The 115,343-nt window shown below is 42.0% G+C and carries 110 protein-coding genes, 2 tRNA genes, 1 riboswitch and 1 other annotated feature (2 of these 114 only partly in view); of the genes, 58 read left to right on the top strand and 54 right to left on the bottom strand.

Annotation, left to right across the window (positions count from 1 at the left end):
* Positions 1-908, top strand: the 3' portion of a protein-coding gene (gene glnS, locus Q7657_RS13730; protein WP_107164944.1) for a glutamine--tRNA ligase. Its footprint begins 757 nt before the window's first position; the window shows 908 of its 1,665 coding nt (coding positions 758-1,665); its start codon lies off the left edge, out of view; it ends in the stop codon at positions 906-908.
* A 63-nt stretch (positions 909-971) separates the two neighbouring features.
* Here glnS and Q7657_RS13735 read toward each other — a convergent pair whose 3' ends face one another.
* Both Q7657_RS13735 and fur read right to left on the bottom strand, forming a co-directional pair.
* Positions 972-2,036 (bottom strand): linear amide C-N hydrolase, encoded by a 1,065-nt coding sequence (locus Q7657_RS13735; protein ID WP_107164945.1) that lies wholly within the window; start codon positions 2,034-2,036, stop codon positions 972-974.
* Positions 2,037-2,181: 145 nt separating this feature from the next.
* Positions 2,182-2,628, bottom strand: a complete 447-nt coding sequence (fur, locus tag Q7657_RS13740) for a ferric iron uptake transcriptional regulator (RefSeq protein WP_053988465.1) — start codon at positions 2,626-2,628, stop codon at positions 2,182-2,184.
* 194 nt (positions 2,629-2,822) lie between these two features.
* Here fur and Q7657_RS13745 point away from each other — a divergent pair, with 194 nt between their 5' ends.
* Positions 2,823-3,341, top strand: a complete 519-nt coding sequence (locus Q7657_RS13745) for a DUF4442 domain-containing protein (RefSeq protein WP_107165202.1) — start codon at positions 2,823-2,825, stop codon at positions 3,339-3,341.
* Between the two features lie 42 nt (positions 3,342-3,383).
* On the opposite strand, the gene fldA is transcribed toward Q7657_RS13745, so the two are convergent.
* The 3 genes from fldA to Q7657_RS13760 all read right to left on the bottom strand — a co-directional run bounded on the left by fldA (position 3,384) and on the right by Q7657_RS13760 (position 5,215).
* Complete coding sequence (gene fldA, locus Q7657_RS13750; RefSeq protein WP_107164946.1) at positions 3,384-3,911, bottom strand: flavodoxin FldA; 528 nt, start codon at positions 3,909-3,911, stop codon at positions 3,384-3,386.
* Positions 3,912-4,104: 193 nt separating this feature from the next.
* Positions 4,105-4,323, bottom strand: a complete 219-nt coding sequence (locus Q7657_RS13755; RefSeq protein ID WP_053988463.1) for a DUF2788 domain-containing protein — start codon at positions 4,321-4,323, stop codon at positions 4,105-4,107.
* Between the two features lie 127 nt (positions 4,324-4,450).
* Positions 4,451-5,215: an alpha/beta fold hydrolase gene (locus Q7657_RS13760; protein WP_107164947.1), complete on the bottom strand. Its 765-nt coding sequence runs from the start codon at positions 5,213-5,215 to the stop codon at positions 4,451-4,453.
* A 104-nt stretch (positions 5,216-5,319) separates the two neighbouring features.
* Between Q7657_RS13760 and seqA the strand changes: the two genes are divergently transcribed.
* Both seqA and pgm read left to right on the top strand, forming a co-directional pair.
* Positions 5,320-5,862 carry a replication initiation negative regulator SeqA gene (gene seqA, locus Q7657_RS13765; RefSeq protein ID WP_053988661.1) on the top strand — a complete coding sequence of 181 codons (543 nt, stop codon included), beginning with the start codon at positions 5,320-5,322 and terminating at the stop codon, positions 5,860-5,862.
* Between the two features lie 38 nt (positions 5,863-5,900).
* Positions 5,901-7,547 carry a phosphoglucomutase (alpha-D-glucose-1,6-bisphosphate-dependent) gene (pgm, locus tag Q7657_RS13770; protein ID WP_107164948.1) on the top strand — a complete coding sequence of 549 codons (1,647 nt, stop codon included), beginning with the start codon at positions 5,901-5,903 and terminating at the stop codon, positions 7,545-7,547.
* A gap of 58 nt (positions 7,548-7,605) precedes the next feature.
* Here pgm and Q7657_RS13775 read toward each other — a convergent pair whose 3' ends face one another.
* Entirely contained in the window at positions 7,606-8,424 is an 819-nt protein-coding gene (locus tag Q7657_RS13775; protein ID WP_498827395.1) for a DUF1853 family protein, read from the bottom strand.
* Between the two features lie 91 nt (positions 8,425-8,515).
* Between Q7657_RS13775 and Q7657_RS13780 the strand changes: the two genes are divergently transcribed.
* On the top strand, positions 8,516-8,713 hold the full coding sequence (locus tag Q7657_RS13780) for a DUF2517 family protein (protein ID WP_107164950.1): 198 nt from the start codon (positions 8,516-8,518) through the stop codon (positions 8,711-8,713).
* Positions 8,714-8,861: 148 nt separating this feature from the next.
* Positions 8,862-9,620, top strand: a complete 759-nt coding sequence (locus Q7657_RS13785; RefSeq protein ID WP_107164951.1) for a Nif3-like dinuclear metal center hexameric protein — start codon at positions 8,862-8,864, stop codon at positions 9,618-9,620.
* A gap of 72 nt (positions 9,621-9,692) precedes the next feature.
* Here the strand turns inward: Q7657_RS13785 and Q7657_RS13790 are convergent, their stop codons facing one another.
* Positions 9,693-10,982, bottom strand: coding sequence for a citrate synthase (locus Q7657_RS13790; RefSeq protein ID WP_107164952.1), 1,290 nt, complete (start codon positions 10,980-10,982; stop codon positions 9,693-9,695).
* Between the two features lie 390 nt (positions 10,983-11,372).
* Here Q7657_RS13790 and sdhC point away from each other — a divergent pair, with 390 nt between their 5' ends.
* The 8 genes from sdhC (at position 11,373) to sucD (ending at position 20,984) form a co-directional block, all read left to right on the top strand.
* Positions 11,373-11,774, top strand: a complete 402-nt coding sequence (gene sdhC / locus Q7657_RS13795) for a succinate dehydrogenase cytochrome b556 subunit (RefSeq protein WP_053988456.1) — start codon at positions 11,373-11,375, stop codon at positions 11,772-11,774.
* A complete protein-coding gene (gene sdhD / locus Q7657_RS13800) occupies positions 11,768-12,115 on the top strand; it encodes a succinate dehydrogenase, hydrophobic membrane anchor protein (RefSeq protein ID WP_053988455.1) in 348 nt (115 codons plus the stop codon). The genes sdhC and sdhD overlap by 7 nt, the downstream gene beginning before the upstream one ends.
* Positions 12,116-13,882: a succinate dehydrogenase flavoprotein subunit gene (gene sdhA / locus Q7657_RS13805; RefSeq protein ID WP_107164953.1), complete on the top strand. Its 1,767-nt coding sequence runs from the start codon at positions 12,116-12,118 to the stop codon at positions 13,880-13,882.
* Between the two features lie 15 nt (positions 13,883-13,897).
* Complete coding sequence (locus Q7657_RS13810; RefSeq protein WP_008986547.1) at positions 13,898-14,611, top strand: succinate dehydrogenase iron-sulfur subunit; 714 nt, start codon at positions 13,898-13,900, stop codon at positions 14,609-14,611.
* A gap of 118 nt (positions 14,612-14,729) precedes the next feature.
* The gene (sucA, locus tag Q7657_RS13815) at positions 14,730-17,561 is read left to right on the top strand and encodes a 2-oxoglutarate dehydrogenase E1 component (RefSeq protein ID WP_107164954.1); all 2,832 of its coding nucleotides are present in this window, start codon (positions 14,730-14,732) and stop codon (positions 17,559-17,561) included.
* A 27-nt stretch (positions 17,562-17,588) separates the two neighbouring features.
* Positions 17,589-18,794 carry a 2-oxoglutarate dehydrogenase complex dihydrolipoyllysine-residue succinyltransferase gene (odhB, locus tag Q7657_RS13820; protein ID WP_053988452.1) on the top strand — a complete coding sequence of 402 codons (1,206 nt, stop codon included), beginning with the start codon at positions 17,589-17,591 and terminating at the stop codon, positions 18,792-18,794.
* A 151-nt stretch (positions 18,795-18,945) separates the two neighbouring features.
* The gene (gene sucC, locus Q7657_RS13825; protein ID WP_053988451.1) at positions 18,946-20,112 is read left to right on the top strand and encodes an ADP-forming succinate--CoA ligase subunit beta; all 1,167 of its coding nucleotides are present in this window, start codon (positions 18,946-18,948) and stop codon (positions 20,110-20,112) included.
* Positions 20,112-20,984, top strand: coding sequence for a succinate--CoA ligase subunit alpha (gene sucD / locus Q7657_RS13830; RefSeq protein WP_053988450.1), 873 nt, complete (start codon positions 20,112-20,114; stop codon positions 20,982-20,984). The genes sucC and sucD overlap by 1 nt, the downstream gene beginning before the upstream one ends.
* 65 nt (positions 20,985-21,049) lie before the next feature.
* On the opposite strand, the gene znuB is transcribed toward sucD, so the two are convergent.
* A complete protein-coding gene (znuB, locus tag Q7657_RS13835) occupies positions 21,050-21,835 on the bottom strand; it encodes a zinc ABC transporter permease subunit ZnuB (protein ID WP_053988449.1) in 786 nt (261 codons plus the stop codon).
* Positions 21,832-22,596 (bottom strand): zinc ABC transporter ATP-binding protein ZnuC, encoded by a 765-nt coding sequence (gene znuC / locus Q7657_RS13840; RefSeq protein WP_107164955.1) that lies wholly within the window; start codon positions 22,594-22,596, stop codon positions 21,832-21,834. Before znuC ends, znuB begins: the two co-directional genes overlap by 4 nt.
* Positions 22,597-22,761: 165 nt before the next feature.
* Between znuC and znuA the strand changes: the two genes are divergently transcribed.
* The 5 genes from znuA to Q7657_RS13865 all read left to right on the top strand — a co-directional run bounded on the left by znuA (position 22,762) and on the right by Q7657_RS13865 (position 28,122).
* Positions 22,762-23,703, top strand: a complete 942-nt coding sequence (znuA, locus tag Q7657_RS13845) for a zinc ABC transporter substrate-binding protein ZnuA (RefSeq protein WP_107164956.1) — start codon at positions 22,762-22,764, stop codon at positions 23,701-23,703.
* Between the two features lie 3 nt (positions 23,704-23,706).
* On the top strand, positions 23,707-25,065 hold the full coding sequence (gene mepM, locus Q7657_RS13850) for a murein DD-endopeptidase MepM (RefSeq protein ID WP_107164957.1): 1,359 nt from the start codon (positions 23,707-23,709) through the stop codon (positions 25,063-25,065).
* Positions 25,066-25,370: 305 nt separating this feature from the next.
* Positions 25,371-25,598 carry a FeoA family protein gene (locus Q7657_RS13855; RefSeq protein WP_042116797.1) on the top strand — a complete coding sequence of 76 codons (228 nt, stop codon included), beginning with the start codon at positions 25,371-25,373 and terminating at the stop codon, positions 25,596-25,598.
* Complete coding sequence (gene feoB / locus Q7657_RS13860; protein ID WP_107164958.1) at positions 25,598-27,883, top strand: Fe(2+) transporter permease subunit FeoB; 2,286 nt, start codon at positions 25,598-25,600, stop codon at positions 27,881-27,883. Before Q7657_RS13855 ends, feoB begins: the two co-directional genes overlap by 1 nt.
* Positions 27,880-28,122, top strand: a complete 243-nt coding sequence (locus Q7657_RS13865) for a FeoC-like transcriptional regulator (protein WP_107164959.1) — start codon at positions 27,880-27,882, stop codon at positions 28,120-28,122. Before feoB ends, Q7657_RS13865 begins: the two co-directional genes overlap by 4 nt.
* Positions 28,123-28,224: 102 nt before the next feature.
* On the opposite strand, the gene Q7657_RS13870 is transcribed toward Q7657_RS13865, so the two are convergent.
* Entirely contained in the window at positions 28,225-28,656 is a 432-nt protein-coding gene (locus Q7657_RS13870; protein WP_107164960.1) for an HIT domain-containing protein, read from the bottom strand.
* Between the two features lie 142 nt (positions 28,657-28,798).
* Here Q7657_RS13870 and Q7657_RS13875 point away from each other — a divergent pair, with 142 nt between their 5' ends.
* Positions 28,799-29,404, top strand: coding sequence for a DUF924 family protein (locus Q7657_RS13875; protein ID WP_107164961.1), 606 nt, complete (start codon positions 28,799-28,801; stop codon positions 29,402-29,404).
* Between the two features lie 81 nt (positions 29,405-29,485).
* Here the strand turns inward: Q7657_RS13875 and argS are convergent, their stop codons facing one another.
* Positions 29,486-31,216 carry an arginine--tRNA ligase gene (gene argS / locus Q7657_RS13880; protein WP_107164962.1) on the bottom strand — a complete coding sequence of 577 codons (1,731 nt, stop codon included), beginning with the start codon at positions 31,214-31,216 and terminating at the stop codon, positions 29,486-29,488.
* Positions 31,217-31,634: 418 nt separating this feature from the next.
* Here argS and Q7657_RS13885 point away from each other — a divergent pair, with 418 nt between their 5' ends.
* Positions 31,635-32,219, top strand: coding sequence for a VOC family protein (locus Q7657_RS13885; RefSeq protein WP_107164963.1), 585 nt, complete (start codon positions 31,635-31,637; stop codon positions 32,217-32,219).
* Between the two features lie 89 nt (positions 32,220-32,308).
* Here the strand turns inward: Q7657_RS13885 and purU are convergent, their stop codons facing one another.
* Positions 32,309-33,142, bottom strand: a complete 834-nt coding sequence (gene purU / locus Q7657_RS13890; RefSeq protein ID WP_053988440.1) for a formyltetrahydrofolate deformylase — start codon at positions 33,140-33,142, stop codon at positions 32,309-32,311.
* Between the two features lie 236 nt (positions 33,143-33,378).
* Between purU and yoaA the strand changes: the two genes are divergently transcribed.
* The 7 genes from yoaA (at position 33,379) to rnd (ending at position 41,132) form a co-directional block, all read left to right on the top strand.
* Positions 33,379-35,334, top strand: coding sequence for a DNA repair helicase YoaA (gene yoaA, locus Q7657_RS13895; RefSeq protein WP_107164964.1), 1,956 nt, complete (start codon positions 33,379-33,381; stop codon positions 35,332-35,334).
* Positions 35,335-36,036, top strand: coding sequence for a tRNA (adenosine(37)-N6)-threonylcarbamoyltransferase complex dimerization subunit type 1 TsaB (gene tsaB, locus Q7657_RS13900; RefSeq protein ID WP_061012851.1), 702 nt, complete (start codon positions 35,335-35,337; stop codon positions 36,034-36,036).
* A gap of 84 nt (positions 36,037-36,120) precedes the next feature.
* Complete coding sequence (locus Q7657_RS13905; protein WP_107164965.1) at positions 36,121-36,414, top strand: hypothetical protein; 294 nt, start codon at positions 36,121-36,123, stop codon at positions 36,412-36,414.
* Between the two features lie 115 nt (positions 36,415-36,529).
* The gene (locus tag Q7657_RS13910; RefSeq protein WP_045069001.1) at positions 36,530-37,096 is read left to right on the top strand and encodes a Slp family lipoprotein; all 567 of its coding nucleotides are present in this window, start codon (positions 36,530-36,532) and stop codon (positions 37,094-37,096) included.
* A gap of 3 nt (positions 37,097-37,099) precedes the next feature.
* Positions 37,100-37,978: an alpha/beta fold hydrolase gene (locus Q7657_RS13915; RefSeq protein WP_107164966.1), complete on the top strand. Its 879-nt coding sequence runs from the start codon at positions 37,100-37,102 to the stop codon at positions 37,976-37,978.
* Between the two features lie 176 nt (positions 37,979-38,154).
* Complete coding sequence (fadD, locus tag Q7657_RS13920; protein ID WP_053988435.1) at positions 38,155-39,840, top strand: long-chain-fatty-acid--CoA ligase FadD; 1,686 nt, start codon at positions 38,155-38,157, stop codon at positions 39,838-39,840.
* Positions 39,841-40,004: 164 nt separating this feature from the next.
* Entirely contained in the window at positions 40,005-41,132 is a 1,128-nt protein-coding gene (rnd, locus tag Q7657_RS13925; protein ID WP_053988434.1) for a ribonuclease D, read from the top strand.
* Between the two features lie 58 nt (positions 41,133-41,190).
* Here rnd and minE read toward each other — a convergent pair whose 3' ends face one another.
* From minE to minC, 3 genes are read right to left on the bottom strand one after another with little or no spacing between them, the layout of a single operon-like run.
* Entirely contained in the window at positions 41,191-41,454 is a 264-nt protein-coding gene (minE, locus tag Q7657_RS13930; protein WP_005370595.1) for a cell division topological specificity factor MinE, read from the bottom strand.
* Between the two features lie 6 nt (positions 41,455-41,460).
* Positions 41,461-42,273, bottom strand: coding sequence for a septum site-determining protein MinD (gene minD, locus Q7657_RS13935; RefSeq protein WP_053988433.1), 813 nt, complete (start codon positions 42,271-42,273; stop codon positions 41,461-41,463).
* A 24-nt stretch (positions 42,274-42,297) separates the two neighbouring features.
* Positions 42,298-43,002 (bottom strand): septum site-determining protein MinC, encoded by a 705-nt coding sequence (gene minC, locus Q7657_RS13940; RefSeq protein WP_053988432.1) that lies wholly within the window; start codon positions 43,000-43,002, stop codon positions 42,298-42,300.
* A 221-nt stretch (positions 43,003-43,223) separates the two neighbouring features.
* On the opposite strand from minC, the gene Q7657_RS13945 reads away from it, so the two are divergent.
* Entirely contained in the window at positions 43,224-43,502 is a 279-nt protein-coding gene (locus Q7657_RS13945; protein ID WP_023932967.1) for a YcgL domain-containing protein, read from the top strand.
* A 7-nt stretch (positions 43,503-43,509) separates the two neighbouring features.
* On the top strand, positions 43,510-44,481 hold the full coding sequence (locus Q7657_RS13950) for a lytic murein transglycosylase (protein ID WP_107164967.1): 972 nt from the start codon (positions 43,510-43,512) through the stop codon (positions 44,479-44,481).
* A 230-nt stretch (positions 44,482-44,711) separates the two neighbouring features.
* Here the strand turns inward: Q7657_RS13950 and Q7657_RS13955 are convergent, their stop codons facing one another.
* Complete coding sequence (locus tag Q7657_RS13955; protein ID WP_008986577.1) at positions 44,712-45,107, bottom strand: H-NS family histone-like protein; 396 nt, start codon at positions 45,105-45,107, stop codon at positions 44,712-44,714.
* Between the two features lie 361 nt (positions 45,108-45,468).
* Positions 45,469-45,650: riboswitch (Lysine riboswitch) on the top strand.
* A gap of 85 nt (positions 45,651-45,735) precedes the next feature.
* Between Q7657_RS13955 and Q7657_RS13960 the strand changes: the two genes are divergently transcribed.
* A complete protein-coding gene (locus Q7657_RS13960; RefSeq protein WP_107164968.1) occupies positions 45,736-47,334 on the top strand; it encodes a Na+/H+ antiporter NhaC family protein in 1,599 nt (532 codons plus the stop codon).
* A 150-nt stretch (positions 47,335-47,484) separates the two neighbouring features.
* Entirely contained in the window at positions 47,485-48,063 is a 579-nt protein-coding gene (locus tag Q7657_RS13965; protein ID WP_008986579.1) for a thymidine kinase, read from the top strand.
* 116 nt (positions 48,064-48,179) lie between these two features.
* Here Q7657_RS13965 and hisIE read toward each other — a convergent pair whose 3' ends face one another.
* The 10 genes from hisIE to Q7657_RS14015 all read right to left on the bottom strand — a co-directional run bounded on the left by hisIE (position 48,180) and on the right by Q7657_RS14015 (position 57,620).
* Positions 48,180-48,803 carry a bifunctional phosphoribosyl-AMP cyclohydrolase/phosphoribosyl-ATP diphosphatase HisIE gene (gene hisIE / locus Q7657_RS13970; RefSeq protein ID WP_107164969.1) on the bottom strand — a complete coding sequence of 208 codons (624 nt, stop codon included), beginning with the start codon at positions 48,801-48,803 and terminating at the stop codon, positions 48,180-48,182.
* On the bottom strand, positions 48,800-49,573 hold the full coding sequence (gene hisF / locus Q7657_RS13975; RefSeq protein ID WP_107164970.1) for an imidazole glycerol phosphate synthase subunit HisF: 774 nt from the start codon (positions 49,571-49,573) through the stop codon (positions 48,800-48,802). Before hisF ends, hisIE begins: the two co-directional genes overlap by 4 nt.
* Positions 49,574-49,583: 10 nt before the next feature.
* Positions 49,584-50,318 carry a 1-(5-phosphoribosyl)-5-[(5-phosphoribosylamino)methylideneamino]imidazole-4-carboxamide isomerase gene (gene hisA / locus Q7657_RS13980; protein WP_053988427.1) on the bottom strand — a complete coding sequence of 245 codons (735 nt, stop codon included), beginning with the start codon at positions 50,316-50,318 and terminating at the stop codon, positions 49,584-49,586.
* A gap of 20 nt (positions 50,319-50,338) precedes the next feature.
* The gene (hisH, locus tag Q7657_RS13985; protein WP_107164971.1) at positions 50,339-50,986 is read right to left on the bottom strand and encodes an imidazole glycerol phosphate synthase subunit HisH; all 648 of its coding nucleotides are present in this window, start codon (positions 50,984-50,986) and stop codon (positions 50,339-50,341) included.
* Positions 50,986-52,056, bottom strand: a complete 1,071-nt coding sequence (hisB, locus tag Q7657_RS13990; protein ID WP_498827396.1) for a bifunctional histidinol-phosphatase/imidazoleglycerol-phosphate dehydratase HisB — start codon at positions 52,054-52,056, stop codon at positions 50,986-50,988. The genes hisH and hisB overlap by 1 nt, the downstream gene beginning before the upstream one ends.
* A gap of 11 nt (positions 52,057-52,067) precedes the next feature.
* Complete coding sequence (gene hisC / locus Q7657_RS13995; RefSeq protein ID WP_107165204.1) at positions 52,068-53,114, bottom strand: histidinol-phosphate transaminase; 1,047 nt, start codon at positions 53,112-53,114, stop codon at positions 52,068-52,070.
* Positions 53,115-53,123: 9 nt separating this feature from the next.
* Complete coding sequence (hisD, locus tag Q7657_RS14000; RefSeq protein ID WP_107164972.1) at positions 53,124-54,425, bottom strand: histidinol dehydrogenase; 1,302 nt, start codon at positions 54,423-54,425, stop codon at positions 53,124-53,126.
* Between the two features lie 3 nt (positions 54,426-54,428).
* Positions 54,429-55,325 (bottom strand): ATP phosphoribosyltransferase, encoded by an 897-nt coding sequence (gene hisG, locus Q7657_RS14005; RefSeq protein ID WP_053988424.1) that lies wholly within the window; start codon positions 55,323-55,325, stop codon positions 54,429-54,431.
* A 41-nt stretch (positions 55,326-55,366) separates the two neighbouring features.
* Positions 55,367-55,502 (bottom strand) — a sequence feature (His leader region).
* A gap of 364 nt (positions 55,503-55,866) precedes the next feature.
* Positions 55,867-56,391, bottom strand: a complete 525-nt coding sequence (locus Q7657_RS14010; RefSeq protein ID WP_107164973.1) for a YchJ family metal-binding protein — start codon at positions 56,389-56,391, stop codon at positions 55,867-55,869.
* A gap of 2 nt (positions 56,392-56,393) precedes the next feature.
* Positions 56,394-57,620 (bottom strand): EAL and HDOD domain-containing protein, encoded by a 1,227-nt coding sequence (locus Q7657_RS14015; RefSeq protein ID WP_107164974.1) that lies wholly within the window; start codon positions 57,618-57,620, stop codon positions 56,394-56,396.
* A 334-nt stretch (positions 57,621-57,954) separates the two neighbouring features.
* On the opposite strand from Q7657_RS14015, the gene Q7657_RS14020 reads away from it, so the two are divergent.
* Positions 57,955-58,857: a sulfite exporter TauE/SafE family protein gene (locus Q7657_RS14020; protein WP_107164975.1), complete on the top strand. Its 903-nt coding sequence runs from the start codon at positions 57,955-57,957 to the stop codon at positions 58,855-58,857.
* Between the two features lie 30 nt (positions 58,858-58,887).
* Here Q7657_RS14020 and lpxH read toward each other — a convergent pair whose 3' ends face one another.
* Positions 58,888-59,628: a UDP-2,3-diacylglucosamine diphosphatase gene (gene lpxH / locus Q7657_RS14025; protein ID WP_107164976.1), complete on the bottom strand. Its 741-nt coding sequence runs from the start codon at positions 59,626-59,628 to the stop codon at positions 58,888-58,890.
* 46 nt (positions 59,629-59,674) lie between these two features.
* Complete coding sequence (locus tag Q7657_RS14030) at positions 59,675-60,169, bottom strand: peptidylprolyl isomerase (protein ID WP_107164977.1); 495 nt, start codon at positions 60,167-60,169, stop codon at positions 59,675-59,677.
* A 201-nt stretch (positions 60,170-60,370) separates the two neighbouring features.
* Here Q7657_RS14030 and cysS point away from each other — a divergent pair, with 201 nt between their 5' ends.
* Entirely contained in the window at positions 60,371-61,753 is a 1,383-nt protein-coding gene (cysS, locus tag Q7657_RS14035; RefSeq protein WP_008986593.1) for a cysteine--tRNA ligase, read from the top strand.
* A 55-nt stretch (positions 61,754-61,808) separates the two neighbouring features.
* On the opposite strand, the gene Q7657_RS14040 is transcribed toward cysS, so the two are convergent.
* From Q7657_RS14040 to Q7657_RS14055, 4 genes are all read right to left on the bottom strand, one after another.
* Positions 61,809-62,690, bottom strand: coding sequence for a mechanosensitive ion channel family protein (locus tag Q7657_RS14040; RefSeq protein WP_053988420.1), 882 nt, complete (start codon positions 62,688-62,690; stop codon positions 61,809-61,811).
* Positions 62,691-65,048, bottom strand: coding sequence for an ATP-binding protein (locus tag Q7657_RS14045; RefSeq protein WP_107164978.1), 2,358 nt, complete (start codon positions 65,046-65,048; stop codon positions 62,691-62,693). It lies immediately after the preceding gene.
* Positions 65,049-65,198: 150 nt separating this feature from the next.
* Positions 65,199-66,017, bottom strand: coding sequence for an ion transporter (locus Q7657_RS14050; RefSeq protein ID WP_053988418.1), 819 nt, complete (start codon positions 66,015-66,017; stop codon positions 65,199-65,201).
* 210 nt (positions 66,018-66,227) lie between these two features.
* The gene (locus Q7657_RS14055) at positions 66,228-66,866 is read right to left on the bottom strand and encodes a YchE family NAAT transporter (RefSeq protein WP_107164979.1); all 639 of its coding nucleotides are present in this window, start codon (positions 66,864-66,866) and stop codon (positions 66,228-66,230) included.
* 716 nt (positions 66,867-67,582) lie between these two features.
* On the opposite strand from Q7657_RS14055, the gene adhE reads away from it, so the two are divergent.
* On the top strand, positions 67,583-70,276 hold the full coding sequence (gene adhE, locus Q7657_RS14060; protein ID WP_107164980.1) for a bifunctional acetaldehyde-CoA/alcohol dehydrogenase: 2,694 nt from the start codon (positions 67,583-67,585) through the stop codon (positions 70,274-70,276).
* 126 nt (positions 70,277-70,402) lie between these two features.
* Here adhE and Q7657_RS14065 read toward each other — a convergent pair whose 3' ends face one another.
* From Q7657_RS14065 to Q7657_RS14100, 8 genes are all read right to left on the bottom strand, one after another.
* Positions 70,403-71,092 carry an SDR family NAD(P)-dependent oxidoreductase gene (locus Q7657_RS14065; RefSeq protein WP_053988415.1) on the bottom strand — a complete coding sequence of 230 codons (690 nt, stop codon included), beginning with the start codon at positions 71,090-71,092 and terminating at the stop codon, positions 70,403-70,405.
* 223 nt (positions 71,093-71,315) lie between these two features.
* Entirely contained in the window at positions 71,316-71,822 is a 507-nt protein-coding gene (locus Q7657_RS14070) for a VC2046/SO_2500 family protein (protein ID WP_008986600.1), read from the bottom strand.
* A gap of 133 nt (positions 71,823-71,955) precedes the next feature.
* Positions 71,956-72,930 (bottom strand): alpha-L-glutamate ligase-like protein, encoded by a 975-nt coding sequence (locus Q7657_RS14075; protein ID WP_107164981.1) that lies wholly within the window; start codon positions 72,928-72,930, stop codon positions 71,956-71,958.
* A 3-nt stretch (positions 72,931-72,933) separates the two neighbouring features.
* Entirely contained in the window at positions 72,934-74,442 is a 1,509-nt protein-coding gene (locus Q7657_RS14080) for an inactive transglutaminase family protein (RefSeq protein WP_107164982.1), read from the bottom strand.
* Between the two features lie 14 nt (positions 74,443-74,456).
* Positions 74,457-75,266, bottom strand: a complete 810-nt coding sequence (locus Q7657_RS14085) for an ATP-dependent zinc protease family protein (protein ID WP_053988412.1) — start codon at positions 75,264-75,266, stop codon at positions 74,457-74,459.
* 86 nt (positions 75,267-75,352) lie between these two features.
* On the bottom strand, positions 75,353-76,327 hold the full coding sequence (cmoB, locus tag Q7657_RS14090) for a tRNA 5-methoxyuridine(34)/uridine 5-oxyacetic acid(34) synthase CmoB (protein WP_008986604.1): 975 nt from the start codon (positions 76,325-76,327) through the stop codon (positions 75,353-75,355).
* A 15-nt stretch (positions 76,328-76,342) separates the two neighbouring features.
* The gene (gene cmoA / locus Q7657_RS14095) at positions 76,343-77,071 is read right to left on the bottom strand and encodes a carboxy-S-adenosyl-L-methionine synthase CmoA (protein WP_008986605.1); all 729 of its coding nucleotides are present in this window, start codon (positions 77,069-77,071) and stop codon (positions 76,343-76,345) included.
* 215 nt (positions 77,072-77,286) lie between these two features.
* A complete protein-coding gene (locus Q7657_RS14100; protein WP_107164983.1) occupies positions 77,287-78,195 on the bottom strand; it encodes a DUF72 domain-containing protein in 909 nt (302 codons plus the stop codon).
* A gap of 321 nt (positions 78,196-78,516) precedes the next feature.
* On the opposite strand from Q7657_RS14100, the gene aspS reads away from it, so the two are divergent.
* From aspS to nadA, 17 genes are all read left to right on the top strand, one after another.
* Positions 78,517-80,307, top strand: a complete 1,791-nt coding sequence (gene aspS / locus Q7657_RS14105) for an aspartate--tRNA ligase (RefSeq protein ID WP_498827397.1) — start codon at positions 78,517-78,519, stop codon at positions 80,305-80,307.
* A 207-nt stretch (positions 80,308-80,514) separates the two neighbouring features.
* Positions 80,515-81,261 carry a YebC/PmpR family DNA-binding transcriptional regulator gene (locus Q7657_RS14110; RefSeq protein WP_107164985.1) on the top strand — a complete coding sequence of 249 codons (747 nt, stop codon included), beginning with the start codon at positions 80,515-80,517 and terminating at the stop codon, positions 81,259-81,261.
* A gap of 22 nt (positions 81,262-81,283) precedes the next feature.
* Positions 81,284-81,805 (top strand): crossover junction endodeoxyribonuclease RuvC, encoded by a 522-nt coding sequence (ruvC, locus tag Q7657_RS14115; RefSeq protein ID WP_008986609.1) that lies wholly within the window; start codon positions 81,284-81,286, stop codon positions 81,803-81,805.
* Positions 81,806-81,979: 174 nt separating this feature from the next.
* The gene (ruvA, locus tag Q7657_RS14120) at positions 81,980-82,603 is read left to right on the top strand and encodes a Holliday junction branch migration protein RuvA (protein WP_053988408.1); all 624 of its coding nucleotides are present in this window, start codon (positions 81,980-81,982) and stop codon (positions 82,601-82,603) included.
* A gap of 26 nt (positions 82,604-82,629) precedes the next feature.
* Complete coding sequence (ruvB, locus tag Q7657_RS14125) at positions 82,630-83,649, top strand: Holliday junction branch migration DNA helicase RuvB (protein WP_107164986.1); 1,020 nt, start codon at positions 82,630-82,632, stop codon at positions 83,647-83,649.
* 961 nt (positions 83,650-84,610) lie between these two features.
* On the top strand, positions 84,611-86,197 hold the full coding sequence (gene cydA / locus Q7657_RS14130) for a cytochrome ubiquinol oxidase subunit I (protein ID WP_053988406.1): 1,587 nt from the start codon (positions 84,611-84,613) through the stop codon (positions 86,195-86,197).
* 17 nt (positions 86,198-86,214) lie between these two features.
* Positions 86,215-87,351, top strand: a complete 1,137-nt coding sequence (gene cydB / locus Q7657_RS14135) for a cytochrome d ubiquinol oxidase subunit II (RefSeq protein ID WP_107164987.1) — start codon at positions 86,215-86,217, stop codon at positions 87,349-87,351.
* A gap of 13 nt (positions 87,352-87,364) precedes the next feature.
* Positions 87,365-87,472: a cytochrome bd-I oxidase subunit CydX gene (cydX, locus tag Q7657_RS14140; RefSeq protein ID WP_042116804.1), complete on the top strand. Its 108-nt coding sequence runs from the start codon at positions 87,365-87,367 to the stop codon at positions 87,470-87,472.
* Positions 87,465-87,767, top strand: a complete 303-nt coding sequence (gene ybgE / locus Q7657_RS14145; protein WP_053988404.1) for a cyd operon protein YbgE — start codon at positions 87,465-87,467, stop codon at positions 87,765-87,767. Before cydX ends, ybgE begins: the two co-directional genes overlap by 8 nt.
* A gap of 289 nt (positions 87,768-88,056) precedes the next feature.
* Positions 88,057-88,461, top strand: a complete 405-nt coding sequence (gene ybgC / locus Q7657_RS14150) for a tol-pal system-associated acyl-CoA thioesterase (protein WP_107164988.1) — start codon at positions 88,057-88,059, stop codon at positions 88,459-88,461.
* Positions 88,462-89,151: a protein TolQ gene (gene tolQ / locus Q7657_RS14155; protein WP_053988402.1), complete on the top strand. Its 690-nt coding sequence runs from the start codon at positions 88,462-88,464 to the stop codon at positions 89,149-89,151.
* A 3-nt stretch (positions 89,152-89,154) separates the two neighbouring features.
* A complete protein-coding gene (gene tolR, locus Q7657_RS14160) occupies positions 89,155-89,598 on the top strand; it encodes a protein TolR (RefSeq protein WP_008986617.1) in 444 nt (147 codons plus the stop codon).
* A gap of 11 nt (positions 89,599-89,609) precedes the next feature.
* Positions 89,610-90,698 (top strand): cell envelope integrity protein TolA, encoded by a 1,089-nt coding sequence (gene tolA, locus Q7657_RS14165; RefSeq protein ID WP_107164989.1) that lies wholly within the window; start codon positions 89,610-89,612, stop codon positions 90,696-90,698.
* A gap of 36 nt (positions 90,699-90,734) precedes the next feature.
* A complete protein-coding gene (tolB, locus tag Q7657_RS14170) occupies positions 90,735-92,063 on the top strand; it encodes a Tol-Pal system beta propeller repeat protein TolB (RefSeq protein ID WP_023932920.1) in 1,329 nt (442 codons plus the stop codon).
* Between the two features lie 56 nt (positions 92,064-92,119).
* Positions 92,120-92,665, top strand: a complete 546-nt coding sequence (gene pal / locus Q7657_RS14175) for a peptidoglycan-associated lipoprotein Pal (protein WP_053988399.1) — start codon at positions 92,120-92,122, stop codon at positions 92,663-92,665.
* A 22-nt stretch (positions 92,666-92,687) separates the two neighbouring features.
* The gene (gene ybgF / locus Q7657_RS14180; protein ID WP_107164990.1) at positions 92,688-93,410 is read left to right on the top strand and encodes a tol-pal system protein YbgF; all 723 of its coding nucleotides are present in this window, start codon (positions 92,688-92,690) and stop codon (positions 93,408-93,410) included.
* Positions 93,411-93,575: 165 nt separating this feature from the next.
* Positions 93,576-94,637, top strand: coding sequence for a quinolinate synthase NadA (nadA, locus tag Q7657_RS14185; protein ID WP_008986622.1), 1,062 nt, complete (start codon positions 93,576-93,578; stop codon positions 94,635-94,637).
* A gap of 108 nt (positions 94,638-94,745) precedes the next feature.
* Here nadA and Q7657_RS14190 read toward each other — a convergent pair whose 3' ends face one another.
* A complete protein-coding gene (locus tag Q7657_RS14190) occupies positions 94,746-95,318 on the bottom strand; it encodes a UPF0149 family protein (protein WP_008986623.1) in 573 nt (190 codons plus the stop codon).
* A gap of 524 nt (positions 95,319-95,842) precedes the next feature.
* On the opposite strand from Q7657_RS14190, the gene Q7657_RS14195 reads away from it, so the two are divergent.
* Positions 95,843-95,930, top strand: a tRNA-Ser gene (locus tag Q7657_RS14195).
* A 29-nt stretch (positions 95,931-95,959) separates the two neighbouring features.
* Positions 95,960-96,050 (top strand) — tRNA-Ser (locus Q7657_RS14200).
* 508 nt (positions 96,051-96,558) lie between these two features.
* On the opposite strand, the gene Q7657_RS14205 is transcribed toward Q7657_RS14200, so the two are convergent.
* The 8 genes from Q7657_RS14205 to Q7657_RS14240 form a co-directional block, all read right to left on the bottom strand.
* Positions 96,559-97,416, bottom strand: a complete 858-nt coding sequence (locus tag Q7657_RS14205) for a DUF2971 domain-containing protein (RefSeq protein ID WP_107164992.1) — start codon at positions 97,414-97,416, stop codon at positions 96,559-96,561.
* Positions 97,417-97,461: 45 nt separating this feature from the next.
* Complete coding sequence (locus Q7657_RS14210; protein WP_107164993.1) at positions 97,462-98,037, bottom strand: hypothetical protein; 576 nt, start codon at positions 98,035-98,037, stop codon at positions 97,462-97,464.
* Positions 98,038-98,452: 415 nt separating this feature from the next.
* Positions 98,453-99,619 carry a copper amine oxidase gene (locus tag Q7657_RS14215; protein WP_107164994.1) on the bottom strand — a complete coding sequence of 389 codons (1,167 nt, stop codon included), beginning with the start codon at positions 99,617-99,619 and terminating at the stop codon, positions 98,453-98,455.
* A 37-nt stretch (positions 99,620-99,656) separates the two neighbouring features.
* Positions 99,657-100,805 (bottom strand): copper amine oxidase, encoded by a 1,149-nt coding sequence (locus Q7657_RS14220; RefSeq protein WP_107164995.1) that lies wholly within the window; start codon positions 100,803-100,805, stop codon positions 99,657-99,659.
* A 52-nt stretch (positions 100,806-100,857) separates the two neighbouring features.
* Positions 100,858-101,550, bottom strand: a complete 693-nt coding sequence (locus tag Q7657_RS14225; protein WP_107164996.1) for a hypothetical protein — start codon at positions 101,548-101,550, stop codon at positions 100,858-100,860.
* A 222-nt stretch (positions 101,551-101,772) separates the two neighbouring features.
* Positions 101,773-102,378, bottom strand: a complete 606-nt coding sequence (locus Q7657_RS14230) for a CDP-alcohol phosphatidyltransferase family protein (RefSeq protein WP_107164997.1) — start codon at positions 102,376-102,378, stop codon at positions 101,773-101,775.
* Positions 102,371-103,018 carry an ATP-binding cassette domain-containing protein gene (locus tag Q7657_RS14235; protein ID WP_107164998.1) on the bottom strand — a complete coding sequence of 216 codons (648 nt, stop codon included), beginning with the start codon at positions 103,016-103,018 and terminating at the stop codon, positions 102,371-102,373. Before Q7657_RS14235 ends, Q7657_RS14230 begins: the two co-directional genes overlap by 8 nt.
* Entirely contained in the window at positions 102,999-104,681 is a 1,683-nt protein-coding gene (locus Q7657_RS14240) for an ABC transporter permease (protein WP_107164999.1), read from the bottom strand. The genes Q7657_RS14235 and Q7657_RS14240 overlap by 20 nt, the downstream gene beginning before the upstream one ends.
* 247 nt (positions 104,682-104,928) lie before the next feature.
* Here Q7657_RS14240 and Q7657_RS14245 point away from each other — a divergent pair, with 247 nt between their 5' ends.
* From Q7657_RS14245 to Q7657_RS14260, 4 genes are all read left to right on the top strand, one after another.
* The gene (locus tag Q7657_RS14245) at positions 104,929-106,554 is read left to right on the top strand and encodes a sensor histidine kinase (protein ID WP_107165000.1); all 1,626 of its coding nucleotides are present in this window, start codon (positions 104,929-104,931) and stop codon (positions 106,552-106,554) included.
* Between the two features lie 10 nt (positions 106,555-106,564).
* Positions 106,565-107,299, top strand: coding sequence for a LytR/AlgR family response regulator transcription factor (locus Q7657_RS14250; protein ID WP_107165001.1), 735 nt, complete (start codon positions 106,565-106,567; stop codon positions 107,297-107,299).
* Positions 107,300-107,481: 182 nt separating this feature from the next.
* Positions 107,482-108,693 (top strand): L-lactate MFS transporter, encoded by a 1,212-nt coding sequence (locus tag Q7657_RS14255; protein WP_107165002.1) that lies wholly within the window; start codon positions 107,482-107,484, stop codon positions 108,691-108,693.
* Positions 108,694-109,039: 346 nt separating this feature from the next.
* Positions 109,040-109,483 carry an L-alanine exporter AlaE gene (locus Q7657_RS14260; protein WP_107165003.1) on the top strand — a complete coding sequence of 148 codons (444 nt, stop codon included), beginning with the start codon at positions 109,040-109,042 and terminating at the stop codon, positions 109,481-109,483.
* A 134-nt stretch (positions 109,484-109,617) separates the two neighbouring features.
* Here the strand turns inward: Q7657_RS14260 and Q7657_RS14265 are convergent, their stop codons facing one another.
* The 5 genes from Q7657_RS14265 to Q7657_RS14285 form a co-directional block, all read right to left on the bottom strand.
* Positions 109,618-110,544 (bottom strand): PstS family phosphate ABC transporter substrate-binding protein, encoded by a 927-nt coding sequence (locus Q7657_RS14265; RefSeq protein WP_107165004.1) that lies wholly within the window; start codon positions 110,542-110,544, stop codon positions 109,618-109,620.
* Between the two features lie 10 nt (positions 110,545-110,554).
* The gene (locus tag Q7657_RS14270; protein WP_053988385.1) at positions 110,555-111,169 is read right to left on the bottom strand and encodes an OmpA family protein; all 615 of its coding nucleotides are present in this window, start codon (positions 111,167-111,169) and stop codon (positions 110,555-110,557) included.
* Positions 111,170-111,171: 2 nt separating this feature from the next.
* Positions 111,172-112,482 (bottom strand): TolC family outer membrane protein, encoded by a 1,311-nt coding sequence (locus tag Q7657_RS14275; RefSeq protein WP_107165005.1) that lies wholly within the window; start codon positions 112,480-112,482, stop codon positions 111,172-111,174.
* Between the two features lie 67 nt (positions 112,483-112,549).
* Positions 112,550-113,869 carry an HlyD family type I secretion periplasmic adaptor subunit gene (locus Q7657_RS14280; RefSeq protein WP_107165006.1) on the bottom strand — a complete coding sequence of 440 codons (1,320 nt, stop codon included), beginning with the start codon at positions 113,867-113,869 and terminating at the stop codon, positions 112,550-112,552.
* Positions 113,859-115,343: the 3' portion of a type I secretion system permease/ATPase gene (locus tag Q7657_RS14285; protein WP_107165007.1), read on the bottom strand. It continues 696 nt past the right edge of the window; 1,485 of the gene's 2,181 nt are visible here — the last part of the coding sequence; its start codon lies off the right edge, out of view; it ends in the stop codon at positions 113,859-113,861. The genes Q7657_RS14280 and Q7657_RS14285 overlap by 11 nt, the downstream gene beginning before the upstream one ends.

Consider the following 115,343-nt stretch of genomic DNA (forward strand, 5'->3'; position numbering starts at 1 on the left):
CACCGCACCAGTATGAGTTTAGCCGTCTAAACCTTGAATACACTGTGATGTCTAAGCGTAAGCTAAACCAACTTGTTACTGAGAAATTGGTTGATGGTTGGGATGATCCACGTATGCCAACTATTTCTGGTCTACGTCGTCGTGGCTTTACGCCAGCATCTATGCGTGAATTCTGTAAGCGTATCGGTGTGACTAAGCAAGACAACACTATCGAGATTAGCTCACTAGAATCTTGTATTCGTGACGATCTAAACGAAAACGCACCACGTGCAATGGCAGTACTTGATCCTGTTAAAGTTGTGATTGAAAACTTTGACGGTGAGACAGAAATGCTAACTGTTGCAAATCACCCGAACAAACCAGAAATGGGTTCTCGTGAAGTGCCGTTTAGCCGTGAGCTATACATCGAGCGTGAAGATTTCCGTGAAGAAGGTAACAAGAAGTACAAGCGTCTAGTACTAGGTAAAGAAGTACGTCTACGCGGTGCTTACGTGATCAAAGCTGAACGTATCGAAAAAGATGCAGAAGGTAACATCACTACTATCTTCTGTACTTACGATAACGAAACGCTAGGTAAGAACCCAGCTGACGGTCGTAAAGTAAAAGGTGTTATTCACTGGGTATCAGCAGAAGCGGGTGTTGCTGCTGAAATTCGTCTATACGATCGTCTATTTACAGTGCCAAACCCAGGTGCTGCAGATGATTTCGTATCAGTGATCAACCCTGAATCACTAACAGTAGTGAAGGGCTTTGTAGAGCCATCATTGGTTGCTGCTGAAGCTGAAAAAGCATACCAGTTTGAGCGTATGGGTTACTTCTGTGCGGATAACAAAGACTCAAGCCCTGAGCATCTAGTGTTTAACCGTACTGTTGGTCTACGTGATACTTGGGCTAAAATTGGCGAATAATGATTATTGCTGATTTATGCTAAGAAAAAGCCGCATCCTGTGATGCGGCTTTTTTATTGGTGATTACTGATTGGTTTCTGTTTCGATAGTACGACCAGAATCGATGATTTGTTGAGTTATATCACCCATGAGATCAGCGCTACTTATTTTGAAGAAAATCAGCTTATTAGATTGTTGGATCTGTTGAGTGTTGTACTTAAACTGGCTGTACACATCTCCCCATTGGTAGCGGATAAATGTCTCGCCAGATTGTAGATGGCGATTAACCGAGTATTCTGTGGCATAGCCTGCCATCGTGCCGTTTACAGGGCGGTTAGGCGCATCGTGTGGAATGCGAAATAGCGTTGAGTCTAATTTCACAATGCCGTTAGTAATGCTGCTAGGCTCTGTTAAATGCTTGGAGAAGTAGGTGGTATGGATAAAACGATCTTCTGGGTTGGTATTACCACCCGTACCAAGATTGGTTTGGCTCCACTGTTTATCTTGCTCTCCCCACCCACGTGCTGAGCGCTCAACGTTAGCAAGATGCTGGGCATAATCTGGCTGATTGGTCATCACGGTATATTGCTTGCCATGCCATATTTGTGGTTTGCCATCACGCCATTCTAAAATAGCACTGTCACCAGAAGGATCTTGGAAAGAAATATGCAGAGCAATACGGATAGGAACGCCATCGATGAGCTCTTCATTTGGTGCCATAATTGAAGTGGCTTTAACTACTTCATCAACGGTTTTATATTGAGAAAGTAAGTGTCGAAGGTAGGTAATCGCGCCATCAGTTTGCTTATTGTTATCCTTGCCTAAATCCATCCCCGCATCATATAGCACGTTGCCTGACAGTCCTTCTGAGTTAATGCCGTCAACAATGATTCCATACGCGGTAATACCGGTAACGGCATATTTAGATACCACCATATTTTCGTGACTTAAATGCGTGGAATACTCTGTACCTTGAGGGAAGTTTGCAAGATAAGGATTAGTCGATTCAGACCAGTCCATTGTACGCGATACAAACGTACCGTGATCTTTTGTCTCCCAAAGAACACGGGTACAAGCATTAGCAGTTGAAATCATACTTGATAAGGAAAAAGTGGTAATTAGCGCTAATGCGAGAGGTTTTACGTTCATCTATAACATCCATATAAATAATGCGGATTTATAGATATAAGCGGAAAGTAATGAAAGGGCTTGTAGATTATTGTAACAATGTTTGAAAAGTGATCTGAGTAGCAATAAAAAAGCCAGTGAACAACCACTGGCTTTTTCAAATTATTTATTTTGGATCGTGCAGCGTATCATCGGTATTACAATCACCTTCCATGCAGTGACCATATAGGTACAGGCTGTGGTTAGTTAGGCGAACATTAAAGCTTGCTGCAATCTGCTTTTGGCGTTCTTCAATGATGTCGTCTGAAAATTCGATCACTTTGCCACAATCTAAACAAACAAGGTGATCGTGGTGGTGTTGAGTTGCAAGTTCAAATACAGACTTACCACCTTCAAAGTGATGGCGCGTAACAATGCCAGCATCATCGAATTGGTTTAGTACACGGTAAACAGTCGCAAGGCCAATTTCTTCGCCAATATCGATAAGCTTTTTGTACAAGTCTTCAGCACTGATATGTTGGCAATCAGGTTCTTGCAGTACTTCCAAAATTTTAAGGCGTGGAAGAGTAACTTTTAGGCCTGCTTGTTTTAGCGCATGATTATTATCTGACATCAAAATTTCCTATTGGCTATCCGCAAAAAAGTGTTGCAGTAGTCTTTCTCATTTCTATCCATTATAAGTGACGCAAGGATAACAATAAACCTTAAAAGTTCTGGAATCTAGGAGATATGTATAATTTCTAGTGTTTGAATATATGTAAAAAATATGTAAGCATAAACTCATCGTACCAGACGGGGGCTTTTACATTGTTTAACGTCTATAAGCCAAGTGTGGTCAAATATGCACTTAATTTATGGCCGCCATTTTGGGGCTCTGGCATTAAAATTGTTTCTATCAGTGATGATTTTAGATTTGTTAAAATAACGTTAAAATTACGCTGGTGGAATAAAAATGCAAATCGAACCCAATATGGCGGCAGTATCTTTTCACTGACAGATCCTGTGTACTCGCTAATGCTAATGGGGATCTTAGGTCAGCAATATTTTATCTGGGATAAGCAGGCAAGTATTAACTTTATTCAGCCTGGTGATAGTGACTTAACCGCTGATTTTGTGATTTCAGAGCAATGTATTGATGCGATTAAACAAGCTACGGAATACGGTGATAAGTACTTTCCGTCTTTTACTGTGAATGTACTAAATAATAAGGGTGAGTTGGTATCGCAGGTGCAACGAACTCTGTATGTGAGAAAGAAGCCTGAATATCGCAAGAATAGAGAGATTAAAGAGCAGATATCAGAGTCATCACTGGGGAATGAGATATAAAAAAACGCGCTAAATCAGCGCGTTTTTTTGATGTATCTATGATTAGTCAGCAAGTTCTGCTAGGCACATTTCATCATAAATTTGATCAACCCATTGCTTAACACGTTGTGCTGTTAGCTCTGGTTGGCGATCTTCATCAATACATAGACCTACGAAGTGGTTGTCATCAACAAGGGCTTTTGATGCTTCAAACTCAAAACCTTCAGTTGAGAAGTTACCAACGATAGTAGCACCGCGACCTTCAACGATATCACGTACAGTACCCATCGCATCACAGAAGTATTCTGCGTAATCTTCTTGGTCACCACAACCAAAGATAGCCACTAGCTTGGTTGAGAAATCAACTTGTTCAAGCTCTGGGAAGAAGTCATCCCAATCACATTGTGGTTCACCGTAGTACCAAGTAGGGATACCTAGTAGTAACAGATCAAAATTGTCGATATCTTCTTTGCTGCTTTTTGCGATATCTTTTACTTCAACTAGCTTGTCGCCAAGTTGTTTCTGGATCATTTTAGCGACAGCTTCGGTATTACCTGTGTCGCTACCAAAGAAGAGTCCAACGCTCGCCATAGTAGAGATTACCCGTATATAAAATAGTTAACTGCTGCGTTGCAGTTTACAGAAATCAGTCGAAACGGTGCAATGATAATTACTGTTTACTGACGTTTTGTCTGTTTTTTCGTCTAAACAGTTGCATTGTCCGCAAGAATCTAGTCTTAGGTGTTGAGATAAGCAGCATAAATTACACAAAACTGCGGTGTGATCAAATACCGCTACCTTCCCAACTTAGCTGAATTATTCCTTTAGCAATAAAGCCAGCACAACCGAGGAATAATACAAGCCAGACAATCTTTTGTCCAAAAGGTGGAACATTACCTTGTTTTAAAACGTCTTTTATTGCCATACCAATAAAGAAAAAAATAGCGGCAAAAACAAGGTCTAATCCGATGGACTCAATCAAATCCATGTATTCGTAAAGCATAACAAATCCTTTGTTATTGAGCTAAATGAGACTATAGCATAGTCGAAAAAGGGATTTAATAGTTCAGAAGGGGAATATCCCATTGCTAGTGAGCAGGCTAACAATGGGATATAAAATAGAAAAAGAGTTACTTTTCAAGGAAGTTGGTAATGATGCGAGTCACGGCTTCTGGCTTTTCTGCATGCAACCAATGACCTGTATTTGCCACCATATGGGCTTTTGCATGAGGAAATTGACGCATGATTTCATCACGATATTCCGGCACGATATAGTCAGATTCTTGGCCTTTGATGAATAACGTTTTCCCCATAAATGGTGCTTCACTTGGCTGCCAGCCCATAATGTTATTGTAGTTTGCGATAATACCATCAACGTTAAAACGCCACTGATAAGCGTCATCTTGTTTTGCTAAAGACTTGAGTAAGAACTGTCTAACACCTGCGTCTTCGACATACTGAGCAAGGTAATGTTCTGCTTCACTGCGTTTAGTGATGATATGTTTATTCACTTCTTGTAAGCCGTTAAACACATTTTGATGGCGATGGGCTTGGTAGGTCACTGGTGCCATATCAAGCACAACCAAATGTTCCATGCGTTTTGGTGCTAATGCAGCCAATGCCATGGCTACTTTTCCACCCATTGAGTGACCAATCACTGAAAATTGATCAATATCTAAGTGATTGATCACATTCAGGACATCCTGTGCCATATCTGGATAAGTAAAATGATCTGAGTGTGGTGATAAACCGTGATTACGTAAATCGACGCTGATCACTTTATAGTTATTTTTCAATGACCTTGCGAGTAGGCCAAGATTAGCAGCGCTGCCGAATAAACCATGGATCAAAATGATCGTTTTTCCATCGCCTTCGACCTGATAATGAAGATTCACTGACTATTTTCTCTATTTAGTTGTGGTATTTACCGTAGAGTATAACCTCGGATCAAGCTATAATCGTACCCAGATTTTTAAACGGAACGATAATGAATAATACGATGAAGACTATTGAGGTAGACGAAGAGCTATACCGTTATATTGCTAGCCAGACTCAGCATATTGGTGAAAGCGCTTCTGATATTTTGCGTCGGTTGCTTATGGTGCCTGAAGAGCAACTGCAGCAACCTGCTGTAGTAATGCCTGTCCGTCCTAAGGGAATTGTTGTGAGTAAAGATGCTGGCAACGAACCAACAATGGATCGCGTAAAAGAAATGCGAGCAGTGTTGATCTCTGATGAATTTGCGGCACAAGAAAAAGCAATTGGTCGTTTTATGATGATCTTGTCTTCTCTATACCGCATTGATGCACAAAGTTTTGCTGAAGCGGCTGCGATTAAAGGCCGTACTCGTGTTTACTTCGCACATGATGAAGAAACATTGCTAGCAAGCGGTAAAACGACTAAGCCAAAGTCGATCCCTGCGACACCATTTTGGGTTATCACTAATACGAATACCGAGCGTAAGCGTCAAATGATTGACCAGTTAATGACAAAAATGGGATTTGGTTCTGACATCATCGATAAGGTATGTGGCGAGATCTAACCGCGGCATATTGACGTCAAAATAACAAGGATAAAACTATGGCTATTCATCCTCGTGCTGGGCAACGTGCTCAGCAAGAAGATATGCATAATATTCCAGCACTTATCGCCAATTACTTCTTAATTGAGCCAAGTGCTCAAGACCCATCACAACGCGTAGAGTTTGGTACTTCGGGTCACCGTGGAACGGCAGATAAAGGCACATTTAACCAGCACCATATTTGGGCTATCGCACAAGCGGTTGCTGAAGTGCGTGCGGCGAATGGCGTGACAGGGCCTCTTTTCCTTGGTAAAGATACCCATGCATTATCAGAGCCTGCTTTTACTTCTACATTGGAAGTGCTTGTTGCAAACAATGTAAAAGTCGTTATTCAAGAAGGTAAGGGATATACCCCAACACCTGGCATTTCTCATTCGATCCTTTGTTATAACAAAGCGCACGAAGAGAAAGCCGATGGTATCGTGATCACACCATCACATAATCCACCTCAAGATGGCGGTATTAAATATAACCCTGTTCATGGTGGTCCTGCTGAAAGTGAGTTAACGACAGCGATTGAGCGTCGTGCTAATGAAATCATTGCTAATGGTTTAGTCGATGTTAAGCGTGTTGCTATCACTGAAGCATTTGTATCAGATCTTGTGGTTGAGCAAGATCTAGTTGCACCATACGTTGCTGATCTTGTTAATGTTATTGACATGGAAGCAATTCAAAAAGCTGAGTTGAAATTAGGTGTTGACCCACTAGGTGGCTCGGGCATCGAATACTGGCGTCAAATCGCTGCTTACTACGCGCTTGATTTAACGTTAGTCGATGAATCTATCGATCCATCATTCCGCTTTATGTCATTAGATAAAGATGGCGTAGTACGTATGGACTGTTCATCACCTTACGCTATGGCAGGCTTATTAGCTTACAAAGATAACTACGATCTTGCGTTCGGTAATGACCCTGATTACGATCGTCACGGTATCGTAACGCCAGCAGGTTTAATGAATCCGAACCATTACCTTGCGGTATGTATTGATTACCTATTCCGTCATCGTAGTGGTTGGGCAGATCAAGTTGCTGTAGGTAAAACATTAGTATCAAGTGCGTTGATTGACCGTGTTGTTGCAGCATTGGATCGTGAACTGGTTGAAGTGCCTGTTGGCTTCAAATGGTTTGTTGATGGCTTATACAGTGGCAAGTTAGGCTTTGGTGGTGAAGAAAGTGCAGGCGCATCTTTCTTGCGTAAAGACGGTACACCATGGTCAACAGATAAAGACGGTATTTTGTTATGTTTGTTAGCTGCTGAAATTACAGCGGTAACAGGCAAAACACCGCAACAATACTATGATGAGTTGGCGGATAAGTTTGGTCATTCAGAGTATTCTCGTCTACAAGCAGTAGCGAACAAAGAGCAAAAAGCAGTATTAAGTAAGCTTTCTCCTGAGATGGTTTCTGCTGAAACCTTAGCAGGTGAGCCAATTACGGCACGTTTGACTCATGCGCCAGGTAATGGTGCTGCTATTGGTGGCTTGAAAGTGACCACTGAAAACGGCTGGTTTGCTGCTCGTCCATCGGGTACAGAAGATATTTATAAGATTTACTGTGAAAGCTTTAAAGGTAAAGAGCATCTAGCACTTATCGAGCAAGAAGCACAGGAAATTGTAAGTAAAGTCTTTGCCGACGCAGGCTTATAATCGCTTGTAGTAAGAAAAACGCCCTATATGGGCGTTTTTTTATATATAAGAACTATGGCTATCGTTCACTGTTATGCTGAGGCCAGTGATTCGGCATCACAAACCACACCTTGTTTTCACTATCAATAGCTTGCATTGGTACTGTTATCTGGCTTATATCAAGATATTCTTCAAGTTCAACAAATGCTGGTGGTGCTATCCACTGTTTTTTCGTCAATGTTTTTAAAGTCATGCCTTCAGCATCAGACTGATAACACCATAGCCCTGTATCGGCGTTTGGGTTGATATTGATGCTTGAACCTTGTTGTGGTTTTGGCCAAGCGTGAAATAACCGCCCTTGCATAATTAGCCGACGTTTAGTCGGTATAAAATCAAAAGTATTTGTAAATGCGTCATGTTCACTGAGCGTGAGTTGATGCTCAATCATTCTTGCTGTTTTCTTATCTAAATTATCTTTAGCATTTGGTCCTGGCCAGCGATGTTCAAAGGCTAAATAAAACTTGATAGCCACTTCCCAATGCTCAACTTCGCCTGTGAGTAAGTTTTTCACCAGAAAATCAATTGAGCCTACGGTTTGTTTATCCCAATGGAGTTGGACTTCTTCTTCTATTAATTCGTAATCAGGGTGATGAATGATTAATTGTTGCCATAACCATTGATAGTAGAAGCCTAAACGGCGATTACCTGAATAAGGTTGAAGAGGAGGAAGTTGCGCATTTTTTCTAAATGCCTCTAGCCAAGCATCATCACAAACATAGTCATATGATGCGATCAAACTAGGCATATTAAGTACAGCGAGATAGTCCTTTGTTAATTGTGTATCCATTTCATTTTGTAACATTTCTACATAACTCGCTTTTATAGGAGGTTTTTGCATGATTTTGACGGAATTTTACCCGAAAATCTGTAGTAATATTTCATAAACTCAATTACAGTAATACTAGATTTGACCAGAAAGGGGTTCTGTTATGTACACTCAGTATTCAAAGCTTAATATTACTTTTCGTCGTATTTTTGTGGTACTAGCAGGACTTCTGTCATTACCTATTTTATTGCTGCTACCTGTTAATAAACGTACACGTTTAGGCAGCTTCTTACACCGCTACTGGACACAAACCAGTGCTCAGCCAGTATGGCTTAAAAAAATTGAACAAGGGTTCAAATAAGATTTTCCATAAAAAGCTGCTGATGCGGCTTTTTTTATATCATTTGTTTGCTGTAAATGCAGAGAAAACTCTTAATATCATGATAGCTTTAGTACACTGATACCATAGTATTAAAAAGACTTAAGTTAGAAGATTAAGGACAACATCAATGAATAATTTTGCTCTTGAAGCGTTACTGAATGAGTTTCTCTCTCCTCACTTGATCAAAGATTATTGTCCTAATGGGTTGCAAGTTGAAGGTAAAACGGAAGTAAAAAAAATTATTACTGGAGTAACGGCTTGTCAGGCACTCATTGATCGTGCAATTGAAGAAAAGGCAGATGCTTTATTAGTACATCATGGCTTTTTCTGGAAAGGCGAGCCAGCTGAAATTCGCGGCATGAAATATCGTCGCATTAAAGCCTTAATTGAAAATGGTATTAATCTTTATGCTTACCATTTACCGCTAGATGTGCATACTCAAGTGGGTAATAACGTTCAGTTAGCACAACGTTTAGGGGTAGACATTACTGGCGGTTTAGAGCTAGGTAACCCACGTTCAGTTGCGATTTACGGTGAGTTAGAACAAGCTATTTCAGGTGAAGATTTTGCGGCAAGAATTGCGATGGCATTGCAGCGCGAGCCATTACACATTGCACCAGTGCAACCACAATTGATCAAGAAAATAGGGTGGTGTACGGGCGGCGGTCAAGATTACATTGAGTTAGCAGCACAACAAGGGTGTGACGCGTTCATTTCTGGTGAAGTTTCAGAAAGAACCACTCATACAGCACGTGAATTGGGTATTCATTATTTCGCGGCAGGGCACCATGCAACAGAGCGTTATGGTGTGAAAGCATTGGGCGAGTGGTTAGCGCAAGAGCATAGCTTCGATGTTACCTTTATTGATATTGATAATCCGGTTTAATCGAATCTGTCGTTTAGATAACAAAAAGGTTGAGCTTTTGGCTCAACCTTTTTATTTGCGTGGTTTAAGTGTTTACTCACGTTCGTGAAGAGGCTTAAATTCACGCTGTGTTTTACCAGTATATAGCTGACGAGGACGACCAATACGGTTTGTTGGATCACTGTGCATTTCATTCCAATGCGCAATCCAACCGATGGTACGTGACATCGCAAAAATTACGGTAAACATCGATACAGGAATACCGATCGCTTTTAAGATAATACCTGAGTAGAAATCTACATTCGGGTATAGTTTCTTGCTAATGAAGTATTCATCAGATAGAGCAATACGCTCAAGCTCCATAGCTACATCAAGTAGTGGATCTTGAATTTTAAGTTCTTCAAGTACTTCATGACATGCTTCACGCATAACGGTTGCACGAGGGTCATAGTTTTTGTAAACGCGGTGACCAAAGCCCATTAGACGGAATGGATCATCTTTATCTTTTGCACGTTCAACGAATTCAGGAATGTTTTCAACACTACCGATTTCTTCAAGCATCTTCAGACAAGCTTCGTTTGCACCACCATGAGCAGGTCCCCAAAGTGACGCAATACCTGCTGCAATACAAGCAAATGGGTTAGCACCAGAAGAACCAGCAAGACGTACTGTAGACGTCGATGCATTCTGCTCATGATCAGCGTGCAGGGTGAAAATCTTATCCATTGCATGTGCAACAACTGGGCTTACTTCGTATTCTTCACAAGGTGTTGCGAACATCATGTGAAGGAAGTTTTCTGCGTAATCAAGGTCGTTACGTGGATAAATAAACGGTTGACCAATGTTATATTTATGGCACATAGCCGCAAGCGTTGGCATTTTAGATAAAAGTCTAAAAGCAGCAATCTCACGGTGAGTATCATTGTTGATATCCAGAGAATCGTGATAGAACGCAGATAAAGCACCTACAACACCACACATTACAGCCATCGGGTGAGCATCTCGGCGGAAGCCATGGAAGAAGCTTGCAATTTGCTCGTGTACCATCGTATGACGTGTAACAGTTGTTCTAAACTGCTCATATTCAGCTCGGGTAGGGACCTCACCGTATAACAATACATAACAAACTTCTAAGTAGTCTGCGTGATTGGCTAATTGATCAATAGGGAAACCGCGATGTAGCAGAATTCCCTTCTCGCCATCAATGTATGTAATTTGAGATTCACACGAGGCTGTTGCGAGAAAACCTGGATCAAATGTAAAAAAACCGTTTGCGCCAAGTTTACGCACATCAATTACATCTTGGCCTTCAGAGCCCCCGATAATCGGCAGTTCGATAGGTGCTTTCCCTTCAATATGAAGAGTAGCTTTCTTATCTGCCATAACAATCTCCTTTGCTATTTTTATAATCCTAATCCAATACGGATGTGCATTTGTTGTACCGCTAGGTGAATCCTTTGTCAATTTTTGTGCTTCTTTGTGTGCGCTTGTTAATAAGTTTTATCAAAAAAGTATTATTTTGTGAGAATCGTGTTTGACATCATGTAACTGAGTTTGTTTTTGAATGTTACGGGGCGTATAGTGATGATAGGTCTCTGGTTATACTACCGCCAGGATTTTACATCCAAGATGTCAATCAGTTATGAGAATTAGGTAATGACGTTATAAACGTCTGCTCAACATAATAATAACCTAATATTGAATTTTTGTTTGCGCTTGTTTGCTGGCTTGTACGTATATCTCAGAGAGTTTAAATAAAAATAAATTGCTTCAATGGAGCTGAGTGGGCAAACCGTGAAAGTAAATAAGCCAAGACCTGTTAATCTCGACCTGCAAACCATACGCTTCCCGCTAACTGCGATAGCGTCAATCCTACACCGCGTTTCAGGCGTGATTACATTCGTATCCCTTGCCATCTTGCTATGGCTGCTAAACCTATCTTTATCTTCCCCTGAAGGATTCACTGCTGCTGCCAATATTACAGATGGCTTTTTTGTGAAATTTGTTCTGTGGGGCGTACTGACAGCATTGTTTTATCACATTGTGTTAGGTGTTCGTCACTTGTTGATGGATTTAGGTTATTTCGAAGAAATGGAAACAGGCATTGCAAGTGCCAAAGTGAGCTTTGCAATTGTCGCTGTACTAGCAGTATTTGCAGGAGGCTTAGTATGGTAACTAACGTATCTTCCGTCGGCCGTAATGGTATTCACGATTTTATATTGATCCGAGCTACAGCGATCATTCTTACCCTTTACACCGTATATATGGTCGGTTTCTTTGCGTTTGGTCCTGAGTTAACGTTTGAAACTTGGAGTGCATTTTTTAGCCAAATCAGTACCAAAGTTTTTACCATGTTAGCTTTAGTTTCGATCCTCGTGCATGCATGGATTGGGTTATGGCAAGTGCTAACAGACTATATTAAACCTGCTGTTTTAAGAGTGGGATTACAGTTTGTTGTCGTAGCGGTTCTTTTTGTCTACCTGTTTGCAGGTTTCTTTATTGTGTGGGGTGCGTAAGTGAGCATTGCAGTTCGTGAATTTGATGCCGTGGTTATCGGCGCTGGTGGTGCGGGTATGCGTGCCGCATTACAAATATCTGAGCAAGGTCTAAAGTGTGCTTTGTTATCAAAAGTGTTCCCTACGCGCTCACATACTGTATCTGCTCAAGGCGGTATTACTGTAGCACTAGGTAACTCACACCCAGATAACTGGCAATGGCATATGTATGACACTGTAAAAGGTTCTGATTACATCGGTGATCAAAATGCCATTGAATACATGTGTCAGAATGGTCCTAAGTCAGTTATTGAATTAGAAAAAATGGGGCTGCCGTTTTCGCGTTTTGATAACGGTACCATTTATCAACGCCCATTTGGTGGTCAGTCTAAAGAATTTGGTGGAGAGCAGGCTGCACGTACAGCGGCTGCTGCTGACCGAACTGGTCATGCCTTACTTCATACGCTTTATCAGCAAAACATTAAGCACCAAACAACGATTTTCTCTGAATGGTATGCGCTAGATTTAGTGAAAAACCAAGATGGTGCAATTTTAGGTTGTACAGCCCTGTGTATGGAAACAGGCGAGATTTGCTACTTTAAATCTAAAGCAACGATTCTTGCCACTGGTGGTGCAGGTCGTATTTACGCATCAACAACGAATGCACACATCAATACAGGTGATGGTGTTGGTATGGCACTTCGCGCAGGCGTACCAATGCAAGATATGGAAATGTGGCAGTTCCACCCAACAGGTATCGCTGGTGCCGGTGTACTGGTGACAGAAGGTTGTCGTGGTGAAGGTGGTTATCTTCTTAATAAAGATGGTGAACGCTTTATGGAGCGTTACGCGCCGAATGCGAAAGACTTAGCGGGTCGTGACGTGGTTGCACGTTCAATGATGGTTGAGATCCGCGAAGGACGTGGTTGTGATGGTCCGTGGGGCCCACATATTAAGCTTAAACTTGATCACCTTGGTAAAGATGTTCTGGAATCACGTCTACCGGGTATCTGTGAGCTTTCTCGTACCTTTGCTCATATTGATCCTGTGAAAGAACCAATCCCAGTTATTCCTACTTGTCACTACATGATGGGTGGGGTACCAACGCAGGTTTCAGGTCAAGCTCTCAAACAAAATGCATCTGGCGTTGATGAAGAAGTACAAGGTCTATTTGCCTGTGGTGAAATTGCTTCTGTATCGGTGCATGGTGCAAACCGTTTAGGTGGCAATTCACTGCTTGATTTAGTGGTATTTGGTCGTGCGACAGGTTTACATCTTGGTGAAACATTAGCGGCACAAGCAGAAGCTCGTCCTGCAACGGATTCTGATATTGAAGCATCGCTTGCGCGAGTTAACCGTTGGAATAGCACTCAGAAGGGTGAAGACCCAGTTCAAATTCGTAAAGATCTACAAACATGTATGCAAAACAACTTCTCGGTATTCCGTGAAGGTGATGCGATGGCGACAGGTTTGACAGAGCTGAAAGAAATTCGTGAGCGTCTGAAAACAGCACGCTTAGATGACACCTCTTCAGAATTTAATACTCAACGTATTGAATGTTTAGAGCTTGAAAACTTAATGGAAACAGCAATGGCAACGGCTGTCGCGGCTAATTACCGTACAGAAAGCCGTGGTGCCCATGCGCGTTTCGACTTCCCTGAGCGTGACGATGAAAATTGGTTATGTCACTCCATTTACAACCCTGAGACTGAATCTATGTCGAAGCGTGATGTAAATATGTCACCTGTTCATCGTGAAGCTTTCCCACCGAAAGCGCGTACATACTAAGGGGAGGTTATTAAGATGAAACTCAATTTCTCAATTTATCGCTATAACCCGGATGTGGACAATGCACCACATATGAAAGGTTATACGCTTGAAGTGCCAGAAGGCTCTGACATGATGGTGCTTGATGCACTTATCTTGTTAAAAGAGCAAGATCCAACATTAGCTTTCCGTCGCTCATGTCGAGAAGGGGTATGTGGCTCTGATGGTATCAACATGAATGGTAAAAACGGCCTCGCTTGTATTACGCCATTATCAGCTTTAACGGGAAGTAGCACGATTGTTATTCGCCCATTACCGGGCTTGCCTGTGATCCGTGATTTGATCATCGACATGGAGCAGTTCTACAGTAATTATGCGAAAGTGAAACCTTTCTTAATCGACGATGGTGCAGTGCCTCCTGCGCGTGAAAATCTTCAGGCACCTGAAGATCGTGCACATTTAGACGGCTTGTACGAATGTATTATGTGTGCATGTTGCTCAACATCTTGTCCATCATTCTGGTGGAATCCTGATAAATTTATTGGTCCTGCAGGGTTATTGGCAGCCTATCGTTGGTTAATTGATAGTCGTGATACTGCGACAGATGAACGATTATCAAATCTTGATGATGCATTTAGTGTTTTTCGTTGCCATGGCATAATGAACTGTGTAAATGTTTGTCCTAAAGGGCTAAATCCAACAAAAGCGATTGGTCACATTAAATCTATGCTGCTTAAACGCGCAGTCTAAAAATATAATATCGATATGCCGGTGATACTGACTCAATGATTGAGTATGGCAAGCCGGCCTTAAGGCCCGAATGATATAATCGGTGCAAATGGCGATAACTAGTGGTTAAGGGAAAATAATGCAGAACGGCGTTATGAAGGCATGGCTTGAGTCTTCACATTTAGCTGGCGCCAATGCGACTTACGTAGAAGATCTCTACGAGTTGTATCTTAGCGACCCAGAATTAGTTGACGAACAATGGCGTGATATTTTCGTTGAATTACCAGCCGTCAATGAGACAGCAGTAGAACAACCGCATTCACGTGTTCGTGATTACTTCCGACGTCTAGCGAAAGAAACCAACTTTTTAAGTGCTACCGTCAGTGATCCAGATGTAGATGCAAAACAAGTAAAGGTATTGCAACTTATTAATGCGTACCGTTTCCGTGGACATCAAAATGCAAGACTTGATCCGTTAGGTTTATGGCAGCGTGATTTAGTGCCGGATCTTGATCCTGCATTTCATAGTCTGACTGAAGAAGATTTTGATGAAACATTCAATGTAGGTTCATTCGCTGTTGGTCAAGAGACCATGAAGTTGTCTGAAATCTATGCTGCACTGAAACGCACATATTGTGGTTCGATTGGTGCAGAATACATGCATATTACTGATACAGAAGAAAAGCGTTGGATTCAGCAACGCCTTGAATCAGTAATGGGACATGGGTCTTTCTCGCAAGATGAACAACTGACTTTTCTTGATGAATTAACGGCCGCAGAGGGGCTTGAGCGTTATTTAGGCGCTAAGTTTCCAGGTGCGAAGCGTTTCTCATTAGAAGGTGGTGATGCACTGATCCCTATGATGAAAGAGCTTATTCGTCATGCGGGTTCACAAGGTGTACGTGAAGTTGTTATCGGTATGGCTCACCGTGGTCGTCTTAACATGTTAGTTAATGTGTTAGGTAAAAAGCCACAGGATCTATTTGATGAGTTTGCAGGTAAGCATGGCGAAAGCTGGGGTACTGGTGATGTTAAATATCACCAAGGTTTCTCTGCCGATTTCGCAACACCTGGCGGCGATGTTCACCTTGCTCTTGCCTTTAACCCATCTCACCTTGAAATTGTTAACCCAGTAGTTGTGGGCTCAGTTCGTGCTCGACAAGATCGCTTAGGTGACGAATCTGGTTCAAAAGTATTACCAATTACTATTCATGGTGACTCAGCGGTTGCGGGACAAGGCGTTGTTGCTGAAACCTTTAACATGTCACAAGCACGTGGTTACCGAGTAGGTGGTACGGTTCGTATTGTTGTGAATAACCAAGTTGGTTTTACTACATCGAATCCAAGTGATACTCGCTCTACAGAATACTGTACTGATATCGCTAAAATGGTACAGGCTCCAATCTTCCACGTGAATGCTGATGATCCTGAAGCTGTGGCTTTTGTGACACGTCTTGCGTTTGACTTCCGTAATGAGTTCAAGCGTGATGTGGTCATTGATTTGGTTTGTTACCGTCGTCATGGTCACAACGAAGCTGATGAGCCAAATGCGACTCAGCCGTTGATGTATCAGAAAATCAAAAAGCATCCTACACCACGTAAGATCTACGCAGACTTCTTAACTGATGCGGGCGTGTTTGGTTTAGATACAGCTACCAGCCTTGTGAACGAATACCGTGATGCGCTTGATCGCGGCGAGTGTGTGGTAAAAGAATGGCGTCCAATGAATCTGCATACGGTCGATTGGTCTCCATACTTAGGTCACGACTGGACCGTTGAATGGAACAGCAAATTCTCAGCAGAACGTCTTAAAGAGCTAGGCTCTCGTCTTTGCCAATATCCTGAAAGCCATAAATTACAAAGCCGTGTGCAAAAGCTATATAACGATCGCTTAGCCATGATTGCGGGTGATAAACCGTTTGATTGGGGTATGGCTGAAACGTTAGCGTACGCAACACTGGTTGATGAAGGTAGCCGTATTCGTATTACGGGGCAGGATTCTGGTCGTGGTACTTTCTTCCACCGTCACTCAGTGCTTCATAATCAAGATGATGCCAGTACTTATGTACCTCTTGCTCATATTCATAATGGTCAAGGTCCATTCCAAGTGTTCGATTCCGTACTATCAGAAGAAGCGGTATTGGCATTTGAATATGGTTATGCAACGGCAGAGCCAGGTGGTTTAACCATTTGGGAAGCGCAATTTGGTGATTTTGCCAACGGTGCTCAAGTTGTGATTGATCAGTTCATCAGTTCTGGTGAGCAAAAATGGGGCCGTATGTGTGGTTTAACCATGCTGTTACCTCATGGCTATGAAGGTCAAGGCCCTGAGCACTCATCGGCACGTTTAGAGCGTTACCTACAATTGTGTGCTGAGCAAAATATGCAAGTAGTTGTGCCATCAACGCCAGCTCAGGTTTACCACATGATCCGTCGTCAGGTGGTTCGCCCGATGCGTCGTCCATTGATTGTGATGTCACCAAAGTCACTGCTTCGTCATCCGTTATGTACGTCGACATTGGATGAACTCGCTAACGGTACTTTCTTACCTGCGATTGGCGAAGTTGATGACTTGATCCCAAGTAAAGTTAAACGTGTTGTGTTCTGTTCAGGTAAAGTTTATTACGATTTACTTGAGCAACGTCGAAAAGACGAGCAAGACGATGTGGCTATTGTTCGTATTGAGCAGTTGTACCCATTCCCGAAAGAAGACGTTGAAGCTGCTATTGCTGAGTATCAACACGTGACTGATTTTGTATGGTGTCAAGAAGAGCCTCAAAACCAAGGTGCGTGGTATTCAAGCCAACATAATTTCTATTCAGCATTGCCAGCAGGCGCGCGTTTAAGTTATGCAGGTCGCCCAGCATCAGCCTCACCGGCGGTAGGTTACATGTCGGTGCACTTGAAACAACAAAAAGCACTTGTCGAAGATGCTTTAACTATTGCTCCAAAAGAGCAAAATAATAATTAGAACTGGAACAAAAAGGACAAAACCGATATGACAATCGAAATTCTGGTTCCCGACCTCCCGGAATCTGTTGCTGACGCAACCGTTGCCACTTGGCACAAACAACCTGGCGATGCCGTATCTCGTGATGAGGTACTGGTTGATATCGAAACGGATAAAGTAGTATTAGAAGTTCCAGCTCCTGAAGATGGTATTTTAGAAGCTATCTTTGAAGATGAAGGTACAACAGTTCTTACTAAGCAGTTGATTGGTAAGATTAAAGCCGGTGCTGTTGCCGGTGAGCCTACGCAAGATGTCCCAACTGAAGCAGAAGCATCACCAAATAAACGAAATACAGCATCGCTAACTGAAGAAACAAGTGAAGCACTAAGCCCTGCTGTTCGTCGTCTTTTAGGTGAACACGGCATTGAAGCAAGTGCGGTGAAAGGTTCAGGTGTTGGCGGACGTATTACGCGTGAAGATGTTGAAGCGTACTTGAAAACAAAATCAGCACCAGAGCCAGTACAAGCACCAGCAGTTGAAGCACCATTAGCGCATCGTAGCGAAAAACGTGTGCCTATGACACGTCTACGTAAGCGTGTAGCTGAGCGTCTACTTGAAGCGAAAAACAGTACAGCGATGCTGACCACGTTTAACGAAGTGAACATGAAGCCAATCATGGATCTGCGTAAGCAATACAAAGATATCTTCGAAGAGCGTCATGGTATTCGTCTTGGCTTTATGTCTTTCTACGTGAAAGCTGTGGTTGAAGCGCTGAAACGTTACCCTGAAGTGAATGCATCTATTGATGGTGACGACATTGTTTACCACAACTTCTTCGATGTCAGCATTGCTGTCTCAACACCACGTGGCTTGGTAACTCCTGTGCTTCGTGATTGTGATAAGTTGAGCTTAGCTGAAATTGAGAAAGGTATTCGAGATCTTGCCATTAAAGGTCGTGATGGAAAGCTAACGGTTGATGATTTAACGGGTGGTAACTTTACTATCACTAATGGTGGTGTATTTGGTTCACTGATGTCGACACCAATTATTAACCCACCACAATCAGCAATTCTAGGTATGCATAAGATCCAAGACCGTCCAATGGCGGTTAATGGTCAAGTTGAAATATTACCTATGATGTACCTTGCATTGTCTTACGATCACCGTTTGGTTGATGGTCGTGAATCTGTGGGCTACTTGGTAACGATTAAAGAGTTGCTTGAAGATCCTACACGTCTACTACTAGACGTATAATTTGGCATATAGAGGCTGAATAAATGCTCATTATTCAGCCTATTACTGACTTTTGGTCTAAAATTGCCAAACATAATGACGAAGAGGTTCCCAAGAGTGCCTCGTATGGATATAACAAGTCCCAAAGGGATAATAAAACGGATAGAACATCATGAATTTGCACGAATATCAGGCAAAACAGCTATTCGCTGAATATGGTTTACCGGTACCAGAAGGTTACGCATGTGATACGCCTCAGCAAGCTGCTGAAGCTGCCGGTAAAATTGGCGGTACTAAGTGGGTGGTGAAATGTCAGGTTCACGCTGGTGGTCGCGGTAAAGCGGGCGGTGTGGAATTACATGAGACCAAAGATGGCATTAAGCAATTTGCACAAAACTGGTTAGGTAAGAACCTTGTGACTTACCAAACAGATGCAAATGGTCAACCAGTCACTAAAATTCTTGTTGAAGAAGCATCAAATATTGCCAATGAATTGTACTTAGGTGCAGTTGTTGATCGCGGCTCTCGACGTATTGTTTTCATGGCATCGACTGAAGGTGGTATGGAAATTGAGAAAGTTGCCGAAGAAACCCCTGAATTAATTCATAAAGCAGCTATCGATCCATTGGTTGGTCCTCAACCATATCAAGGTCGTGAGCTTGCATTCAAACTTGGTCTTAAAGGCGACCAAATCAAGCAATTTACTAAGATCTTTATGGGCTTAGGTAAAATGTTTGCTGATTACGATTTAGCACTGCTTGAAATCAACCCACTAGTTATTACAGGTGATAACAACCTTCTGTGTCTAGACGGCAAAATTAACATCGATTCAAATGCGATGTACCGTCAGCCAAAACTGCGTGAAATGCACGATCCGTCACAAGAAGATGAGCGTGAAGCGCATGCCGCACAGTGGGAGCTTAACTATGTTGCACTAGACGGAAACATTGGCTGTATGGTTAATGGTGCTGGTCTTGCAATGGGTACAATGGATATTGTTAACCTACACGGTGGTCAGCCTGCAAACTTCCTTGATGTAGGTGGCGGTGCAACCAAAGAGCGTGTAACTGAAGCGTTCAAAATTATCCTTTCTGATAGCAACGTGAAAGCCGTTTTAGTAAATATCTTCGGTGGTATTGTACGTTGTGATCTTATTGCAGATGGCATTATCGGTGCGATTGCGGAAGTTGGCGTGAAAGTGCCTGTTGTTGTTCGCCTTGAAGGTAACAATGCAGAAGTAGGCGCGGCTAAGCTTGCAGATAGTGGTCTTAATATTATTGCTGCGACTTCGCTAACAGAAGCAGCGGAAAAAGTAGTTGCTGCAGCGGAGGGTAAATAATGTCAGTTTTAATTAATAAAGATACCAAAGTGATTTGTCAGGGTTTCACTGGTGGTCAAGGTACTTTCCACTCCGAGCAGGCAATTGCTTACGGTACTCAAATGGTAGGCGGTGTATCTCCGGGGAAAGGTGGTACAACACACCTAGGTCTTCCTGTATTTAATACGGTACGTGAAGCGGTTGAAGCAACGGGAGCTACAGCTACCGTTATTTATGTACCTGCGCCATTCTGTAAAGATGCAATCTTAGAAGCGATTGATGCAGGTATCGAGCTTATTGTCACCATTACAGAAGGTATTCCAACGCTGGATATGCTGGATGTGAAAGTGCGTCTTGATGAAGCTGGCGTTCGTATGATCGGTCCTAACTGTCCGGGTGTTATCACACCTGATGAGTGTAAGATCGGTATCATGCCTGGTCATATTCACAAAGCGGGTAAAGTCGGTATCGTATCGCGTTCAGGTACATTGACTTACGAAGCGGTTAAGCAAACCACTGACGAAGGCTTTGGTCAGTCAACGTGTGTTGGTATCGGTGGCGATCCAATTCCGGGTTCTAACTTTATCGATATTCTTGAGATGTTTGAAAAAGATCCAGCGACAGAAGCAATCGTAATGATTGGTGAAATCGGTGGTACAGCTGAAGAAGAAGCGGCAGCTTACATTAAAGAGAACGTGACGAAACCTGTTGTTTCTTACATTGCAGGTGTTACAGCGCCTCCTGGTAAGCGCATGGGTCACGCAGGTGCAATTATTTCTGGCGGTAAAGGTACGGCTGAAGATAAGTTTGCAGCACTTGAAGAAGCGGGCGTTAAAACAGTGAAAAGCTTAGCAGATATCGGTAAAGCGTTACGTGAAGTAACAAACTGGTAAGTTAGCTAGAAAATAAAAACCGCTCATTTGAGCGGTTTTTTTATGTCTATAAAAGCGTTGTTAGTTTAACGCTCAGCACGTTTTAACTGGCTTAACATGAACATTGCAGCAGCAGAGACAACCACAGAAGGGCCTGCTGGAGTATCGTAATGCCATGACATTGCAAGGCCTAAGCATACTGCAATCGCACCGAGTACAGAGGCAAGTACTGCCATTGATTCAGGGCTACGTGCAAAACGACGAGCAGTCGCTGCTGGGATGATCAGTAATGACGTGATGATCAAGGCACCAACAAATTTCATCGCAACAGCGATAACCATACCCACCATTAACATCAAGATTAAACGCATTAAATCAACATTAACGCCTTCAACTTGTGCCATTTCTTCACTGATAGTCATCGATAGTAATGGGCGCCATAGGAAAATAAGTAGTCCTAGCACAACGGCGCCACCGCAATAAATCCAAAGAATATCGGTGGTTGTTACAGCCAGTAAGTCGCCAAATAAGTACGCCATTAAATCAATGCGTACATTATCTAAAAAGCTAACAGCCACTAAGCCGAGTGAAAGGGCGCTATGGGCTAGAATACCTAGCAAAGTATCCGTGGCGACATAACGCTGTTTTTGCAGTGTCACTAAGATAACAGCAAGTACTAAACAGCAGATCACTAAGGCTAAGTTTAGGTTGATATTAAATAAGAAACCTAATGCGATACCTAGTAATGAAGCATGCGATAGGGTATCACCAAAATAGGCCATTTTGCGCCATACAACGAATGAGCCTAATGGACCTGCTAAAATAGCAATACCAATACCAGCAATAAGGGCAGGCAGAAGAAACTCAATCATGCTTTTGTATCCTGATGGTTGTTACAGCAGCCTTGAGGTTTGCCTGAGGCATCGTGCTTGTGGTTATGTTGGTGTTCATAAAGAGCTAATTGTTCAGTCGAGGTATGACCGAATAACGCAATATATTTTGGATGGTTTGTTACGCTTAATGGGCTACCTGAACAACAGATGTGATGTTGCAGACAAATTACTTTATCTGTTTTTGCCATCACAAGGTGCAGATCGTGAGAAACCATTAAAATTGCACAGTTAAGCATATCGCGTAATTGTTGAATTAAACGGTAAAGCTCAAGTTGACCTGTTACATCAACACCTTGAACAGGTTCATCAAGTACTAATAAATCAGGTTTTTGTAGTAGTGCACGTGCAAGTAGGACACGTTGCATTTCACCACCAGATAAACCGTGCATATCGCTATTTAGCAAGCGACTACCGTTTACCATTTCAAGGGCTTCAATACGCTGCTCTTTACTATAACGTCCAGCTAAACGCATGAAACGATCAACAGACAATGGCAGCGTATCATTTAAACGTAGCTTTTGAGGTACGTAGCCAATACGGATCCCTTTTTTACGAACCACTTTTCCTTTTGTTGGTTTGCTAAGACCCGTAATAACTTTTACAAGGGTGGATTTACCTGCGCCATTTGGGCCAATTAAGGTAGTAATTTCACCACGTTCCAATTTAAGCGAAATGTTATCTAAAACATCACGTTCACCAAATGAAACAGTGACTGATTGTAGTTCGACTAGGGTTGTCATAAAGGGAGCTGTCTTAAATAGGCTTTGCAAAAGGTGTAATGTTATAATATAACATTACCTGATTTGTTATATTGTAACATTTTAGGATTTATTAGGGAATATACCGTTTTAGCACAAAAGAAGGCTAACGGCATAATTGTGCACTCATTATTACTAGGATAAAACATGCAGCGTATTACATCATTAGCTTGTGCAGCAGCATTAATGCTATCAAGTTCAGCTATGGCAAAAGAATTCAATGTAGTTACCACCATAAAGCCACTTAATTTGATTGTAAGTGAGTTAGTTCAAGGTGCTGCAACCAGTGAGGCGATTTTGCCACCTGGTGTTTCTCCACATGATTATGCGTTGCGTCCGTCTGATGTGAAAAAATTGAATAATGCAGATCTTGTGATTTGGGTCGGGCCACAGTTAGAAACCTTCTTAACCAAACTTATGGCGGATAATCCAAATAGTTTTGCATTAACTCAGCAAGCTGGCATTCATTTCTTAAATTATGCTAGCGAAGAGAAAGATGAAGCTCATCATGGCGACCATGACCATGGCACTCATGAGGGACATGATGAACATGCAGGACATCATCATAACCATTCAGGTCTAAATCCACACTTCTGGATGGGGCCAAAACAGACAATTGAAGCTGCAAATGTGATCACAGAGGCACTGATTAAACATGATCCATTGCATAAAAAGGTATATCTCGCTAACCTTTCAACGTTTACCTCAGAAGTTAACCAGGCCGTAAATGAGCTGAATACGGAATTAAAGCCACTTTCAGATAAAGGTTATTATGTTTTTCATGATGGCTATGGTTATTTTGAACACCAATTTGGTTTGAATAACCTTGGACATTTCACGGTTGAACCTGACCGTCGACCTGGCGCAAAAACCTTAATTACAATCCGTAAATCGTTACAGGATAAGCAAGCCTACTGTGTGTTTAGTGAGCCACAATTCTCACCAGCAGTAGTCGATAGTGTTACTGAAGGGACTGGGGTAAAAATAGGGACTCTTGACCCAATGGCTACCAATGTCAAAGAGGGCAAGGGAGGATACGTCCGATTTATTAAGGAACTCGGACAAAGTTTTGCCAAGTGTTTAAAGTAGATAATGAAATTATATAAAGCGGTAGCAACTTCGATTAAAGGGTTACCGCGTCAGCACAAAATTGCGTTAGTTTCCACTTCTGTGCTTATGATGGCTGCCATAATGTGGCAGCCAGCTAAGCAATCAGTTACTTTTTCAACATCAACACCTAAGCGTGTTGATGTTGAATTACCTGCTAAATTGGATTTGCTATCTGAGCAAGATAGCGAACCATTAGGTGTTTCTCTCGATCAGAACGATCCTGAATTCCAAGCCCCTAAAGATGAAATTGAGCAACAGCTTGTAGAAGCAAAAGCGGAGGTTGAGCATAAACACCGTGTTGCTTCTGGTGAAACGCTTGGGATCATCTTCTCTCAATATGGTTTACCTATTTCTGATATGTACCGCCTCATTGATGCGAATAAATCCGTTCAGCATCTACGTGTTGGGCAAACATTGGAATGGGAAGTCGATGATGACGGTAAGTTAACCGAACTTAAAATTATTCGAAGTAAGAAAGAAACCGATACTTTTACTTTGTCGAAGAAAGGCTACGTGTATAAAGAAATCATCCAAAAGGGTGATATTAAGCCTGTCATGTTAACAGGTCGTGTCGATGGTAGCTTTTATAATTCAGCTCGTGCCGCTGGATTGACGCCGACTCAAATTCAAACCTTGGTTAAGGCGCTGCAATGGAAATTTAACCTTGGCCGAGAAGCCCATAAAGGCGATCGCTTTGCTGTTGGACTTGATCGTGAGTTCATTGATGGTAAAGCTGTGAGCAAAGGGGAAGTCAATGCGTTTTATTACAAGTCAGGCAATGGCAAAAATAACTTTTTTATCGTTCGTGGCGATGACGATCAATTCTATGATGATGATGCACACAGTTTAAACCGCTCATTCCGTCGTATTCCAACGGCGAAGCGCTACCGTATTAGTTCATCATTTAACCCTAACCGTTTACACCCAATTACGGGGCGTCGTTCACCACACAATGGTACGGACTTTGCGGTACCTGTTGGTACAACAGTATTGGCTGCAGGTGATGGTGTGGTTGTGAAGTCGCGTTATCACCCATTAGCGGGTAACTATATTGTGGTGAAACACGGTCGTGAATATATGACACGATACCTTCACCTTAGTAAGCGTGAAGTGAAAGTCGGCGATAAAGTGAAAATGGGTCAACGTATTGCTAAAAGTGGTAATACAGGCCGTTCAACAGGCCCTCACTTACACTACGAATTACTAAAAAATGGTCGTCCGGTAAATGCGATGAAAGTACCATTGCCGCAGGCCGATCCTTTATACGGTAAAGAGCGAAGCAACTTCATGAAGCAAGTTAGCTTCTATAAGAAGAAATTTAAAGATGTCATGGCGAGCTAATGACTATGATTAATAAAAAGCGCACTTAGGTGCGCTTTTTTTGTGTGGCTTTTTCACCATGATGGAAAGTAAGTATGAAAACCAGAGACAGATAGCTTGTCTGCGTTTTGAAAGTAAAATATTAAAAGGGTATTAAGGCTTATTTGTTTATATCTTGACTGTATTTAATTCTGGTTGGTGGATGTTTTTTGCTCTAAAGAGATAAAAAAATAATTTTTTTGATTTAAGACAAGACAGAAATTATATCAAGCGGTAAACTCTCTAATCACAAATGCTAATAATTCGTATTAAGGTGGCGATTTACTATGAAGCTGTCAGAGATGTCATGCGGAAACTGCGGGACGGTCATTAATATGTCTGCGTTACCAGCAGCAACACGAAAAAAATTAATGGTTATGGGATTACTTCCTCGTACCGAGATCACCGTCGTTCGTTTGGCTCCTTTAGGCGATCCACTTCAAGTACGCGTTCGTGGTGTTGATATCGCTTTACGTAAGCAAATTGCAGAAAATATCGAGGTTGAGGCGCTGTAATGCAATACAATATTCTGACTGTTGGTAACCCGAACAGTGGTAAAACGACTCTATTTAATGGTTTAACAGGTGCCAAACAGCAAGTCGGTAACTGGGCTGGTGTGACAGTTGAGAAGAAAACAGGTCGCTACCAACATAACGGTGATGATTTCTCCCTGACCGATCTTCCTGGTATCTATAACCTTGATAGTGCAAATGATGCTAACAGTCTTGATGAAGCCATTGCATCGCGTGCGATTTTAACCACACCTGCAGATGTAATTATTAACGTTGTTGATGCATCGAGCCTAGAGCGTAGCTTATACATGACTCTACAGCTACGTGAGTTAGGCCGTCCAATGGTTGTCGTGCTTAATAAAATGGACGTGCTTAAACGCCAGCACCAAGTGTTAGACATTAAGGCACTTGAAAAAGCGCTGGGTTGTCCTGTTTTAGCATTATCAGCTAATAACATGGAGCGTATTGCTGAGTTTAAAACTAAGCTGCATAAAATGTTAACGCAAGGTGTTGTGGTTAACGAGTTTGAGCTCGATTATGGTCAAGATTTTGAGCAAGTCGTGAGTCAATTAGCACCGTTATTTAAACATAACGATAAGCTAAACGCTCGTGCGCAAGGTATTCGTGTATTAGAAAACGATACTTTAGTGATCAATACACTATCTGATGAAGATAAAGCAACGGCATGTGGTTTACGTGCAGATTTATTGAATACGGTTGATCCTGATATTCAAGTAGCGGATGTGCGTTACACTTTCTTGCATCAGTTATGTCAAAAAGTGCGTCGTCAAGAAGGCCGTTTAAGTAATAGCCTGACAGATAAAATCGACCGTGTATTACTGAACCGCTTTGTTGGTATCCCATTTTTCTTCTTAGTAATGTACGTGATGTTTATGTTTGCGATAAACATCGGTAGTGCATTTATCGATTTCTTTGATATCAGCTTTGGGGCGCTATTAGTTGATGGTGGTCACCATCTATTAGATGATCACTTGCCGGTATGGCTAGTAACGATCATTGCCAATGGTATCGGTGGTGGTATCCAAACTGTTGCAACCTTCATTCCTGTTATTGCATGTTTGTACCTGTTCCTTGCGGTATTAGAGAGTTCAGGTTACATGGCGCGTGCTGCATTTGTTCTTGATAAAGTGATGCAGAAAGTAGGTTTACCGGGTAAAGCATTTGTTCCCCTAGTGCTTGGCTTTGGTTGTAACGTACCTGCAATCATGGCAACACGTACCCTAGAGCAGGAGCGTGAGCGTAAACTTGCGGCGGCAATGGCACCGTTTATGTCATGTGGTGCACGTTTACCGGTATATGCACTATTTGCAGCAGCATTCTTCCCTGAAAATGGTCAGAACGTGGTATTTGCACTTTACCTATTAGGTATTGTTGCGGCTGTACTTACTGGTCTTATTCTACGTTCAACCCTTTACCCTGGCTCTAGCGATAGCTTTATCATGGAAATGCCAAACTACGAATTACCAACTATTCGTAATGTTGTGATCAAAACGTGGCAAAAGCTAAAGCGCTTTGTATTTGGTGCTGGTAAAACCATTGTTGTTGTTGTAGCGGTATTAAGTTTCTTTAACTCATTAGGTACTGATGGTTCATTCGGTAACGAAGATACGTCTAACTCTGTGCTATCTAAAGCGTCACAAGTAGTCACGCCTGTGCTTGAGCCTATTGGTGTCAAAGCAGATAACTGGCCAGCAACAGTCGGTATCATTACGGGTATTTTCGCAAAAGAAGCCGTTGTAGGTACGCTAAACAGCTTATACGCACCAGCAACAGATGATAGCAATGAAGAATACAACCTTGTTGCTAGCTTAAAAGAAGCGGTTGAATCAGTTGGTGATAACCTAGCAGCATTAAGCTTTAGCGATCCACTGGGTATCGAAGTTGGTGATTTAGAAGATAAACAAGCGGTTGCTGAAGAGCAGGGTGTTAACGAATCTGTCTACGGTAACATTCAAGCGCACTTCGTAAGTGGTGCAGCAGCAATGGCATACTTGATTTTCATTCTGCTTTACACGCCATGTGCAGCGGCAATGGGTGCTTATGTTCGTGAGTTTGGTCAGAAGTTTGCTCTGTTTATTGCAGGTTGGACAATGCTAATGGCTTACTCATTTGCCACTTGGTTCTACCAAATTGCTCACTTTGTTGATCATCCTGCAACGAGTGCATTTTGGATTGGCTTCTTCATCTTGATTAATGGCGGTATCTTCTTGTTATTGAAACGAGAAGGGAAAAAGCAAACTAACCTTGAAGGCTTGTTAGTAGAATGATCTTACAGCAGCTAAAACAATATATTGAACAACATGGACGTGTGAGTCGTAAGCAGCTTTCGCAACACTTCGGAATGTCAGAAGACGGGGTTGAAGCTATGCTTGATGTTTGGATCCGCAAAGGTTCTGTTGGACGAGAATTGGTTGGCTGCGATAGCACAGATTGTTGTCAACCCGCCAAAGAGGTTTGGTATCGTTGTCTTGCTGATAACGAGCTTTCAATCACGGTGATGCGATAATCACATCATGAAGTAAAATAAAGGCAGCTTATTATGAGCTGCCTTTTTGTTTATCTATGCTGTTATACCCAAGCCACTTCAAATTACTTTGGTATAAGCCTATTAACTGATTGCGCTAAAGCCTTCAATTTGACCTAGCTCTGCACGTAACTCCTCTGCTAATGCCGCTTGTAATTCATCATTACGTTGGGTGCCATCTGTATTGCCCCAAATTGGACCTGGCCATGCGATATCATTACTAAAGCGTGCAATGTGGTGTAAATGCAGCTGTGGGACTAAATTACCTAATGCACCAACATTAATTTTTTCGGCTTGGTAATCATTTTCCAGTAATGTGGCTACAGCACTGGATTCGCGCATTAATTGAAACTGATCTTGTTCTGGTAGGTGGTGGATCTCACGAAGTTCGTCAACACGAGGAACGAGGATAATCCACGGGCCTAAAGCTTCTTTTGATAGTAAAACACGAGAAAGAGGAAAGTCACCAAGCACTGTCGTATCAGATTCTAGACGAGGATGAAGAGTGAAATGCATGTAATTATTCCTTAAAGGTACATTATGGCTCACAAGCCAGAGCAATAGTTATCATAGTATGCTTAATTTCAGTGTATTGGTATTATCCTTAACGTATTCTCTGACTTTTTGTTAATGACACGAATTTATTGTGAGGCTATGTATGGCAAGCGAATATCAGTTTGTACTCGATTATTGGTTTGGCGAACTCGATGGTGAAGTGACAAAAGAAAATAAACACTCGCTTTGGTTTTTAGGCGGCGATGAGGTTGATGCTTATATCAAAGCGCATTTTCAATCGTGGGTAAGTAAAGCGGGTAAAGGTGAGTTGAATCATTGGTGTGAAACAGCGAAAGGACGTTTAGCATTAATCATCTTATTAGATCAATTTAGCCGTAATATTTACCGAGGCTTAAGTGCAGCGTTTCGTTACGATTCATTAGCTTTAGCACTATGTAAACGAGGCTTAGCGTTAAATCAAGATATGGAATTAACGGCCATTGAGCGTGTGTTCTTCTATTTACCATTAGAGCATGCTGAAGATTTAGAAGATCAAGAAGAGAGTGTGTTCCGTTTTAAGCAATTAACAGAATGTACTTCAGCTGAAAATAGTGAGCTTTTTGACGGCTTTTATAACTATGCCAAAAGTCACTTTGAGGTGATCAAACAGTTTGGTCGTTTTCCTTACCGCAATGCAGTACAAGGACGCTTATCAACGCAAGGCGAATTGGCTTGGCTTAACGGCGGTGGTCAGCGATTCGGGCAATAATTTTAGTTGTGTTATTTAATAGTCAGATATAAAAAAGCCTTCCACATCTGGAAGGCTTTTCAATTTTAAGAGGAATGTAAATTACATACGCTCTAGTGTTTCGATACCAAGAAGATCTAGACCTTGCTTGATAGTCTTCGCTGTTAGCATTGCAAGCTTCAAGCGGCTTTGCTTGGTTGCTTCGTCAGCGTTAAGAATTGGGCATGCTTCGTAGAAGCTAGAGAACATACCTGCAAGTTCGAATAGGTAAGTACACATTAGGTGTGGCTGACCTTCACGCGCTACAGATTGAACAGCTTCTTCGAATTGAAGCAGTTTAGACAGTAGTGCTTGCTCTTTCTCGTCAGTGATAACGATTGGTTGAGTAAGATCTGCTAGCTCAACGTTCGCACGCTTGAAGATAGACGCTACACGTGTGTATGCGTACTGCATGTATGGTGCAGTGTTACCTTCAAATGCCAACATGTTGTCCCAATCGAAGATGTAGTCTGTCGTACGGTGCTTAGACAGATCAGAGTACTTAACTGCAGCCATAGCAACAGTTTGTGCAATGTTTGCTTTCTCTTCAGCACTTAGTTCAGGGTTCTTCTCTTCGATTAGCTTGTTAGCACGCTCTTCTGCTTCATCAAGCAGATCAGCTAGACGCACTGTACCACCGGCACGTGTCTTAAATGGACGACCGTCTTTACCTAGCATCATACCGAATGCGTGGTGCTCCAGAGATACACTCTCTGGCACGTAACCCGCTTTACGTACGATTTCCCAAGCCATCATTAGGTGTTGGTGTTGACGTGAGTCGATGAAGTAAAGCACGCGATCCGCATGTAGTTGTTCGTAACGGTACTTAGCACAAGCGATGTCGGTTGTTGTGTATAGGTAACCGCCGTCACGCTTCTGGATGATCACACCCATAGGCTCGCCGTCTTTGTTTTTGTACTCGTCTAGGTAAACAACTGTTGCACCGTCGCTCTCTACCGCTAGACCTTTTTCTTTAAGATCTGCAACAACGCCAGGTAGCATGTCGTTGTACATAGATTCGCCCATTACGTTGTCATCAGTTAGCGACACGTTTAGACGATCGTAGTTACGTTGGTTTTGCTTTAGTGTGATCTCAACAAGTTGCTTCCATTTTTCTAGGCAGTACTCGTCACCACTTTGTAGACGAACAACGAAGTTACGCGCAGTTTCACCGAACTCTGCATCTTCATCGTAAAGCACTTTAGATTCACGGTAGAAGCCTTCAAGATCGCTAATATTCATCGATACGTCAGCGCCTTCTTGCTCTTTACGCTGCATGTTAGCGATAAGCATACCGAACTGAGTACCCCAGTCACCAAGGTGGTTAGCACGGATAACATTGTGACCTAGGAATTCAAGAGTACGAACAACGGCATCACCGATGATAGTTGAACGTAGGTGACCTACGTGCATTTCTTTAGCAACGTTTGGCGCTGAGTAGTCAACAACGATGTTTTGTGCCGCTTCTGTGTTCACACCTAAACGCTCATCGTTAAGTGCTTCTTCACCACGCTCTGCTAACCATGCTTTGTTTAAGAAAATGTTGATAAAGCCTGGGCCTGCGATTTCAACTTTCTCTGCAATACCGTCAAGGTCTAAGCAGTCGATAACTTTTTGTGCGAATTCGCGTGGATTAGTACCTAGCTTCTTTGCTACGCCCATAACACCGTTCGCTTGGTAATCACCAAACTGAGCTTTAGCTGATTGGCGAACTGCTGCAGGGCTGCCTGCAGGTGCGCCAGCGGCTTCTAGAGCCTGAGATACTTTATCGTTAATAAGTGCTTGAATGTTCACACGCTGATCCTTACATCATTTGTAAAGCCAATTATTAATAAGAGGCAAAAATGCCTACGTATCACAAGATCACCGTCAAAAATAATCACGAAATAAAACAAGTTGATCACAAAAGTTAATCAAGTAATTAACGTGAGTATTTTTGACGGGGTCGCGAATATCTAAATATGCACCGAAGTCTTGAATACGCAGCAGGTATTGTCCTAATAATACCCACACATAGAGGTACTTTGGCAACTGGAAAAACCTATTGTTTACGTTTTTTTTTAAACTTTTTTTGTTATGGGTAAATAATGTGTAACGGGTTATTGTATTGGGAATGGAGTGCGTTAAATTCCTGTTTCAATAAATCATTAAAAATGGATAATTATTCACTTCACCTAATTATAGTTTCAGTCGTCAATAATGGGATTAATTCATGAACACGTTAGAACAACATCACCTTCATCCAACGCAAATGCTTGCGCAATTACCAGACTTCATGAAAACCATTACCGCATTAATCGATGATTTAGGTATTTCGCTAAAAGGCTTCCAAGCCGATCACATTGCTTTGCGTGTTAACGATCAAACGTTGGCAGAAGAATTACATCAAGCATGGCTGACTTATGGTCAAGAATGGTCGAATAATATGATCAATGGACGCCCAATTGTGATCATTGGTTTTGAGCAACCATTACAAGCTGGTGATTGGTCATTTGAAGCGTTGGAATTACCGTATCCAAGCGATAAAGTTTATCCGGAGCAAGGGTGGGAACACATTGAGTTTGTTGTGCCATCAACCGCACGCACAACCGATGAATTAAAACAAGATTTGCAAAAGCAATTACCGACTTTAGATTGGGATGGTTTAGCTGCGAAAGGCATTAAGGTAAAAGCAAGTTCACCAGCAGGCGATAATGAGCGATTACCGAACCCGACTTTTGCTTTTAAACGTGATGGTGTTTGTATCAAATTACATGGACACTCGTTAAAAGCGGTATTGGAAAGTGAACAAGCTTAACGTCGAATAAAGTTGAAATAATAAAAAGCGCAGTTTACGACTCTTTTTGAGCGGTAATGACTGCGCTTTTTTAATTGTGCATTTAGTTATTAAAGAATAACGGTGCGGTTGCCGTGAACAAACACACGATCATCGACGACTAATCCTAATGCTTTACTTAGTACTGATTTTTCAACATCACGACCTGATTTTGCCATCTCTGCGGCGCTGAAGCTGTGATCCACAGGGATAACGTTTTGGGTAATGATTGGCCCTTCATCAAGATCATTAGTTACAAAGTGCGCTGTTGCACCAATGATTTTCACACCACGCTCAAACGCTTGCTGATACGGTTTTGCGCCAATAAATGCTGGTAAGAAACTATGGTGAATATTAATGATTTTATTAGGGAATTGAGCAACAAAATTTGGCGTTAAGATACGCATGTATTTTGCCAGTACCACATAGTTAGGTTGATATTGTTGTACTGCTTCTAATAGCTTTTGCTCGTGCTCTTCACGGCTCAAACCTTCATGGCACACATGATGGAATGGAATATCAAATTTTTCTGTTAGTCCTTGTAGCGTGTCGTAGTTACCCACAACCGCTGCAATTTCAATATCGAGTGAGCCATCAAACGCTTTTACTAGAATGTCACCCAAACAGTGGGCTTCTTTGGTTACCATGATCACGACTTTTTTGCGATCAGAGCTAATTAAGCGACGCTTGCTGCCTTGTGGCAGTGCATGATCTAAATCGGCAAGGAAGGTAGTATCATTAAAATAGCCTTCCAGCTCGGTACGCATGAAAAATTGATCATGTGTATTATCAACATATTCTTTATTGTTGATGATGTTCAGTTGGTGTTTGTGACAAATATTGGTGATTTTCGCGATAAGACCCATGTCATCTGGGCATTCCGTGAGAAGTGTTTTCTTTTCCATGTCGATTCCTGACTACGATTCACGCCTGTTTATATGCTGCGTGTTACAAAGATCTTAATTAACTATTACCTAGATTTAACCTTATGGTCAAAGCATTTATGTCTTTGCTTCTCTGATTAATGAGAAATGAAGGTGGATAATTGCTGTTCTGTGAAAGGAGAGTGCTGGTCGGCTGCGGAGATAATTGGCATAATGACAATCTAGATACTGTATATATGACCAATAGTGCGAAGTAGATGATAACGAAGTTTTTTGCCTCTGGCGGTGCGTTAGACAAAGCCATTCCTGGTTTTCAAGCTCGCCAACCCCAAATTGATATGGCGAATGCAGTAGCTGACGCAATCAAACATGAGTCTCAGCTGGTGGTTGAAGCCGGAACGGGCACAGGCAAAACCTTTGCTTATGTGATTCCCGCTTTGTTGAGTGGCAAGAAAACGATTATCAGTACTGGTTCTAAAAACCTTCAAGAGCAGCTATTCCACCGTGATTTACCATTAATGGCGGATGCGATTGGCTTTACAGGGCGAGTGGCATTGCTAAAAGGGCGTTCAAATTACCTATGCATTGATCGCTTAAATCGCCAAGTATTAGAAAGTCATGATGTGGAATCGGATCCTACACTGCTTACTCAATTGGTTAAAATTCGCCAATGGTCTTCATCATCAAAATCAGGCGACTTTGGTGAATGTGACGATGTCGCAGAAGATAGCCCTGTTATTCCGTTGATCACGTCCACTAATGACAATTGCTTAGGCCGTGAATGTCCGTCTTATGACGAATGCTTTGTGGTTAAAGCGCGTCGAAAAGCGATGGAAGCGGATGTCGTAGTGGTAAACCATCACTTATTCTTGGCTGATTTAGCGATTAAAGAAACAGGCTTTGGTGAGTTAATTCCAGAAGCTGAAGTGTTCATTTTCGATGAAGCTCACCAAATGCCAGATATCGCTAGTCAGTATTTTGGTCAAAGCCTGACTAGTCGCCAGTTGGTTGAATTGGCAAAAGATATTGATATCGGCTATCGCACTGAAGCGCGTGATATGCGTCAGTTACAGAAAACAGCGGATCGTTTGCAACAAGCTGCGTTTGAGATGCGGATTATTTTAGGCGATCCCGGATTTCGTGGAAACTGGCGAGAAGCCTCACAAACCCCAGCGGTTCAGCGTGAGTTAACGCGATTATCTGATGCGCTCGATCTTACCTATGATGTACTGAAATTAGCATTAGGACGTAGCCAGCTTTTAGATACCGCCTTTGAACGAGCTGCGACGTTAAAAGCTAAATTAAAGCGCATGGCAGATACATCTATTACGGGTTACTCCTATTGGTATGAATGTACGCCAAGACAATTCAGTTTAAATATTACGCCGCTGACGGTGGCTGATAAATTCAAAGATCAAATGGCAGAGCAAAAAGGGGCGTGGATATTTACTTCAGCGACGCTTGCTGTGGATGAAAACTTCACCCACTTTAGCCATCGCCTTGGGTTAGAGCCGAAAAAGCAGTTTTCATTAGAAAGTCCATTTGATTACAACCAGCAAGCGCTTTTGTGTGTGCCTCGTCATTTACCTGAGCCAAATAGCTATGGCTTAGCGAAAAAGCTGGTGGCGTTATTATCGCCTGTGATTGAAGCTAATAACGGGCGTTGTTTCTTTCTTTGTACCTCTCATCAAATGGTGCGAGAGCTTGCAGAAGGGTTTCGAGAAACGCTCAGTTTACCTGTGCTAGCACAGGGCGAGACAACCAAGCAAAAGCTGCTGAATGAATACCTTGCTCACGGAAATGCGTTATTGGTGGCAACGGGGGCATTTTGGGAAGGGATTGATGTTAGAGGCCAAGCCCTTAGCTGTGTTATCATTGATAAATTGCCGTTTACAGCGCCAGATGATCCATTATTAAAAGCACGTATTGAAGATTGTCGTATGCGTGGTGGCGATCCGTTTGCTGAAGTGCAAATTCCAGATGCCGTGATCACCTTAAAGCAAGGGGTTGGGCGTTTGATCCGTGATACCAAAGATAAAGGCGCACTGATCATTTGTGATAATCGATTAGTGACAAGGCATTACGGCGCTGTATTTTTACGAAGTTTACCGCCAATTCCTCGCACCCGAAGTGTTGAAGGAGTTAGTGACTTTTTGTCTACTATTAATAACATCACTGTTATTGAAGATGACAACCAACATTCAGAGGCTTGAATGAGCACCAAAATTTTGGCAGTAGATACTGCAACTGAAAACTGTTCTGTTGCCCTTTTAGTGGGTGATGAAGTTATTTCTCGTTGTGAATACGCACCACGTGAACACACAACAAAAATTTTGCCAATGGTTGATACGGTACTTGCAGAAGCAGGTCTTAAGTTAAATCAACTTGATGCATTAGCTTATGGTCAAGGCCCGGGTAGTTTTACCGGTGTGCGCATTGGCATCGGTATTGCGCAAGGCTTAGCATTTGGTGCTGATTTACCTATGGTTGGTGTTTCTACGCTGGCTGCTATGGCGCAAGGCACTTACCGTGTTCATCAAGCTGAGAATGTATTATCAGCGATTGATGCGCGTATGGGTGAACTATATTGGGGTCAATACCAACGTAAAGCAGATGGTGACTGGCAAGTCGTCGGTGCAGAGCAAGTGATTGCACCAGAAGCGTTAGTTGAATCTATGCAAACAGAATCAGGCATTTGGTTAACGGCGGGTACAGGTTGGGAAGCGTATGCTGAAACTCTAAGTAAATTACCTGTAGAAATGCAGCAAGGTACAGTGCTATATCCTGACTCACAAGATATGGTACAGCTTGCGAAATTTGCATTGGCTCGTGGTGAAGCAGTGGTTGCAGAAGAAGCAAGCCCTGTTTACTTACGTGATACCGTGACGTGGAAAAAGCTACCAGGTCGCGAGTAGTCGTATTAATAGTGAGAGTGGTAGCTATGTCTACTGCTCTCGTTATAGATGAATCTAGGGTTTATTGAATGATGAGAGGGGATTATGGTAACTATTAATCATGGTGTTATTTCTTTACCTTCAAAGCCACTCAATTCAACCAATAAAACAGAAAGTGCAAAACAAACAGCGTCAGCGAGTGAGGTTGTTTCTCCTGTTTCCTCTTCATTATCGTCTGTGGCGCAATTGCCTGAATGGGCGAATCAAGAATACCGTCAACTTCAATATGATCGTCCTGATGGTAAGCATCAAAAAGTGCTTACTGCTTATATGGATGTGATGCTTCATAGCCGTAAAGAACAACTTTCCGATCTTATCGGTATTGATATAATTGTTTAAAACCCCTCACTTCCTATATTCTCCTTGCTGTTAACACTTTAAAATAAGATGCCAGCAGACTGTGCGTCGATGAGTATTTCTGCTGTTAAATTGAACAGTTATGGTGAGGTTTTATATGTTTCGTAAGCTATTTCTTGGGCTGATATTGATCTTTATGGTAGGCTGCGCCAGCGTTCCAGCCAGCTTGCAGACTACAACGAAAAATCCTATCACAGATTTACACGTTATCACCGAGCATCCTACTGTAATGCAACATCAAGAAGTAAGGTTAGGTGGGATCATTGCTTCGATTAAAAATGAAGCAAAGCAAACACGGATTGAAATTGTCGCATTGCCGTTAACCTCTGACGGTCGACCACTCTTACACAGTAAACCTCAAGGTAGATTTATTGCGAATGTACCTGGCTTTCTCGATCCTATTGAGTATGCCAAAGGGCGTTTATTAACTGTGGTGGGACAATATACTGGAACGGAAAAAGGTAAAGTAGGTCAATACGATTACACCTTCCCTGTTGTTACAGTGACAGGTGAGCAAATTTGGCAGGTTCAGCAACAGATCCAAATGGAAACACCAATGCGATTTAACCGTTGTATTGGCTTTAATTGTGGGTTCTGGGGCGATGATTACTTTATGCCGCCGTTTGGTATTGAAGGCCGTGTCGTAGACAGAGTGGTAATGTAATTGATGGAAGCGATAACCTTTCGCCTTGCCGAAATTGAGTTAGCTGGATTGGCGAACTTCTCGCTCTCAGAGCCCATTGAAAATAACAAGCCTGTGTTGTTGTTTCTTCATGGTTGGCAAGATAATGCGGCGACGTTTTCAACGCTTTGGCAACGATTAGAGGATGACTTTAATCTTGCAGCGATTGATTTACCGGGGCATGGGTTATCGCAATCTCGAAGTGAAGATAACTATTATCATTTCTTCGATTATATTGATGATTTACACCAGGTGATTTTACAACTACCTGTTAAGTCAGTGTGTTTAGTTGGTCATTCACTGGGCGCCATTATTTCAAGCTGTTATTGTGCTGCTTATCCTGAGCACGTTGAGCAGTTGATCTTAATCGAAGGATTGGCTCCTGTGATTGAAGAGCCTGCTTTAACGGTACAGCGATTAAGGCAAGGACTGAAAAGTCGTCAGCAATATCGCAAACAGCGTGAGCGTCGTAAAGCACGGGCAATGTTGTCGTTTGATGAAGCATTGCAGCTTCGTGCTAATGTGAATGGTTTGCCGGCGACCTGTTTAGTACCGGTTGTCCAACGTGCGACTGTAGAGCGTGATGGAAAATGGTATTGGCGACATGATCATCGCTTACGTTGTGATTCGTTGTATCGAATGACGTTATCGCAAGCACAAGCCATTATGTCGTCGATTGAAGTACCGATTTACTCAATTGTCGGTAGTCATGGTTTTCCTATTTTGCGAGACAATCCGCAACAAAAATACGGCATTCAACAGTTTTCTCAGGTAGTGGTTGCAGGGGGGCACCATTGTCACTTAGAGCAGCCTGATGTGGTATCTGATTGTATTCAAGGCTTTATTTCCCCTCAAAGAGATTAATCTTTGCTTTTCAATGAGTGACTTCAAAGTTTCAAGCTCAGTAAATTTAGCAAGATGTTAATTATAAGTTAATTATGCTGTAATGCAGGCAAATAAACGCTTGTTTAATTTTTCATTGCAGCCTTTACCTATATCGCTATAGGTCGCAACGCAGTCTAATAATAAGGAGAGTGCAAGTGGATAAAGTTTGGCTTAGCCGCTATCCGAAAGATGTACCGGCAGAAATTAATCCGGATGCATATTCATCATTAGTTGATATGTTTGAACAGTCTGTACGTAAGTATGCTGATCAAACGGCATTTATTAACATGGGTCAGGTGATGACCTTCCGTAAATTGGAAGAGCGTAGCCGTGCTTTTGCCGCGTACCTTCAAAATGAATTGAAGTTGCAAAAAGGCGACCGTGTTGCGGTAATGATGCCAAACTTGTTGCAATATCCTATCGCACTGTTCGGTATTTTACGTGCAGGCTGTGTTGTGGTAAACGTAAACCCGTTATACACACCACGTGAGTTAGAGCACCAGTTAAATGACTCTGGCGCGAAAGCGATTGTTATCGTTTCTAACTTCGCTCATACGCTAGAAGCTGTTGTTAAAAATACCTGTGTTAAGAACGTTATCCTAACTAGCCTTGGTGATCAGTTATCACGCCCTAAAGGTACATTAGTTAACTTCGTTGTTAAGTACATTAAGAAAATGGTGCCGAAGTACCATTTACCTCATGCTACATCTATGCGTATGGCGCTACGCAAAGGTCGTCGTATGCAATATGTTAAGCCGTTTATTACTGGCGATGACATGGCATTCTTACAATACACTGGTGGTACTACAGGTGTAGCGAAAGGTGCTATTTTGACTCACCATAATATGGTGTCGAACGTGATGCAGGCGAAAGGCGCTTATGGTCCTGTATTAACGGAAGGCCGTGAGCTTATTGTTACTGCATTACCGCTATATCACGTATTCGCATTAACGGTTAACTGTTTACTGCTAATGGAAATGGGCGGTCAAAACCTACTTATCACTAACCCTCGTGATATTCCAACGTTTGTGAAAGAGCTACAGCGTTACCAATTTACGGCTATTACAGGTGTAAATACGCTATTTAATGCGTTGATCAATAACGAAGATTTTCAAGAGCTAGACTTTAGCCATTTACGCCTATCTGTTGGTGGTGGTATGTCTGTACAGCGTGCTGTTGCAGAAAAATGGCAAAAGATCACGGGCAATTACTTACTTGAAGGTTACGGTCTAACTGAGTGTTCACCACTGGTTGCAGCGTACCCTTACGATCTAACCAAATACAATGGTTCTATCGGTTTACCTGTCCCTTCAACAGAAATTCGTATGGTTGATGATGAAGGTAATGTGGTTGGTATTGAGGAAGTGGGTGAACTACAAGTTCGTGGTCCTCAAGTCATGAAAGGTTACTGGCAACGTCCTGAAGCAACCAAAGAAGTGCTAACAGATGACGGTTGGTTATCAACAGGTGACGTTGTTAAATTCGATGACGAAGGTTTCCTACATATCGTCGACCGTAAGAAAGACATGATCTTAGTGTCAGGTTTTAACGTTTATCCAAATGAAATCGAAGACGTTGTTGCGCTTCATGACAAAGTGCTTGAAGTGGCAGCGATCGGTCAAGCACATGAAGTGTCTGGTGAAGTAGTGAAGCTTTGTGTTGTAAAACGCGATCCAAGCTTAACCAAAGACGAGTTGATTGCACACTGTCGTCAACACTTAACGGGTTACAAGATCCCGAAAGTTGTTGAGTTTATGGATGATTTACCAAAAACCAACGTAGGTAAGATCTTACGTCGTGTTTTACGTGAAGAGTCTGACAAAAAAGCACAACAGCAATAAGTATCGCTAGCTAAGGATGTAAAAAAGCTCGTCAGTTCTTGATGAGATATGTAATTACATACCATTGCACGATACTATAGATGCCGACGTTAATGCGTCGGCATTTTTCTTAATATAATTTACTAAAAGGTTAATGATTTAGCCCTGCACCGAAAAGGTATAATGTGAACTTCGATATAATTACAACAACCGAGCAATTACAACAGCGTTGTGACTCAGCCAGAACGCAGGCTGCCGTTATGCTGGATACAGAGTTTGTCCGTACGCGCACGCTATATCCGCGTTTAGGTTTGATTCAATTATTCGATGGTGAGCATTTATCATTAATTGATCCGTTAGAGATTGATGATATGGAACCGTTATGGGCACTATTACGTGATCAATCTGTAATTAAAGTTCTTCATGCTTGTGGTGAAGATTTAGAAGTGTTCCAACATCACGCAGGTTGCCTACCAACGCCAATGCTTGATACTCAGCTAATGGCGGCATTTTTAGGTCATGGTATTTCAACGGGTTTTGGTGCATTAGTAAAAGAATATGTAGGTATTGAGCTAGATAAAGGTGAGGCGCGTACAAATTGGCTTGCTCGTCCATTAACCGCTAAGCAATTAGATTATGCAGCGGCAGATGTTTACTATTTAAAGCCGTTGTATGAAACCTTACTCGCTAAGGTGGAAGCAACAGGATATATGGAAGCGCTGCAGCAAGAGTGTAATTCTGTAATGTTACGCCGCATTAAACCAGTCGACCCTGAGAAAGCATATTTAGATATCAAAAATGCATGGCAGTTAAATCCGTCGCAATTGGCTGTATTACAAAAGGTAGCAGCATGGCGAGTACGTGAAGCTCAGAAACGTGATATTGCCTTAAACTTTATCGTTAAAGAGTTACACTTATGGAAGTTAGCTCGTTTCAATATCAAGTCACGAGCAGGGCTTGAGAAAGAAGGCTTTGAGCCAATGGAGATCCAGCGTCACGGTAATCGCTTATTAAAGATGGTGCATGATTGTGATCGCATTGCAGTACAAGACTACCCAGCTAAAATTGAGCGTTTAGTGGATTTTCCAGGCTATAAGCAAATGGTGAAATACATTAAAGATGTGGTGACTGAAGTTGAGAAAGAAACGGGGTTAGCTCCTGAGTTTCTAGCATCGAAAAAGCAAATTCACCAAGTGCTTTCTTGGGCATGGAAACATGAACGCAGAGAAGATAAACGCCCTGAAATGTTGAAAAACTGGCGTCGTGATCTGTTTGAACAACGTGTATTAACGATTTTGGATGAGAAGGCTTAAGTGCAAATTACTTAAGGCTTAGATAAGAAAAAACCCGCTCTCTGCGGGTTTTTCTGTATTAACGTTCTTCGTCAGGTAACGTCACGTTAAGTTCGAGTACGGATAAATCTTCCTCTTTATGATCAAGGTTCACAGACACTTGATTTGGGTCGATTTGTACGTACTTACTGATCACATCTAAAATATCTTGTTTTAGTTGGGGTAGGTAGGCTGGAGCCGGTTGTCCAGCACTACGACGTTCAGCGACGATAATTTGTAGTCTTTCCTTCGCTACGTTCGCTGTTTTCGTCTTTTTCGGGCGGAAAAACTCGAGCAGTGCCATATAAAGTTAGCCTCCAAATAAGCGTTTTAGGAAGCCTTTCTTCTCTTCCTCTAAGAATTTAAACGGGCGTTCCTCACCCAGTAAGCGTGCAACTGTATCTTCATAAGCAATACCAGCATCAGATTCTTTATCGAAAATAACTGGTTCACCCTTGTTAGACGCGTTTAGCACTGCTTGGCTTTCAGGAATAACACCTAAAAGAGGAATATGCAAAATTTCTTCAACATCTTGAACGCTTAGCATTTCACCTTGTGTTACACGTGTTGGATTGTAGCGAGTAAGTAGAAGGTGCTGTTTAACCGCTTCTTTGCCATCTTCTGCACGACGTGACTTAGAATCTAGGATACCTAGGATACGGTCAGAGTCACGAACAGAAGAGACTTCAGGGTTCGTTGTTACAATCGCTTCATCAGCGAAGTAAAGTGCCATTAATGCACCTGTTTCAATACCTGCTGGTGAGTCACAGATAATGAATTCGAAGCCCATTTTATCCAAGTCATTTAAAACACGTTCAACACCGTCACGAGAAAGTGCATCTTTATCACGAGTCTGAGATGCTGGAAGAACAAACAGGTTGTCAACGCGCTTATCTTTGATTAGTGCTTGGTTTAAATTTGCTTCGCCGTTAATAACATTAACGAAGTCATAAACGACACGGCGTTCACAACCCATAATGAGATCTAGGTTACGCAGACCGATATCAAAATCGATAACTGCAGTTTTTTTACCGCATAATGCTAGGCCAGATGCAATGGCAGCGCTTGAAGTTGTTTTGCCAACGCCACCTTTACCTGAAGTAACAACGATAATTCGTGCCATTTACTCAATTCCTTATTAAAACTTTTATAAAGCCAGGTGCTCGATGCTGAGTGTATTATTAGCAATAGAGATAATTACACCTTTGCCCCAGAACTCTTCCTGAATGTTATCACTTAGCCAGTAGTCCCCTGCAACTGAAATTAGCTCAGATTGCAAGTTCTGACAGAAAATTGTTGCTTCTTGGTCACCGTTGGCACCAGCAATTGCTCGTCCGCGTAATGTCCCGTAAATATGAATACAACCATCAGCAATAATTTCAGCGCCAGCACTCACATGATTTAGAATGACAAGGTCACGATTTTTAGCATAAATCTGCTGACCAGAACGAACAGGGGTGCGAATGATAAGTGCAGACTCTCGGCCTTGTACTGGCTGAGGAGAAGGCTCTACTTCAGTAGATTCTGCTGTTGTTGGTTCTTTCACCGTGCGAGCGGCATTCATAATAGCAAAACCTGCAGATTTTGCTTGATTTTGTAACTCTGGCTCTTTGCAACCACTAATACCCACAGGGATCATACCTGCGTCAACAATTCCTGCCTTTAACTGCTTGAAGTTAATGTCTTTGCCTGCATTAGAAATGTCGATAACAACAGGAGCAGAGGCGAAGAAATTAGGTGCGAGTTCAACTTTTTCTTTTAGGTGATCAGTTGCTTTTTTAATATCACCATCAATTAAATGAAGTGCAGAGAGCGTGAACGAGCTCCCTTTAAGTTCAGCTGTCTTGGTCATGGGCATTATTATGGTTAGTGATTAAATTAACCATTCTTGTTGATTATCACAAAGGTAGTAGCATGGTATATTCCCTAGCAGTTAGGGGCAAGTTATCCTTGCTTTGACGTTGGAATTTCAGACAAAAGTCTCATCCTTTATGGTGAAAAATAAACCAATGGGGAATGATACGTTAAAATTGTGGTCTGAAAGAGGAAGCTTTAACAAATAGGCGAATTGAGATGTTGTGTGCAATCTATAAAAGCTTAAAAAAAGATAACACTTATTTATATATTAATAAGAAAGATGATTTCTCAGATGTACCTGAAGCATTAATGACTACATTTGGTAAACCACAATTTGTTATGGTGTTAAAGCTTGATGGTAGAAAGTTAGCATTGGCCGATGTTGAAAAAGTGAAAGAGGCATTAAATACGGTTGGATTTTATCTTCAAGTTCCACCGCCAGTGACTAACTTATTGGATCAATATAAAGCCGATAAAGCCGGCAGAGTTAATTAAGGTTATTATGCATAAGCGTTTAATATCGGCCGTTGTGGCCTTAGGATTAGGGATTTCCTCAACAGCTTTTGCTGCTGATGAAGGATTTAACGCATACATAAATAAATTAAAAGCTGAAGCACGTTCAAATGGTATATCTGAACCTATTTTAGATTCCGCTTTTGATGGCATTACTTTTACTCATCGTGCAGTAAAAGCAGACAAAAATCAGCCTGAAAAAAAATTAACTTTAGATCAATATATTCCTCGTGCTGTACCTGATTGGAAAGTAAAACAAGCACGTCGTTTATATCATGAGAATAAAGAAACCTTAGATCGCATTGGTAAAGAATATGGTGTTCAGCCACGCTTTATTGTTGCGTTGTGGGGTGTTGAAAGTAATTTTGGCAAATTACAAGGTAATTACCATGTAGTGGAAGCCTTAACGACATTAGCTTATGAAGGTCGTCGTGAAGAGTTATTCCGCAAACAAGTGATGGCGGCATTACAAATTCTTCAAGATGGTCACATTACTATTGATGAGATGAGAGGTTCTTGGGCTGGCGCAATGGGTCAGTGTCAATTTATGCCAACGTCTTATTTAACCTTCGCGGTTGATGGAAATAATGATGGTAAAGCGGATATTTGGAATACTAAAGCGGATGTATTTGCTTCTGCTGCGAATTACCTGAAGAAATCTGGTTGGAATGATAAATATACTTGGGGGCGCCAAGTACAAATTCCGTCATCATTATCTGACAGTTTAAAAGGCACTGATGCTGAGAAAGGAAAAACGTTAGCACAGTGGCAGGCTTTAGGGGTTCGTACCTTATCGGGCGCTAACTTACCACAAGAAGATATTGAAGCTTGGTTAGTTCAACCTGATGATAACCATGGTCGTGCATATCTTGTTTATGGTAATTACCAAACGCTAATGAAATGGAATCGATCTCACTATTTTGCATTAGCAGTAAGCCATTTAGCCGATAAGATTTACTGAACCGAGCTAAATTAATTGCTATCTAGAGTGTATTAAAAGCCAGGCATTTTTGTCTGGTTTTTTAATATAGATAAGAGTAGTGGTATTAAAGTAATAAATAAGGGAAAGATAACTTATACCTTTAAACTATTTATATTTACTTTTTACGCTGATATACAGGCAAATCTTTGTTTTTAGTAAGTATAAAAAAGCCCAACTTAGTTGGGCTTTTTCGTAATGCTTTTTGCAAATTAGATTTCGAAATCTTCTAAAGATTTACCTTCATCTAGTGCTTTTTTAAGTGCGCTTGGTGTACGGCCTTGGCCAGTCCATGTTTTTTCTTCACCGTTTTCGTCGATGAACTTATATTTAGCAGGACGTGCAGCACGTTTTGCTTTTGGTGCTTTAGAAAGGCTTGCTAATAATTCTTCTGGGTCGATACCATCTGCTAATAGCATTTCACGGTATTGAGCTAGTTTCTCATTACGCTCATTTTCTTTAGCTTGTTCCGCTGCTTCAGCTTCAGCACGTTCTTGAACAACGGTAGTTAATTTCTCAAGTGCTTCTTCTAGTTGCTCTAGAGTATATTCACGAGAAAGAGCACGAAGACTACGAAGGTTTAAAAGTGCTTTCATTGCATCAGACATTTTTATATTTCCTGTTATTTTTAACTAACTGTAAATAATAATAGCAGTGTCGAATCATTTATTACAATAGTAATGTTTTTATTCTTTATGTCAAAACACTTTAATCGTTATTCTCTTTAATAGTTAATTAAAACAACAATCCTATTTATAATTAAAAGAATAGAGTTAAAGAGATAAATTGGTCGTTAAATAGTTACAAAATGAAACAGTTCATGCGCTTTAGTTCATAATATTTCACCGTTATTGCTATAATTGAATAAAATTTATTTATAAAAGCAATGTTATTCATCGTGTGGTGTTAAAACTTTACTGTGATGTTGTTGCAAATAATGAAACATTACGTAGAATATTCGCATCCTTATTGTAAGGTAGAGGCGCATTATCTAATAGTAATTAACAAGAGGGTGAAACCGGTGAGGGTTAATGAAAGGAGCTAATGCCGAAGTAAGCATGACATCAAATCATCTTACTGGGGTTGCATTGAATAAGTGTAACACTGCCATAGTATATACATCATATTAACTATGGAGCGCTACTGTGACGAAGGGAGCTTTAAGAGGCTCTTCATATATGGTGATAGCCATCTCCTCCAGTAGATCTCCCACCTAATTCGGTTGTCGTTGAGATCATGAATTTAGTCGATTATTCCCATTCATTAGTATCTATTATTCCTCCTGTTGTTGCGCTGGTGCTGGCGATACTTTCTCGTCGCGTGTTACTTTCGCTAGGTGCAGGTATTTTATTGGGGGCACTTTATTTAAATGATTTTTCATTTAATCATTCTGCTTCTTATTTAGGAGGAACAATAAAAGGCTTATTCATTTCTGATGGTGGGGTAAACACCTGGAACATGAGTATTGTATTATTCCTCATTATATTAGGGATGATGACAGCACTGTTAACCTTGTCCGGTGGTACTCGTGCGTTTGCAGAATGGGCACAAACAAAAATCAAAAGTAAACGTGGTGCCAAGTTACTGGCTGCCTTTTTAGGTGTGTTTATTTTTGTTGATGATTACTTTAATAGCTTAGCGGTCGGCTCTATTTCACGACCTGTAACCGATCGTTTTTATATCTCACGCTCTAAACTTGCTTATATATTAGATTCAACGGCAGCACCGATGTGTGTATTGATGCCAGCATCAAGCTGGGGTGCTTATATTATTACTTTAATTGGTGGCATTTTAGTTACCCACGGAGTAACTGAGTACACACCGCTAAGTGCGTTCTTAACGTTAGCACCAATGAACTTCTATGCGATCTTTGCTTTAGCGATGGTGTTTGTTGTGTCTTGGTTCCAATGGGATATTGGACCAATGAAAAAGCATGAGATGGCCGCCATGCATGGTCGTGGCTTTGATGAGGGCAGCGATGTTGATGAGCAAGCGAAAGATCTTACCGATGAATTAGAAATAACGGAAAGTGAGAAAGGTAAAGTCGGCGATTTAGTGTGGCCGATTATTATTCTGATTGCCGCTACTTTCTTCTTTATGATCTTCACTGGCTATCAGGCACTTGCAGTAGACGGTAAACCTTTTGCTATTCTTGGCGCATTTGAAAATACCGATGTGGGTAAATCACTGTGTTTAGGTGGCTTATTTGGTCTTGTTGCTGCGATTATTCCGGTGTTTCGCCAGCGTATAGCAATGGTTGAAGTTGTACGAACATTATGGATTGGTGCTAAATCCATGTTTGGAGCGATTTTAATTTTATTATTTGCTTGGGCTATCGGTAGCGTTATTAGCGATATGAACACAGGGCGTTATTTATCGACCTTAGTTCAAGGCAATATTAGCCCAATGTTATTGCCTATGATCCTATTTATCTTATCGGGTGCAATGGCATTCTCGACGGGCACATCATGGGGTACCTTCGGTATTATGTTACCGATTGCGGGTGATTTGGCAGGTGCTACAGATATTGCGTTAATGCTCCCAATGTTAGCAGGCGTATTAGCAGGCTCAGTATTTGGTGATCATTGTTCGCCAATTTCTGATACCACAATTTTGTCGTCAACAGGGGCACGTTGTCACCACATTGATCACGTAGCAACACAGCTACCATATGCGATGTCTGTAGCTTTTGTCTCTATGATTGGCTATTTGGTATTGGGGATGACAGATTCATTACCTGTTGCGTTTATTGCTGCGATCACTACCTTCATTATGGTATGTGTGTTCTTTGCATGGTTGTCCCGTCGCACCTATCAACCAACAGTGAAAAGCTGATTTTTATACGATGTAGTGAAAGCCCATACAAAGTTATGGGCTTTTTTGTAACTAATGTGTAGTTGTTAAGTCTATCACTTTTCATTGTGGGTGAATTTCTGTAGCATCGGCGCAGTTTTTTTAAACCAATCGTATTACTAGGGAACTCTCATGGCCCAAATGTATTTCTATTACTCTGCAATGAATGCAGGGAAATCGACCACATTATTGCAATCTTCGTTTAATTACCGTGAAAGAGGCATGACGCCACTTATTTTCACCGCTGCTATCGATAACCGTTATGGCGTAGGTAAAGTCACATCTCGTATTGGTTTAGAAGAAGAAGCTGAGTTATTTAATTCAGAAGATGATTTATTCGAGCGTGTAAAAGTATTATCGAGTAATGGCAAAATTGACTGTGTATTAATTGATGAATGTCAGTTTTTATCAAAAGCTCAGGTTTATCAATTAACAGAAGTGGTCGATAAGCTCGATATTCCTGTTTTATGTTACGGTTTACGTACAGACTTTTTAGGTGAGCTATTTGAAGGTAGCCGTTACTTATTGTCTTGGGCTGATAAGCTGGTGGAACTAAAAACCATTTGTCACTGTGGTCGCAAGGCTAACATGGTGATCCGCCAAGATGAAACTGGTCGTGCTATTGCTGACGGTGATCAGGTTGAAATTGGTGGTAACGATCGTTATGTATCGGTATGCCGCCTACATTATAAAGAAGCATTAGGTCGTTAATTATTTAATGACAAATAGGGATAGTCTTCTTTATTTACACCTGTAATACGTAATTATTGCGAAACAAAAAGCCAGCTAATTTTAGCTGGCTTTTTCCATATTTACAGACCGTTTAATTATTTCTTATTGTGGCGCTCTTGCAGTTTATTGGTCACATCTGACAGTGATAAACCTTGATCTTGCAGTAGCACTAATAGGTGATAAATTAAATCCGCTGATTCACACACTAATTCCGCCTTATCACCCGACGTTGCCGCAAGCGCGACTTCAACGCCTTCTTCGCCCACTTTTTGCGAAATACGCTTGGTGCCACGGGCGTAGAGGCTGGCGGTGTAGGATGACTCAGGATCTGCACCTTTACGACTCGCCAAGAGCTGCTCAAGTTGATGAAGGAAAACCAGTGACGGTGGCTGTGTATCGCTTTCATCATTATCAAAACAAGTGGTGGTGTTTAAGTGGCACGTTGGCCCAATTGGATCGACTTGTACTAATAAGGTGTCTTGGTCACAATCAAGCTGAATACTTTTAAGTTGCAGCACGTTGCCTGATGTTTCACCTTTGGTCCACAAGCGCTCTTTGGTGCGAGACCAGAAGGTTACTTGTTTAGTATCAAGTGTTTTTTGAAGTGCATCTTCGTTCATGTAGCCAAGCATGAGTACTTGACCACTAGCATTATCTTGAATAATAGCAGGGATCAGTCCGGCTACTTTTTCCCAATTGATCTTGGTTAATAAACTCATAGTCGGATCTCCACATGTTGCGTTTTCAGAAATTGCTTTAACTCACCAATATTGATGATTTGTTTATGAAAAACAGAGGCAGCCAAAGCGCCGTCTACATTGGCAAGCTTAAAGGCATCGCTAAAGTGTTGCATTTCACCAGCACCACCAGATGCAATCAAAGGAACATTACACACATTACGTACCATATTGAGTTGCTCTAAGTCGTAACCGTTACGCACACCATCTTGGTTCATCATATTGAGGACAATCTCACCTGCGCCACGACGTTGTACTTCTTCCACCCAATCCCGAGTTTGCCATTGGGTTGCTTTGGTGCGGCTTTCATCTCCGGTAAATTGGTATACCTGATATTGACCTGTTTCAGCGTCAAAATAGGAATCAATACCGACCACAATACATTGCACACCGAACTTATCCGCCAGTGTAGTGATTAATGTTGGATCTGCCAGAGCTGGTGAATTGATAGACACTTTATCCGCACCAAATTGAAGAATACGGCTAGCATCGTCGGCTGATTTAATCCCGCCTGCCACACAGAATGGAATATCAATCACTTCTGCAACGCGAGAGACCCAGCTTTTATCAACAACACGACCGTCACTTGATGCGGTAATATCGTAGAAAACCAGTTCATCTGCGCCTTCTTCAGCGTAACGTTTTGCCAGTGGTACAATATCGCCAATGATTTCGTGGTTACGAAATTGGACGCCTTTTACAACCTGACCATCACGTACGTCTAAACAAGGAATAATACGTTTAGCTAACATTGTGGTCTCCTTAACTGTTCCAGCATGCAAAGGCTTGCTCGGCAGTAAACTTACCGTCAAGTAGGGCACGGCCGACAATCACACCAGCCACACCTGAGCCTTTTAATGCTGCAATATCATCAAGCGAACCGATACCGCCAGATGATTGAAATTGTACTTGTGGATATTGACGACAAAGATCGACATATAGCTCGACATTCGAGCCTGCCAATGTGCCATCACGTGAAATGTCAGTACATAGCACGTGTTTTAAACCCACTTTTAAGAAATCGTCGAGTAGGGCTTCAATAGTGACGCCTGAATCTTCTTGCCAACCAGAGACAGCAACAATGCGGTTACCGTTGTCATCAATGTTGATATCCAGTGCCAATACGATGTGTTCAGCACCGTATTTTTCCATCCAACCTTTTACCATTTCTGGTTGTTTAACGGCGGTTGAGCCAATTACCACACGTTTAGCACCTGCGTTTAACAGATCTGCGACGTCTTGTTCGGTGCGTACGCCACCACCAATTTGTACATTGGCAGGTGTGCTTTTAAGTAGTTTTTCAATCAGAGATAACTGACGGGCTTGTGTATCTTTTGCGCCAGTTAAATCAACCAAGTGGAGCCAGTTAGCACCTGCTTGGTGGTAAAGATTAAATTGCTCTGCGGGATCGACTTTGTATTCTGTTACTTGCCCATAGTCGCCTTGGAATAGGCGTACCACTTGGCCTTCAATCAGATCTAATGCAGGAATAATCATAACAAGTCCTTTTGTTATCGTTATAGTTCGAGGAAGTTTTGAATGAGTTTCGCGCCAGCTTTACTTGAACGCTCTGGGTGAAATTGCACCCCGTAGTAATTGCCGTTTTGTACCGCAGCAGTAAAGCTTTGACCATATTGCGCACTGGCGATAGTTTTACCACCTTGTTGTGCGGTGTTATCAAATACAGGCATGGCGTAACTATGAACGAAATAAAAATAGCTGCCCGCAGGAATACCTTTAAATAGTGGGTGATTATCTTCCGGTGTAATGGTATTCCAGCCCATATGTGGCAGCGGTAAACCCTCTGCTTGGATTTTCTCTACAGAAGCATCACACAAATCGAGACAAGGAATAATTTCACTGCCATTTTGACCGTGTTCTTGCGACGCTTTACCAAGTAATTGCATACCTAAACAGATCCCTAATAGCGGTTGCGTCACTTGTTTAACTAAAGCGACTAAATCACGCTGTTGTAGGTTCTGCATTGCTTCACTGGCTGTACCGACACCCGGTAAAAACAGTTTATCGGCAGCAAGTACAACTTCTGGATCCTTACTGACTTCTACTTGATAGCCAAGATGTTCAATAGCAAAGCGGACAGAAGATACATTGGCACAGCCGGTATCAATAATGACGACGCGCTGTGCAGTGTTGATTGCGGTCATTACAACACTCCTTTACTGCTTGGTAACTCGTTACCTTCCACTTTGAACGCTTGGCGCAATGTGCGACCGAACGCTTTAAATAGGCTTTCAACAATGTGGTGATCGTTATCGCCTGTTGATGATAAGTGCAGGGTACAAGCCAGCGTATCGGTTAAAGATCGGAAGAAGTGCGGTACCATTTCCGTTGATAAATCACCAACCTGATCACGACTAAATTGCGCATCAAATTTCAAATACGGACGACCAGATAAATCTAACGCACATTGGGCTAAGCATTCATCCATCGGTAGGCTAAAGCCAAAGCGACCAATGCCACGTTTATCACCTAAGGCTTTTTTCAACGCTTCACCCAGTGCTAGTGCTGCATCTTCAACACTGTGGTGATCATCGATGTGTAAATCACCATCAACGGTTAAGGTCATTTGGAAACCGCCGTGCGTGGCGATTTGATCAAGCATGTGATCAAAAAAACCAAGACCGGTAGAGATAGTATTGCCGCCAGTTTGATCTAAATTCACTTTAACGCGAATGTCAGTCTCTTTGGTGGTACGTACAACTTCGGCAATGCGAGGTTGGGTGGTTAAATCGGTTAAGATCTGCATCCAATTCATGGTTTCAGGGTTGTACTGAATCCCACGAATTGCCATGTTTTCTGCTAGCTGTAGATCGGTAATACGATCGCCAATCACCGCTGACGTTTCAAAATCCACACGACCTTGCTGAAGGTACTCTTTGACAAGTCCAAGCTTAGGTTTTCGGCAGCTACAACCTTCGTGATCAAAGTGAGGACAGATCAGCACATCACTAAATATCACGCCTTGAGACTCGAAAATATCCATCATCATATTGTGTGGCGCATCGAAATCTGCTTGTGGGTAGCTATCTGTTCCTAAGCCATCTTGGTTTGTCACCATCACCAACTTGTAGCCTGCGTTTTGCAAAGCTAGCAGGGCTGGTATCACATTCGGTTCAAATTTAAGTTTATCTAAACGATCAACTTGAAAGTCTACCGGAGGCTCAACAATTAAGGTGCCGTCACGGTCAATAAATAAAATCTTTTCCTTGCTCACAATCAACGTCCTTATTGTTGTTCTAATTGGCTACGAATAAAGGCGAGCGTTTTTTCACACTCATCACGATTACCTACACTGATTCGTATGCAGTTTTCAATTGGAGAGCGGCGTAAAATAATGCCGTTATCCCATAATGCTTTAAATAGTTGGTCTGCATTAGGGAATTTAACCAGTAGGTAATTACCGTAACCATCAAATACGGTTACACCATCTAACATGCTTAAACCCGCTTGTAAGTAAGCACGGTTTGCACTGATATCTAGCACTTGGAATTTTGTTCGTGCGCGACCTGCTTCTGATAGCGCTTGGACGGCAATTTCAGTGACAGGTACAGGCACTGGATAGGGCGCAATCACTTTAAGCAATACTTCGATAATGTCGCTATTAGCAATAGTAAAACCACAACGTAAACCAGCTAGCGCAAACGCTTTTGATAGCGTACGTAGAATGACTAAATTCGGGTAGCTTGACAGTAAATTGCTAGCACTTTCTTCTAGGCAGAAATCGATATAGGCTTCATCGACCACGACAAGGGCTGAGTTTGCTGTCATATCGAGTAGGGCTTCAATGTCTTTACGTGCTAATAAGTTACCTGTTGGGTTATTCGGGCTACAGACGAAAACAATTTTCACACCATCAAGGTTTTGTGAAATAGCCTCTAAATCTAATTGCCATTTGCTTGTCAGTGGAACAACCTTCGCATTCACATCGTAAGTTTCGGCACTGATGGCGTACATGCCATAAGTTGGTGGACAGTATAAAATACTGTCTTGGTTTGGCTCACAAAAAGCGCGGATTAGAAGCTCAATACCTTCATCGGCACCACGTGAGGTTAATACTTGCTCGGGCTTTACATTGGCATAGTCAGCGTAAGCATTGATAAGCTCAGGTGGCTGACATTCGCTGTAGCGGTTTAATCGTGCAAGGCTAATGTTGTATTCGTTATCAAACGGCGATTCGTTAGCGTTTAACCAAATATCACCGCTACCGCCTAATCGACGGGCTGATTGGTAAGGGGTTAATTCACGTACTGTTTTACGTGCGAGTCTTGCCATCGTCATGATTTATCCCTCACGATTTGCCATTAATTTTTCAACGCGGATTGTTACGGCACGTTTGTGGGCATCAAGACCTTCGGCATCGGCAATCGTTGTTACGGTATTCGCTAAACCTAGCAGACCATCCGCAGACAGCTCTTGTACTGTCATGCGTTTAGAGAAATCTGCTAAGCCTAAACTTGAGTAGGTACGTGTATAGCCATAAGTCGGTAATACGTGGTTAGTACCTGAGGCATAATCACCAACAGATTCTGGCGACCAATTACCTAAGAAAATAGAGCCTGCATTGTCCAGTAATGGCACTAAGTCACGTGGATTAGTGGTTTGTACAATTAAGTGCTCAGGACCATAGTTATTTGAAATCGCAATACATTGCGGCAAGGTTTCAGCAACAATCAGTAGGCTTGAACCTAATGCTTCTTTTGCGATATCAGAACGAGACAACTCAGCGAGTTGACGTTGAATGGCATCTGCTGTTTTATCGGCAATGACAGGATCTGGTGTTACTAAAATAACCTGAGAGTCAGGGCCGTGTTCAGCTTGGCTCAGAAGATCTGCGGCAATGAAATCAGGATCAGCACTGCTGTCAGCAATTACTAATACTTCAGATGGGCCGGCTGGCATATCAATGGCAGCACCACGGAAGTCATTGCTGACTTGGCGCTTGGCTTCGGTAACAAAGGCGTTGCCAGGGCCAAAGATTTTATCCACTTTGGCAACGGTTGCTGTGCCGTAAGCCATCGCAGCGACAGCTTGTGAACCACCAACGTTATACACTTCATCAATGCCACATAATTTAGCAACGTATAAAATTTCATCGGCGATCGGTGGTGGAGAGCACAACACGACTTTTTGACAACCTGCAATTTTAGCAGGTACACCTAACATCAATACGGTTGATGGCAGAGGAGCACTGCCGCCGGGAATGTATAAACCGACCGAGTTAACAGGGCGAGTCATCTGCTCACAAATGATCCCCGGTTGGGTTTCAACCCGTAGGGTTTGCTGTTTTTGTGCCTGGTGGAATGTACTGATGTTATCGAAAGCTTGTTGCAGTGCTGCTTTCATATCTTCACTGAGGCGAGAGCATGCCGCATCTATTTCATTATTGCTGACTTTTAAAGACGCTGGACGAATACCATCAAACTTTTCTGTAAGCTCGAGTAATGCTTCATCACCACGACGACGAACATCATCAATAACACTGGTTACAATCGCGCTGATATTGGCGCCATTATTAACGGCTGGTCGAGCAAGCAGTTTTTCTCGCTGATTCTCACTTAGAGATTGCCATACAACTGTTTTCATCGATTACTCCATCATCTTCTCGATTGGCAATACTAGAATAGAGCTAGCACCCAACTCTTTTAGCTGCTCCATGGTTTCCCAGAATAGGTTTTCAGAGCTAACGATGTGGATAGCGACGCGTGATTTGTCTGCGGCAAGGGGTAATACAGTTGGATCTTCCGCACCCGGTAGTAGCAATTTGATTTGCTCAAGGCGATCTGTTGGCGCATGTAGCATGATGTATTTAGATTCTTTTGCTTGAATAACACCTTGCATACGGGTTAATAGACGCTCGATCAATGCTTGTTTTTCTTCTGCAAGTGTTTCTGTTGACTGGATCAGTACTGCTTTCGATCGCAGAATCACTTCCGCTTCCTTAAGGCCATTCGCTTCAAGTGTTGCGCCTGTTGAAACCAAATCACAGATAGCATCAGCAAGCCCTGCGCGAGGAGCCACTTCAACAGAGCCGTTTAGCATACATGTGCTGAATTTCACGCCAAGATCATCCATGTAGCGTTTAACTAGCTGAGGGTAAGTTGTTGCAATGCGTTTACCGTTAAGATCTTGAGGACCCTTGTATTCGGCATCTTTATCAATGGCAATAGAAAGGCGGCAGCCACCGAAATCAAGGCGACGTAGTTTTTTATAATCCGATGGTTCACCACGAGCTTGTCGCTCAAGGCTTACTTCTTCTAATTCGTTTTCACCGATCACACCTAAATCAACCACACCATCCATGATCAGACCTGGGATGTCGTCATCACGAACGAGTAGTAAATCGATAGGCATATTTTCAGCGTGGACAACTAAACGCTCACCAACCATATTGAATTTCACGCCACAGCGTTTAAGCAGTGTTTGGCACTCTTTACTTAGTCGGCCTTTTTTCTGAATCGCAATTCGTAGTCGTTGTGTTTGCATAGTCATTTCCCTGTCCTAATTCACTTAATTCAAAATCTGGTATTAAAAAACCCTCGGAAGTCTATTTCTTCCGAGGGTCTGAATTTGATTATTCCTTGTGACCACTGGAAGAATATGTTGTCTTCCAGGGTGAGGCGTATCCTCCCGAAAGACTAGTCAGGATGGTGATGGATATGATTGTTAGTCATTTGGATACGCATAAGTCAATCTCTCTAACGCTTGATAGTGTTATTTTCTTGTTATCCACACTAACTAAGTGAGTTAGATATTGCAACATTATTTTTAACGTTTTAGTGGATTTGTTTTTCTTTCCAAAAAAGCTTCTGGTGATGTCACAATTGTCAGATTTGATTTTATAAGATGTTGAGTTTTAAATATTAAAATAGATTTACATTGAAGATGTTGTTGGGGTGTAAGGTATGTCTTGTCACTATTTTTTGAGAAAGTCGGTATTTTGAGAAACAACAGGCAATAAAAAACCGATCTAAAAATCGGCTTTTTGTTAGTTAGCTGTTAATGGCGATTGGGGTGTAAATACTTATCAGCCACAACACTTTTTAAATTTCTTACCGCTACCACATGGGCAAGGATCATTACGACCGACGGTTTTCTCACTTTTAACAGGAGCTGGTGGTGCTGCTTGCTCTATTGGTGGTGGCTCTGGGTATTCACCATCAATGTAAAACCAACATGATTGCCCATTGATTTCTTCTTTTAAAAAGCGAGAGCGCTCTTGAAGAATATATTCATTGCCTGCTTCTTTGTACATGGCTTTAAATTCAACAAAACCTTCGCCACTTTCAGCAATGTCACTGCTAAGAACATCTAGCCCTAACCATTTTAAATTCACTGATTCTGCAATTGCATCACGGTGTTGTTCTGCTTCACAACTTGGATGGTAAGTTTGAACAACAAAATCAACTAACCCCAGTACATGGGCACTATAACGTGCACGCATTAATTGTTCTGGATGTAATGCTTTAGCATGATCAAGATGAATCACTTTACAGCACTCAATCAGCGGTTTGTTACTACCACAAGGGCACTGTGATGTATGTTTAGACATGTTTAATTTGCCGGCGTTTGCTCATATTCAGCCGACCATTTTACTGACTCTAAATAGTGATCTGCAATGCTAGATTCATTGATCTTTAATGCATCACTGTATTTCTTCACTAAAGGCCAGTTAGCCTGATCGTAAGCATCAGTAAGATTTAAAATCGCGCCAAGCGGTCCTACGCGTTTCGTTAAGGCGAGTTTTACTTGCTCGCTTAAAGGAAGATGTTTCAATAATTCATCTAATGGCTGGTCTAGCAATGAATCTAATAAAGAGAATAGACCGGTTAAAAATGCCTGATTGCCGTTATCGTTAGGCACTCGAGTGCGATAAAGCTGCTCACAAAAGTGTGCCCGTTGTAGCGATAAGTTATACAGTGATGGTGGCTTATTCTCTACTGCATGAGAGGTTGCAACAAAGGTAATAAAGCGTCTGAGCTTTTCTTCACCTAAGAAAACTAAAGCCTGCTTAAATGAGGTAACGGGTTTTGAGCGCATTGATGTCATGGCATTAACGTGGCGCAACAACTTATAAGATAAGGTGACATCTGTTGCGATGATTTCTTCCACTTTGTCGTAATCGACCTCTGCTACGCAAATCTCTTTAAATAAACGTAAGGTGGTAATAGAAGACGGTTTTAACGATTTACGTTGAATTAATTCTGGTTTGCTAAAAAAGAAGCCTTGGAATAGGTCAAAACCTGCATCATAGGCTTGTTGATATTCTTCCTGAGTTTCGACTTTTTCAGCTAAGAAACGAAGTTTGGTTTTTTCCTTATAGAACTTAATAAAGCGAGCGGCTTTTTCTATAGAAATAATACGGATATCAAACTTGATGATATGAATGTAAGGTATAAATCGATTCCAAGCCTCACTTGGAATAAAGTCATCCAATGCTAAGGTGTATCCTTTTTGATGTAGTTGTTTTATCGCTTCAAATAGTTCATCTGTAGGTGAGCAACTTTCTAGAATTTCGATGATAAAACTTTGTTTTGGAAAAAGAAGTGGTGTTCCTGATACAAGTGAGTTGTACGGGAAGTTTACAAAGGCACGTTTACCTGATGTTAATTGTACCTCACCAGCCGTACTGAAAAAGTTATCGTTAAGAAGACGGTTGGTTGCTTGCTCATCACCAATATTAGGAAAGCAGTTATCCGGACCATCTCTGAACAATAGCTCATAGCCGATAGTATGCTTATTACGATTTAAAATAGGTTGTCGAGCAATATATGAAAACATGTAATTCTGCAGAAAAAGTTAAAAATTATTTATTTTTAATATTGTTATTATAGTGAAAATCATATCAAAAATTGTTAATTAGCAAAGTGATGGTTTTAACAATATTTAAATAAAATGCGAGCCATAAAAAAAGTCTCATTTAAATGTATGTTTTATGCTCAATCGCAACTAAAAAGCCTAAGAATCTTTATTGTGAGTATTTGTTGAGCGAATAAAAATGGTCAGGGGTACGTTTTAGCGTCATAATGGCGACCACTATCGGATGCTTGTCATTTATTCTTGAGTTATCTGATTTACCCTTTGAATATTCTGTTAAATCCTATTTGTGCAACTTATGTCTATATTTACCTTGATACAAGCGGGATTGCTTGTTGGTGGTAGTGTTTTTATTGTGATGCTGATTAGAGCATGGCGAAGAAACCGGAAGCAGGAAGCAGATACACGTATTATTCCCGTCGCCTTGATTGGTGGTTTTGCAAACTTCTGTGACACTCTTGGTGTTGGAAGTTTCGCTATTATGACAGCAGGTTATAAACAATTTAAGCTTATTGACGATCAGGTGCTACCCGGTACGTTAAATTGCCAAGCCGTTTTAGCAACGGTCGTGCAGGCTCTCATATTTCTTACTGCTGTTAATGTCGATTCGGTTACTTTACTTAGCTTGGTTGTTGCGGCCTGTTTAGGTGCGACGGTCGGTGCACGATTAGTATCGAACTGGGATCGCCAGCTTATTCGTATTGTAATGAGTGGTGCTTTGCTGGTGGTGGCAGGCTTAATGCTAGCGGGTCAGTTAAAGCTATTCCCACTTGGCGGAACCAGTTTAGGCTTAACAGGATGGAAGTTGGCAGTCGGTATTGCCGGTAACTTCTTATTTGGCGCATTAATGACGGTTGGTATTGGTTTATACGCACCATGTATGACGATGATCTACATGTTGGGTATGAATCCGTTAGCGGCATTCCCTGTGATGATGTGTTCATGTGGCTTCTTAGGTTTCTTCTCGGCAGGTGGTTTCCTTCGCCGTAATAAGATCAACAGTCGAGCTTCTGTTGCAGTCGCAATTACAGGTCCTATTGGAGTGGTGATTGCAGCATATCTAGTGAAATCACTGGATATGAAGGTATTAGCATGGCTAGTGTGTGGTGTGGTGCTTTACACCTCAATTACCATGTATCGTTCTTGGGCGACTGATAGAAAGCAGCTGAAGAACGTGAATGTTGAACAAAAGACAGCATAAAAGAAAAGGTACGCTCGATGCGTACCTTTTTTATTGGCACTGACTTTGATCAAAAGCGCGGGTTTCTAACTGATAACCATCAGGGCTTACCACAAGTACAGAGCCATGTTCGTACCAATCACCCAGCACAATACGTGTCGCAGGTTTATTATCAACGGTGAGGGAGTGGATATCAGGTCGGTGAGTATGGCCATGGATCATTTGATCAACATGAAACTCTTCCATTACACGAACCACTTCACTGGCTGTTACATCCATGATGGATTGGCTTTTCATCTGATTATTTTTGCTACTGTTTTTTCTAAATTTCTCTCCAATTTGAATTCGTTTAGAAAGTGGGATACGGAAAAATAACCATTGAATGAACTTGTTGTGCACTTTTTTGCGGTAACGTTGATACGCTTCATCTTCAATACACAGCGTATCACCATGTAAGATCAGCGTTGGTTTCCCATAAAGATCAACTACCGAGTGTTCGGGTAATAGCTGAACCCCTGTTTGCTGACTAAAACGTTTTCCGATCAGAAAATCACGATTACCGTGAACAAAGTAACAAGGGATGCCCGAATCTGTCAGTGTCTTAAAAGCCTGTTTGATTTGCTGTAAGAAAGGCGACTCTTCATCATCACCGATCCACATTTCAAACAGATCCCCAAGCACATATAAAGCATCGATATTAGCGGTATCCTCTGCCATAAAACGCAGAAAACAATCCGTCATATCAGGGCGGCTAGCACTTAAGTGCAGATCTGAAATAAATAGTGTCGTCATATGAAAAAAGGGTAGCAGAACGCTACCCTTGATAAATAAAGAAGACTTATTCTTCGATTGTTACGTTTTCGATAACAACATCTTCAACTGGCACGTCAGAGTGGTAACCGTGACGACCAGTTTTCACTGCCTTGATCTTGTTAACAACGTCCATACCTTCAACAACAGCACCGAATACACAGTAGCCCCAGCCACTCATGTTTTCGCCAGTGAAGTCTAGGAAGTTGTTGTCTTTAACGTTGATGAAGAACTGAGAGCTTGCAGAGTGAGGAGCATTAGTACGCGCCATTGCAAGTGTACCAGTCTTGTTGCTAAGACCGTTGTTTGCTTCGTTCTTGATTGGTGCACGTGTTTCTTTTTCTTCCATACCCGGTGCCATGCCACCGCCTTGGATCATGAAACCATCGATAACACGGTGGAAAATAGTACCGTTGTAGAAACCATCACGGCAGTATTGAAGGAAGTTTGCACATGTCTCAGGTGCTTGCTCTTCGAATAGGTTAATTTGGATGTCACCAAAATTTGTGTGAAGGGTAATCATGATCTTTTCCTTAATGGAGTATTTTCTTTTAAGTGTCGAATATTAACTTACCATAGCCTGCTCAGACAAACATTACCCGATCAATCGTTGACTAATTGCTAAAATAGCATTCAGCAAAGGATTTTCCTTGCCAACAAAAGGCATAAAAGGTGTAATTACCTTTCTAAATTTGTAACCCCATAATATGAGTAATGAAGAGACATGTTAAAGATCTATAACTCGCTCACACGACAGAAAGAGGCATTCACCCCAATCCAGCCTGGTAAAGTAGGCATGTACGTCTGTGGAGTAACGATCTACGATTTGTGTCACATTGGACACGGCCGTACGTTTGTATCTTTTGACGTGGTTTCTCGTTACCTTCGCTATTCTGGTTACGATCTAACTTTCGTACGTAATATCACTGACATCGATGACAAGATCATCAAGCGTGCTGCTGAAAATGGCGAAAGTTGTGAATCATTAACTGAACGTTTGATCGGTGAAATGCATGCGGATTTCGATGCATTAGGTATGAAACGTCCAGACGTTGAGCCACGTGCGACACAGTTTATTGCAGAAATTATCGCCCTTTGTGAGCGCTTAATTGAGCGTGGTTTTGCTTATGTTGCATCAAATGGCGATGTGATGTTTGAAGTGAGTAAGTTTGAAGATTACGGTCGTTTATCTAAACAAGATCTTGATCAGCTTCAAGCTGGTGCACGTGTTGATATCGAAACGGCGAAGCGTAGCCCACTCGACTTCGTACTATGGAAAATGTCTAAGCCAGGTGAACCAACATGGGAATCACCATGGGGTCCAGGTCGTCCAGGTTGGCACATTGAATGTTCAGCGATGAACTCTGCAATCTTAGGCGATCACTTTGATATTCACGGCGGTGGTTCAGATCTTCAGTTCCCACACCACGAAAACGAAATCGCACAATCTTGCTGTGCACACGACACTCAGTATGTAAATACTTGGATGCACAGTGGCATGGTAATGGTTGATCGCGAGAAAATGTCGAAGTCATTAGGTAACTTCTTCACTATTCGTGATGTATTAAACCACTACGATCCTGAAACGGTACGTTACTTCCTAATGTCTGGTCACTACCGTAGCCAGCTAAACTACAGCGAAGAGAACCTGAAACAAGCACGTTCTGCACTAGAGCGTCTATACACATCACTTCGTGGTCTTGATACGTCTGTTGAAGCGGCTGGTGGTGAAGAGTTTGTAGCTCGCTTTAAAGAAGCAATGGACGATGATTTCAACACGCCTGAAGCTTACTCTGTGCTATTTGATATGGCGCGTGAGATCAACCGTCTGAAAGCTGACGACGTAGCGGCTGCATCGGTATTAGGTGCACGTATGCGTGAGCTTGCTGATGTGCTAGGTCTGCTATCTCAAGAGCCTGAAACTTTCCTACAAGGTGGTGCAGGTGAAGATGATGATGTGGCAGAAATTGAAGCATTGATCCAACAACGTCTTGATGCGCGTGCAGCAAAAGATTGGGCAGCAGCGGATGAAGCGCGTGATAAGCTAATGGCAATGGGTATCATCTTAGAAGATGGTGCACAGGGCACAACATGGCGTCGTAAGTAATTACATCCCATAATAAAAAACCGAGCGAGATGCTCGGTTTTTTTATACCTTCGATTTAAGCGCTTTTCAGTGCAATCGTTGGTGGCTTGATGCCATTGCGGGCAAACTCTTCCATTACACGCAAAGTAATGTCGGTTTCAAATAGCTTTTCATACTTAGTATCAACCACATAGGCTTTACAGGTCAGCATAATAGCTAAGTAGTTATCTGTAATAGTTTGCTTTACCAATACTGTTACAGGCTTTGGTAAGTGAATGTAACGGCTTGATGATGCGGCTTCTTGGATCAAATCACGGGCAAGGCGAATGTCTTGATCCATGCTGATGTAAAACGGGATCACTACCTGCATATCTAGCGCACCATAGTTACCACTCACCGTTACTTCACTTAAGAATTTGTTGTTTGGGATAGTGATAATGTCATCGGTCAGGGTACGCATACGTACAGAACGTAAACCAATAGTAATGATGTCGCCATAGTTACCTTCAAAGGTCACGCGATCACCGACTTGGAACGGGCGGTCGATCATTACTGTTAAACCTGCAATGAATGAAGCTGCCAAGTCTTTTAAGGCGAAACCCACTGATACCGCAATCGTACCGCCAATTAGTGCGAGGATACGATCATCAACACGGAAACTCATCATAAATACGGCGATACCTGTCGACATATAAATGAAGAATTGGAAGAAAGATTGCAGCTTTTGCAGCAACATTCGACGCTGAGCAAATTGGCTACTAATACCATCTACCACCGATTGGATAAAACGTAAAAATAGCCATGCAGCACTAACGGTTAAGATAGAAAATAATACGCCACTCCAACGGATCAAGCTTGCAAACTGTTGAAAGCTTTCGATGTTAGGCATGTCATCGGCAAATACTGCAGGAGAAAAGCTGAGCAGCAGTGCACTGAATAAAAACAATAAACGCTTCATTTATTTCACCAATAAGTGCTGACGGTGGAGGACATTAGTAATATGGCGGAACCAGTGATCAGACACTTTTGCCTTATCATCAGACCATTCAATAAAACCACGGCTCTGGAAATAACGTAGGGTACCAATTACTTCAGAAATACTGAGCTGAGTACATTCTGATAGCTCTTTAGGTGAAGCCACTTCCAATTGAACGATAGAACGCAGTACCGCCAACATGGGTTTTGGCATTTGCTCCAGATCGTCTGATTGTGGTGCTTTAAATAAGCGAACCAGTACTTTATCTGTGTCTTTATCACGTTGCAGTGAGAAACGGAAAAAACGTACCGCAACCGTTGGGTTACCGTCAGAGTAGTCCCATAAAATACGGAAGAAACCACGCTGTGCACGCTCTTCTTCTGTGATGTCATCTTCATCCCATTGGCGAGGTAGCACTAAGCCTTCGAAGCTAATGGCATATTCACCTTCTGAAGAAAAACGAGTTTTTAGGAGATCACCGATTTGTTGTTCGCTCCAGCGTGGCATAAATGTCACTAAATCAAACAGCAAACGTTCGCCACGGGCACGATCGACAAAACGCCAGCATGATTTTTCAATTGCAAACAGTGCGCGGTGGCTCTTACGGCTACGACGCATTAAGTCTGTGATCTTCATTAAATCATTTAAACCACCCACTTTTGGGGTGACTAAGCGTTGAGCGTTATCAATAGCGAATAAATACGTCTCCTCACTATTACGTAAGAAATCGAGGATTGTCGCTTCATCACTGTCTGCGGCTAAACCAAGTTCACTCGCCAATTGTTGTAATAGCTCTGAATAGCCATCGTATGGACAGTTAATATAAATCGGCGTTGCGTTCTTAACTTTATGTAATAAGCGGCGAAGTAGGGTTGTTGTACCGATACCACGTTCACCTGATACCACACAAACAGCGGGTTTATCTGTTAGTACATAACCTGATAGCTGCTTAATTTCATCAAGGGCATAATCTTCGATGATTGGGCTATCATCACTGCCTGGCGTGACATAATCATAGGTAGCAGTACCTTTAATACGTACCATGTTTAGCTGTTCACGTGCCGTTTCTGTTTGCTTGGCAACTTCAATACGGAATAAGTAAGCTAAGGCGTGGCGGAAGAAAATGTACTTCGATAAGTTGGCAACCAATGTATGTTGGAAGCGACGTAATGTCAGCCATACTGCACCCAGTGCTGTTGCTGGAATTGAAAGTAAGAATTTATCTTTATGATTAACCGCCCACTTAATAGAGATAGGCATGTGTGGAACGTCTTCAAGACGCTTAAACACAATGTGTCGCCAGCGGCGAAGTGTTACTAACGTTAGTAGAATAAAGCCAAAGAAAATAACTGACCAAATCCAAGCGTAAATCGTACCTTGACCTAATGTACGGGCAGAGATCTGCAAGATCACACCTGCTGCAATAAATCCCCATACGTACTGACGAATCGTTGATAGGCGCAGTGCAACCACTTCGGTATCACTGTTGTTGATACTGTTACGACGTGCAAACTCAAGAATAAAGCGAACAGCAATTGAGCCACCTAGGATCCACCAAGTGAAGATCTCTAAGTAAATTAAGTGATGCAAGCTCGGTAATTGAGAAACAATGCGTAGCGATAACGTGATTGCAATTAACCAACCAATCGGACGATGTGCGCGGCTGATGTACCAAATAGCACGGAAGATCAGATTAGGATGTGGATTGCTTTCTAATTGTGTTTCACGGAAATGCTCAATTAAACGCGTACTGTTACGTTGCCACCAGAATAGCAGGAATAAAATACCGCAAACTTTCAGTGCCACCATTAAGACAGGGACAGGTGAGATCCACATATCCTGTAGTAACCCTTGGAAACTACGTAATTGGTATAGCGCCATGTACTGCAAGTTAAGCGCAGTAATAGACAACTCTAATTTGAACTGTTGGACACCAAATGGACCAAACCCCGTTACTTTGTCTTGAATTGCCGATGAGCTTAGATCAAGTAAACGTTCTTTATCTTGGCTGATGCTGAGCAGCGAGCTGTAGACTGAAGAGAGCTTCTTCCATGCTTGCTCTTTATTGTCACTGTTATGATAAGCGGTTAACGCCTCAGCAAGTAATTCACGATGCTTTTCTTGCTGCGCCAGGGTTTTTGATAGCAATGTATTTACTTTCCTCACATCTTGCGAGGTGAATAAATGCTGATCTGGCAGTTGGTTAATGGCTGTATTAATTTGCGTTGCAGCAGGCGTTAATGTCGGTTGATTGTTATCGAAAAGCGATAAACTTGCCGATGCCGGCGTACTGAAAATCAGTATCAAGCTACAGAATAATGAATATATGGTTAATCGCATTAATCTTTACTATTTCCCAAAATGATGAAGATAAATGTAGACCATATAAGATGATGATTTGATTGAGGTTATAAAAACACGGTTCAGATCACGTCTTATAGATCAAATGGTTAATGTGAAAGCCATTTAAAATGGCAAGCTGAAATTGATTTAAATTTGATCTGGTAACTGAGTACCACATTTTTTGCAGTAATCAGCATCTAACTCGTGACCGCTGGTGGCACAGTTTGGACAGCGCCTTAAGTTACGAGTCGTTTTCATTTCTTGATTGAGCTCTGCGGTCAAAATACCAGTAGGTACTGCCAAGATGGAGTAACCAAGTAACATGGTGAGTGATGCTAACGCTTTACCCATAACGGTTTGTGGCACGATATCGCCATAACCGACGGTCGTAATGGTGACAATTGCCCAATAAATACTTTTTGGGATACTGGTAAAGCCATTTTCAGGGCCTTCAATTAAAAACATCAAAGAGCCAAATACCGTAACCAGAATTAACACTGAGCTGAAGAAAACAAAGATCTTGCGTTGAGCATGACGTAATGAACGCAAAAGGATATTGGAGTCTTGTAAGAATCGCGCCAGTTTTAGTACACGGAAAATACGTAACACACGGATCAAACGAACAATCAATAAGTAGTTTGAGCCTGGAATAAAGAATGAGATATAAGCAGGGACTATGGCAATTAAATCAATAATGCCATAGAAACTACGGGCGTAAGCAAGCGGTCTTGGCGAACAATATAGACGTAAAACATATTCAATGGTGAATAGAATCGTAAAGAACCATTCAGCCCCGAGTAAGGCGGTCGAGAATTTTGATTCGATACTTGAGACTGATGAAATGATCAGAATGAGTTCAGAGCTAATGATGGCAATGATTAAGCCAATATCAAATAGTTGACCTGCGCGTGTCGAAGTGCCGAAAATAATTTGATAGAGGCGTTGTCTTGGTGTCAGTTTAATCATAATAGGGTGTCAGTTAACGAAATACATAAACCATGCTATGGCTATTTTATTTTGCATGGCGTATTAAACAGCAGAGTAGTATAGCAAATTAAACACTGACAAGATGAGTAAATGACGCTGAGAAAGGCTGAGAAATGAAAAGTCCCGGAAATTCCGAGACTTTATCTTTAATTATTAACTTTATTTAGTGATGCGATGGTGCGTTCAGGCTTATACCAAGCCAGGTAACATCACTTTCAAGCCGTTAATGATAAATTCGATACCTAGAGCCGCTAGGATCAAACCCATGATACGAGTGATCACGTTAATGCCGGTTTGACCAAGGAAACGTACAATCAGAGGTGCTGAACGGAATAGTAACCAACAGCCAAAAGCAAACACAACAATAGTAATGGCGATACCAATTGTTGTTGTCATTCCCGGATATTTTGAACCGTAAACAATGGTTGAACTGATAGCACCAGGTCCAGCCATTAACGGCATTGCAAGTGGTACTACACCGACTTGTTCACGAATCGCAGACTCTGATTTCTCTTCTTTATTCTGCTTCACCTCACCAATCTTACCGCTCATCATCGAAAAGGCGATGCTAAGCAGTAGCAAACCACCGGCTACGCGGAAAGAGTCTATAGAAATACTAAATAAATCCAGCAAGTGCTGACCAGCAATCAAGGCGACGACCAAAATAACGGCGACAGCAACGTTGGTGGTAAGGGCGGTTTTATTTCGCTCTTCAGGTGTCATAGATCCTGTTAATGAAACAAAAACAGGCATGATCCCAACTGGGTTAACGGTCGCAAAAAGACCGACCAAAAAATGTAAAAATATTCCTATTTCAATGGCTTGCATGATTTTCTCTGTTGTTTGGCGCTAAGTGTAAGTCGTTAGAGATGTGTGAATGAATACACTTGATCTCTGCGTTAAATGGCCTCGTATATAAGGCATAGTTAATGGTTTCATCTTCAATCTGTAGTTAATAAAGCTTTGTGCTTTTAGGTAGTTAGCACAAATAAATACAAAGATTGCATATAGTTGATATTTTAATCTAAAACGTTTGCGTTAACTATAAATGAAGTGTTGATATTTATAAAAAAATAGGATTATTACTTCGGTTTGTTAATATTCTTTCATTCTTCAAAATATCTACTACTCTGGTTGATCAAGTTGCTTATCTATTAATGATTCAATATTGACCAATTGTCATATAAAAAGGTGATAACTATCACAACTGGGTGAATATGGGACTAGTAAATGTATTTTTATTACGTAATATTTCGTCTTGTGAAATAAGTGATGTAAATCTCGTTTATGTGGAATATAGATGAAAACACTTACATTACCTTATAAGGGTTTGTTTTTTGTTCAATTTAAGTAAATTTTAGCATTAATTGAACATGTGGATTAATAGTGATCTAAATCAAATCTTTTTAAAATATGACTAAATATAATCAGTTTTGAAAGCAATTTACTAAGTATGTGTTTTCTTGACCTGAGAGGGTGAAGAATGAAAGGAATCAAGCCGTATCCTTACTAAAAAGTTTTCAATCTTAAGGTAGGAGTCTACTATGCCTGTTACAAATATGACTGAACTAGATGCAATGGTTGCACGTGTTAAAGCTGCTCAAAAAGAGTTTGCTACTTACTCTCAAGAGCAAGTGGATAAGATTTTCCGCGCAGCATCTCTAGCAGCTAACAACGCTCGTATTCCTCTAGCTCAGCAAGCTGTTGCTGAATCTGGCATGGGTATCATCGAAGACAAGGTTATTAAAAACCACTTCGCTTCTGAATTTATCTACAACAAATACAAAGACGAAAAGACATGCGGTATCTTGGAAGAGAACGACGAGTTCGGCACCATGACTATTGCAGAGCCTGTAGGTATCATCTGTGGTATCGTACCAACGACTAACCCAACATCTACAGCGATCTTTAAATCTCTTATCTCTCTTAAAACACGTAACGCGATTATCTTCTCGCCACACCCACGTGCTAAAGACTCAACTAACGCTGCTGCAAAATTAGTGCTAGATGCTGCTGTTGCTGCAGGCGCACCAAAAGACATCATCGGCTGGATCGATCAACCATCAGTTGAACTATCTAACGCGCTAATGAAGCACGATGACATCAACCTTATCCTTGCTACTGGTGGTCCAGGCATGGTTAAAGCGGCTTACTCTTCAGGTAAACCAGCTATCGGTGTAGGTGCAGGTAACGTTCCAGTTGTTATCGATGAAACAGCAGACATCAAACGTGCAGTAGCATCTGTACTTATGTCTAAAACATTCGACAACGGTGTAGTGTGTGCTTCTGAGCAAGCAGTTATCGTAATGGATGAAGTGTACGACGAAGTGAAAGCACGTTTTGCTTCTCATAACGGTTACGTTTTATCTAAAGAAGAAGCTGATAAAGTTCGTAAAGTGCTACTAATCAACGGCGCACTAAACGCAGACATCGTAGGTCAACCTGCAACTAAGATTGCGGCAATGGCTGGCGTAACAGTACCTGCTAACACTAAGATCCTAATCGGTGAAGGTGTTCAAGTTTCTGCTGACGACGAATTTGCACACGAGAAACTATCTCCAACACTAGGTATGTTCCGTGCGTCATCTTTCGAAAACGCAGTAGACCAAGCGGTAACTATGGTTGAAATCGGTGGTATCGGTCACACATCTGGTCTATACACAAACCAAGACGTTAACGCTGACCGTATCAAGTACTTCGGTGACCGTCTAAAAACTGCACGTATTCTTGTAAACATCCCAACGACTCACGGTGGTATCGGTGATCTATACAACTTCAACGTTGCACCGTCTCTAACTCTAGGTTGTGGTTCATGGGGTGGTAACTCTATCTCTGAGAACGTAGGTCCTAAGCACCTTATCAACAAGAAGACAGTAGCGAAGCGAGCTGAAAATATGTTGTGGCACAAACTACCTAAATCAATCTACTTCCGTCGTGGTAGCCTTCCAATTGCACTGAGCGATCTAGAAGGTAAGAAGCGTGCATTCCTAGTAACTGACCGTTTCCTATTCAACAACGGTTACGCTGATGAAGTAGTTAGCCTGCTTAAAGCTAACGGTATGGAAGTTCAAACATTCTTTGATGTAGAAGCGGATCCAACACTATCTGTTGTTGAGAAAGGCGCTGAAGCAATGAAGAGCTTCCAACCTGACGTGATCATCGCACTAGGTGGTGGTTCACCAATGGATGCTGCGAAGATCATGTGGGTAATGTACGAGCACCCAGAAACGCACTTCGAAGAACTAGCAATGCGCTTTATGGACATCCGTAAGCGTATCTACAAGTTCCCTAAAATGGGTCAGAAAGCTGAGCTAGTATGTATCACGACGACTTCTGGTACAGGTTCTGAAGTAACACCATTTGCGGTTGTAACTGACGACAAAACTGGTGCTAAGTACCCACTAGCTGACTACGAACTAACGCCACAAATGGCAATCGTTGATGCAAACCTTGTAATGAACATGCCTAAGTCACTAACAGCGTTTGGTGGTTACGATGCAGTAACTCACGCACTAGAAGCTTACGTATCTGTTCTTGCTAACGAATACTCTGACGGTCAGGCACTTCAAGCACTTAAGATGCTAAAAGAATACCTACCTTCAAGCTATGCGAATGGTGCAAACGACCCAATCGCACGTGAGAAAGTACACAATGCGGCAACTATCGCTGGTATCGCGTTTGCGAACGCATTCCTAGGTGTGTGTCACTCAATGGCTCACAAACTAGGTGCTGAGTTCCACTTACCACACGGTCTAGCTAACGCACTGTTGATTTCTAACGTGGTTCGTTACAACGCTAACGATAACCCAACTAAGCAGACTGCATTCTCTCAATACGACCGTCCACAAGCACGTCGTCGTTACGCAGAAGTTGCAGATCACCTAGGTCTAACTCAAGCTGGTGATCGTACTGCTCAGAAGATTGAGCGTCTACTTGCATGGTTAGATGAGCTGAAGACAAACCTAGAAATCCCAATGTCTATTCAGGCTGCTGGTGTATTAGAAGCTGACTTCCTAGCGAAGGTTGATGAGCTATCTGTAGAAGCGTTCGATGACCAATGTACAGGTGCGAACCCTCGTTACCCTCTAATCTCTGAGCTTAAAGACGTGCTTCTAGCTTCTTACTACGGTAAAGCATTCGTTGAAGGTGAAACTTTCGAAGGCACTACAGTGATCAAGAAGTCAGAGCAAGAAGCTGATAAACCAGCTAAAGCTAAGAAAGAAAAAGCAAAAGCTTAATATCTTTCGAGACTTAACGAAAAAGCCCACTAATTAGTGGGCTTTTTTCTTTTCTGCGTTTTGTCTGTGATAAATAATTCGTTAAAAAAGGGATAGCGATGGGCTTTATCCTTTAAATGCAATGAATTAAATAGCGGATTCAGCTTCTAACACTCTGCCATTAAATGATTCATTACGGATCATGTACTCAATACTACTTACAATCTCATCGAGTAAAGCTGCGTGTATTTGTGTGTCATTACTTGCTTCCGTCGGTGAGTTTATTGGGATGATCCCACCGACACGAATATTCTTTTCCGCCAACTCTTTTGACCAACTTTGCGTTAAACCCTGAACCACACATTTACAGGTATCTGGTAATTGTGGCTGATGATGTGGCTGTTTAACGGCTAGGTTGATAATAAGTGCTGGAAGCTTTGTATGTTGCATAAATGATGCGGCCACATTGCCAAAGGCAAAGAAAGTCGTTGCGCCATTACACATCACCTTGGTGAAACTAGTAATCGCATCAGGTGCGAGTAAGTTTGGAATATCTGCGCTTTCTGGCCATGAGTTAATCAGAATATTAAAACGTCCAAACCTTCGATAAACAGACGTTAATAGTTGTTTAATTGTTGCTTGCTGTGTGTTTTGTAAATGAAAAACTTCGACATTATGGTGATAGTGAATACAGTCTTTATAGGTAACGTGTAACGCATCAATATCAGTATCAATTAATGCGATCTCCGTGCCTAGAGAGGCAAAATGCAGCGCAAGTCTTCTTCCAATCGGAGAGCCTGCCGCAGTAATGATTATAACGGATTCTTTAATATGCATAGCGTTATCATCCAAGATTACTTATACCAAGATACACACTGCATATAACTGTTTTGCAAGTGTAGAAAACTACTGATATGTGTAATCGGTAGCTAATTATTATGTTAGTCAACGAATAAACAATAGAATAATTAGATATGCTAGTATTTGACTATGTTCACGAAGATGCGCATTTAGCATGAAAACAGTGTTGAATATTTCGGTTTTTGTGTACTAAAGCTGGTTAGGCTGCGTGATAAAGTTCTGATGTGCGTTTGGCATGGATCAGCGAAGCATACAAATTTTGCGGAGAGGCAGAAATTGGACGAGGCTCTTCTGGCGGCAGTTTACGACGCTCATGCACTGAGAGATTATGGAAAATATCTTCGGGTAAACCTTTGGTGTTTTCCACAGGAAAAGTCAGTGCTGTTGGTTGTAGGCCTTGTAGTAAACGGGTGCTAACAATGCTGGCTTCGTGGAACGCTTTTGCTTGCTCAGCAGAGCGTTGATAGCAGTGTTCTGATGTTGTCAGAGGCTGTGGTGTCGGCAACTCAAAATAAGCGCGAAGTTGCTGCTCTGATTGAACAGGGGCTTGGTCGGTATCTTGTGGGGTGCTTTCCATTAACTCTGAAGATAATAATGCTAACATTAATGAGAAATCAGCACGACGACCAGATTCAACTGCATGGTTGAGTCCTGTGCCAAGCTGGATTTCATTAATCAGCATATTGTCTAAAGAAATGGATTGCATTGCCTGTCGCCTAAATGTTCTCAGTATGCTTTATATCGACACAGGCAGTAAAAGCTTTAATGTTTTATGCAATTTAATAATAAAAAGCCCCATCCGAAGATAGGGCTTTAGAATGTTAAACTTTTAACGTTGCTTAGAACTCAGGCTTTACCCCAAATTGATGTGCCGCATAAGCAACACGTTCTTCTGGTGATGGGGTATGTGCGGTGGTTCCCATGCTTTCAATGTGGCGTAGGCGAGGTAACAAACCACAACCATTGGCAATTTGAATCGCAAGACCTGGACGGGCGTTTAGCTCAAGAACCATTGGGCCTTTTACTTTATCCAATACCATGTCTGTACCCATGTAGCCCAAACCTGTCATTTCCCATGCACTTGCAGCAAGGGTTAACAGTTTGTCCCAGTTTGGTACTTGAAGCTCACTAAGCAAGCGATCAGTATCTGGATGGCGTTCAATAGGTTGGTTAAACTGCACGGCACGTATTGCTTTGCCTGATGCGATATCAATACCTACACCAACAGCACCTTGGTGCAAGTTTGCTTTACCATCAGATGCTGATGTTGAACAACGCATCATTGCCATCACAGGGTAGCCTTTAAATACGATAACACGTACATCTGGCACACCTTCAAAGCTAAAGCCGTCAAAAACATTATCGAATTGAATCAAGTTTTCGACCATGGCAACGTCATTCTTACCACCAAGCGAAAACAGTCCTGCTAGAGTATTGGTAATATGACGCTCAACATCTTGCTTGTTAATTTCAGCGCCAGACGGTTTTACGTAAATACCGTCTTTGTGCTTAACAATAACCAAGATACCTTTACCACCAGAGCCTTGCGCAGGCTTAATTACAAAGCCCGGCCAGTCTTTGACCATGTCATGAATGTTCTTCACTGAACCTTGGCTATCGATAACACCGATCAAATCAGGAACGGTTGCACCAGCTTGTTGAGCGATAAATTTTGTTTTCAATTTATCATCAACAAGGGGATAACGGCTGCGATCATTATAGCGACCAATGTAGCTATGATTACGCTTGTTCATCCCCATGATGCCACGTTCTTTCAACTTGATTGGTGAAGTAAAACGTGAAAAGAAATTCATCGATTAATCCTCAGTCAGCGGCTTAAAACGACGAAGTTCACTTAAACGATAACCTGTGTAGTTACCTAGCATTAGGATGGCAGCTAGAATGATCAACTGCACACCAATGAAGTTAAATGTTAGGTGACGTACCATAGGGTTAGTCATTGCAAGGTACACAAGGATCGCAGTCAGTAGTGAGCCACCACCTTGTACAAAGACTTCTTTGGCACCTTCTTCTTCCCATAGGATCGACATACGTTCGATAGTCCATGACAAGATGATCATTGGGAAGAAGGTAATCGTTAGACCTTCAACAAGACCAATCTTAAATGCCACTACGGTGAAGATAGAAATGATCAATATTACCGTTATTATCACCGCAGATATCCGCGAGACTAAGAGCAAGTTCAGTTTCGACAAGTAACTTCGAATGATCAAACCTGTACCGACAATTAGTAGGAAACCGATAATACCTGTCATTAATTGGGTTTGTACAAACGCCACGGCGATCAGTACTGGCATGAAAGTACCTGAGGTTTTCAAGCCAACAATAACACGCAGGAATACCACAATTAATGCGCCAATTGGTACAAGCATGATGGTTTTAAACATCGCTTGCTCTTCAAGTGGTAAAGAGTGGATGGAGAAGTTTAATAAATCTTCAGCTTTAATCTTCTCTTCTGTTGCACGTTGTGGCGTGATGTCCTGTGCAATAATCGAGAAGCTAATGTTTGAGTTACGACCACCAACAACGTCTAGCATTGCGCTGCCTTGTTGGTTCCAGATCATCACATCCGATGGCTTGCCTTCTTCACCAGTGGTGAGGTTAAACAGTTTCCAGCTATCGTTGTCCCAAACCTCAACCATTGGCATCACGGTTTGACGACGACGACCATCCTCCAGCGTTAGGCCACTTACGATACGAGAATGAATACCTTCAAGAGAAAGTAAGTTCGTGATCGCTTCTTGTGGGCTCATTGAATCAAGTAAAACAGAGGCATTCTGATTTTGCTTATCTTGCAACTGGCGAATAAGCTCACGAGTAAAGGTGGCGTTATTGGCTGATAAATTACGTGCCTGTGTCAAAAGTGCAGTCGCTGCTGTTTGTTGAGGATTACTCAAGCTAACAGTTTCAGTTTCGCCTTTCGGTGGTACTTCTTTGTATTGTGCTTGATCATCAACTAATAGCTGAGTTTTGTAATAAAGCACTTGTTTACCAACAGCGGTTCGTGTAGCCCAATCTGCTTGGCGACCTTCTTTGGTATTGTGAATTACTACAGAATAACCTGGAGGTGACGAGGTACTTTCATCAATCAGGGTAAAGCCTTCCTGTGTTGCAGGCGTTGCCATCTTCACTTCAACAGGATCACCAACCGCATCGAATTGTACTCGTGCTTCCACTTCCCATACGGCACGTTCTTCACCTGGCGTCCACGGCACACCGTAAACATCATGGCGATACATGCTAAGTCCCAAACCTGCAATGATCAGCAGAGAAATTAGGATATAAAAAGGTACTCTAGACGTCATGACATCCTCATCAATTATTTGTTAGCGCTGACTGGCTCAGGTTTTGGCTCAGTCTTTCCTTGAACAAATTGCTTGCCAACATCAACAAGTGCGATGTCTTTAAAGAATTCACGACCTAATAAAACAGGGAAGTCCATCTTAGTTCGGTCGGCAAGGGTAAATTGGGCTTTCTCGTGTAAGCTGCCAAGTGTGATCCATGCTTCAATCACTGGACGACGAACCGCGTCTTCTGAGGTTGATTGACGAATACGAACCCAACGAACAATAGGCGCTTCAATTGTTTCAGGCGTTGCCTTATCGTTTTGCGCTTTTTCTTCTGGGGTATCCATCGCAGAATCATGACTTAGATTAAAGCGCACCCATTCTTTGCCATCACGCTCAAAGGTTTGAACGTCAACTGCATTAAGAGAAGATGTTGTTGCACCAGTATCAACACGAGCTTTAAAGAAAGATTTTACTGAATCAATCCAAACCCACTCTTCTTGACCTAGGATCGCTTTACCATTCGCTTGCGTTGGATTTGCTTCAATCTTAGGCTCGACTGGTACACGAACAATTTGTTTTTCAACAATGACTTTAGGTTTTACTAAGCTTTTTTGCTTAATAAATTTTAGATCTTTAGAAATAGACGCCAATTTATTTTCTAGCTCAGCAATGTATTGCTGCTGTGAATCCATGCGCGTAGAAACAGTATCAAATTTGGTGTTGATGTTCTGTTCTACGTTATTGATCGCCGCCATTGTTTCTTGATGATCTTGTGGCTGCGTGGTTGAACACCCTGTCAGTATTGCTAATGTTAATAATGGTACGCTGAAGCGAAGCATCATATCTCCTATGTGCATCTATTTTCTAATGTCTACCGTAGTTTACCTTACAAAAAGGGATGCGAACAGCATCCCAGTGTCAGTTACTAGTCAGGATTACGAGCCACTAAAACCGCACGTTTCGGTGCTGGATATCCTTCGATAGTTTTTGACGGATTTTCTGGATCTAAATATTCCGGAAGGGAATTATTTGTCATCCAATCTGTTGATCTTTGCTCATCAGTTGTCGTGGTATTCTCGTCAACAATACGAACATCAACAAAGCCACATTTTTCCATCCACACCTTTAATGCTTTTGCTGATGGGAAGAAATAAACGTTGTGCATTTGAGCGTAACGGTGAGTCGGAACTAACACCGCATTTTCATCACCATCGATCACTAATGTTTCAAGAATAACCTCACCACCTTTACGTAGTTGGTTTTTCAATTGAATAATGTGATCTAGCGGTGAACGGCGGTGGTACAGCACACCCATACTAAATACGGTATCAAACGCTTTTAGTTCAGGTAGTTGCTCAATACCTAATGGTAGTAAAAATGCACGGTCATCATTACCCATTAGACGCTTAATCGCTTCAAATTGGATTAAGAATAGGTTTGATGGATCAATACCCACTGTTAGTTTTGCACCTTCGCCTAACATGCGCCACATGTGGTAACCGTTACCACAGCCAACATCAAGCACAGTACGGCCTTTTAATGGGCTAATGTGAGGCAATACGCGATCCCATTTCCAATCTGAGCGCCATTCCGTATCAATATGAATGTCGTGCATCTTGTATGGACCTTTACGCCATGGGTGAAGCAAACGTAATAGACTTTCTAAACGTTTCTTCTCACCGTCAGCGATAGGTACTTCATTGCGCACGCTCACTTCATTTTTTAAATCAATGATGTCTGGCTTATCGGTTGGAAATTTCTGCAGGGCGCGCATCCAACGCCCCATATCACCATGCTCACTTTCTTCCCAATCACTTAATTGTTTAGGAAGTGTATTCAGCCATGGACGTAACGTATCGTGTTGTGCAATAAGCTGATAAAAATCAGAAAAACTAAACATATGGAACAAAAAACCTTATTTAATCGCGAACATTGAGCCGAAGTTGAAGCATTGGAACCATACTTCTGAGCTAGAGAAACCAATCTGATTGAAACGCGCTTTATGGGTTTCAATACTATCTGGACGCATCACGTTTTCAATCGCGCTACGTTTTTGACTGATTTCCAGTTCGCTGTAACCATTCGCTCGTTTAAAATCGTGGTGAAGATCGATCAATAATTCATTCGCACGTTCATCATCGAAAATGTATTTCTCAGAGAGAATTAAAATGCCGCCAGGGCGCAAGCCTTGATAGATTTTCTCTAATAATGCTTGGCGATCTTGTGGGGCAAGAAATTGCAGGGTGAAGTTTAAAACCACCACCGAGGCATCAACAATGTCGACCTCTCGAATATCAGCTTCAATGACTTGTACTGGTGTATCAGAGCGATATGCGTCAACTAATAAGCGACAACGTTCAACCATAGCAGCTGAGTTATCAATTGCTAATATTTCACATCCTTCTTGTTGGATATGACGACGCATAGACAGTGTGGCTGCACCTAAAGAGCAACCAAGATCGAAGATTTTAGAATGAGGCTTGGCAAAGCGCTCAGCTAACATACCAATGGCTGAAATGATATTGCTGTAACCCGGAACCGAGCGTTGGATCATATCAGGGAAAACTTCAGCTACACGTTCATCAAACGTGAAATCACCCAGTTTTTCAATTGGCGCAGCAAAAATATTGTCGTGGCCTGCCATTTCTCACGAACCTCATAATATATAAAGAACAGGGATCCTTTGTGTGTATTGAGCATCAAACCTTGTTGATACTCAGGCGATCCATCACCTTTGAAAGGTCGCGTATTGTAGAGAAAATAGCAGCATTTGTCTTTAGTGTTTTCTGATTAGTTGCTTTATAAGAAATCTCTGCTAGTTAATCCGAAAATAAAAGGAAGTGACTTGGGTATATACGATCACAGTAACGATATTTGTGGCGTAACCATTTCCGTATTTGTTGGCATTGCCAGTTCAGGCAGAGGGCTCAAGCTCGGCTGTGTTTTTGCAATATGTTCACGTAACACGCCATATAACCGACGAGCAGATTCAGGTGCAGCATTATTATCTGGAGTATGAATAAATAAATACGGTGTTTTACCTTCCGCTATCCACAGCGGTAAACGTTGTAGCCAGTTTTTGAAAAAAGGATCGTTACAAGCATCATCTGGATGACCAATAAAACGGATCACCGGATTATTAGCGGTAGCAATGGCGTGAACAGGTACACGAGGTTTCTTCTTTTGCGCATCAATAACTGCGTCAGTGTTTGGTGTGGCTGAAAACACTGGGCGACTATCCATGATGATTCTATTACTGCCTTTTTCTAATAGCATTCTATTGAGTGCTTTTTCTTCATCACCTTTAGCGAAAAATGCCGGATGACGCACTTCAACCCCTGTGGTGACGTGTTTAGGGAATTGATCGAGAAAAGCATCAAGTAGTGGCAGATCGTTAGGTGCAAAACGGGCAGGAAGTTGGATCATCCAGCAACCCGTTTTTTCCTCAACGGGCGACATGGTATTAAGAAAATCCACCAAGCTTTGATTACTGTGACGAAGTTGCTGCTGATGGGTGATGGTTTGGGGAATTTTAAAGGTAAAGCGGAACGATTCTGGGGTGGCATCGTTCCAGTTTTTTACCGTTGTCATACTTGGGATGGCATAGAAGGTGGTATTACCTTCCACAGTATGAAAAACCTCGGCGTAACGTAATAGGCGGTCGCTATTTTTCCAGCCTTTGCCATACAAACTTTGTAGCCAATGATTATGTGACCATTGTGATAAGCCAAGATAAAGCGGCAGTGGTGGATGCATAGGTAAAGACATAGTGTTCGTTAAGGTTAATAAAACAGCAGTAAGACGTTAATGTAAGGTAATTTAGCAGGAAAACAGTGAAATTACTGCGCAAATAGACTAAAGAAATAGGGAAATAAACAGTCATGATCAATTGGTGAGGAATTACGTGGTGATGACTTCGCTTATTGAGGCTGTTTGGGTATAATGCCTCGTTATTTTTATCTCTCGGCCTTCTTGCTATCCAATTTAGACGATAAATTAGACAGCAAGCGGTCGGGATTGAATTAGCCGACGTTTAGCGTAATCGACCCTAAACGCGGGAATGTAAAGTATATAGATTGGGAATTTCTTATGCGCACCCATTATTGTGGACACCTGAACAAGTCCCTTGCAGGACAAACAGTCGAGTTATGCGGCTGGGTAAACCGTCGTCGTGATTTAGGCGGCCTTATCTTTATTGATATGCGTGATCGCGAAGGTGTGGTTCAGGTTGTTATTGATCCTGATATGACTGAGATCTTCACACTAGCAAACCAATTACGTAACGAGTTTTGTATTCGTCTAACGGGTGAAGTGCGTGAGCGTCCTGAAAGCCAATGTAATAAAGACATGGCAACGGGTGAAGTTGAACTTTATGCAACTGGCCTTGAAATCATCAACCGTTCAGACGTATTACCTTTAGACTTCAACCAAAAGAACTCTGAAGAGCAACGTCTAAAGTACCGTTACCTAGATCTTCGTCGTCCAGAAATGAGCGATCGCATCAAGCTACGTGCTAAAGCATCAAGCTTTGTTCGTCGTTTCCTAGATGACAATGCATTCCTTGATATCGAAACACCAGTACTAACAAAAGCGACACCAGAAGGTGCACGTGACTACCTAGTACCAAGCCGTGTTCACAAAGGTAACTTCTACGCACTACCACAATCACCACAGCTATTTAAGCAGCTGCTAATGATGTCTGGTTTTGACCGTTACTACCAAATCGTTAAGTGTTTCCGTGACGAAGATTTACGTGCTGACCGTCAGCCTGAATTTACTCAGATCGATATCGAAACGTCTTTCATGACAGCTGAAGAAGTTCGTGCTGTGACTGAAAAGATGATCACTGAAATGTGGAAAGAGATCCTAAATGTTGATCTTGGCACATTCCCAATCATGTCTTTCGAAGAAGCCGCTCGTCGTTTTGGCTCTGATAAGCCAGATCTACGTAACCCACTTGAGTTAGTAGACGTTGCTGATATCCTAAAAGATGTAGATTTCAAAGTATTCTCAGGCCCTGCAAACGACGAAAAAGGTCGCGTAGCGGTTATCCGTGTACCAGGTGGCGCAGAGCTAAGCCGTAAGCAAATCGACGAATACACTAAGTTCGTGGGTATCTACGGTGCGAAAGGCCTAGCATGGATGAAAGTGAACGATCGCGCTGCAGGCTTTGAAGGTGTTCAATCTCCTGTTGCTAAGTTCCTTAACGAAGAAGTGGTTGCTAACCTTCTTGAGCGTACTCAAGCAGAATCTGGTGATATCATCCTATTCGGTGCAGACAGCAAGCGTGTTGTAACAGAAGCAATGGGCGCACTTCGTCTGAAACTAGGTGAAGATCTAGGTCTAACAGACAAGTCAGCATGGAAACCACTTTGGGTTGTTGATTTCCCAATGTTCGAAGAGAACGAAGATGGTTCACTATCTGCAATGCACCACCCATTCACTTCACCACTTAACCTAACACCAGAAGAGCTAGCGGCTAACCCTGCAGCTGCGCTATCAAATGCGTACGATATGGTAATTAACGGCTACGAAGTGGGCGGTGGTTCTGTACGTATCCACAACTCTGAAATGCAATCAACTGTGTTCGATATCCTAGGTATTGATGCAGACGAGCAACGCTTGAAGTTTGGCTTCCTACTAGATGCGCTTAAGTTCGGTACACCACCACACGCAGGTCTTGCGTTCGGTCTTGACCGTCTTGTAATGCTACTTTGTGGTACAGACAACATCCGTGATGTTATCGCGTTCCCTAAAACAACAGCAGCAGCATGTCTACTAACTGACGCGCCAAGCCTAGCAAACCCAGCAGCACTAGAAGAACTATCTATTGCGGTTAAGATTGCTAAGAAAGAAGAAGAAGCAAAAGACGCAGAATAATCTGATTCATTTGCGTTAATAAAAGCCGACGATTTATTTGCCTCTTTCATTTGAAAAGCATCTAAAGTGTCGGCTTTTTTGTTGTCTGCATTTAGATTGTTTAGCTTATTGCTCATTTGGTAAAAGTGTTTTGTTCGCTTTAACTACTTATTTAGTTTATGTTTTCATATAAGTAACACGTATCAACACTTTCCAACTGGAGATAATATGGCTGGACACAGTAAATTTGCCAATATTAAACATCGTAAAGCTGCTCAAGATGCCAAACGCGGTAAAATTTTTACGAAGTTAATTCGTGAGATTACCGTAGCCGCCAAAGAAGGTGGTGGTGAAGTTGATAACAATCCACGTCTGCGTGCTGCTATTGATAAAGCGCTTTCTAACAACATGACCCGTGACACCATTAACCGTGCAGTGACCCGTGGTGCTGGTGGTGAAGGTGATGAAGGCGTAGAAACGGTTATCTATGAAGGTTATGGCCCTGCTGGTACGGCAGTAATGGTTGAGTGTTTAACGGATAACCGTAATCGTACAGTTTCAGGTGTGCGCCATGCATTCTCTAAAGCTGGCGGTAATCTAGGTACGGATGGTAGTGTTAGTTACCTTTTCGATAAGAAAGGGGTCATTTCATACGCGGCTGGTTTAGATGAAGATGCCGTAATGGAAGTGGCACTAGAATCTGGGGCTGATGATATTGAAACCAACGATGATGGTTCAATTGATGTTTACACTACACCGTCTGATTTCGGTAGCGTGAAAGATGCGTTAGATGCGGCAGGTTTTACAGCAGAAAATGCAGAAGTAACCTTAGTGCCATCAACGAAAGCAGAATTAGATGCAACTACGGCACCGAAACTACTGCGCCTGATTGATGCACTAGAAGATCTCGATGACGTTCAAGAAGTTTACCATAACGGTGACATGTCAGATGAAGTAGCAGCAATACTTGAATAATTGCTCGCTATGGTTGTATTAAATGTCGATTATTTTAGGAATTGACCCCGGCTCTCGTATTACCGGTTACGGGGTTATTCGTCAGGTTGGACGAAAATTAGAATATTTAGGTAGTGGTTGTATTCGTACTTCGGAGCCTGATATTCCCGGACGATTAAAGCAAATCTATGCGGGGGTGTCTGAAGTGATCACCCAATTCCAGCCTGATTGCTTTGCCATTGAAGAAGTCTTCATGGGCAAAAATGCCAGCTCAGCAATTAAGTTAGGGCAGGCTCGTGGCAGTGCCATTGTGGCGGCGGTCAATGCCGATTTACCTGTTAGTGAATATGCCGCACGTTTGATCAAACAAGCGGTGGTAGGCACAGGTGGTGCCGATAAAGCCCAAGTGCAGCACATGGTGTGTTCAGTACTTAAACTGGCTGGAAAACCGCAAGCCGATGCTGCCGATGCGTTAGCCGTTGCGATTTGTCATGCCCATACCCATAAAACATTGGTGGCAATGGCCGGTAAAGCTACAGGTGCACGCCGTGGTCGTTATCGATAAATGATATATTGGAAAAATAAAAAGCAGCCTTGAGCTGCTTTTTTTCGGCCTGAATTTTAGTGAAGCAAAACAATAAAGCGAAATCAGCTTGGCTCTCTAGTGATAAAGTGCTGGATATCCATCCAGCTCTTTACTATTCTAGTGCCAGTTTAAATTCAATATAGAGATAATGTTTTGATTGGTCGACTACGCGGAATAGTAATTGAAAAACAGCCACCAGAAGTTTTACTGGAAGTGGGCGGTATTGGTTATGAAGTACAAATGCCGATGAGCTGTTTTTATGAGTTACCAGAGATCGGCCAAGAAGCCATTATTTTTACTCACTTTGTTGTTCGTGAAGATGCACAATTGCTATATGGCTTTAATAAGAAAAGCGAACGTGAGCTTTTCCGTGAAGTGATCAAAGCCAATGGTGTTGGGCCTAAATTGGGCTTAGCGATTTTATCTGCGATGACAGCAAGCCAGTTTGTACGTAGTGTTGAGCTAGAAGATGTAACGACACTGGTGAAAATTCCGGGTGTCGGTAAGAAAACTGCTGAACGTCTGGTAGTTGAAATGAAAGATCGCTTAAAAGGGTGGGGTGAAGGTGATCTGTTTACGCCTGCGCTTGATACCGCAGCATCTAACGCACCAATCCAAAACCCAGCAAATCAAGCACGTGCTGAAGATGAAGCTGTAAGCGCATTAATTGCATTGGGTTACAAGCCACAAATTGCCGCTAAAGTCGTATCACAAGTGACACAGCCAGAAATGAGCAGTGAAGCGATTATCCGTGATGCACTTCGTTCAATGGTATAAACCAAGTATTGAGTAGACAGTAAACTATGATTGAAGCGGATCGACTGGTTTCGGGCAACTTCGAAACAACACGTGAAGATGACATTATTGATCGCGCGATTCGTCCAAAACTGTTGGATGATTATCAAGGTCAGGATCATGTGCGTGATCAAATGGAAATCTTTATCAAAGCAGCTAAATTGCGTGATGAAGCGTTAGATCACTTATTGATTTTTGGCCCTCCTGGTTTAGGTAAAACCACATTAGCTAATATTGTGGCAAACGAAATGGGAGTAAGTATCCGTACTACTTCAGGTCCAGTACTTGAAAAAGCAGGGGACTTAGCGGCACTTCTGACCAATCTTGAAGAAAACGACGTCTTATTCATTGATGAGATCCACCGTTTAAGCCCACAAGTAGAAGAAGTACTGTATCCTGCAATGGAAGACTACCAATTAGATATCATGATTGGTGAAGGTCCTGCTGCACGCTCGATCAAAATCGATTTACCGCCTTTTACTTTAATTGGCGCAACCACACGTGCTGGCTCATTGACTTCTCCGTTGCGTGATCGCTTTGGTATTACTCAGCGTTTGGAATACTACAAAGTTGAAGATCTTAAAGACATTGTGAGTCGTAGCGCTAACTGTTTAGGCTTATCAATGGAAGAAGCGGGAGCATTAGAAGTTGCCATGCGTGCCCGTGGTACACCACGAATTGCGAACCGTTTATTACGTCGTGTGCGAGATTACGCTGAAGTAAAAGGTAATGGTCATATTTGCCCTGATATCGCCAATAAAGCGTTAGATATGCTGGATGTCGATAGCAGCGGCTTTGATTATATGGACCGTAAGTTACTGTTAGCGATTATTGAAAAGTTCATGGGTGGCCCTGTAGGTTTAGATAACCTAGCTGCAGCCATTGGTGAAGAGAAAGACACCATTGAAGATGTGTTAGAGCCTTATTTAATACAGCAAGGTTATTTACAACGTACTCCAAGAGGACGTATTGCAACCCATCGCGCCTATTTACATTTTGGGCTCGATTTACCTGAAAACAGTAAATAAATAATACTTGAGTAAAAAGCGAGGTTATATACCTCGCTTTTTTATAAGTAAATATTTATGTGTTTATGTAAGTCAATTGTTGTTAATTATGCTTTTTAGGTTTTATTTTGGATAATAATATTATGACCAAATAATCTCTGATGATTATTTAAGTTATCGTTATTGTTTTTATGAGCATCAAAATGATGAATATAGTTTTCACTTTTAAATAACTGAGCAAAGCTTGCTTGGTATGACATAATAATTCTATTCATTATGTTATTCATAACTATATCCTCACCAATAATAAAATAATGGCATTAACAGGTTGATCTTACATAAGAAATAAATCGTCCTAACAGACTATGAAATGATTTTAATACGCATGGAGAATAGTAAAAGTGATTTATCGTATAGGTTGTTATTATATTTTCTAATACATGAAAAGGATGTGTTAGGGGCTAATAGAGGAAGTTGGTCAATAATGAACTTATTTTTTATAAGCTTAGCGTTTAAACTTCATATGTCATGTCGTTATATGTCTCGTTTGAGTGTAATGAAATGAGAATAGAATATGTCGTACTATGACAGTATGAATATAATTGTTATTATTGAAATTCTTCCGAAATCTTTAAATTTCCCGCCAATCTCTTTCTATATTTGATCTAAATCAAATATACCCTCGTACTGGCTATCAAGCGCCGTTTTTATTGATATTTGTCAAAGCAAAACTTGTAATAAATTCTTTGAAGATTAGATCTAATATCTGTAATATTAGCTCCGACTAAATTAGCTATAGAATAACGTTAAATTAAATTTATTTAAACAATATTGCAACATAATATGGACGCTTGCTAATTATTAACAAGCGATCAGGAAGGTCGGCAAGATTGCGATGTCTTTTCTATATAAAAGCTAAACCCAATAAATCGGTACGTATGTAGTACTGTCGCCAGTCAGCTGGTGAATAAAGGAGTTATCAATGTTAACTGATGTCGTCGAACTATCGCGGTTACAGTTCGCTTTAACAGCGATGTATCACTTTTTGTTCGTTCCATTGACTCTAGGTATGGCTTTCCTACTAGCCATTATGGAGTCTGTTTATGTAATGACTGGAAAGCAAATCTACAAGGACATGACAAAGTTCTGGGGTAAGCTTTTCGCCATTAACTTTGCTCTTGGTGTGGCTACTGGCCTATCTATGGAGTTCCAGTTTGGTACAAACTGGGCGTACTACTCTCACTATGTTGGTGATATCTTCGGTGCACCTCTTGCAATCGAAGCACTAATGGCTTTCTTCCTAGAATCAACGTTAGTCGGCATGTTCTTCTTTGGTTGGGATCGCCTATCTAAGCGTCAGCACCTTACTGTCACTTGGCTAGTTGCTCTTGGCTCAAACTTTTCCGCACTATGGATTCTGGTTGCAAACGGCTGGATGCAAAACCCAGTTGGCGCAGATTTCAACTTTGAAACAATGCGTATGGAAATGGTGAGCTTTGCAGACGTAGTACTTAACCCTGTAGCACAGGTGAAATTCGTTCACACTGTAGCTTCTGGTTATGTATGTGGTGCAATGTTCATTCTAGGTGTTAGTGCATACTACATGCTGAAAGGCCGTGATATCGCGTTTGCACGTCGTTCATTTGCAATCGCTGCAGCGTTCGGTATGGCATCTATCGTTTCTGTAATGATCCTTGGTGATGAGTCAGGTTACGAGCTAGGCGACGTTCAGAAAACAAAACTAGCAGCAATTGAAGCGGAATGGCACACAGAGCCAGCGCCAGCAGCATTTACTGCCTTTGGTTTCCCTAATCAAGAAACCATGGAAACAGATTACGCAATTAAGATCCCTTACCTAATGGGTATCATTGCAACACGTTCTCTTGATACGCAAGTAACAGGTATCCGTGATCTTAAGAAAGAGCACGAAGTACGTATTCGTAACGGTATGGTTGCATACGGCCTACTAGAGAAACTACGTGCTGGTGACAAGACACCTGAAAACATTGCAGCATTTGATGAAGTGAAGAAAGATCTAGGTTACGGCCTACTTCTTAAGCCTTACACTGACAAAGTTGTTGATGCGACAGACGAGCAAATTCAAAAAGCAGTTGATGACTCAATCCCTACAGTATGGCCGCTATTCTTTAGCTTCCGTATTATGGTGGGTGCAGGCTTCCTAATGTTTGCAATCATTGGTGCTGCATTTATCCAGTCTTGCCGTCATAAGATCACAGGTAACAAGCTAGTACTTAAAGCTGCACTATACGGTATTCCACTACCTTGGATTGCGATTGAAGCAGGTTGGTTCGTTGCAGAATACGGTCGTCAACCATGGGCAGTAGGTGAGATCCTTCCAGTACACATGGCAGCATCTAACCTAGAACCGTCTCAACTATGGTTCTCACTAGCAGCGATTCTAGCGCTATACACGGCGTTCCTAGTGGCTGAAGTTTACCTGATGGTTAAGTTCGCTCGTCTTGGTCCAAGTAGCTTGAAAACAGGTCGCTACCATTTCGAACAAAATGACACAAAACAAGATGTGGTTTCACGTCAAGTTGAAGCGTAAGCAGGGAGAAACAAATAATGTTTGATTATGAAAGCTTGCGACTAATTTGGTGGTTATTAATCGGTGTGTTATGTATCGGTTTTGCTATCACTGATGGTTTCGATATGGGTGTAGGTATCCTTTCTCATATCATTGGTAAAACAGATAGCGAACGCCGAGTGATGATCAACTCGATCGCACCTCACTGGGATGGTAACCAAGTATGGTTAATCACCGCTGGTGGTGCATTGTTTGCAGCATGGCCACTTGTTTACGCAACAGTATTCTCTGGCTTCTACGTTGCAATGATCCTGACGCTAGCTGCACTTTGGCTACGTCCATTAGGTTTCGATTACCGCTCTAAACTGACTGATCCAAAATGGCGTAGCCTTTGGGATAAAGCCATCTTCGTAGGTAGCTTTGTACCACCAGTGATCTTCGGTGTTGCGTTCGGTAACCTAATGCAAGGTGTTCCATTTGAGCTAAACGAGTTCATGATCCCAACTTATAAGGGTTCATTCTTCGGTCTACTAAACCCATTTGCCCTACTATGTGGTGTTGTTAGCTTACTGATGATCGTGACGCAAGGTGCAACATTCCTGCAAATGAAAACAACAGATGCAATCCATGCACGTTCACGTAACGTAGCTGCAGCTTCTGCAATTATCATGGCAGTTGTATTTGTTATTGCTGGTATCGTATCTCAAAGCATCAACGGTTATGTGATCACATCTGAAATCGTGAAAAACGCGCCTTCAGATCCAACAACTAAAGAAGTAATGCGTCAGACAGGTGCACTATTCATTAACTACGCTAACTACCCAGCACTATGGATTGCGCCAATCCTAGCTGTAGTAATGCCGTTACTGACTGCACTGTGTTCACGCGCTAACCGCGCAGGTTTTGCGTTCTTATTCTCAAGCCTAACTATGGTTGGCGTGGTATTAACGTTTGGTTTTGCAACATTCCCATTCATTATGCCTTCAAGCCTAGATCCAAACATCAGCTTGACGATTTGGGATGCAACATCATCTGAGTTAACACTGAAACTGATGACAGTAGTTGCCTTTATTATGGTTCCTGTGATCTTGGCTTACACCGCTTGGTGTTACTACAAAATGTTTGGTCGTCTTGATACTAAATATATCGAAGACAACAGCACTTCACTGTACTAAGGAGTAGAACAACATGTGGTATTTTGCTTGGATTCTAGGCATTCTTCTGGCTTGTTCTTTCGGTATTATCAATGCCCTATGGCTTGAAACGACTGAAGATATGGATAAAGACAGTGAGTAATATAGAGCGTGCGATAAAAACAGTGCATGCACCGTTGATGAAGCTTCCACTGAAACTACTAGCGATTGCAATGGCAGTGACTGTTGCTGGGTTGGTAATGTGGGAACCGCATCAATTCGCTGAAGCTATTGGCGGATTTAATCCGGTGATTGCACCATTGATGATTTGGGCAACCTGTAGTGCCATGGTATTTGGCATGAGTTTTGTTCCTCATCGTTGGTATTGGCAGTTATTTTTCTCGCCAATTATCGCACTACCTATATTGATCTATATTCTAGGTTTGTACTTCTTGTAATAAAGCGTATAAACCCAAGAACAAAAAACGGCTTGCTACCTTGTAGCGAGCCGTTTTTTTATAACAAAAGTATGAAACTTCGGCACCATTAACAGAACTGAAGATTACTGAGCATGGTATGTGAACAGAAATGTGATTTGATTGTCAGAATGAGCACGAGAGGGCTAATTTTCGGTAAAATAGCCGACGAAGGGCATCCGTCAGTAACAACCTCACATTAACTTGATGTATAGTAGCGACAGAATTTTTTTGCTTATCTGAATGATAGGTGGGCTGTGATGGTAATAAAATGAAACAACTTGATGTTTTTAAGTGGCCGGTAACCATTTACTATGAAGACACAGATGTTGGTGGGCTCGTTTACCATGCCAATTATTTGAAGTTTTTTGAGCGTGCTCGAACCGAATTTTTGAGAACAATTGGGCTACATCAGCAGCAATTATTTTCACAAAATATCAGCTTTGTTGTTCGTAATGTGAACATCGATTTCCTACGAGGTGCAAAGCTAGATGATCAATTGATGGTACATACCGTATTACAAAACCCGAAAGGGGCATCCATCGAATTTCATCAAGAATTAGTAAATAGTAGTAATGAAGTGTTGTGTAAGGCATTGGTGAAGGTTGCATGTATTGATCCTACCAAAATGAAGCCAAGGGCACTTCCAGAACAGTTAAAGCCGGAGATAAATTAAGTGAACTCAGAACTGACGATTTTAGACCTTTTTATGCAAGCCAGTTTGCTTGTGAAAATGGTAATGCTTATTTTGCTTGGTATGTCGATTGCATCATGGGCAATGATCATTAAGCGTTCACAAGTCTTGTCTGAAGCAAGCCGTAAAGCAGCACAGTTTGAGGATCGTTTTTGGTCTGGTGTTGATTTATCTCAGCTATATAAAGAAGTACAAGCGCGTAAAGATGAGCTAACAGGCTCAGAGCAAATTTTCTATTCAGGTTTTAAAGAATTTGCGCGTCTACACCGTAGTAATGACAAAGTGCCAGAAGCTGTAATGGAAGGTACAGGTCGTGCAATGCGCGTATCACTGTCTAAAGAAGTGGATGAGCTAGAAACAAGCCTGCCATTTTTAGCAACAGTAGGTTCAATCAGCCCATACATCGGTCTGTTTGGTACGGTATGGGGTATCATGACAGCGTTCATCGCGCTAGGTGCGGTTAAGCAAGCAACATTAGCAATGGTTGCTCCGGGTATTGCAGAAGCGCTAGTTGCAACAGCAATGGGTCTGTTTGCCGCGATTCCTGCAGTTATGTTCTACAACCGTCTAACTAACAAAGTAGCGAAACTAGAGCACACTTACGCAACATTCATGGAAGAGTTTTCAAGCATTTTACACCGTCAAGCATTTGCCGCTAACCAGGAGCAATAAGCGATGGCTTATCAACCAAAAAAGCGCAAGATGACGGCAGAAATCAACGTAGTACCTTATATCGACGTGATGTTGGTACTGTTGATCATCTTTATGGTAACAGCACCGTTTGTTAGCCAAGGTGTGGACGTGGAATTACCACAAACCACCACAGCTGAAACCGTCGCTGATATGAATAAAGATAGCGACACGCCGCCAATCATTGTTGAAGTGGATAAAGATGGTCACTTAGGTGTGAGTATTGATAATGCTGACATGCAACGTGGTCTATCACTGCAAGAAGTATTGGCGCGTGTGAAAGCCCAAATGGCGGCGCAGCCAAAAACATTAGTGATGGTGGGCGGTGATGGTCGTACACCTTACGCTCATATTATCGAAACATTAGATGCCTTAAACCAAGCAGGTGTTGGCTCTGTTGGCTTGATGACTGAGCCTCTTGAGCAATAAGGTAGTCACGAATGAAAAATAACAATTACACAGGTTCCACCTTAATATCGTTATTTCTTCATGCGCTATTGATAGGACTATTGCTGTGGGGCGCTGATTTTACCATGCATAAATCAGAGACTGGCGGCAATACCATTCAGGCTGTTGTGGTTGATCCTGCCATGATCAACCAACAAGCAAAGCAAATTAGAGAGCAAAGAGAAGCTGCTAAACGTGCTGAGCAAGAACGCAAAAAACGTTTAGAGCAGCAAACTGAAGCTCTTGAAAAGCAGCGAAAAGCCGAAGCAGAGCGAGTTCGTCAGCTAAAAGCCGATAAGCTAAAAGCTGAAAAAGAAGCCCGTGAAGCAGAAGAACAACGTAAGCTAGTTGCAGAGCAGCAAAAGCAAGCGGCAGAAGAAAAGCGTAAAGCAGAAGAGGCTGCTAAAGTCGCGAAAGCACAAGCAGCAAAAGCCGAAGCGGAGCGTAAAGCCAAGCAAGAGGCTGCGGAAAAAGCCGAGCAAGTTCGTCAGCAAAAACTGGCAGAGCAACGTAAAGCGGAAGAAGCAAGCCGTAAAGCTGAGCAAGAGCGTCAAAAGCAAATAGCAGCGAAGAAGAAAGCCGAAGAAGAGGCAGCGAAAGCCGAAGCTAAGCGTAAAGAGGCGGAAGCGAAACGTCTAGAAGCCGAGCGCAAAGCAGCAGAAGCAAAGAAAAAAGCCGACGCTGAAGCAAAACGTAAAGCTGCAGAAGCGAAGAAACTTGAACAGCAAAAAGAAACCGCATTGAACGATGTGTTTGCTGGTCTTGAAGCGGAAAGTGAACAACGTGGCGGTGCTCGTGGTCAACACATTGCCGATGAAGTTGCACGCTATGGCGCAATCTACAAACAAATGATTCAACAGAACTTATTAGTTGATCAAAGTTTTAAAGGTCAAGAGTGTAATTTGACCATGCGCTTATCTGCTGATGGTTTAGTGTTAGACGTTACTCAAAATGGTGGTGACGGTGCACTGTGTCGTGCAGCGAAATCTGCGGTAGTGAAGGTGAGTCAATTCCCGATGCCTGATGACCCAGATGTTGTGAAGAAATTACGAGATATCAAACTAGCGGTAACGCCACAATAATACTGATTGTGGTGAAACATAAAATAGGAGCGATGGATGAAACGTTGGATAATGGGCTTATGTTTAGCTCTATTAAGCGTTAGTCAATTTGCAAATGCTGCACTTGAATTAGTGATCACTGATGGTGTCGACTCTGCGCGACCAATTGGTGTTGTGCCATTCCAATGGGAAGGTGAAGGTAAACTACCGACAGATATTTCTGCGGTAATTGCATCCGATTTACAAAGAAGTGGTAAGTTCAGCCCAGTGCCGACAAATAAATTGCCACAACTACCTCACAACGAAAGCCAAATTGATTACTCTGCGTGGAGTAAAATGGGTGTGGACGCTGTGGTGACAGGTACGATCACAAAAAATGCAGATGGTAATTACACTGTTAACTATCAACTCGTTGATATCGTCAAAGGTAAGCTAGCTGCGGGCACTGAAGGTGCGGCGAAAGGTGATTATCTGCTGCTGAATAACCAAGCATCAGTAAAACCAAATCGCATGCGTCAATATGCTCACCGTATTTCTGATTTGATTTACCAAAAGCTCACGGGTGAGCGCGGTGCGTTCCTAACCCGTATTGCTTACGTTGATAACAATCAAGGGGCGAAATTCCCATACCAGCTACTTGTTGCTGATTACGATGGTTACAACGAGCGCGTAGTGTTGAAATCTAAGCAGCCGCTAATGTCACCAGCATGGTCACCAGATGGTAGCAAACTGGCATACGTAAGTTTTGAAAGCGGTAAAGCACAGATCTTCGTGTTAGATATCTACACAGGTAAGCGTGAAGTCGTGGCAGATTACCCTCGTCACAATGGTTCACCTCAGTTCTCACCTGATGGTAGCAAGCTAGCGATGGTATTATCTAAAACAGGTAGCCTACAGGTTTACATTAAAGATCTTCGCACTAAGCAATTGCGTCAAATCACTCATGGTCGTGCAAACAACACCGAAGCGGTTTGGGCACCAGATGGTCAGTCTATTTACTTCACGTCAGATCGTGGTGGACGTCCTCAGGTTTACCACATGGATTTAGCAACAGGTGATACTCAGCGTGTAACATGGCAGGGCAGCCAGAACATGGGTCCACAAGTAACCCCTGATGGTCGTTACCTTGTTGTTGTTAACCGTTCAGACAGTGGTTACAACATTGCTAAACAAGATCTTAAAACTGGTGCGATGCAAATTTTGACCAAAGCTCGTCTTGCGGAATCACCAAGCATTGCCCCTAACGGTAGTATGATTATTTATAGCTCTGCGCAGAATAATGGTACTTATGAATTATCTTTGGTATCTATCGATGGTCGTTTCCAAGCGCGTTTGCCGTCAAGCAGTAAACGTGTACGTGCTCCATCATGGGGACCGTTTTTATAATTTGAACTAGCTTAATTTGCCTTGTAGGCATTACTGAGTTTAAAAAGGAAATATAGATGCAACTGAACAAAATTTTAAAAAGTTTAGCTATTGTACTGCCAATGATGACATTGGCTGCGTGTAGCTCAACTGATAGTGCAGACAGCTCTGCGGCTAACCAAAATGGTACCAACGGTGGCGGTAATTCTCGTCCAGATCAATCAATTGTATCGCCAGTTGATCAATCAGGTAGCATGAGCGAAGAGCAACTGTTAGAGCAACAGCTTCAGCAACTTCGTCAAGAGCAAACAGTATTCTTCAAGTTTGATAACTCAGAAATCCAACCTGAATATCAAGCAATGCTAGAAGCACACGCAGCTTACCTACGTGACCACCCAAGTGTAAAAGTGATTGTTGAAGGTCATGCTGATGAGCGTGGTACGCCAGAATACAACATTGCACTAGGTGAGCGTCGTGCAACAGCTGTAGCACAATACCTACAAGCATTAGGTGTACCTGCAAGCCAACTTTCAATCGTTAGCTACGGTGAAGAAAAACCTCTAGTGTTAGGTCACACTGATGCTGACTACGCGAAAAACCGTCGTGCGGTTTTAGTTTACTAATCTGATTTAGGTAAACAAAAATATGAGCAGTAACAAAGTAATGCGAAAACTTGCATTAGTGTTGCTGATGAGCGCGGCGACCCAAGTGGTCGCCGCGCCTGTATCGGCAGCGAATTTAGATAGCCTAGAGCGCATGTTAGAAGCGCAAGGCCAAGTACAATTGCAGATGCAGCGTCGCTTAGATCAAATGTCTTCAGATATTGATGAGCTACGTGGCAATGTTGAGCGTAACAGCTACGACATTAAGAAGATCGTTGATCGTCAACGTGAAATCTACCGTGAAGTGGATAACTTAAGCCGTCAGCCTGAGAAAGCAGCGCCAGCAGAAGAGAAAAAAGAACCAGCTTCAACTGAAGCTTACTCAAGCAACGTCAGTGAAAACGCAGCGTACGAAAAAGCGGTTAATCTGATCTTAAAAGATAAAGATTACAAAGGCGCAACTAAAGCGTTCCAAAGCTTCTTAACCACCTACCCAGATTCAGTATACAAGCCAAATGCAAGTTACTGGCTAGGGCAGTTGTTCTTTGCTCAGAACCAATTAGCGGATGCTGCGACGAACTTCAAAGTGGTTGCCGACACCAAAGATTCAAGCAAACGTGCCGACGCATTATTGAAACTTGGTGTGATTGCAGAGCGTAGTAATGACGTTGCAACAGCGAAAACCTATTACCAAGAAGTGGTGAAATCGTACCCGAACTCAACCACAGCACAACAGGCAAAAACAGCATTAGCTAAGCTGAAATAATCCTGTTAACTCAGCATGTAATGAAAGCCTAGGTAGCAAAGCATCACTTTGTTCCTAGGCTTTTTTGTTACCGTTAGGTCGAAGCTGTGTTGGTTAAAGGTGAAATTTAGGAAATCCAGCGTATAATGTTCGGACACAAAAGGAATGCTAACGAGCAAGTGAATAATGAGTATTACATTTGATCCATCGGAGATGGTTTACCCGTTTCCGCCGAAACCTGCGCCATTAACTGATGCTGAAAAACAAAATTATATTGAGCAAATTAAGCAACTGCTAAAGGAAAAAGATGCAGTGCTGGTGGCGCACTATTACACCGATCCAGAGATCCAAGCATTAGCAGAAGAAACGGGTGGATTCGTTGGTGATTCCCTTGAAATGGCACGTTTTGGTAACCAACACCCAGCAACAACCCTGATCATTTGTGGTGTTCGTTTTATGGGTGAGTCAGCGAAAATTCTGACACCTGAAAAGCGTGTATTAATGCCAACCTTAGAAGCGGAATGTTCACTAGATTTAGGCTGTCCTGTTGATGCCTTTAGTGAGTTTTGTGATGCTCACCCAGATCACACCGTTGTGGTGTATGCCAATACATCAGCAGCCGTAAAAGCACGTGCTGATTGGGTTGTCACATCCAGTATTGCACTTGAAATTGTTGAGCACCTAGATAGTGAAGATAAGAAAATTATCTGGGGGCCAGATCGTCACCTAGGCTCATATATTCAAAAGAAAACAGGCGCAGACATGCTGTTATGGCAGGGTGAGTGTATCGTTCACGACGAGTTCTCTGCTAAAGCACTGCGTGACATGAAACACCTTTACCCAGATGCAGCGATTTTGGTTCACCCAGAATCACCAGCGAGTGTTGTTGCTTTAGCGGATGCGGTAGGTTCAACAAGTCAGTTAATTAAAGCCGCCAAAGAGCTGCCGAATAAAAAGCTGATTGTGGCGACCGATAAAGGTATCTTCTTTAAAATGCAGCAAATGGTACCTGAAAAAGAGTTGGTTGAAGCCCCAACAGCAGGTGCAGGCGCAACATGTCGAAGCTGTGCGCATTGTCCGTGGATGGCAATGAATGGCTTAAAAGCGATTTACACTGGGTTATCTGAAGGTGGTGAACAACATGAGATCTTTGTTGATGAATCACTACGTGAAAAATCATTGATCCCACTAAATCGTATGCTAGATTTTGCCGCTGAATTGCAATTGAAAGTAAAAGGGAATGCGTAATTAACGCTTATCTCTAGCTAAGCACTAGCAAACAGCAAGATAACAGATACTAAAAAGGCGAACATCATGTTCGCCTTTGTTGTTTTTGCTTGCAGAGCTGCGTGATATTTACGCTTCTACTAGCTGAGCACCACGTTGTGTTAAGCCACATAGCATGGTTGGGATCGCATTGAAGATCTCTTCAAACTGCGCCAGAGCGTCAGCACCTTGCTCGCTTAATGCTTCTAATGCAGTTTCAGGATCGAACAATAAGCTGATTGAAAGTAATACGCCGCCAAGTAGGGCATTGTCTTCACTTTCAGGTGGCATAATAGTTTCCCAATCATCACGTGCTAATTGCCAGCCTTGCAGCATACCTTCACAGAAGTCGCTGGTCTCTTGAGTCACAATCTGACCATCATCAAGAGCACAGCCTTCAGGCCATTTCCACGTGCTTTCAAATAGGGCTTTACGCGCTTCATTCCAAATATCAATGATCGCGTTAGCGTACGCTTCTAATTCTTCATGAGTGCTAAAAGGTGAGATTTCTTCACCGCCCCATAAAAATGCTAACCATTCAGCGGGATCAATAATGTTTGGCGCAGCAGCCATCGCAGTGACAAAACCACGAGTTTGAGATTCGTTAAGTAGCTGTTCGGCAAGGTGTTGATCTTGCAAAATGACGTTAAGTTGTGAAGACATAAACTATCTCTATTTAATCATTGTTAGGGTATTACTAGACGTATTTAACGATCAACGAAAGAGTAATAACGTTATATACCCAAGTAACTTTAAGATGCAGTGTTCAGCGAGACGACCTTAGTTCTCAGGCGCGGCAACGATTCGAAGATATAGTGGTTCTACATTGAGAATCGTTAACAAAGTCTGAGAGCTAAGGACGCTCGCCCTTTGGGAGCGTGTCACTGAGCCGACTTCATACGTCAAACAACTTGGAAAGAGCTCGCTATTCCGCTTCGTTGTCTTCCTTGAATTCAACTCAGTGACCTCGCTCTGAATCAGGCATATTAAAGTCACTTGGGTATATCAACCATTGTAACAGGCTAATTGCGCCAATATAGAGCAGGGGAAGAGATATTTTAACATTGATGATAATTTTGTTGTAAAAGTAAGCACTTAAAAAAGGGATTTCAGTTTTGTCTTGACCTTATACCCTTAGCACAATATAGTAGCCGTCCGTTGAGAGGCATAGCCTATCAACAACAAGTGGTGAGGTGTCCGAGTGGCTGAAGGAGCACGCCTGGAAAGTGTGTATACGGCAACGTATCGAGGGTTCGAATCCCTCCCTCACCGCCATCTCTTATTTAATAAGAGAACACAATTTAGGAGAGATGGCTGAGTGGTTGAAAGCACCGGTCTTGAAAACCGGCATACGTTAATAGCGTATCTAGGGTTCAAATCCCTATCTCTCCGCCATATTAAAGAAAGCCGCTAAGTTAACCCTTAGCGGCTTTTTTGCATCTGTAAGTTTTAATACTTTTTTAATTAATCTGATACTGATATTAGAAGGGTTCAAATCCTCTAATATCCAGAGCAGCTCCGCCATATTAAAGAAGGCTGCTGAGTTAATTCTCAGCAGCCTTTTTGCTTTGAGTCATTTGATATTTTAAAGCAGGGTTCAAACCCTCAAATACCCAGAACGACTCCGCGATATTAAAGAAAGCCGCTAGCGAAAGTTAGCGGTTTTTTGTGTTTGAAATAAATAGATTTCACTAATTCTTAACGTTTGAATTTTAATTGCTAGCGAGCTTCAAGCTAGCCATCGTATGAGCAAGATCGTTTTTGGACAGAAACTACTTAGATGATTTGCAAAAGTAAGGGTAATATTTGGCTTCTTTCGGCATCACCCTTTCTAATATTTACATATATAAGTTCGTTAAATACTTTGGATAGGTGTCAACTTTGCGGCACTTACCCTTATCTGTTAGATTTTATGTCGCACTAGCCCAAAAGTCTGCTCTGAGAGTTCCATCTTAAACATACTGAATTCGCAGTGCTTACTGCTCCATAGCTGAATTTGTTCTATGCTATCTTGCATAAAGCTATCTTCACACTTTGCCCCAAATATTATGCTTTTTACTGCTTCAAAAGGAATGTGAAATAAATAAATATTGTCATCTATCACTTTTGAGGCAAGCTCAAGAGGAAGTACCATTCGATGTTCCTTTTCATACTCCCAATCACTTCCTTTAGTCAAAAATACATCAAACATGGATTTCTGCCAAAATGGGATAATTTTTCTATGCTTGGCGTAAGTAACTTTATGCGGACTACCTGCATACTCAAGAAACCCACCAGTTTTTGGATTGAGAATTTTTTGATTAAAAAAATCATGGGAAGTATCAAATTCGATGACATAGCCTTGATGACAATTACCGTAATGTGACCACATAAGAAGATTATCTGCAGTTTCGGATAAACATAAGATTCCATCGGATTGATCAATAATATTTCGGTACTGGGTGTTTGCAACGCTTACTCCAGTGGCATCAAACTGCTCCATGACTTTAGTAATGTGCTTATTCTTACTTTGTAAAAAAGCCTTAATAACAGCTAGTTTAATTGGTAAAGGAACTAATTTCTTATACCACGGCTCAGTTTTTCGATCTTCCTTTAACCATACCTCAATGTTTTCGAGGATGTACTTCTTTGTACTTTCTCCCATGACATCAACATAGCAAGGCAATAATTCAAAAGGATCATTGAACTGACCTGGTTGAGTAAACCTCAACATCCCATTTTCAAAAAAATGAGGTAAGTCATTAGAGATATATTTGTACACAGATATTTCCAAAAAAAATCTAGCCTTGTTAAGCGTATTATCAAGTTATTCTCTGTAATAGAAAAGCTCGAACTCCCCAGCTAGAAAAGAGATATTCATACCTAACTTTCCGCCTAATACTTCCATTAGACTCATTACAGATGATTGATATTTTTCCATATTTTTACTACAAAAGTCTCGTTGATATTTTGGAGCAAAAGAAAAACCAATGTATGTAATGAGATCTTTATAATGTACTAGGTAGTCTCTTAACTTAAACAACTCTACAAGATCATCACGCCATTTTAACGAGCCATAATTTATCTCGTTTGTTTTACAGAGATACTTAATTTTATCTACTGTGCCTCTGAATTGCTTTTCATCTAACCCAGAAGTGCTAGGAGTATTTTGCCAGGCTAGATTAACAAATGCTTCAGTTGCTATAGCCCAACCTAAAACAGACTCGATACATAAAGATATTGTTTTCTCATCATCGAACGCTGGACTCATTAGCGTAATGTCTTTTGCAGTCTCAGGATCAGAGTGCCTGACTGAAACCAATTTTTTGGCAGCTTCTAACCAACTCTTATTTGCATTTTTGAGTAGAAGCTGTTCTACATTTAATCTGTACCCGTAACTCAAAATGACGCCTATACGTTTAAAAGCCTATTAATAAGCATTCTTACTTTTGCGCAAAAATATACTCATAAATACATTTACTATACTCGATATAAACCCTACATATTATGAGATTACTAGCATTTTTTATTTATAAATTAAAAGAGGGTGTAAAAAGTAATAAATGTATTTAATCAGTCTTTTTAAAAACAGAACTCAAGCGATAAAATCACCACGTTTTATTATAACTGTTGATATATACAGTAAATAAAACTAATCCAAAATCATGTTAATGCGATATTAATGAGTATTTGATCTGAATGATAATGGGGCATTTTCAAGTTAGAAATAGTTAAGTTATTCTTACAACAAATATTCAGCACATTAAAAAACCGCTAACTCTCATTAGCGGTTTTTTACGTTTGGATAAATACCATCCTCAATATAAGTTTCTAGGCACTAGCTTGAAGCTATTACGGTGCATATCCATTTCTGGGGATTCCTCACCGCGTGGAATATGGTGCAAGGTTAGGTTATACCACACTACAAAATCTCGGTTTTCTATCGTCTTATTCTCTTGAATAAAATCGCTGAGTTGCTTTTTGCCATTACACATTTTGTTGTGAGAAGCGTAGCGTTCACAAGGAATATCGCGAGAGATATGAAGATCGTTACGGGTGAATTTCTCTTTTTTGATGCCTTTAAAACGATGTCCTGCATCACCCGGTTGAAGAATGTAACCTTTGTTAGAGGTGGCACTTTCTTCAACGATCCACGTTTTAAAGTTGCTTTCTTTATGGTTAAAGCGTCCTTCTTTGGTTATTTGGGTGGCGCTTTCAACTGTTTTATTACCTTCTTTTTTATAACGTAGCACTTTTAAAACATCATCGTTTTCTTGATCGCCAACCGCAAAGTCGATACGCCAGAAGTAGTTATGAATATGTGAGACACCCACAAGATCATGGTCGATTTTCCAGCCTAATTTACGATAACGCTCTTCACGTGCAGGGTTGTTATTTATGCGAACAACAGTTTGTAGTGCGCCTGTTGCACCGACAGCAAATTCCATCATGCCGTTACTGTAAAAACGCCAATCAGGAATGTAGTTATAAGCACCTACTTGGTGAGATGAAAACAGTTGGAGGTATTCACTGTTGGCTGGGGTGCCAATGAGATCATGAAGGGTGGTATCACTGCCTGTTTTAATACACAAACCAGGAAGTGCGGTTTGATAAAATGTGTCTAACCGAACGATATGTCCGTTTTGGCAATTTTGCGGTTTAATTTCGATCATACTGCCACCAAAGTCATAATCGGTGACATCGTGGAAGCGGTCACGCCCATTATCATAAGGGACAAAGATTTGTGACAGTAAGATCTCGTTGATCACGCGAAAAGGCGTATTGCTGTTAGGCGGCGTGTAGGTAATGTCGGTAAGGTAAATCCCTTCATCACCATCGAACTCCCAACACATTGTCCATTTAGCTCCGTTATTGAAGCCTTGCTCAACGTAGTTGCTGTCTTCTGGGCTACAAGCGAAGACGGTAGATGAATAAAAGCAAGCGAGAGCAAAGCTGATGATCCACCATTTTTTTGCTGTAAACATATTATCCTCTCTACATTCAAGTCGATTGATTCATGTTTTAGTCAAGGGGGATTGGGATCTCCGGTTCGGGATAATTAGGGTTACGGCTGTAAACATCACGAGGATAAACAGTGAACTCTTGCCATACTAATGCGAGATCATTGCTGCTGGTATAAGGTGGCGTGTGATGTGCGGTGAGTTTTACCCAAGCCACAACATCGGTAATGGTTTCTTGATCGACCATTTGCACTACATTCTCGGCACAATCCGCTTCATTGTTATTAAGCGCTTTATGTTCACAAGGATGATAGTTGGTGAAGTAAACGTCAGATTCTGTCCACGGGCGTTGTACATCACGTTCAATGGCGGCATGGCCTAATGGGAAAATGTGATAAGACGATGGCATGTCGTATTCGTTGGTGATTTGCCCATCGTAAATACGCCAGCTTTTCATCTTTTTACGATCATATTGTTTTTTAAATTCAGCAGGTTGTAGAACTGTGTTGGTTCTGATCTCTCGTTGATTACGACCTTTGCGAATATGGGTACGAAACTCTTCAACATGATCATTGGTGGCAGTTGCACCTATGTCTAAATCTAAACGCCAGAAGTAATTAACGATGTAGTGAGTATTGTTACTGCTGTCGGTGATAAGGCTTGCCGATGGGGTAAAGCTACCGTCGTCGTGTAAACGTAAGCGAGAGACAAATTGGTTGTTATCGACGGTGATAAGGCTAAGAATATCGACTGAGTGTTTACGGCGAGAATCCCCATCATTATGCATGGCGTAATCTTCTGAGCTTGGCTTAATGCATAACAGTGGGGTGTTATCACTGTCTGATAGCAAGGTGCCATTCGGGCAATTACCACTGAGTGTCGATTGGGTTTTATCGAGTTGAGTAATTTGGTTGATGTTACTGGTGTTTTGCGCATCAACAAGCTCAATTTGATTTAACGCGATGGCTGAAGCGATATAGGTATTTGTTGAACCACGTATCGTACTGAAAGACACATCATGTAGGCTCACACCGTAGCGGCTATCCCATTGCCAGCAAAATTGCCAACGGTTGCCAGATTCAAATTGATATTCAAATTGCTGTTGGCTCGGACATTGATACTTGTCAGAGGTCGTCATGGCATGTGTTGGAATGCTGATGGCTAAACACAGCAGCATAAGTAGCGAATAAATTGGTTTACAGTCTTTCATCACTCTTTCACCTAAGTAAATTTATGTTTGAGACGAGAAAGATCATCCGGCATTAGTGATGATCTGCGTGATCACTTACCTCACTTTTATGACGGAAGGGGGTTATGGTGTGTTTGGATAAGTTCACTATGGCTTTGGTTTCAAGCGCAACATACTCATAAGGGGAATCTAAAGAGGTAAAGAAGAAGTAGATGCAGCGATTTAAACCACAGTTTTTAGTATTGGCGACTAACGGGATGCTATGAGGGTTGTCGCTGGTTAGGACGATCGCTTTGATATTAAGACCAGATAGCGGGGCTTGGATCGGTAACGAATGATGGTAGCGATCGTAATACTCTGCGGAGAGTTTATCCATAAAGGCGGCATTGTTCATCAGCAGTTGTTTGGCGTAAGCGATCTCATCACGGGTAGCTGAAAACTGGATATTTTTATACTGCTTGGAATCAATGACTTTATCGTTAACCACATCGTAAATAATGCGTTCTGTGGTATCGGTCGGATAGTGATAACGATAAACATCCATCCATTTTTCGTTATGTGTCATCACATTGGAGCGATGTTTCGATACTTTTATCACTCTTGATGTCGTAGGATGCAAGCTTCGCGTGTTAGCTTCTCCTAGGTTCTTGGCTTTAGTGTAATCCTCTGCTGTTAATGGCTCAGCCTGAGTGAGTGGTACTAACCCAAAAGTGAGTGGGATAGCGGTACTTAATAACAGTGTTTTTGCCTGTTTAAGTGTGTGCATTGTTATTTCCTGTGCTAAGAAATAAATAGTTAATGCGTTTTGACAACACAAACCTCTAGGTAAGTGTAGTTGATATATTTATTATTAGTTGTTGTGATTTTGTTTGATACAAAAGATGAGACAAAGTTGAATAACTAAGACAAAAGCAAGATATGAGACAAGCTGACACAATAAGATGCTAATAGGCAGGTTTAGCATCTTATTGTGAGTTAGAAAGAGGCTTTATCTCAACGTATTAAAACCACTGTATATGCGTGTAAAAGTGGTAAACCAACATGCTGCGGCAAAGATATAGGCGATGGTTGCAAAATGCTGGGGGAGTAAACAAAACAGCACAAAGCAGCCGATGGTTTCTGTCCCTTCGGTTAATCCACTCATGTAATACAATGACTTATGTTTATAGACAGGGTTTTCGATACCTTGTTTGCTCGCCATGATCGCAAAGGTAAGAAAGCTACTGCCTGTACCAATAAATGAAAATATCAGTAATGCGCCTGCAATGGCGTTCTGCTCTGGGTTTGCCAGAATAAACCCAAATGGTACTAGTGAGTAGAACAGAAAATCCAAACTGATATCTAAAAAGCCACCGGCATCGGTAATGCCTTCAATACGTGCGACTGCACCATCTAAACCATCACAAAGGCGATTGAATAAGATGAAGAACAGTGCCAGCAAATAGTGCTCGGTAATTAAAGCAGGTAGGGTTAAACAACCAATAATAAAGCCAAAGAGTGTCACTTGATTGGCTGAAATACCGTAGCTATGCAGCTTAGTTGCACTTTTTTCTAACGGCGTTTTTAAGATTTTAATGCAGAAGCGATCAAGCATGTGGTGGCTCCTGTTGCCATTGGACTACCTGGCTATTGTTTGGAATATCTTGTTTGTCGTGGGTAACCATCAATGTCGGAATACTCGCTTGTTGAATTTGGTGAAATACCCAATCTCGAAATTGTTGGCGCAAGGTGTTGTCGAGTTTACTGAACGGTTCATCTAATAAAATCAGCTGCGGTTTTGCCATTAATAGGCGAGTTAGGCTTATTCTCGCTCTTTGACCGCCAGAGATTTGATGAGGGTAAGCGTTTGCTAACTCGGCAAGTTCTAATTGTGCTAATGCTGTGAGTGCGTGTTGTTTTCGCTCACTGCCTTTGATGTTATTCGGTAAGGCAAAGGCGAGGTTTTCCCACACGGTTAAATGGGGAAATAACAGATCATCTTGAAATAACACCCCGATATTGCGTAAGTGAGCAGGCACTTCGGTGATCGCTTGGTTATTTAACGTCAATGTTCCTTTGGCGGTAAATTCAGGGTTCAAATGCCCTGCAATGAAATTGAGTAAGGTGGATTTCCCACAACCACTTGGCCCCATTAAGGTCACGATTTCCCCTTTAGCGATATGTAAGCTAAATGAAGAGAGCAATACGTCACCGTTGGGTTTTGTGATTGTGACGTTATTGATATGAAAGCTCATGATGGGTAGACCTTACTTGTTCTGTCGTTGGGGCTTTTTTCTTGTTTATGGTGTAAGCAAATACAAAGAAACATAATGGGATCAAGGCTTGGCATAGGGCATAAATTGCGGTGATGCGCCTATCTGAGCCGCTGGCAAGTACTACCGCTTCAGTTGTTAACGTGCTGATACGCCCAGCACCGAGCATTAATGTCGGTAGGTATTGCGCAAGGCTCACGCTAATGCCGATCACCCATGCAAATAACAAGGCACTGGCAATTTGCGGTAATTTGATTTTTAACCAAACATGAAGTGGGCTTTTACCTAAGCTGAGCCCGATTTGGGTTAAGCGTTGATCGTAACTGCGGTAAACCCCATCAAGAGTCAAATAAACATAGGGGAACACAAAGAACAAGTGTGCCCATGTAACCCAAACACCGTAGTGGTGAATGTTGGTATACAAAGTAAGTACCTGCAAACCAAATAGCAGCGATAATTGCGGCACTAACATCGGAATGGCAATAATGTAATTGGGAATATGCCATTGATGTTTGATGCGGTATTCGTGGGCAACAATGGCAAAAACAAGCGCAATTGAGGCACTGATCAGCGCAATGATCACGCTAATATTGATCGTGCTGAGAATGTTGCTCCATTCCAGTTGCCAAAAACGTTCGCTATAACGGCTCGGAAGCAGATCAGGAAAACGCCAGCGTAGCGCCATACTCCACAGCGTCAGTAATGGAATGATGAGAGCTGTTAAGCTAATCAATAGAACAAATACCGATTTGCCCGGTAAGCGAAACGCTTTTCGACCAGACCAAAGCCATTGATTAATCCCCTTTGTCAGGATCCATTCAATACTGAACGCCACAGCTAATAGCAATGAACCTAATGCAAATAGCACAATTGCCCCTGCGGCGGCACGAGGCATAAGCTGAAGATCGGGATCGCTAAACCATTGCCATACTAATACCGCAAATGTCGGCGGATTGGTTGGGCCAACAATTTGAGCCACATCGACCACCGATACGCCATAAGCAATAACGGCAAAAATCGCAAAACGTAGCTTTGATAGCCATTGTGGAAACACGCATTTTAACCATGTTTGGCTACGGTTATAGCCAAGCGAGGCTGCCACTTGCTCGGTTTGTTTTACATTAAGCTGCTTGAGTACTGACATACTCATTAGCAGTAAAAATGGGGTTTCTTTAAGTGCTAATACTAAAATAAGCCCAAGCCCGTAGGGATCTTGAATGAGTAAGGGGGTATCGCTGGTGGCATTGAATGTAGGGGCGATAAGCGTATATAACGCACGCATTCCCATGCCAGTTGGGGCAAAGAGGAATGAAAATCCAATTGCAAAAGCCACATGAGGAATCGCCAACAGTGGGTTTAGGGCGGCTTCAATACGTTGCCACCATCGGGTTCCCCAACTGCTTTGTAAAATCGCAAATGTAAAAAAACAGGCGAGATAAGTGCTTAATAATGTGGTGAAAAGGGTTAAGCCAAGGTTATGTCCAATTCCTTGCCACTGGAAAACCTGTGCAAAGCCCTGCATTGAAAAGTGATGTAACCCTAGTGCTGGCATATAGCCTAACGCCGCCATGATCACGCCCATCAGCCCCGGTAGGGTTGGCAAAATACACACGGCAATCAGAAATATGTAAAGCGCAGGTAACATACCGTGTTCTCATGGTTAGGGAATGAACGTCACAGGTGCAGAGCTGTGATAATAAGGGGCTTGATACTAATTACTATTATTTAATAATCAATGTGATTTTGATAATTAGATTAATAAATAACCTTGCCTGTGTATAAAGACCTATAAATGCAATCTTTTCTTTCATTTGCTGAGGTGAGTAAGAACTTACGTACAATAGCGGTTCTTTCCTTTCATATCGGGTATTCACGTGTATAGCGATCAATTCATGATGCTGTTAGCGGTATTTGAGCGTGCAGCATTGTTATTAATGGCACTGTTTTTATTAACCCAAACTCAGCACTTTCAGTCGATTGTGAAAAAGCAGCATCGTCGACCAGCAGAAACCGCCATGATCTCTCTTTTGTTTATCCTTTTTGCGGTTTTGAGTACCTATACCGGGGTTAAAGTTGATGGCTCGCTGGTGAATGTTCGGATTATTGCGGTGGTCTCTGGCGGCATCTTATTTGGCCCTTGGGTGGGCATTCCTGCAGGGATCATTGCTGGTGTTCACCGTTATTTAATTGATATTCATGGCCCAACATCGGTCGCATGTTTGCTAACCAGTATTTTTGCTGGCTTATTGGCGACATGGATCCACCTGTCTTGCCAGAAAAAACATTATGCCCAATTCGGTATTTTGGCTGGCATGGTATGTGAGATCTTAACCATGGTGTTGATTGTGACGCTGTCGGAAGATAAAGCGCTGGCGTATAACATCGTTTCGCACATTAGCTTTCCAATGATAACGGGAACCGTCTGTATTGGTTTGATCATTAAACTGGTGCAAGGACTGGATGAAGAAAAAGACATAGTCGCTGCACGACAAGCGAAACTGGCGTTAGATATTGCCAATAAAACTCTGCCGTACTTTCGGATCAATAGCCGAGAGTCGCTACAAAAGGTGTGCAATATTATTCGTGAACATACATATGCCGACGCAGTAGCCATTACCGATACGATTGATGTGCGTGCGTATGTTGGCAGTGGTGAAGAGAACTTTCTTGATGCTCACCATCAAATCAGTGGGATGACACGGCAAGCGGTAACAACGGGTAAGCAAATTATCAGTAACAATTTAAATGTGCATGAGTTTCGATCCTTGTTGATCATTCCATTATGGGAAAATGGCGAGGTGAGTGGCACATTGAAGATCTTTTATTGCCGCCCTGATCAAATCCGTTTATCACTGCGTGAAATGGCGATCGGTTTATCGCAAATTATCTCGACTCAAATGGAAGTGTCACGCATAGAGCAACTCAAAGCGATGGCAAGCAAAGCTGAGTTTTCAGCGCTACAAAGTAAAATTAATCCGCACTTTTTATTTAATGCATTGAATGCAATTTCGACCTTAATTCGTATTCGCCCTGATCATGCAAGAGAGCTGATTGCAAATTTAGCCGATTTTCTGCGATATAACCTAGAACGTGACGTTGAATTGATCGATATCCAAGAAGAGCTGCAGCAAGTGCGCGATTATGTCGCCATCGAGCAAGCCCGTTTTGGTAATAAACTCGACGTTATTTTTGATATTGACGATGTGCACCCACAGATCCCTTGTTTACTGATCCAACCGTTAGTGGAAAATGCCATTTTGCATGGTATTCAGCCATCCCGAGAGCCGGGAACAGTGACGATTTCTGTGAAAACTGTCGGTGAGAAAATTGCCATCATGATCCAAGATACTGGTGTGGGTATTTCGCAAAAAGTGATCGATAAACTTTATACCGGCAATGTGGATTCTCATCGTATAGGGTTAAATAACGTCCATCAGCGTTTATTGCTACTTTATGGTGAAGGCTTGCATATTCGTCGCCTTGAGAAAGGCACTGAAATGTTGTTCTACGTAAAATAAAGGTTGTTCCATGCTAAAAGCACTGATTGTTGAAGATGAATATTTAGCGCGTGAAGAGTTAACATATTTAATTCAAACTCATAGTCATATTCAGATCGAAGCTGCTTTTGAAGATGGATTAGAAGCCTTTAAGTTTTTGCAAACTAACCAAGTTGATATTGTTTTCCTCGATATTAATATTCCGTCGATTGATGGCATGTTGCTGGCGCGTAATATTTCACAGTTTAAGCACAAGCCGCACATTGTGTTCACCACTGCTTATAAAGATTATGCGGTTGATGCATTTGAGTTAGAGGCGTTTGATTATCTACTCAAACCAATCAGCGAAGCGCGAGTGAAAGGGCTGTTAGCGAAATTAGAACAACAGCATCAAACAGCAAATCAGCAAGAGCAACAAACATCAGCGCAAGTACGCCATCAAACGGTGAATTTGATGAAAGATAATCGGATTGTGATCACCCCGATTGAGGATATTGATTATGCCGAAGCCAGTGAGAAAATCACTAAGGTGTATACCGCTGATGGTTGTTTTATTGCACCGATGACGATCAGTGAGCTGGTGGCGAAATTGCCAGAATCTGCGTTCTTTCGTTGCCATCGCTCTTATTGCATTAATGTGGCACGAGTGCAGGAAATCATCCCTTGGGTCAACAGTACCTACATGCTGAAATTACAACATCATGAGCAACAAGTGCCGGTCAGTCGTAGTAATATTAAGTTGTTCCGCGAGCGTATGAAGTTGTAATTACCAAAGCGACAAAATGCATTTCATGCGGATATATTGCATTTAATACCACTGAGCAGGCAGCTCATTTTATAGTTTTCTCATCCTATTGTTATCTTCATTCATCGTCGTATGTTGGGGGCAGGAAGCGGTAATTCATTAGGTTATCGCCAGCGTTATCAGTCCCCTTGGAGAGTACGACGATGAGCACTCACATCGCGAATAGAACACGTGTTCTAACCTTAATTGGCACCATTATTACCCAATTTGCATTAGGTTCGGTTTACACATGGAGTTTGTTCAATGCCCAACTTGCCGACAAGCTATCTGAGCCTGTTAGCCGTGTGGCGTTTTCATTCGGTATCTTGAGTTTGGCACTTGCCGTTGCTTCTTCCATGGCGGGTAAAATGCAAGAGCGTTTTGGTGTGCGTAAAGTCACTATTGGCGCTGGCGTGCTACTTGGGGCGAGTTTATTACTAACAGCCCATGCCACGAATCTTATTCTGCTGTATGTGTTTGCTGGCTTCTTAATTGGCTTTGCTGATGGTACGGGCTATTTAATGACGCTTTCTAACTGTGTGAAGTGGTTCCCTGAACGTAAAGGCTTAATCTCTGCCTGTGCTATTGGTGCTTATGGTCTAGGTAGCTTAGGTTTTAAATTCATCAACATGTATCTTCTAGAGCATAACGGTTTGGAATCAACATTTGATATCTGGGGTGTGATTGCAATGGTAATGGTGATCATCGGTGGTTTGATGATGAAAGATGCACCCAAACAAGAGATCTCAGCGGTGGAAGCTGCGGAAGGGGTACGTGATTACTCATTAGCAGAATCAATGAAATGCCCTCAATTTTGGATGTTGGCACTTGTGTTCTTAACTGTTTGTATGAGTGGTTTATACGTTATCGGTGTAGCGAAAGATATTGGTCAATCCTACGTGCATTTATCGGTTGAAGTTGCCGCTTCTGCTGTAGCGATTATTGCGGTGGCAAACCTTGGTGGTCGTTTAGTACTTGGGGTGTTATCGGACAAAATGGCACGTACCAATGTGATTGCGATTGCACTGGCGGTATGTCTATTGGGTGTTTGTGCACTACTGTTTGCCCACTTAAATATGATGGTGTTCTATTTTGCGGTAGCGTGTATTGCATTTAGCTTTGGCGGCACGATCACTGTGTTCCCATCCTTAGTCAGCGACTTCTTTGGTTTAAATAACCTGACTAAAAATTACGGTGTGATTTATTTAGGTTTCGGTATCGGTAGCTTTATTGGCTCTATCGTAGCGTCAGTGTTTGGCGGCTTCATTGCTACGTTTTACTTAATGTTTGCGCTATTGATTGTGTCTTTAGTGATTGCACTAACGATTAAATTACCTAACGGTGAAAGTGATGCCGAGCTAGTGGCGAATAGCTAAGTTGTAACGACTTAATTGCGCTATTCTTTAAAGGAATACGTTTAAAACCGAGCACTTATGAATAATAGGTGCTCGGTTTTTTATTTTAGAACGATAGGGAGATAAACCATATAGCGACATGCGGCTTACAATAAATGATCGCACTGGTAGCTTTTGAGAAAGGTAGTTAAAAACACTATTTTGCATGTGAAAATTAGTTACCATAATGAAAACTAGTTTCAAATATAGTGCCTTATTTTGGTTAAGCTCTGGTTTAATACGCAAATAAACTGCTCATAAATTTAAAGGCAGTGAGGGTCACTCTATACAGAGTTATTGTTAGCGTATTATTTTGTGAGATCTTGCCATGTCAGTGATTAAATTGCCTTTAAAGTATAGAAGTGCCGCAGCAGACACCTTTGCAATGGTGGTCTTTAGTTTTGCTGCTGGCATGATGATTGAGATTTTTATTTCAGGCATGTCGTTTGAGCAATCACTGGCATCACGCACCTTATCTATTCCGATCAATATTGCGATTGCATGGCCTTATGGGGTATTTCGTGACTTTATGATCCATCAGGGTATGCGTATTTCTAGCAAACGTTGGATGAAAGGGTTATCAGATATGGCAGCGTATGTTCTGTTCCAATCTCCGGTCTACGCAGGCATTTTATTAGCGGTTGGGGCGAGCTTTGATCAGATCGTGACAGCGGTAACCAGTAATATTTTGGTCTCTGGTGCACTGGGCGTGGTGTATGGGCAGTTTTTAGAAATGTGTCGCCGTATGTTCCGTGTACCGAATGCGGCATAACTGAAAACAGTTAACAGAATAGAAGCAGGGGCGTAAAGGTTAACTTTACGCCCCTGTTGTTTTTAGGCTTATAACGCTCAGATTTATACGCTTAGGTTTGTTATATGGTGATTGATAACCTTAGTTATAAACGATTATTTATAACCGCCTTGGATTTCAGGTCGCTGCTGTTTTAATACCACTTTATTGCGCTCAATTGCCGCTGGTGGCAGATCAATAAAGCCGTTATTGACTAAGGTTTGTTGTGCTTCTGGTGTCATTACATAATCGACAAATGCCGTCTGTTGTGATGATAACTGACTTTTTGCCGGATCGAGATTGAGGTACATGTAATAAACGTTAGCAAGCGGGTAGCGACCTGACAAAATCGTTTCATGATCTAAGCTAAAGATTTCACCATCTTTATCAATGATCTCAAGACGTTTTACATCTTGGGTTTGGCTATGATAAACCGTATAGCCAATCGCATTTTCTTTATCTTCGATAGTATTTAGCAGATCTTTACGGCTGTTCAGTGATTTTGTTGCTGTTTTCTGTCCGTCATAACACGTGATCATCTTGTTGAAATAACGATGCGAAGACAGCTCACCATTCACAGAATAAGCCTGTACTTGGCTGAGATCTTTATTATCCGATAATACGGGGCTAACCGATTGCCATTGCACAGGTGCGAGTGATGATTTACAACCAAAAATATCAGCCAATGCATTGATTGAAATCGATTTTATTGGGTTATCTTCATTAACTAAAATCGCTACCGCATCGGATGTAAAGTATAGCTCAGTAGGTTTATAACCGTATTTGTGTTGAAAAACGGCCACTTCGCTATCTAGCCAACGACGAGAGCTAATGCCTATTTTTACCCCGTCTTCAATCATCACTTTTTGAATATCATTGCTTTGTTCCGTCAGCAGTTTTTCATCCAGTGTTGCAGAGACAAGCAGATCATTGACGACATTGTTTAATTCGCTTTCTACCGCAATGGTTTTATTGCTATCGGCATAAGCAGAAGAGGCGAACAGTGCCAAGGGTAGCATGTAAGCAAACGTTGATTTATTCATGAAAATGTCCTTACTGATCTGCTGTCGTTGAAACGTGTTGTGCTGATTGTTCTGAGCTGTAAATCGTCCATTTTTTTACAGGTGCCATTTCATTACTGGTCAGCACAGCAATGGTACGTCGTTCACGTTTTTTAAGGTGCTTAGTTAGCTCTGTTACTTGTGTGAACTCTTGCTCTGAAATACGCTCAGGGGCAATGCCATTTTCGATCAAGGCATCTTTAATCACCCCAGTTCGACGCTGCGCTAATGCTTTGTTGTACGCATCGGTACCTTCTGGGCTGGTATCTCCCACAAGGATCACTTTTGCCTGTGGTTTTTGCTTTAAAAGATTAAACAGCAGGGTAAAGGTTTCATTTTGATCTAAACGGATATGGGCATCGTCATAGTTAAAGTACACCGTCTGAATATCGTATTTAGGTTTCACCTCCCATGGCGCACAACCTGTAATATCCACTTTGGTGCCTGTTGGGGTATCGGCACACATATCACGCTGGTTGATCACGCCATCTTTATCATGATCACGAAGATCATCAATTTGATGGCGAGTGACTTGGGTATCTGGCATTTGCGCACAGCCAGTTAATAGCAACGGCAATAAGATCAAAGAAAGTAGTGATTTAGTCATGATTATTGCTCCTTCGCTTGCCATTGTTCTGGGTATTCAACACGTAACGCGTAGGTTAATTTACCCATCGCATTCAAAATGCGATATGCCGCTAAGGTGTGATCATATTCAGTGTGGATGTAGTTTTTACGAGCAAGAAACACTTCGACTTTGGCATCCAGTACGTCAAGTAGGCTACGACGACCTAAACGAAACTGCTCTTCGTAACCCATTTCAGCCGCTTTGGCTGCATCAACGTTCTGTTTTAATAGCTTCTTTTGTTGCTCTAGCATGTTGTAGGCATTCCACGCAAGGGTAGTGCCTTCAACTACTTCACGCTCTGCACGTAAACGAACCGTACGGGCTTCTTCATGACGCCATGCCGAGGCTTCCGTATCGGCATTGGTTTTACCACCGTTATAAATGTCGTAGTTCATGGTTAACATGACACGAGCATCTTGATCGGGACCGAGCGTATTACCCACGTTATCGTTGGCATTTGCATGTACTTCTAGCTTAAATTCAGGGAAGTAATTGCCTTTTTCACGGCGGATCTCTTCACGTGTCGCTTTAATATCCGCTATGGCAGCTTGAATTTCAGGGTGCTGTTCAACGCCTTGTTTAACCGCAATTTCTTTGCTGCTAGGCAGTAGGGCGGTATCTACCACAGGATCAACTAAACCTGAAGCTGGCTTACCAACTAAACGCATGAATTGTGCATCTAAATCGTAGAGGTTATTTTCAGCTGCAATCAGTGACGATTGTGCTGTCGCAACACGGGCTGCAATTTGGGCTAAATCTGAGTTACTGCTTAAGCCTTTTGAGTTTTTATCCAGAATATCTTGGTAGATCGCTTCATGTTCACGGACGTTACGTTGGGTTAACTCATGGATGGTTTTTGCTTTTAGCACTTCGAGATACAAACGTGTGGTATCTAATGAAATATCTTCAGCATCAGATAATAAGGTTAAACGTTCAGATTCTGCTTCATGGCTTAAACGGTTGGTATTGGCTGAGGTTTTAAAGCCATCAAAGATCAGTTGTGAAGCTTTAAAGCCAACTTCGGTACGGTTCATACCACGATCGTCTTTTGGGATCTTGTTGCCGCTGTTATAACGGGTTTCTTCGTAACCTGCCGCAGCGTAGAGATTCACTTGCGGTAAGTAATCCGCTTGCGCGCCATCGACTTCACGGAGTACTGATTGGTAACGGGCATATTGTCCAGCGATCTGTGGACTGTAATCAATGGCTGATGCCACAGACTCTTCTAATGAGAGCGCATGCGCAGCACTAGATGAAAATAGCGCCACTGCTATTAATGATGATAAACGCATTCCTTTTCCTTTATCTTTTTGTTCTGTCGCCTTATGAATCGGCAAAAATCTGTTTGTTATAAATTATTTAAGGTTCTCTTAATGCACTGGCTTTGGCGCGTAATAGCGGTTTTAACCAGTAACTTAAAACGGTTTTTTCGCCAGTTAAGATATCCACCATGGCTTGCATGCCGGGAATAACTTGAAGACGGGTATCAGGATCATCGTGAAGTTGGATATGAGCGCGGTAATAAGCAGTACCATCTTCTGTTTGTAGGGCATCGGCGCTGACATAAGTCACGGTGCCTTTACGTCCACCGTAGACGACAAAATCATAAGCGGTAAATTTAATCGTTGCTTCTAAGCCTTTGCTCACAAAAGCAATATCTTGTGGTGATATGCGTGCTTCTACGATTAATTTACTGTCGTGAGGAACCAGCTCCATGATCGGTTCTCCGGGTTTCACTACACCACCTAATGAGCGCACTAAAATGTCTTTGATCGTGCCGTCCATAGGGGCTTTGATTTCTGTTCGTTTTAACTGATCGGCTAACCCTTCTTGACTGTCTTCTAGCTGAGCAAATTGGTTGGTCGCTTCGTTAAGCTGCGCTTGTACCGACGTTCTAAATTCCAATGCTAGATTTCGACGCATCACAATAGCTTCACGTAAGGCTGCTGATGCTTTTTGTTGTGCCACTTTTGAACTGGCAATTTCACCGCGGAGTTTGACCTGATCACGACGAGTTTGGATCAATTCAACTTCGGCAACAGCACCACGTTTTACTGCACCTTCGAGCATTCTTGCTTCTTTGTTCACTAAGTGAAGACTGCTATTAAGGGTTGCGGTATTACTTTTGGCATCACGCAGTGCTTCTGTTTGTTGCTCAATCGTCAATTGCGCTTCTTCAAGTTGTGATTCAATTTGGCTAATACGCTCGTTGTAGTTAGCTTGCGCATTGATTTGAGCACGGCGGCTTAAATCATCAAAGTCGAGAGCTTGATGGTTAATGGTGATTTGCTTTTGCCAGTCTTTTTCTTTGGTATTGACTTTAACCGTCTCTAATTCGGCTTTCAGACGTTTGATCTGAGCCTGTAGGGTACGAAAGTGCTCATCAGATTCATGAAATGCAGTGCGAAAACGGGTGTCATCAAGGATCAATAAAGTTTGCCCTTTTTTTACTTGTTCGCCCGGACTCACCAGCACTTGTTCAATGATCCCGCCCTCTAAACTTTGAATTTTTTGGATCGCCAGCGTAGGAACCACTTTGCCGTCACCGACCACCACTTCTTCAAGTTTGGAGTAAGCAGCCCACGTAATAATAGCGATCACTAATAGCGAGCAAAGCCAAACAATCTTACGAGAGCGATAGGCATGTTTTTGGTTCGCCCATTTTAAATTACTGCTCATTACTGCCTCCTTGAACAATACTGACCGAGCGAACACGGCTAACTGGGCGTTTAGGTTGTTGTTTAGCGAGAATGTCGTGCGCTTTATCATCAGCAACAATTTGCCCACGTTCTAACACAATAATGCGATCACATTGCGCCAAAATAGACGGACGGTGAGAGCTGATCACCATAGTGATATCACGTGGTAATCGATGTAATGCCTGACGGAAACGCTCTTCCGCTTGTTGATCTAATGCGCTTGTTGGCTCATCCATCAGTAATAGGCTAGGAGAACGATATAAAGCGCGAGCCAGTGCAACCGCTTGGCGTTGGCCTCCCGATAAGTTACGTCCGTTTTCACCAACTTGGGTTTCTAAGCCATTAGCAAGGCGATCCATAAAGCCGTTTAAGCCTGAAGTGCTAATGGCGTGACTGAGGCGTTTTTCATCGACGTCATCACAGCCAAATAGGATGTTTTCGTAGATAGTGCCGTAGATAAGCGCAGGTTGTTGTCCAACCCAACCAATGTTGTTACGCAGTGCTGCTGGTGGCCAGAGTTGGGCATCAATGCCTTCAAAGTACAACTGTCCTGAACTTGGACGATATTGATAAGAAAGTAGGGCTAACAGTGTTGATTTACCTGAACCTGCGGCACCAATAATACCCACACGTTCACCTTGACGAATGGTTAAGCAGATATTGCTTAGTGCATTGAACTGTTGTTCAGGGTAAGCGAAGTTCACATCATCTAGCTGCACATTACCGTTAAATTCGCCACGATCCATTACCTGATGTTCATTATTTTCCTGTGGCAATGCCATTACCTGATCAAGTCCAGTGATCGCTGAACGGCTTTGCTGATAGCGCAGCATTAACATGGATAATTGGTTGATTGAACTGGCCGCTCGACCACTCAACATGACGATAGCAATTAAGCCACCCATACTGAGTAAGCCTTCAGAAATGCGGTAAACACCAATGATAATTAAGCAAATAGTCACGATCTGCTGACTACTCATCACTGAGTGAGAGACAATATTGGTGTATTTACGGGACTTAATGTGCCAATCAGACAGTGCAGAAACGGTTTGTTCCCAACGACGTTGAATAATGCCTTCAGCATTGTTTTGTTTAATATCAGATAGGTTATATAAGCTATCTAATAATTGGGTTTGTTTCTGGGTTGATAGACGAGCCGATTCATCTAAGGTTTGACCAATTTTGCCTTTCATAATAGTGCTAATCAGCAGTAGCACGACCATCACAGCGATTGGAACAAACATCATTGGACCGCCAAGCCAGCCAATTAAGGCAAGGAAGAACAGGGTGAAAGGTAAATCCACCAAGGTGACTAAAGTCACGGAGGTAAAGAACTCTCGTACACTGTCGAAATCTTGTATTTGACGGGCAAAGGCAGCAGCGGATTGGGGACGGTGCTCAAGTTTCATTCCCAACACTTTTTGCATCAAAATCGCCGATAACTTGGTATCAAT

Origin of the sequence: Candidatus Photobacterium acropomis, assembly GCF_030685555.1 — a bacterium.
GTDB classification, from domain to species: Bacteria; Pseudomonadota; Gammaproteobacteria; order Enterobacterales; family Vibrionaceae; genus Photobacterium; species Photobacterium lucens.

Bases quoted from the DNA above. Each gene is read 5' to 3' on its own strand.
- Q7657_RS13735 (WP_107164945.1), bottom strand. From the start codon at position 2,036: ATGAACGTAAAACCTCTCGCATTAGCGCTAATTACCACTTTTTCCTTA.
- fur (WP_053988465.1), bottom strand. From the start codon at position 2,628: ATGTCAGATAATAATCATGCGCTAAAACAAGCAGGCCTAAAAGTTACT.
- fldA (WP_107164946.1), bottom strand. From the start codon at position 3,911: ATGGCGAGCGTTGGACTCTTCTTTGGTAGCGACACAGGTAATACCGAA.
- Q7657_RS13755 (WP_053988463.1), bottom strand. From the start codon at position 4,323: ATGCTTTACGAATACATGGATTTGATTGAGTCCATCGGATTAGACCTT.
- seqA (WP_053988661.1), top strand. From the start codon at position 5,320: ATGAAGACTATTGAGGTAGACGAAGAGCTATACCGTTATATTGCTAGC.
- pgm (WP_107164948.1), top strand. From the start codon at position 5,901: ATGGCTATTCATCCTCGTGCTGGGCAACGTGCTCAGCAAGAAGATATG.
- Q7657_RS13775 (WP_498827395.1), bottom strand. From the start codon at position 8,424: ATGCAAAAACCTCCTATAAAAGCGAGTTATGTAGAAATGTTACAAAAT.
- Q7657_RS13780 (WP_107164950.1), top strand. From the start codon at position 8,516: ATGTACACTCAGTATTCAAAGCTTAATATTACTTTTCGTCGTATTTTT.
- Q7657_RS13785 (WP_107164951.1), top strand. From the start codon at position 8,862: ATGAATAATTTTGCTCTTGAAGCGTTACTGAATGAGTTTCTCTCTCCT.
- Q7657_RS13790 (WP_107164952.1), bottom strand. From the start codon at position 10,982: ATGGCAGATAAGAAAGCTACTCTTCATATTGAAGGGAAAGCACCTATC.
- sdhC (WP_053988456.1), top strand. From the start codon at position 11,373: ATGGAGCTGAGTGGGCAAACCGTGAAAGTAAATAAGCCAAGACCTGTT.
- sdhD (WP_053988455.1), top strand. From the start codon at position 11,768: ATGGTAACTAACGTATCTTCCGTCGGCCGTAATGGTATTCACGATTTT.
- Q7657_RS13810 (WP_008986547.1), top strand. From the start codon at position 13,898: ATGAAACTCAATTTCTCAATTTATCGCTATAACCCGGATGTGGACAAT.
- sucA (WP_107164954.1), top strand. From the start codon at position 14,730: ATGCAGAACGGCGTTATGAAGGCATGGCTTGAGTCTTCACATTTAGCT.
- odhB (WP_053988452.1), top strand. From the start codon at position 17,589: ATGACAATCGAAATTCTGGTTCCCGACCTCCCGGAATCTGTTGCTGAC.
- sucC (WP_053988451.1), top strand. From the start codon at position 18,946: ATGAATTTGCACGAATATCAGGCAAAACAGCTATTCGCTGAATATGGT.
- sucD (WP_053988450.1), top strand. From the start codon at position 20,112: ATGTCAGTTTTAATTAATAAAGATACCAAAGTGATTTGTCAGGGTTTC.
- znuB (WP_053988449.1), bottom strand. From the start codon at position 21,835: ATGATTGAGTTTCTTCTGCCTGCCCTTATTGCTGGTATTGGTATTGCT.
- znuC (WP_107164955.1), bottom strand. From the start codon at position 22,596: ATGACAACCCTAGTCGAACTACAATCAGTCACTGTTTCATTTGGTGAA.
- znuA (WP_107164956.1), top strand. From the start codon at position 22,762: ATGCAGCGTATTACATCATTAGCTTGTGCAGCAGCATTAATGCTATCA.
- mepM (WP_107164957.1), top strand. From the start codon at position 23,707: ATGAAATTATATAAAGCGGTAGCAACTTCGATTAAAGGGTTACCGCGT.
- Q7657_RS13855 (WP_042116797.1), top strand. From the start codon at position 25,371: ATGAAGCTGTCAGAGATGTCATGCGGAAACTGCGGGACGGTCATTAAT.
- feoB (WP_107164958.1), top strand. From the start codon at position 25,598: ATGCAATACAATATTCTGACTGTTGGTAACCCGAACAGTGGTAAAACG.
- Q7657_RS13865 (WP_107164959.1), top strand. From the start codon at position 27,880: ATGATCTTACAGCAGCTAAAACAATATATTGAACAACATGGACGTGTG.
- Q7657_RS13870 (WP_107164960.1), bottom strand. From the start codon at position 28,656: ATGCATTTCACTCTTCATCCTCGTCTAGAATCTGATACGACAGTGCTT.
- Q7657_RS13875 (WP_107164961.1), top strand. From the start codon at position 28,799: ATGGCAAGCGAATATCAGTTTGTACTCGATTATTGGTTTGGCGAACTC.
- Q7657_RS13885 (WP_107164963.1), top strand. From the start codon at position 31,635: ATGAACACGTTAGAACAACATCACCTTCATCCAACGCAAATGCTTGCG.
- purU (WP_053988440.1), bottom strand. From the start codon at position 33,142: ATGGAAAAGAAAACACTTCTCACGGAATGCCCAGATGACATGGGTCTT.
- yoaA (WP_107164964.1), top strand. From the start codon at position 33,379: ATGATAACGAAGTTTTTTGCCTCTGGCGGTGCGTTAGACAAAGCCATT.
- tsaB (WP_061012851.1), top strand. From the start codon at position 35,335: ATGAGCACCAAAATTTTGGCAGTAGATACTGCAACTGAAAACTGTTCT.
- Q7657_RS13905 (WP_107164965.1), top strand. From the start codon at position 36,121: ATGGTAACTATTAATCATGGTGTTATTTCTTTACCTTCAAAGCCACTC.
- Q7657_RS13910 (WP_045069001.1), top strand. From the start codon at position 36,530: ATGTTTCGTAAGCTATTTCTTGGGCTGATATTGATCTTTATGGTAGGC.
- Q7657_RS13915 (WP_107164966.1), top strand. From the start codon at position 37,100: ATGGAAGCGATAACCTTTCGCCTTGCCGAAATTGAGTTAGCTGGATTG.
- minE (WP_005370595.1), bottom strand. From the start codon at position 41,454: ATGGCACTGCTCGAGTTTTTCCGCCCGAAAAAGACGAAAACAGCGAAC.
- minD (WP_053988433.1), bottom strand. From the start codon at position 42,273: ATGGCACGAATTATCGTTGTTACTTCAGGTAAAGGTGGCGTTGGCAAA.
- minC (WP_053988432.1), bottom strand. From the start codon at position 43,002: ATGACCAAGACAGCTGAACTTAAAGGGAGCTCGTTCACGCTCTCTGCA.
- Q7657_RS13945 (WP_023932967.1), top strand. From the start codon at position 43,224: ATGTTGTGTGCAATCTATAAAAGCTTAAAAAAAGATAACACTTATTTA.
- Q7657_RS13950 (WP_107164967.1), top strand. From the start codon at position 43,510: ATGCATAAGCGTTTAATATCGGCCGTTGTGGCCTTAGGATTAGGGATT.
- Q7657_RS13955 (WP_008986577.1), bottom strand. From the start codon at position 45,107: ATGTCTGATGCAATGAAAGCACTTTTAAACCTTCGTAGTCTTCGTGCT.
- Q7657_RS13960 (WP_107164968.1), top strand. From the start codon at position 45,736: ATGAATTTAGTCGATTATTCCCATTCATTAGTATCTATTATTCCTCCT.
- Q7657_RS13965 (WP_008986579.1), top strand. From the start codon at position 47,485: ATGGCCCAAATGTATTTCTATTACTCTGCAATGAATGCAGGGAAATCG.
- hisIE (WP_107164969.1), bottom strand. From the start codon at position 48,803: ATGAGTTTATTAACCAAGATCAATTGGGAAAAAGTAGCCGGACTGATC.
- hisF (WP_107164970.1), bottom strand. From the start codon at position 49,573: ATGTTAGCTAAACGTATTATTCCTTGTTTAGACGTACGTGATGGTCAG.
- hisA (WP_053988427.1), bottom strand. From the start codon at position 50,318: ATGATTATTCCTGCATTAGATCTGATTGAAGGCCAAGTGGTACGCCTA.
- hisH (WP_107164971.1), bottom strand. From the start codon at position 50,986: ATGACCGCAATCAACACTGCACAGCGCGTCGTCATTATTGATACCGGC.
- hisC (WP_107165204.1), bottom strand. From the start codon at position 53,114: ATGGCAAGACTCGCACGTAAAACAGTACGTGAATTAACCCCTTACCAA.
- hisD (WP_107164972.1), bottom strand. From the start codon at position 54,425: ATGAAAACAGTTGTATGGCAATCTCTAAGTGAGAATCAGCGAGAAAAA.
- hisG (WP_053988424.1), bottom strand. From the start codon at position 55,325: ATGCAAACACAACGACTACGAATTGCGATTCAGAAAAAAGGCCGACTA.
- Q7657_RS14010 (WP_107164973.1), bottom strand. From the start codon at position 56,391: ATGTCTAAACATACATCACAGTGCCCTTGTGGTAGTAACAAACCGCTG.
- Q7657_RS14015 (WP_107164974.1), bottom strand. From the start codon at position 57,620: ATGTTTTCATATATTGCTCGACAACCTATTTTAAATCGTAATAAGCAT.
- Q7657_RS14020 (WP_107164975.1), top strand. From the start codon at position 57,955: ATGTCTATATTTACCTTGATACAAGCGGGATTGCTTGTTGGTGGTAGT.
- lpxH (WP_107164976.1), bottom strand. From the start codon at position 59,628: ATGACGACACTATTTATTTCAGATCTGCACTTAAGTGCTAGCCGCCCT.
- Q7657_RS14030 (WP_107164977.1), bottom strand. From the start codon at position 60,169: ATGATTACCCTTCACACAAATTTTGGTGACATCCAAATTAACCTATTC.
- cysS (WP_008986593.1), top strand. From the start codon at position 60,371: ATGTTAAAGATCTATAACTCGCTCACACGACAGAAAGAGGCATTCACC.
- Q7657_RS14040 (WP_053988420.1), bottom strand. From the start codon at position 62,690: ATGAAGCGTTTATTGTTTTTATTCAGTGCACTGCTGCTCAGCTTTTCT.
- Q7657_RS14045 (WP_107164978.1), bottom strand. From the start codon at position 65,048: ATGCGATTAACCATATATTCATTATTCTGTAGCTTGATACTGATTTTC.
- Q7657_RS14050 (WP_053988418.1), bottom strand. From the start codon at position 66,017: ATGATTAAACTGACACCAAGACAACGCCTCTATCAAATTATTTTCGGC.
- Q7657_RS14055 (WP_107164979.1), bottom strand. From the start codon at position 66,866: ATGCAAGCCATTGAAATAGGAATATTTTTACATTTTTTGGTCGGTCTT.
- adhE (WP_107164980.1), top strand. From the start codon at position 67,583: ATGCCTGTTACAAATATGACTGAACTAGATGCAATGGTTGCACGTGTT.
- Q7657_RS14065 (WP_053988415.1), bottom strand. From the start codon at position 71,092: ATGCATATTAAAGAATCCGTTATAATCATTACTGCGGCAGGCTCTCCG.
- Q7657_RS14070 (WP_008986600.1), bottom strand. From the start codon at position 71,822: ATGCAATCCATTTCTTTAGACAATATGCTGATTAATGAAATCCAGCTT.
- Q7657_RS14075 (WP_107164981.1), bottom strand. From the start codon at position 72,930: ATGAATTTCTTTTCACGTTTTACTTCACCAATCAAGTTGAAAGAACGT.
- Q7657_RS14080 (WP_107164982.1), bottom strand. From the start codon at position 74,442: ATGACGTCTAGAGTACCTTTTTATATCCTAATTTCTCTGCTGATCATT.
- Q7657_RS14085 (WP_053988412.1), bottom strand. From the start codon at position 75,266: ATGCTTCGCTTCAGCGTACCATTATTAACATTAGCAATACTGACAGGG.
- cmoB (WP_008986604.1), bottom strand. From the start codon at position 76,327: ATGTTTAGTTTTTCTGATTTTTATCAGCTTATTGCACAACACGATACG.
- cmoA (WP_008986605.1), bottom strand. From the start codon at position 77,071: ATGGCAGGCCACGACAATATTTTTGCTGCGCCAATTGAAAAACTGGGT.
- Q7657_RS14100 (WP_107164983.1), bottom strand. From the start codon at position 78,195: ATGTCTTTACCTATGCATCCACCACTGCCGCTTTATCTTGGCTTATCA.
- aspS (WP_498827397.1), top strand. From the start codon at position 78,517: ATGCGCACCCATTATTGTGGACACCTGAACAAGTCCCTTGCAGGACAA.
- Q7657_RS14110 (WP_107164985.1), top strand. From the start codon at position 80,515: ATGGCTGGACACAGTAAATTTGCCAATATTAAACATCGTAAAGCTGCT.
- ruvC (WP_008986609.1), top strand. From the start codon at position 81,284: ATGTCGATTATTTTAGGAATTGACCCCGGCTCTCGTATTACCGGTTAC.
- ruvB (WP_107164986.1), top strand. From the start codon at position 82,630: ATGATTGAAGCGGATCGACTGGTTTCGGGCAACTTCGAAACAACACGT.
- cydA (WP_053988406.1), top strand. From the start codon at position 84,611: ATGTTAACTGATGTCGTCGAACTATCGCGGTTACAGTTCGCTTTAACA.
- cydB (WP_107164987.1), top strand. From the start codon at position 86,215: ATGTTTGATTATGAAAGCTTGCGACTAATTTGGTGGTTATTAATCGGT.
- cydX (WP_042116804.1), top strand. From the start codon at position 87,365: ATGTGGTATTTTGCTTGGATTCTAGGCATTCTTCTGGCTTGTTCTTTC.
- ybgC (WP_107164988.1), top strand. From the start codon at position 88,057: ATGAAACAACTTGATGTTTTTAAGTGGCCGGTAACCATTTACTATGAA.
- tolR (WP_008986617.1), top strand. From the start codon at position 89,155: ATGGCTTATCAACCAAAAAAGCGCAAGATGACGGCAGAAATCAACGTA.
- tolA (WP_107164989.1), top strand. From the start codon at position 89,610: ATGAAAAATAACAATTACACAGGTTCCACCTTAATATCGTTATTTCTT.
- tolB (WP_023932920.1), top strand. From the start codon at position 90,735: ATGAAACGTTGGATAATGGGCTTATGTTTAGCTCTATTAAGCGTTAGT.
- pal (WP_053988399.1), top strand. From the start codon at position 92,120: ATGCAACTGAACAAAATTTTAAAAAGTTTAGCTATTGTACTGCCAATG.
- ybgF (WP_107164990.1), top strand. From the start codon at position 92,688: ATGAGCAGTAACAAAGTAATGCGAAAACTTGCATTAGTGTTGCTGATG.
- nadA (WP_008986622.1), top strand. From the start codon at position 93,576: ATGAGTATTACATTTGATCCATCGGAGATGGTTTACCCGTTTCCGCCG.
- Q7657_RS14190 (WP_008986623.1), bottom strand. From the start codon at position 95,318: ATGTCTTCACAACTTAACGTCATTTTGCAAGATCAACACCTTGCCGAA.
- Q7657_RS14215 (WP_107164994.1), bottom strand. From the start codon at position 99,619: ATGTTTACAGCAAAAAAATGGTGGATCATCAGCTTTGCTCTCGCTTGC.
- Q7657_RS14220 (WP_107164995.1), bottom strand. From the start codon at position 100,805: ATGAAAGACTGTAAACCAATTTATTCGCTACTTATGCTGCTGTGTTTA.
- Q7657_RS14225 (WP_107164996.1), bottom strand. From the start codon at position 101,550: ATGCACACACTTAAACAGGCAAAAACACTGTTATTAAGTACCGCTATC.
- Q7657_RS14230 (WP_107164997.1), bottom strand. From the start codon at position 102,378: ATGCTTGATCGCTTCTGCATTAAAATCTTAAAAACGCCGTTAGAAAAA.
- Q7657_RS14235 (WP_107164998.1), bottom strand. From the start codon at position 103,018: ATGAGCTTTCATATCAATAACGTCACAATCACAAAACCCAACGGTGAC.
- Q7657_RS14240 (WP_107164999.1), bottom strand. From the start codon at position 104,681: ATGTTACCTGCGCTTTACATATTTCTGATTGCCGTGTGTATTTTGCCA.
- Q7657_RS14245 (WP_107165000.1), top strand. From the start codon at position 104,929: ATGATGCTGTTAGCGGTATTTGAGCGTGCAGCATTGTTATTAATGGCA.
- Q7657_RS14250 (WP_107165001.1), top strand. From the start codon at position 106,565: ATGCTAAAAGCACTGATTGTTGAAGATGAATATTTAGCGCGTGAAGAG.
- Q7657_RS14255 (WP_107165002.1), top strand. From the start codon at position 107,482: ATGAGCACTCACATCGCGAATAGAACACGTGTTCTAACCTTAATTGGC.
- Q7657_RS14260 (WP_107165003.1), top strand. From the start codon at position 109,040: ATGTCAGTGATTAAATTGCCTTTAAAGTATAGAAGTGCCGCAGCAGAC.
- Q7657_RS14265 (WP_107165004.1), bottom strand. From the start codon at position 110,544: ATGAATAAATCAACGTTTGCTTACATGCTACCCTTGGCACTGTTCGCC.
- Q7657_RS14270 (WP_053988385.1), bottom strand. From the start codon at position 111,169: ATGACTAAATCACTACTTTCTTTGATCTTATTGCCGTTGCTATTAACT.
- Q7657_RS14275 (WP_107165005.1), bottom strand. From the start codon at position 112,482: ATGCGTTTATCATCATTAATAGCAGTGGCGCTATTTTCATCTAGTGCT.
- Q7657_RS14280 (WP_107165006.1), bottom strand. From the start codon at position 113,869: ATGAGCAGTAATTTAAAATGGGCGAACCAAAAACATGCCTATCGCTCT.